The following is a 115,343-nucleotide window of genomic DNA, read 5'->3' as shown; positions in this document are numbered from 1 at the left end:
CCAGCAGCCAATAAAGCCGACAATGATTTAGGAAATTGATGATAGCTCAGTTCAATGTCACGAATCACTCTTCCAAGGTAGATCTATATCACTGTTATTCACGCTTAGCTCATTACATTTGCCGCACGTGCAGTACACGACATGTAGTGTTCATCAAGAACACACATCTTGAGACTGTTCAACCCACTTTAGCAAAGCAATCCTCAGTTATTTCGCTTGATTCAGCCGCGTTTTTATCGCCAATAAAGAAATCTTTTCAGTAAGCCACCGCTACCGCTGCTTCATTCGATTCGCTGAATTGCTGGCTTCAGACAGTATTCCCATCACCAATCGGATTGGTATATTAGAGTGCCTTTTCTGAATACAATCACCAAACTGTTTCTCTGCAAACAGACAAGCCATCTTTTCAACCAAACAGAACAGAATATCTATTGATCCAGCAATATCTATCGCAATTCCAGCAACTCAGCGCCTTCCGCTACTCTTAAGTGGCAATATTTAGAAGTTCTCAGGGTTTGTCAGGAGTAGGTTCAGAATCTCTCGGTGCATAAGCTGATGGAGGCGGTTTATCCATCGGGTAACCGTCCAAACTTTTCTTTCCTTCACAAGCAGTTAATACTAATATTGCAAATGCAGTGGCTAGTAGTGAAAATTTAATCATTTGATCTCCGTATTTTTCTGTTTACTTGTGTGTAATAGCATAATCGAAGTAGTTTGATTATACAAATTTGAGTCAAATGATTAAGATTAAATAGCCACAAAGTGTAAAGCTGGATATGTCCAACATCCTTCTATCTGACGCACAAATAAAAAATATTACTTGGCAATCTACGGTTTTAAATACCCCAAAAAAAACCGCCCTGTAACGGACGGTTTTTTTAAACTAAAAATAAACCAATATTTCATTATTTAGGTGTACCTTCACGATCATCCATAAAACTGGGTGGATATTGACCTGGTTTTGGCTCGCCGCAACCAACTAAAAAAGTCGCTAAAAGAGCAGCAATCAATAGAGAGTATTTCATATTCTTTATCTCCTATATTCAAAAAATTTTTTTGACGAAAAATAAATTATGTAAAACAGCTCATTGGTCATTCAGAAATAATAAATGACCATAACCTTAATACCAGAATACAATAATACTGTCCAGAAAAATTAGAGAAATCTATAAAATATCAAATGTCGGTTTGTTATTCGCTTAATTCTTATTCATAATGTAACCGCTAACATACCATTGATAAAGGACTTTTTTAGCCTCACTCCCAATTTCATAAAATGGCAGAAGCTCCTGATCGTCAGCAAGCTTAATGAGTTCTTTGTATGTATTAGTACTTACTTTATAGACTTCACCATTTATAAAAATCTTGTTATTACCGCTTAACATTCTACTTTTCAAGTTAAGCTGCACACCATTCTTTTTAATCTTCTGCTGAAATATGTTGGGTGTCAAAGGCTTCGCAGGCTGTTCAAAAAAAACATGCGTTTTAGGCTCTGAAAGATAAATACCCAGAAAATCTTCGATATCGCTGCGGTTCCATTTAATTTTCTTCAATATCGAATTCACCTGAGACTGCATTGCTGCACTGATTTTTGACGAATGAAGTTGCAATTGTAAGTCGGGATCGGAATACCTGCCTTCCATCGCAACATTATCTTGTAGATAATTAAGAAATTGCGTTATCAACTCATGATGACTCGGCGCACGAAAACCAATGGAATAGGTCATACAATCATCTTCCGCAATACCATTATGTGCATAATGAGGTGGCAGATATAGCATATCGCCAGCTTCCAGCACCCATTCCTGTTCGGGTTGAAAATTCCTCAAAACTCTAAGTGGCGCATCAGCAATGAATTGATCATCCTGTTGTGCGGATATTTGCCAGCGCCTGGATCCCATCCCTTGTAATAAAAACACATCATAGGAATCAAAATGTGGCCCGACTCCACCGCCTTTAGGCGCAAAACTCACCATTAAATCATCTAGGCGAGCATGGGGTATAAAACGAAATCTTGATAACAAATCACGCGCGGATGGGAGAAAATGGTTCACATCCTGTACGAGCAGCGTCCATTGCTTTTTAGGCAACCTTGCCAAATCATTGTCGCTGAACGGGCCATGCTTGAGATGCCATTTACCCTTTTTCTGAACAACAAGACGGGATTGCGCATCTTCATCACATGCCAATCTCATCAATTCATCGGGTGTTAACAAACCGTCAAAACCGGGTAAAGCATTTCTTATCAACAAAGGCCGCTTTTGCCAATAATCACGTAAAAAATCTTTGAGTGTGATCCCCCCCAAAGCGATAGCTTGTATTTTATTAATGTTTTGTTCCCCACAATTCTTCCAGACGTTTATCACGTCCACAGTTTTTCCGGTAATACCCATAGCGAAGTGGATTCTTGATGTAATAATCCTGATGATATTCTTCGGCACGGTAAAATTCGGAGGCGGGTAGAATTTCCGTCACGATAGGCTGAGCAAATCGACTGGATGTTTCCATTGCCTTTTTTGAAGTTTCTGCCAATTCTTTTTGGTCAGGATTAAGGTAAAAAATCACACTGCGATATTGCGAGCCAATATCGCAAAACTGTTGGTCAGGTGTCAGCGGATCGATCGTTAACCAATATGCTGTCAATAACTGAGAAAAACTGGTTTTTGACTTATCAAAATGAACTTGCACAGCTTCCACATGCCCAGTTCTTCCGGCGGATACTTGTTCATACGTTGGATTTATCACTGTACCGCCAATATAGCCCGATGTGGTCGAAACGACTCCGGGTATTTTGTCAAAATCAGACTCAGTGCACCAAAAACAACCGCCGGCAAAAATTGCTACCTCCAGATTCTCGCTGGGTACCTTTGCAGTTGCTGATTCCGCGATGGGTGTATTCATTTGCTGGCAGGCACTCAATATCAATATGGACAGCAATAAGACAATCATAAAATGCCCTCGACAAAGCCACGTCCACATATGCTCACCCTCTCGGTGTCGGCAGTTGATCGGTTTCCAGTACAAACTTTAGCGCCAGTCCGTTATTACACCAGCGCTCACCTCGCGGTGGCGGTCCATCTTTGAAGACATGTCCCTGATGACCTCCGCATCGTATACAGTGATATTCAGTACGCAGAAAAATCAACTTAAAGTCGCGTCTTGTCCCCATATGTCCCGGAATAGGCTGTGTAAAGCTCGGCCATCCAGTCCCGCTTTCATACTTATGCTGACTTTCAAACAGCGGCAAATAGCATGCAGCACAGATAAAAGTCCCTGCCCGATGCTCATGATTTAATTCGCTACTTCCAGGTTCCTCTGTATGCTCTTCAAATAAAACCCGATAGGCTTCCGGCGAAACCAATTCACGCCATGCTTCACGGGGTTTGTTGAGTGGCTCGATTGCAGTTTGCGGATTAATATCACCCGCGACCAATTGCGTTGGTAACAAAAATGAAAGCGCGGGTAATGCAGTAGCTACACTTATTCCTTGTAGAAAGGTGCGTCGTTTCATAAGAAATCCCTCGTTGAGTTAATGAAGTCCGATACTGCATTGCACAAAAATTAACATCAATCGACCAAGCGAGTGTTACTCGCAATTTAAGATGCTAGCTCAGGATTGACATCATTTTGATTAACTCTGCCCTGCAGATTTACCTACAAATCCTGTATCATCACGGTTTTAGGATTATATCTTAGTCTACATGAAAATCACTTTTCTGGAATTTGAACAAAATATTGCAGAATTTGAATCAAAAATAGATGAGCTACGCTTTGCTCAAGATGACTCTGCATTGGACATTTCATCTGAAATCACACGATTACAGGCAAAAAGCCAATCACTCACAAAAAATGTCTATGCAAAATTGACCCCGTGGCAAATTTCGCAAGTCGCCCGGCACCCGCAGCGCCCTTATACGCTGGACTATATAGAGTATCTATTCACAGATTTCGAAGAATTGCACGGTGACCGAAATTTCTCTGACGATCATGCGATTGTGGGCGGTTTGGCACGTTTCAACGGCCAAACCGTTATGATTATCGGTCATCAGAAAGGGCGCGATACCCGGGAAAAAATTTATCGTAACTTTGGCATGCCGAAGCCGGAAGGCTATCGTAAAGCGCTGCGCTTAATGCGCTTGGCCGAGAAATTTTCCATCCCGCTGATTACTTTTATTGATACGCCGGGCGCCTATCCGGGTATCGACGCAGAAGAACGAGGACAATCTGAAGCCATTGGTAAGAATCTTTATGTCCTGGCAGAATTAAGAGTGCCCGTGATCTGCATCATTATTGGCGAAGGCGGCTCCGGTGGTGCCTTGGCGGTAGCTGTCGGTGATGTGATACACATGTTGCAATATGCCACCTATTCCGTCATCTCTCCTGAAGGTTGCGCTTCTATTCTATGGAAAAGTGCAGATAAAGCACCGGAAGCCGCAGAAATTATGGGTATTACCGCCGATCGGCTGAAAGCAATGAATTTGATCGATAGTATTATTACTGAACCCATTGGCGGAGCGCATCGCGATTATCCGGCAGTGATGCAATCGGTAAAAATCGTTTTACAGGAATCGCTCCGCAAGCTTCAAGATCATTCTACCGAGACACTTCTGGGAAAACGCATCGAGCGGCTCATGGCATATGGCTCATATAAGGAAGTCAAAGTCGAATAGTCTGGTATGTGATACTCAAAAAGTATTACTGGCACATATTAAACAAGGTAGTCATTTAACGATTGCCTTGAGTGGTGGCATAGACTCGATCGTATTACTGCATGTACTTGTTACGCTATCCAAGCAAATGCAATTTACGCTTTCCGCAGTGCATGTTAATCATGGCATCAGCCGCAATGCAGTACTGTGGAGCAGATTTTGCTGTGATCTTTGTAACGCTTATGGCATTTCTATCCACGTTGCATATATACACATCTCCAAAGAATCCGGCATAAGCCTTGAAGCGGTTGCTCGCGACGAACGCTATCGCATTTTTAATCACGTACAAGCTGACTATGTGGTGCTCGCGCAGCATTTGGACGATCAAGCCGAAACATTGTTATTACAATTATTTCGTGGTGCAGGCATTAAAGGGTTAAGTGCCATGCCGGTTGTGAGAAAACAATCCTCTGATAATGCACCGCAGATACTGCGGCCGCTACTGGAAGTTTCTCGTAGCAGAATCGAATCCTATGCACGGCAAAACAAATTGAATTGGATCAACGATGAAAGTAACGACAGTATTACTTTCGATAGAAATTTTCTGCGTCATGACATTCTACCGGTATTGAGAGAACGATATCCCAATTATCCTCAAACGCTGTTACGTACCAGTCGCCACTTGTCCGAAGCATCGTTGTTATTGGATGAATTAGCTGTGATGGATAGTGAACACTGCCTTGTTTCCGGTAGGCTTCAAATCGATGGTCTGCGCCAACTGAGTTTTCCGCGCGCCAAAAATCTTTTTCGCTATACTTTGTTGCAACAGGGTGCAAGCCTCCCCAGCACGGTGAAATTAGAAGAAACTTTGCATCAGCTTTTATCGCTATCCTCGGATAATCAATTTCATATCAGTTTTGGCAATACTGAAATTCGTTGTTATCAAGGTGCTGTCTACATATTATCCAGAAAAAAACTCTCAGAGCAATCCGAACAATATCAATACATATGGCGCGGAGAAGCGTTTTTAACACTCCAACATGTAAACGGGACCATTCGTTTTATCCAGGCAGCAAACCAAGGTATCGATCAACAGAAGATATTAAATAAAATAATGACTGTGCGTTCGCGTAGCGGGGGAGAACGTTTTACACCGGCTTGCAACCGTCCGCGACGAAGTTTAAAGAACCTATTACAAGAAGCTTCGATACCACCGTGGGAGCGTACTATGATGCCGTTGCTGTTTTGTGATGATAAGCTCATATGGGTACCGGGAATCGGCATTGACTGTGAATTTCAAGTAAAATCCGGTGAACTGGGAACGCTACCTATCTGGAATCCTGGGTAAGAGTAGGTTATGTAATTTTAAAAACAATAGGAACTTTAAAGATCATTAATACAATCAATTTATTCTCTAAGGAAGCTTCATGATTCTGGTCACGGGTGGCGCGGGATTTATTGGAAGTAATTTTATTCTGGATTGGCTAGCGCAATCTGATGAAAAAATTGTAAATCTTGATAAATTAACTTATGCGGGTAATTTGCAAAACCTGTCCTCATTAACGGGAAACCCAAGACATATTTTTGTGCATGGGGATATCGGAGACATCGAACTCGTTTCACGATTATTGGCTCAGTATCAGCCTCGGGCCATTATTAATTTCGCCGCTGAAAGTCATGTAGATCGTTCAATCCATGGTCCGGAAGATTTTATTCAAACCAATATTCTGGGCACATTTCGCTTATTGGAAGCGACGCGTGCTTACTGGAACGCACTCGAAACAGCCGCCAAACAAAATTTCCGCTTTCTCCATGTTTCAACCGACGAAGTGTATGGTTCGTTGATCCAGAATGAACCCGCATTTACTGAGGAACATCGCTATGAACCCAATAGCCCTTATTCAGCCAGCAAAGCTTCCAGTGATCACTTGGTACGAGCCTATCACCATACCTACGGCCTGCCTGTACTGACTACAAATTGCTCGAATAATTATGGTCCTTTTCAATTCCCAGAAAAACTGATCCCTCTGATGATTGTTAATGCGTTAACAGGGAAATCTTTACCGGTATACGGCGATGGCCTGCAAGTTCGTGACTGGCTATACGTGACTGATCACTGCAGTGCGATTCGCCGTGTTTTAGCAGTAGGCGATCCGGGAGAAACCTACAATATTGGCGGCTGGAATGAGAAACCCAACATTGAAATTGTGCAAACAATTTGTGATTTATTGAAAGAGTTATATCCAGATTCTATGTTTCATCATCTGATCACTTACGTCAAAGACCGGCCAGGGCACGATCGTCGTTATGCCATCAACGCCACCAAAATTGAACGCGAGCTGAACTGGAAACCGGCGGAGACTTTTGAAACAGGGATCCGTAAAACTATTCATTGGTACTTGGAAAACCGGCAATGGATTGCTGATGTTCAAACTGGCGCATACCGGGAATGGCTGGAAAAGAATTACGCTGAGTCGCAGTCATCGCAATGAGAATTTTGCTATTCGGTAAAAATGGTCAGGTAGGATGGGAGCTGCAGCGAAGCTTAGCACCTTTAGGTGAACTAATTGCATTAAATTCAATGGATAACGAGTATTGCGGTGATCTTGCTAATTTTGCGGGCATACGACAAACGATACGGAGAATTGCACCCGATATCATTGTCAATGCCGCCGCCTATACTGCTGTCGATAAAGCTGAAAATGAAACGGAATTAGCGCATATCTTAAATGCTCAAGCCCCTGGCGTGCTTGCGCAAGAAGCAAAGCAATTGAATGCTTGGCTGGTTCATTATTCCACAGATTATGTTTTTAACGGCGGTGGTGAGCAACCGCACCTTGAAACAGATGCAACGGATCCCATCAATGTATATGGAAAAACCAAACTGGAAGGTGAAAACAATATTGTTGCGTCTGGATGCTCGCATTTAATATTCCGTACCAGTTGGGTTTATGCAACGCATGGCAATAATTTCATTAAAACGATACTACGTTTAGCACAGCAACGCGACAAGTTAACAATTGTCAATGATCAGATTGGTTCGCCCACCGGTGCGGAATTGATTGCGGATATTACTGCCTGCGCATTGCTTTCATTGAGGCATCAGCATAAGGTCTCCGGCTTATATCACTTGGTAGCTAAAGGATATACTTCATGGTATGAATTTGCTCGTTTTATCTTGGAACATGCGAGGCAAGAAAATTTTTCATTGAAGACTCAGTTGGATGCCCTGTTACCCATAGCAAGCTGTGATTTTCCGTTGCCTGCAAAACGCCCGCTAAATTCACGCTTAAATGCTTGCCTGCTGGAAAAGCAATTTAATTTAAATCTGCCCGATTGGCACACAGGCGTATCTCGAACGCTGACTGAGATTCTAAACAAGGAAGTATGATGCGCTCAGAGTTTAACCTTCCGCCACATCCTCAAGGCCGATAATCATATTTCCTTCGAGCGTTCCCGCGCTTCCTGAGTCCTGTATTGCATCAATCGAATAGATTTCATAAGAGGAAATATGTATATCGTTATCTATTTCAATTGATATACCGAAGGTAAATATGAAGAACTTCTCAGTTAAACCAAAAACAAAAACTTGCTTGAATGATTGGTTAAGTTCGTTATATACTCATTTTTTTAACTAATAGTTAAGAAAAAGAGAACTTTTTTATAAGGAAAATTACACAATGAAATATACTCTTCTAACTGCATTTTTATTGGCTCTTCTAACATTGTCTGCGTGCGGTGGCAAACCTAGCCAAGCGCTGCCTGAAACCGAAAAAGCAAACTATGAAAAAATCATGAGCGGTGGAGAGGCAGATAGCAAAAAGTAATCCCTCTGTTTGAGGAATTAATAAAAAAACCGCCTTTCAAGGCGGTTTTGTTTTTTAAATTTACAAATTCATTTCTAACGTAGTTGACTTGAGTTATTGAAAGTTCGCCTTACTCTAGACTACTACAAGGAGAAAATAAAATACTCAGCTATCTTTCCGGTAAGTTTAGGTCAGCTTACTTTCCTCTGCTATTTAAGTTGTTCGTGTAATAGCTTCAAAATACGACTAGTAGTAGCAGAATTTATTGCCGTTCCATCATCATTAAGCAGAGTAACCTTGCTGGTATTGGTTCCGGTATTATCAACGTGTATGCGGTATTTTGCAGCTTTTGTATCTGTCTTATCATCATCACTACGCCAGAACATAATTCCCGACAGAATACCTTCGCCATCGCCTTTTTTCTTACTATCGTTATCAGGATTAACATAGCGAACGAAATAAACACCTTCTACCCGATTACGGTCCTCAACGGTAAAACCGATGCGATCAAGCGCCAGCCCGACGCGTCGCCATGATCTGTCAAACGCTTCATTGATGATCAGTGTGTTTCCTGTTTCCCTATCAATGTAGGCACGCTCTTGCGTGGTGCTTCTACCTGCAGTCAATTCCAACTTGGCTTGTTCTTCTGCTACACCAAAACGCATCATCAGCCGGGATAGCATTTCAGCCTCCAAATCAGGATCAGCAGGTCGAGGCTGCCAGATGGTGCGGTTAAGACTGCCCCCTTCCAGCACCTCATTCATACCGCGATGACTGATATATATCTCGGTGTTGCCTAGTTCATTCCGTTCCAGACGGGTCCGGAATTTATCGCGCTCAGCAGTTGAATAAATGCTGTCCAGAAAGGTCGAAAGAATGGTTCGCAAAGGATCTTGAGGAATCTTGGCCCGATTTTCCGCCCAGTCGGTTTCCATAATACCTGTTTCAGGAACTTCCACTTTAATCAGAAAACCCAATTCTTGCCAGAATTCTTTGACTACCGGCCACACCATTTCAGGCGATTGAGGGACAACCAGCCAACGTTGCGTTCCGGCGCGCTCAATATGTACATTCTGAATCGATGATGGTATAAAGGAAGACGTACCAGCCTTCGACTGTCCGCCACGTTCGTTATTATAAGCAGAAAACGTTGTGCTACTACTAGACGAATTGGACTCAGGAATCGAGTAGCGCTCATCAATAGCAGGTTGAATTAGATCGGGCGGAATATCCAGGGGTGGTAGTTTTCCAGCCGATTTGTAATCAATACTCTTGGTTTCAGGAAACAGATCGAGCGTCTTACAGCCCGTGTTTGTCAATGAAAACGCCAATACCAGTGACGGTATAGTTACTTTCCGCCATTTCATTTTTGACATCTTACTCCTTCAAATCACGGATATTGGCCGATCGCATGGCTTCGCGAATCAGCTGATGATATTGAGCAGATAATGGCGTGAGGGGAAGGCGAATTCCGAGACCCATTAAGCCCATTTGTGCAACAGCCCATTTCACAGGAATCGGATTAGCTTCGACAAATAGATCGATATGTAAACGTAGCAGCTGATCATTGAGTGCTCGAGCGGTTTTCAGATCGCCAGCAAATGCGGCCATGCACATGTCGTGCATTATTCTGGGAGCCACATTTGCTGTAACTGAAATAACGCCATGCGCACCTAATAACATCAGTGCCAATGCACTGACATCGTCTCCGCTATAGATGGAAAAACCCGCTGGCGCGCGCGTTAATAAATCAGAGCCTCGTCCAATATCGCCGGTTGCATCTTTGATACCCACAATATTGGGAATCTGTGCCAAGCGTAACGCGGTATCGTTGTGGATATCTGCAACGGTCCTGCCGGGAACGTTATATAAGATATGCGGAATTTCAACCGCCTCCGCAATTGCCTTAAAGTGCTGATATAGCCCTTCCTGAGTGGGCTTATTGTAATAAGGGGCAACTGAAAGGCAAGCATCTATTCCAGCATTTTTTGCGTAAATCGATAAATCAATCGCTTCACGGGTTGAGTTAGCACCAGTACCTGCAATGACCGGTATACGTCCAGCAACGTGATCCACCGCAGTGCGCATGAGTAGATGGTGTTCTTCAAAATCCACAGTTGGAGATTCGCCTGTAGTGCCAACTACCACCACACCATCGGTACCCTGGTCTATATGAAAATCGAGAAGAGAGCGGAAACGTTCCAGATCTAATCCCCCCTCTTCATCCATCGGAGTAACGATGGCAACCAAGCTACCTTTAAACATGACAACTTATCCAGTAAAAAAAATATATTTTACCCGAATCTCGCTGGGACGCTATGTTTTAATCAATCGATATCAATGTTCTATCCATTCATTTTAGAGAAAATGATTTTGTCATCGCTATAATCAACTTTAATCGTATCTTTGGCAACAAAATTACCCTCCAGGATCTCTTTTGCGAGTGGATTTTCAATTTGAGCTTGGATCGCGCGCTTCAAAGGTCTCGCACCGAATACTGGATCAAAGCCAGCTTGAGAAATCACGGATAATGCTGCATCGCTAACCTCAAGTTTCATTTCCAGTTTGGCCAGTCTGGCTTCAAGATATTGAAGCTGTATCTTCGCAATTGAATGGATATGTTTTTGATCCAAAGCATGAAACACCACGACTTCATCAATACGATTAATAAATTCAGGGCGGAAATGGGCTTTTACTTCACCCATCACCGCATACTTGATCGATTCATATGGACTGCCGGACATTTCCTGAATCATTTGCGAGCCCAAGTTGGATGTCATGACAATCACCGTATTCTTGAAATCGACGGTACGCCCCTGACCATCCGTCATACGACCATCATCCAGAACTTGCAGCAGGACATTGAATACATCCGGATGTGCCTTTTCCACTTCATCCAGCAAAATGACGGCGTAAGGCTTTCTGCGTACAAGCTCAGTTAAATAACCGCCTTCTTCATAGCCGACATAGCCGGGCGGTGCGCCGATCAAGCGTGCTACCGAGTGTTTTTCCATAAACTCGGACATGTCGATACGTATTAAATGATCCTCTGAATCAAATAAAAATCCGGCTAACGCCTTACATAATTCAGTTTTACCTACACCGGTTGGCCCCAGAAACAGGAATGATCCATAAGGACGATTAGGGTCAGCCAAGCCAGCACGAGAACGACGGATCGCATCGGATACCAAGCGTACCGCTTCATCCTGGCCGATTACCCTGTCATGTAATTTTTGTTCCATCAACAACAATTTTTCACGTTCACCTTGCATCATTTTAGACACAGGAATACCGGTAGCACGCGATACCACCTCCGCGATTTCTTCAGCGCCAACTTGAGTGCGCAGTAACTTAGGTGCGGCGGCAGAGCCTGATTCAGTTCCTCCGCTTTTCTGTTTTTGATCGCTAAGTTGGGATTGCAATTGCGCTTCCAGTTGTGGAAGGCGACCATATTGCAGTTCCGAGACTTTTTGCCAGTCACCTTTGCGAGTGGCCGCTTCTATTTCCAGTTTAATCTTTTCCATCTCTTCCTTGATTTGCTGGGAATCTTGCACATGGAATTTTTCAGTTTTCCAGATCTCATCTAAATCAGCATATTCACGTTCTTTCTGTTTGATCTCATCTTCAAGTAATTGCAGACGTTTCTGCGAAGCTTCATCTTTTTCTTTTTTTATTGCTTCACGTTCGATTTTGAGCTGTATCAGGCGTCGATCCAACTTATCCAGTGCTTCGGGTTTGGAGTCAATCTCCATACGAATGCGCGCTGCGGCTTCATCGATTAGATCAATGGCCTTGTCAGGCAAAAAACGATCGGTGATATAGCGATTGGATAATTCCGCGGCAGCGACAATTGCAGGGTCGGTGATATCAACACCATGATGCACCTCGTATTTTTCCTGTAAGCCACGCAGGATCGCGATGGTAGCTTCCACAGTAGGTTCTCCCACCAATACTTTTTGGAAACGTCGCTCCAGCGCAGCATCTTTCTCAATATACTTGCGATACTCATCCAAAGTGGTGGCACCGACACAGTGCAACTCACCGCGGGCCAATGCGGGCTTTAACATATTGCCCGCATCCATTGCACCTTCTGCTTTACCTGCACCCACCATGGTGTGCAACTCATCAATGAACACAATGGTTTTTCCTTCGTCTTGTGCGAGTTCTTTCAGCACTGACTTCAAGCGTTCCTCAAATTCGCCGCGATATTTGGCACCTGCCAGAAGTGCGGCCATATCCAAAGAGAGCACACGTTTATCTTTCAAGCTTTCAGGTACCTCGCCATTGATAATACGCTGCGCCAAGCCTTCAACAATGGCGGTTTTGCCGACACCCGGCTCACCTATCAATACAGGATTATTTTTAGTGCGCCGCTGCAAAACTTGAATCGCACGGCGAATCTCGTCATCGCGTCCGATAACCGGATCCAATTTTCCCTGGCGCGCACGTTCGGTCAGATCCAGGGTATATTTTTTCAAAGCTTCGCGACTGCCTTCTGCTTCAGCGCTGCTGACTTGTTCGCCACCTCGTATCGCATTGATGGCCTTTTCCAAAGCTGTGTAATTGGCACCATGCTGCTTGAGTAATGTAGCAATTTCGCCCTTATCCTGCAGGATTGCCAAAAGAAACATCTCTGAAGCAATAAACTGATCGTTGCGCTTCTGCGCTTCTTTGTCTGCCAGATTCAATAGGTTATTCAACGTACGAGAAATAGTAACTTCTCCGCCCGAGTGATCTACTTTCGGTAGACGCTGCACGCTTTGCTTAATACTCTCCAACAATGGAACGGTATTGACGCCAGAACGTTGCAGTAAAGAGAGTGTACTGCCATCCTCCTGCTGCAGGAGCGCCAATAGTAAATGTTGCGGTTCAATTACCGGATTATCCTGACCGACAGCGATACTCTGAGCATCCGCAAAGGCTTGTTGAAATTTGGTGGTTAGTTTGTCAAAACGCATGAAATTCTCCCTCCATATATTATTGGCTCCTACGTGGGGGGCGGATACCGGAATTTCAAGAGCGGATTATTTTGCTATGCGAAGTGCGTGTACTTTACTTATTTCTGGTATGAATTTCTTTAACATGCTCTCGATTTCAGAAACAGGTACCGGTCTGCTGAAATAATAACCTTGATAGTGATTGCATTTTTGTGCGATTAATAGATTAAGCTGTTCTTCTGTTTCGATACCTTCTGCAATGACATCCATCTCCAGACTGTGTGCCATTGCAATGATAGCAGCGACAATCGTGTGATCGCTCTTATCGGTTACGATGTCACGAACGAATGTGCGATCTATTTTTAGCGTATGAATTGGGAAACGTTTCAGATAACTGAGGCTTGAATAACCAGTACCAAAGTCATCAATTGAGATATGTATGCCCATTTCACTCAAGCATTTAAGTGTCTCTACGACTTTCTCAATGTTATCGATCAGCATACTTTCGGTGATTTCCAGGGTGATATATTTTGCTTCCACCCCGGTTTCATTCAATATGCGAGCAATATTTTTTGTTAAATCTTTATCCCGAAACTGTCTTCCTGACAGATTAATGGCCACCCTTGGAACAGTGTAACCCTGATTCCGCCACGTTTTGATTTGTATACAGACTGTTTTTAGAACCCATTCGCCTATCGGAATAATTAGTCCGGTTTCCTCCGCCAAGCTAATAAATTTATCCGGAGAAATCAATTTATGCTCAGGGTGCCGCCAACGCAACAGTGCCTCCACACTATAAAGTTGATGATCGGGCATATCCATGACAGGCTGGTAGTATAGAACCAGTTCGCCACGCTCTAACGCATGGCGCAAATCAAGACCGAGGGTATGCCGCTCGTGAGCAGATTTGTTGAGCTCATCGGTAAAGAACTGATAATTATTGCGTCCATTTTCTTTAGCATAGTACATGGCAACATCACTGTTCTTTAATAATGTCTCCGCATTGGTTCCATCATCCGGGAATACCGCAATGCCAATGCTGCCGCAGATATGTAGCTCGTTTTCATGGATATGGTAAGGTTGTATCATCGCATCCAGAATTTTTTGGGCCACCTTTGCCGCATCCAGAGACTCCGCAATAGAATTCAGCACCACAATAAATTCATCGCCGCCCTGGCGCGCAACGGTGTCTTCGCTGCGGACACAAGCCGACAATCGCTTGGCTACCGCTTTTAATAACAGATCACCGATGTCATGGCCTAATGAGTCATTGATAGTTTTGAAATGATCCAGGTCGATAAATAACACAGCCATTTGCCTTTGATGGCGTGTGTCATGAACCAATGCTTGTTCGATGCGATCCTGTAGCAAATGCCGATTGGGCAAACCTGTTAATGCGTCATGTGTTGCCATTTGGATAATGCGCCGCTCAGCTTCTTTGCGTTCGTACCAACGACCTAGGTCATGTGCAATGGTGTCAATCAGATTCTGTTCATAGGGAAATGTGAATGGCAAGTCTTGCAAGTAAGATACCTTTAACAATCCACACACTTCTCCATTCGACATAATTTTTGCGCTGATTTCGTTGCGCAGGTCTTCATGATACTCCGCTGTAGTAATTCGCTTGTTTCCCAGTTCAATCATGGCAACAGCCATTTCAGGAAAATATAAGGCCAGCACGAGGGATTCCAATATGTTTTGGCATATCTTTTTTGTACTTAGATCTTGGCCCATATAACTTCTGATTATTTGCAGACAATTACTTTCTTTAAGCCGTTCGCTCAAGCCACGGTCTTTTTGTTTGTGTGCGGTAATATCGACACTGATCGACAAATAACAATCTGTTTTTTCAGGGGAACTTACAATCGATATGATTGCTGAATCCACCCAATAGAGTGTTCCTGCTTTATTGCGGTTACAGACTTCCTGATGCCAGACCTCACCTTTGGTAATGGTCGCCCACATGTCAACAAAAAATGATTCGGGATGAATCTGTGAACTCAATAAGCGATGATCCTGTTCTATCAGTTCTTCTTGAGAATAACCGCTGATTTCACACAACTTATCATTGACTTGCATAATCTTCCCTTGACGATCAATAAAGGAGATTAAAGCAATCTTGCCAATAGCATTGATATAGGCAGTCAGCTCAGAAGAAATTTTCTCGGTATGGTTTCTAGCCTGTATTAACTTTCTATGTGTTTTTATCAATGCATCTCTGGATTTAATGGATTTTTGAATCAACGGCAAAGTTAGCCAATGCAGAATTACGATGCCAAATGCGACAAACAGCCCCAGATATAGCAAGATCGTTTTAATCTGATTCGACAGATAACTATATAACTCGTGCTCATTAATCTTGAGTACAGCACCTAATCCATAGGCAACGGATGAATGCGCTGCAACAACATCAATCTGCCGATAGTCTTTGGTGAATTTAATACCAGCTTGCCCTGCTAGCGCATAATGGATTGGTAATGGTTTGTTATCCATGATGCGCTGCATACGTCTAAAACGATTACTATCAAAACCGCGCAGAAAGCAATCCATCTCCAGGTTACTTCCTTTCACAGGGGCACACAGCAGGAAGTCACCTGTCATGCCAATCAGAGTGATTTCTGTAAATATCTTGGTGAGAGCGGGCAGCGGTTCTTCCGTCATGATACGGCCAATGAATTTACTTTCATCATTCAAGATGGGCATAGAATTACGCACAACAAATTGTCCATCATCCCACAACAAATCGCTGTGGATATCTGGACCAGTATCTAATTCAATCATGCGATCCGAGTAATTGGCATGAAGGCCCGATCTAAGTATCAAGTTGCCTTCAGGACCATAGATACTAATACCTGAGAAGTTATTCTTCAGCATTTTTTCTGAAGACTTAATTAAATTGACAACTCCTTCGTCTTTGAGCGCATCCGAATTGGCTTTTTCTAAGCTTTGAATCAGGAAAATGCGTGTGGATGCTGTTTTTGTGTGTGATATGGAATGTGTAATCTGATTTTCGATCAACTTGACCATATTTTCCAGCCCCACTTGCAAACCTGAAGTCGTCATCACTTCAGTCTGTGGCTGCATAATCCTATAGACAGAGAAACCTGTTAACAAGATGAGAGTCACCAGCGTCAATCCACTGATGGTAATAATTCTGCGATCATCTTGATTGATAAAAAAACGAAACATTGTCTATTAGTATTTCCAAGAAACAGAGATTTTTATAACGACTCGTACTTAGGTAAGGGCTATTCAAAGGACGACGAACTATTATCGGTAGGCGGCTTCTATACTTAAGCTGCAATTAGGCACTCTTTCACCCCTTTATCTGCAGTTTTCTGAAAATAGCTTGTCGCAAGTTGATGAATAAGCAAACGCAACGATGCAGAAAGATGATTCAGAGTTGATTACGTTTTGGGAAAACGACCGAATGAAGGAAATAACTTATATTTCTTTCTTCTGTGGTTCGGGATAAGGATACAAAATATTCAGTGCTACGCTTTTACCCGCCGTTTCAACGATGCGCACATGCTCACGCTTAAACTGTCGTGCATGGTGTAAACCGCATGAATGAGCAATCATGTTAATTTCCTTGTTAACATTCTTGGCATAATTAGCAACTCGCAGATATTTTTCTTCAACCACCAAACCGTTTTGCAAGCGTACATCGTGGGTTGTAATGCCGGTAGGGCAAGTATTGAGATGGCAACGCATCGCTTGGATGCAACCCAATGAGAACATAAAACCTCGTGCCGTATTGACAAAATCAGCCCCGGCGCAAAGTGCCCAAGCACCTTCCGCGGAAGTAACCAGTTTTCCCGCAGCGACGACATAAATGCGGTTTTTCAGGTTGGACTGAATCAGTGCATCCACCACGCGCGGCAAGGCTTCCGCAATCGGCAAGCTAACATGGTCAAGCAGTGTCTGCGGTGCGGCGCCGCTGCCGCCTTCACCGCCGTCGATAGTCAGAAAATCGGGAGCATACTCGAGTCCACGGCGATTGATGCTGTCACATAGTTCATTGATAAAATTCCATCCGCCGATCGCCGTTTTGATACCGACTGGACGTCCAGTCAGCTCACGGATGTAATTGATTTTATCGAGCAGTTCGTCGATGTTATTAATGTCCTTATGGCGATTCGGACTGATAGAATCCTGATGTTCAGGAATACCGCGTATCGCGGCAACTTCACTACCTACTTTAGTGCCGGGCAATAATCCGCCTTTTCCGGGTTTTGCGCCTTGCGACAATTTGATCTCAAACGCTTTGACCACCTTGCTCAATTCTTTAGCGCGTTGCGTAGAAAAATTGCCGTGTTCATCGCGAATACCGTACTTGGCAGTGCCGATTTGCATAATCACATCGCAATCGCCTTCCAGATGATACGGAGCCAGCCCGCCTTCGCCGGTATTCAGCCAGCAACCCGCTTGTGCCGCACCAAGCGATAGCGCACGAATGGCAGGTTTCGAAATAGCACCGTAGCTCATAGCGCTGATGTTAATAATGGATTTGGCCTCAAAAGGATGTTCGCAATAGCCCTGACCGATGTGCAATGAAGGTGTTGGCAACTGATCTTCTTCCTGAATCGGGAAAGCGGCGTTCACGAAAATGATCGATCCCGGCTGGCGCAAATCATTGGTGGAACCGAAACCGACCAAACTACCCTTGTTCTTGGCATTTTTGTAGATCCAGCCGCGCGTGGCACGATTGAACGGCATTTCGTCGCGGTCATTGGCAAAGAAATATTGCCGGAAATATTTTCCCTGTATTTCGAAAAAATAGCGCAAACGTCCAATGACAGGATAATTGCGTAGTACTGTGTGCTTTTTCTGTGTGACATCCTGGATGAACCAAAAAATAATCATCACGACGATAGCAACACCGAGTATCGTGACAATGCCGTGGATGATCAAATCAATCGCGTGAGTCATATAATTTCCTTCCTAACAACCTACTGTCGCGGGAGCCTATATACTATCCGTTCGACAATAGTAAGTGAACAGCTTGGGTGCATAAAGAAATTGAACAATTTACTTGATGAAATTAATGACAATGTAAAGCGTGCGTTAGCGGAAGATATTGGTGCGGGCGACCTGACGGCTGCATTGATTCCGCAAGACAAGGAATTAAACGCGTTGGTAATCAGTAGGGAAAACGCGGTATTGTGCGGAATGCAGTGGTTTGAGACCTGTTTTCTGACGTTGGCGCCGCAAACAACGATCGACTGGCTTGCCCGGGATGGGGATTATGTTCAAGCCGGGCAACAACTTTGCACGATCCAAGGACCAGCCCGTGCACTGTTGACTGCGGAGCGCTCCGCACTGAATTTTCTGCAGATGCTGTCTGCCATAGCGACACACACCAAACGCTTTACCGATGCCATCGCCGGCACAAAAGCGCATATTGTCGATACGCGAAAAACCCTGCCAGGTTTGCGATTGGCGCAGAAATACGCGGTAACCTGCGGTAGCGGTGTCAATCATCGCATCGGCCTGTATGACGGCATTCTTATTAAGGAAAACCACATCATCGCAGCGGGTGGCATCAAACCGGCTTTGATGAAAGCGCAAGAAATCGCGCCACCAGAAGTTTTTATCCAGATCGAAGTGGAATCGCTGCAGGAATTACACGAAGCGCTGACTGCCGGAGCAACGATGGTGTTGCTGGATAATTTTACGTTGAGCCAATTGCGTGATGCGGTTGCTTTGATCCTCCAGCGGAGCAGTGAGCGGATCGTCTTGGAGGCATCCGGCAATATCACACTGAATAACGTGCGCCAGATCGCTGAAACGGGGGTTGATCGGATTTCCGTCGGCGGCTTGACTAAAAATATTCAGGCAATTGATCTGTCCATGCGTTTTGTTTAATAGGTCGAAAACTATCTGGGTTGTTGCTACGGCGCTCAAAATAGGCCAAAAAGCGTTTTTCAACAGACTGTTAAGACATATTTATCTTATCTTTTTAAGGCTGACCTGCGCACGCCCTTTTCCCAGAAATCCCAGCTTTTTAGCTGCATGTTTTGTAACATCGATGATATTTTGATTATGCTGTGCCATGCGGTCATTAATTTTGACGATGACACTTTGTCTATTTGCTAAATTAGTGACTTTAACTTGCGATCCATAAGGAAATTTATTATGTGCAGCGGTCAGTTTATTTTGATCAAAAACTTCACCATTCGCTGTTTTTTTACCCTGATACTTGTCGTGATAGTGGACGGCATTGCCTGTTCCCGCTAGGGCAACGCAGGAACTTAGTGTGATAAAAGCAACAGTGCCATGAAATAATAGTGCAGTAACGTATTTATTCATAAGAAATTTCCTCTGCAAAATATCAGCATGTCAGCAATACTGAAAACCGATTAATTTGATGATTTTTATACTAATCCGCAGCGAGACAATCGATGTGGATTGCGGTGGCGGCAGTTTACAGGCATTCGCGCGGTTGGTTTTTGATAATTGAGCATGATTTTACCCGCATTTTCAGCTTGCAATTTTCATACTCATCACTTTTGTTCCATCGTACTGATAAATGCATTCGCCTCATTGATCGATTTTTCCATCGAAGCAACCAGCGCCGACACGTCGGATTTGATGTTACCCAATTCGCCTTTGAGTGAAGCAATGGCGCGGGCATTGAGGTTATGTTTGAGGAACATGACCTGATCATGAAACACGGTGAGGATCGGCTCGATTTTGGCTTCGGCTTGCTTCATCGAAGCGATTAATTGACGGTAATGCGCTTGCGTGGTATCGAGTTTTTTCTGGCTACTTTGTTTCATCGATGCGTTGCTGTATTGCGTAATTTCCGTTTTCCATTCGGTGAATAATGCTTCGGAGACACTTTCTATGTCCGCAATCCGTGTTTTGACTTCGTCGGCTTTGCTCACGCTGGCTTCATACTCGTCGTTGAGTCGTTTATAGGTAGCTTCCAGGTCGCCGCCGCTGAAGTTGGTGGCGGCAGTAAATTGTTCCAGCGCGGATTTGAATTGCTCCTTGGTTTCTTCCTGCGTATCGCGTGCTTTTTCAACTCGCGACACCATCACGTCGCGCTTCGGAATGCCAATCTTCTCCAGGCCTTCGAGATACATCGTGGTGCAGGCCGTAAGCGCCAGCGCTATTGAAAGAATGAATAAACGGGACAGAGTGTTCATGTTGTTCTCCATTAAAATGGTCTACAGGTTGTTGATTTTTATTGTCTGCTACGAAGCGGTCGGATTTAGCGTAACACACCACGTCGTAACAATCGCCAGGCTACTTTCAAGCCCCATAGGATGGGGTGACGGCGCAACATCGGGGTAATTTCGACGCGCACACCGGTGTGCCGCTCAATTTTCCAGGCGGCATATTCGACGCTATTGTTGAAAGTCAGCGTGGCTTTGGATAAGCGCAGGATCGACAAAATTCTTCCCTGCCAACGGCGCAAACGCCATCGCCACAATGTTCGTCGTTGTGTCGCTGGATCGGTCAGGCAGCGGTATTTTCCATTATCTTGTTTCTCCAATATGCCTCGCAGCATAGGGGTTGCCACTTCTGTCAGGCGGGTAAAGGCGCCCAGGTTGGTCTGCGCCAGATGGCGTGCGCGCGTTTCCCGCTCTGCCCGTAATTCGGCGGCATAGGTGAGCATCAGACAGCGTGTCCAGATTTCTTCCACATCGAATATACCTGCTTCGAGTGCTGCGGCTCCCGATTTTAAAAAAGTGACAACAGAGTGCGCCAGCGAAGCATAGATGTGTTCCCGCACAGCATCGTCACGGCAGTAAAGCAACCGCGACGGTTGCGCAAAACGCGCCCAGATATACGGATGAAACCAGTGCTGCGCACCACGCCTGAAGTCGTGTGTTGAAATGACGGCGTATTTGGCGCGTAACGTTCTTCCCTGATGCGGTACTTCTATATAAAAAACATTAGGTGCCAGCCAAGCGTTTAAATTGGCCAAATAGCGCACGGAATAAGCCTTGTGGTAACTATCCACGATGACATACAGATCAACGATACCTTCATCCAGGCTGATCGCGGAATGCAGACAGGAACCATAAAGAATTATGGCATCCAATGACTCGCCGAAGCGCATGATGAGTGAATCCACCACTGGAACAAGATCAGGAGATGTCTCTTTGTTGCTTTCCCAAGCAACTTCACTGAGCAATCGGATGGGCAGTTGTTCGGTGGACGTGACTTTAGTATGAGCCATAGTAGTAACAGCGCCTCCCAGCACTAAAAATGTCACAGGATTGGTTGCGGTAATTCGTAACGGCTTGTTTGCACTGGCAGATCGATATAATTCACCGTCGACAATGTACTCATCATCCATCTGCAGCGTTAAGGAATGGGTATTATGGCTATAGTAACCGTCTTTTTCCTGCAGCACTTCGCCACCGCCTGAAATTAACGGCCATATTGAGCGCCACAAGCGTTTGCGGTGTTGATCGACCAATGTCACATGCAATGGTGCCGGTTCTTTTCCCCAATATGGACGGATGTTTAGCAACAGGCAATCCAATGCACTGACCAACGCAAACAGATAGGTGCCTTGATAAATTCGTCCATCGGTTTGCGCCATGGCCATGGTGACCGGCGCCCATTCGCTTTGATGGCGACCCAATATCATACCCGCAAGAGATCGCAGCATAATCAGGAAGGTAAAAATGCCACCGGTGATTCCGATTTGCTTGACTGGACTGCGCGAGAATTTGACACCGCGCGCAACCAATCCGACGGCGAAGAACATGCCATAGATTGCACCCATTCCTGCCTGCTCGATACGCAGGACGGAACGCTGTACCAGCCTGGGTTCCATTGGCTGTAACAGGAAATCGCGTAAACGGCGCAGGATTTGTTCGGGCTTGCCGCGCATTCCCAAGTCCAATGACGTCATATTGGTGGTACCGCCCGGTATGACCATCAGCACAGGCCATTTCGCTGGCGCCAATGCAGCGAACAAATGGCCGAGTATCGCGTGTGTCGTACCATCTCCCGCGACAATTACCAGTAAATCGATTTTCATTCGCAGCAATTGATCGATTGCACTTTTGAAAGCGATCGCATCGATGGCCTCGCAGACGAAGATGCCAGGTATTTCGCTCAATGCCTGCCGGATGGCCGGTTCATGTTTGCGCGCCTGACCTCCCATTGGGTTGAACAGGCAACCAACTTTAGCTGTCCCTGTTCTCAAGCGGTCAATCCGTGTTTGTAATGTCATTGGGTGTGATAAACGATTAATTGGATGATACCGGATAAGGCTTTTTGAGATTGATCGGGGCGCGCGTAAATATTTTAACCGCCCATATTTCCCGGTCACGTACCGGATCAACATCTTGCAGCCAGGATTTCAGCGATCCTTCTTTTTGCTTGGTTTTCCAGCCGGTCATCAAACGCCATACCAGGATTCCGGTAGAGATCAAATGCCACGCAACGACCAGCAAAAGCCCGAAATCAGGTTGACCGGTCAACCATCCGTATGTCAGCAACAAAAGATTCGGATTGCGCCGGGCGGTGATGAGCCGATTGAAAGAGTCCCATTTGTGCCAGATGAACATATCAAAGTGTGCCAACCAGAATTGGAACACGCCTTCGCACAAACGTCCGCCGACATAGCCGATGAGCATAAGCCACATGAGTATTCCCAGGCCAGCAATGGGCGTCAGCGTACTTGTCAAACCGACTCCCCAAGCCAGATACCAGAGTGGCGGATGGATAATATCCAGCCCATGGTCTAATACATCGCCGAATCGACTTGACGTCACAGTGACGCGCGCCAGTTTCCCGTCCACAGTGTCGAGAAAGGTCATAAACCATCCCATGAGCAGTCCGATACCAAAGAATCCGAACCAGAATGCGACTCCCGCCAGCACGGCCAAAACGACGCTGAGATAGGTGACGTGATTGGGTTGCCAGCCTTGCCGCACGCAATAATGTGTCGCCCAGAATGCCGGCACCGGCCAGATCCACTTGGTGACCAGATCGGTCACACCCTTATACGATCCGGAAAACAGTTCTTGCTCCAGTAGCGGACGATTCTCTTCGCTGATAGGCAGGATGTAAGGCGGGTCCTTCTTTTTCAGATTCTGCTGAAAGTCTATGTGCAGATCTTTCAAGCCAATGCGCGGAATAGTCAGCAACACAAAGCGATAATTCTGGCTCTTGTTATTGTTGAGATTCCTGAGTAATTGCTGTGCTTGATCACCATCGGTGCGTATCGCGGCGGGACAATTTTCGTCGCTATATAACGCTGTTTTTTTCTCCATGCCGAGCAATGCGGTGAGTACTCGGGCATCAAACAGAAAATTGGCGTTCAAAAATAATGCAACAGCGCCGGAAGGAATCTTCTCAACATCCTCAATCAGGATGACTTGTTCTCTCGCTTTCAACATGCGCTGCAAACGCTCGCGGCCGGTTAATCCCCAAATTTTGGTTTCAATTTCACCGAAGATATAGATATAGGTTGAAGTCGACATGTATTGTAGTGATTGGGTTTTGTCTGAGTTATGAAAGGTCTGTTATGGATAAAACAAGACTGCGCAATTATATAGGCATTGATACTACACTAACCCATTCGTGTTAAAAAGTTCTGCGTAACCATAAAGTTGCTAGAATGATCATGGCAAAACCCGGTACCAGTGCGATGAATGCGGGGTTTAAACGCAATATCAAACCCGTATTCGCAATAATTTGATCCAGCAGGTAAACAGCAATGCCGATCAACGCAGCAAACACCAGTTTATTGCTCAAACCGGTGCGAATCGATCCAAATACAAATGGAATCGATAATAGCAGCATTGCAATCGTCATCAGTGCACTACCTACTTTACGCCATAACGCCAATGCATACGAATCCATATCCTGCCCGGTGCTGCGCAAGAATTCCACATGCCTTACCAATTCAAGCGGTGACAGGCTCTCGGGTAGTTTGGTGAGGGTTAGAATATCATCCGGATTCAGAAACGACGACCAGTTTAAGAAAGCGTGACGGGTCGCTGAAATTTCGCCGTCTTTAAATGTTCTGACGGTTACATTGTTTAATTCCCACCTATCGTCATCCTTGATGTCTGCATATTGGGCCAGGGTGTGCGTGAGTAAAAAACCTTCTTGATCCAGTTGCAGGATTTCAATATCGGCCGCTTGTTTGGCGTGCATCATCTGGCCGATGCGCAGAATACTGCGCTCATTGCGCGTCCAGATTCCTAGATTCCTGCCTAATTCGGCACTGAGCTGCAATGCGACAGCCCGATTGGCAATCGCTTTTTGCTGCAACTGAGGCGCAACAAATTGCTCTAGGATGGCGACCCCCAGCAGCAGCAGCATACCAACGCCTAAAGGTGCGAGACTGATACGCAGAGGTGAAATTCCGGCAACCCGTAAAGCGATCAATTCCGAATGAACCGCTAGTTTCCCAAGCGCAACTACTGTACCTAGTAAAGCAACGAAAGGCGCGATCTGGATAAATCTGCGCGGCAATAACATGACTGTGTATAGAAATGCATCTGTGACGCGGTAGGTGCCCTTTCCAACATCCTCCAATTGATCCAATAAATCAAAGAAACTGAATAACGGTAACAAAACCGCTGTGGCAATCATGAAACCGATCGCCACCTGATAAGCAATATAGCGATAAATAATCATGATGGACGCGGGAATCGTCTGCGTTTTGATATCAATGCATAGATACCCAGTACGACAAACATCAGCAGATATAACCACCAAACGCCAGGCATGCTGCCCACAACACCCTGTTCAACCCAAGTTTTAGCCAACCCAGTCAAATTATAATAGGCAGCGAAAATAAGTGCTGCGATCAGATACGTTCGATCGGTTTTATCATGCCGCGGTGTGGTGCGAATAAACGTCACCGCGATTAAAGCCAGCAGAATGGTAGCAAGCGGGCGGGAAATGCGCCATTGCAATTCCGCAATATCACGCGGTTGATCGGATTCCCACAGCGTTCTCGTGGCGGCCGCCTTACGCCGGTAATTCAGAACAAAGTCATTATCAATAAAATAAATCATGTTTTCAAACTGAATGACTTCATCAATGCTTGCTGCATTGGTTAATTGATATATCACACCCTCGGATAATTGAATATGCGGCCTCAGTTCTTCCGCCGTTGGCTGAATCTGACGAGCTTGTCTGGCAATGACAATTTCACTGCTGTCCGGCTTCTTGATATAGTGAAAAATATTCTGCATTCCCTGATCGACATCACTTTTGCTGCGCACATAGACAACCCTGCCGGTCTTTTCACTACCATAAAAACGCCCAGCCTGAAAACGGTTGGTATTTAATTCCGCTTCAGCCTGCGCGTCCAATATGTAACTTTCCGCATAAGCCCAAGGCCGCACATACGATGACAACATGCCGCTGGCGATACCAACCGGTATGGCTACCGTCAGCACGGTAAGGACAATGCGCGTACCACTGACGCCGACAGAACGGATTACATTCAATTCTTGATCTTTGTTGAGTCTGCCCAGACCAATAATGACAGAAATATAAAGTGCAATAGGAATGAGTACTTCCAGTGCAATCAGCGTTTTTAGAAATACCAGTTTGAGCAGTGCGGCGATGCCCAGTGTTTCTGTGACCGCACCCGCCAAAAGCCGGGCGCTGCTAAAGCTGGCAAATAATCCGATCAAAATCAGGATGACCACCATGAAGGGCAGCGATATTTCACGCGCGATGTACCGCTCAATTAATTTCATATATCGGTTTTGAGTATCGACTCAGCAAGCACTAAATCTTCTACTTTATCAACATCTACACCGGCTCGTGGATCATCAAGCACGACGGCCTGTATGTTTACCCCTGATTTCTCCGATACGGCGGCTAATGCTTGTTGCAGTGTAAGCAGCCCAAACAAATAAGACAGCACCATTTTGAATCCAAGCACTTGTCCGATCAAGCGCCAGGGACGTTTGCGCAAATCTTCAGCTTGCTGCCAGAATCCGACCAGCGCCCTTCCATGAGGATTGAACATGAACAAATTACAGCCGCAGAATCCGCCGTCGCGCAACCGTATGACGGTGCGCCTGGAGCCAGGAAATGCGGCGGCGATCGTTTGTTGCCTGATCGCACCGACAGCGGCGTCGCACTGCGTTGCCAGGGAGCTTTGTAAAAAATTGCGCACGATGTCGGGTGTGAGCAGGGCATGGTCGGCGGTGGTCAATAATACCGGCGTCTCGCTCGGCACATGACTCAAGCCGCTTTCAGCGCTACGGCTAGGCGAGTCCAGATTCGGCAACCAGGTCACTTGTCCAGATGCGATGCGGTGTTCTAGTTCCGGACAATGTGGAAGCAAAGATTCGGAAGGGCCGCAGAGCGTAATCGAGGTGATCAAATCGCAAGCTGCCAGCGCATCTACAACGCGGATAACCATCGGAACGCCGCCAACGGGTGCAAAAGCCTTGCAGGCTGCGCCGGTGTGTTGCGTGATGGGATCTTTACTGGTGCGGTCAGCGGCCAGTACCAGTGCGGCGAAACGCTGCGATGCCGGATAAGATTCAGCGTTCACAATGTTTTTCCATAAATACGATAACGTTTGTATTGCTCACTGCCAATGCTGTCGAGAATGTTGCGCATAGCAACGTTATCTTCCAATATCCATGACATTTCGACCTCCTGGATGCCACGCGCGATTCCCGCTTGCCGTGGCGCATCAATTACCAGGCAAGCCAATGCCAATCCCAATGGCGTATTGTGAAATTGTTTACGAACGCCCATCAGCGGTATGCGACCTGTGCGGATCTGATGATTTCTGACTCTGTTGACCAGTTTTAGCCAGCCAAGCGGAAACAGGCTGCCGTTTAATTCAGTTAAAATTTCATTAAGATTAGGCAATCCCACCATGAATGCCGAGGGCTTGCCATCGACTTCGGCGACTTGAATGAATTCATCGGGCAACAACAAGCGCAGACTGCTGCCCAGTTCGGCAAATTCTTCACGCGTGAAAGGAATGAATCCCCAATTTTCAGACCAGGCATCATTAAAAATATCCCGCAACATTTCCATTTCCGCATCGAATTGATCGCGATTCAGTGTACGTAATTTTATTTTTGGAGAAAATCGATTGATCATTATCTGCATGACACGCGGTACTTCAAAATCGACTCTGACTTTATAAGCCAGCAAATCTTTTACCGGCTGATATCCTTGTTCTTCCAACAAGCGTCCATACCAGCGCGGTGAATGGGGCATCATGATAACCGGTGGCGTGTCGAATCCATCGACCAGAATACCGCACTCCTGATTGATCGAGAGATTGAATGGCCCGCTGACACGGCGGATTTCCCGGGATGCCAGCCATGCTTCTGCGTTCAGCATCAGCGCGCCACATACTTCTGCGTCGTCGATGCATTCGAACAGGCCAAAATGACCGCTGTCTGTACCATAGCGTTCTTGATGCAAGGAATCGATCTGCGCACTGATGCGTCCAACCGCTTGACCATTTTGAAAGGCTACCCAGGCTTGCCATTCGCCATGCTTAAAAAAAGGATTGAAACGCGAGAAGTGGAAACGCCGCTCCAAGCGTAAAGGCGGCACCCACAGCGGATCATTGGCATAAACATGCCAAGGTACGTCAATGAATTTTCCCATATCACGATAAGACATGACCGGACGCACCGTTACTTTGGAATTGCCCGGTTTATCGTGTTTATTCATGGCAGATAAGTACTATCGTTTGAGTGATCATCGGAACAAGGATAACTGATCCGTTCGCTAAATAACTTAAAGCAGAAATTGCAGCCAGTTCACTGCATCAATTAAGTATGATAAAAAAATAAAGTTTTTTATAAGTTAGTATGTTTTAGCAAATCCGATACTAATCGATGAAAAGTTTCTTTGGGATCCGGTTCCTTATTTGTGGATTGCTTGGTAGCCGCAACATGATCAGATGCTGGAGGTTGTTCAGCAACGGCGCACTTCTCATCAGTGATATTCCGACAGAAATCACAAAAATTATTCCAATCCGTGTTGTAACTCAGCAGGCGATCCTGTGGAATGAATACGCGCAAAACCTCAAAGTTTTGCTGCATTTCGGGTAGACGAGAGCACAGGTAAGTATTGATATTTCTGGGCCAGCCTTTATGGACCGGGTACAGAAGCTCCAATTCTGTTTCAATGGTGTAGCGGAAATTATCAATTGCATTGGCGCGGCGTTTGCGATTAAGAATTTCAACAAATACAGCCACCAGCCCCAAAAAGCCAAACAAAACAAATGGCCATAACGGTACAGTTTCAAAATATCCGGTGATTTGATTAATATTTTCGTCCAAGGTCGTCTCAATCCAATTTTAAGTATATTGAAAAAACAAACTCAAGTAATTAGTTCAATGTTTACTTGATTCTATTAATGTTTGTGCAGCGTATTATCTTGCCATAGTAAAATCTATGTATCAATATTGTTATTTTGCACTGTTTAGCAGCTTACCAACTAAAAATTATGCTGATATGCAACTATATTTCTGTGAAAAATTAATAACTGCGCATACCTGTTGATTCACGTGGTTTTTCAGATATTGATGCGGAACCTGTAAGGAGAATAATAACGCGTATTACTAAATTTGAATTGACCTAATAGTGCTTATTGCGTTATTTTTACCTGTTTTGTAATGGCCGAGAAGCACTTAATTTATTTAATTTTGTATGTATGGCATCCAAGTCTTCCAAAAATACTGTGACCTCTCAGCCAGAAAGTTTTGAAGCGGCATCGGCTGAGTTGGAAAAAATAGTGTCAGCCATGGAAACAGGACAAATGTCATTGGAAGCCTCCCTTTCAGCCTATCAGCGCGGAGTTGAATTATTGCAATATTGTCAGAATACACTGCAAGGTGCGCAGCAACAGGTAAAAATACTTGAAGCAAATATGTTAAAAAATTTTACAAGACCTGACAGTGATGAGCGCTGACTTTCAAAGCTGGGCCAGTAACTGTCAAGCCAGTATCGAAACGTTTCTTGAGTCCCGATTACCCGTTACTGATTGCGTTCCTGTACGATTACATAAGGCAATGCGTTATGCTGTCTTAGGAGGCGGAAAGCGGGTGCGGCCTTTATTGTCTTTTGCGGCGGGAGAACTCGCACACGCGGATGTCGAACGTGTAACGGTGGTTGCTGCGGCGACAGAACTTATTCATGCGTATTCTCTGGTACATGATGATCTGCCTTGTATGGATGATGATACCCTGCGGCGTGGTAAACCTACTTGCCATATCGAATTTGATGAGGCCACTGCATTGTTGACGGGCGATAGTTTGCAAACGCTCGCGTTTGAATTACTGGCGGAAAAACGCCTGGCCGACACGCCCGAGACGCAATTAGCGATGATCACACAATTGGCGCTGGCTTCCGGTTCGCGTGGTATGGCAGGGGGGCAGGCATTTGATCTGGATAGCGTTGGCAAGACGCTAAGTCTGCCGGAGCTGGAGTTCATGCATATCCATAAAACGGGTGCGTTGATTCGTGCCGCCGTGATGCTGGGAGCCCGCTGCAGCAGCCGCTTGAATGACGATCAGCTGGCCAAATTGGATCATTTCGCCAAATGTGTCGGCCTGGCATTTCAGGTGGTTGACGATCTGTTGGACGCTGAAGCAACAACGGCTACATTGGGCAAAACCGCCGGTAAAGATGCTGAAAATAATAAACCCACGTATGTCAGTATTCTCGGTATTAGCCAAGCGCGTGAATTAGCGGAAAAATTACAGCATGATGCCGATCAGGCTTTAGATGGTTTTGGTGAAGCTGCATCCAGGTTGCGTCAAGTAACCGATTTTATAATTAAACGTAAGTTTTAGCATTTTCCTCATTATTTTTATTTTCAGGTTTTGAATGTATCCACTGTTAGATATCATTAATTCACCATCTCAGTTACGTGAACTGGATCAAAAGAAATTACCGCAGTTTGCCAAGGAACTACGTAGCTTCTTGATTGAATCGGTCGCAAAAACCGGTGGGCATCTGTCTTCCAATCTGGGTACTGTCGAATTGACCGTTGCGCTGCACTACGTTTTTAATACACCGTATGATCAACTGGTGTGGGATGTCGGTCATCAGACTTATGCGCACAAGATTCTGACAGGCCGGAGAGATGGCATGAGCACGCTGCGCATGCAAGGCGGCATAGCCGGATTTCCACGCCGCGATGAAAGTGAATACGATGCATTCGGCACCGCGCATTCCAGTACCTCCATCAGCGCCGCGTTGGGTATGGCGGTCGCGGCGCGATTAAATAAAACGGATCGGCGTGCAGTGGCGATTATCGGCGACGGTGCCATGAGTGCAGGCATGGCATTTGAAGCACTGAACAATGCTGGTGTGATGGATGCCAATTTGCTGGTCATCCTGAATGACAACGACATGTCGATATCTCGGCCGGTCGGAGCACTCAACAACTATTTAGCCAAGTTGATGTCCGGACGATTCTATGCCACGGCGCGCCGTGCCGGTGAGAAAGTGCTCGGTGTCGTGCCGCCCATGCTGGAATTGGCTAAGCGCGCGGAAGAACATGTCAAAGGCATGGTGACACCCGGTACGTTATTTGAAGAATTCGGGTTTAATTACATCGGCCCGATTGATGGCCATGATCTGGATGTTTTGGTTACCACGCTGAACAACATCAAGCTGCTAGAGGGCCCACAGTTTCTGCATGTGGTTACCCGTAAAGGTGCTGGGTACAAGGTGGCGGAAGAAGATCCCATTCTATATCACGGTGTTGGCAAGTTTGATCCGAAAAAAGGAATCGTTGCCAAATCAGCCGGAAAGCCCGCCTACACACAAATATTTGGCGATTGGCTGTGTGACATGGCGGCACAAGACTCCCGTTTGATCGGCGTTACTCCGGCAATGCGCGAGGGATCCGGGTTGGTGCGTTTCTCACAGGAATACCCTGAGCGTTATTTCGATGTGGGCATCGCCGAGCAACATGCGGTGACATTCGCAGCAGGTGCGGCATGTGACGGCCTAAAACCGGTCGTGGCGATTTACTCAACCTTTCTGCAACGCGCTTATGATCAATTGATTCATGATGTCGCCATCCAGAATCTACCGGTGGTATTTGCCATCGACCGGGCCGGCTTGGTGGGCGCGGATGGTCCAACGCACGCGGGTAGTTTTGATCTGTCTTACTTGCGTTGCATTCCAAACATGACTGTCATGGCACCATCCGATGAAAATGAGTGCAGGCAGATGTTATATACCGCCTTTAAACTGGACACGCCATCAGCGGTACGTTATCCACGGGGAACTGGAACCGGTGTACAGGTTCAAAAGGAAATGCAGGCATTGCCGATCGGCCGGGGCGAAATCCGGCGGCAGGGAAAAAAGATTGCTTTCCTGGCATTTGGCAGCATGCTGACACCGTGTCTGGAAGCAGCAGAAGAACTGAATGCAACAGTGGCCAATATGCGCTTTATCAAACCGTTAGACGATGATCTGGTAGCATCTCTGGCTGCCGGCCATGATCTGCTGGTTACCGTGGAAGAAAATACCGTGATGGGTGGAGCTGGTAGCGCTGTAACAGAATCCCTCAACAGCCAGAGAATTGGCACCCAAGTGTTACAATTAGGATTACCGGACATTTTTATCGACCAAGGTGATCCAGCGCAGATGCTTGTAGATTGCGGATTGGACAAAAATGGACTTATTAAATCAGTGCGATCAATATTGCCTGAGTAGTTTTCTGAGAGTCGGTCATGTGTGATCGGATTGCTGCTAGGCATGCCTCGTTGCACAGGAGATAAACATGAATAAACAGATAGACTTACCGATTGCTGATGTACAAAATTCACCCGATACTCGGCGTATTGCAATCGACCGGGTTGGCATTAAGGCCATACGTCATCCTGTGGTTGTAGCGGATAAGGATGGTGGAATACAGCATACCATTGCAATTTTCAATATGTATGTGAATTTGCCGCATAATTTCAAGGGCACACATATGTCTCGCTTCGTCGAGATACTCAATGGTCATGAACGGGAAATTTCTGTTGAGTCATTCCAGGTAATTTTGCAGGAAATGATCGAAAAACTGGAAACGGATTCAGGTCATATTGAGATGACTTTTCCTTATTTCATCAATAAATCCGCACCTGTTTCACAAGTAAGAAGCCTATTGGACTATGAAGTGACATTCATTGGTGAAGTTAAAAACAATGAATATCTCTTTACCATGAAGGTCGTTGTTCCGGTCACGAGTTTGTGTCCATGTTCCAAGAAAATATCCAATTACGGCGCACATAATCAACGTTCGCATGTGACCATTTCCGTACGTACCAACAGTTTTGTATGGATCGAAGACGTTATCAGGATTGCCGAAAATAATGCGTCGTGTGAGCTGTATGGCTTACTGAAACGGCCGGACGAGAAATATGTGACTGAGAAGGCTTACGATAATCCCAAGTTTGTGGAAGATATCGTCAGAGATATTGCGGAAGTGCTGAATCACGATGTGCGTATTGATGCCTATGTGGTCGAGTCGGAGAATTTTGAATCGATTCATAATCATTCAGCGTATGCGTTGATTGAGAACGATAAGAAACGCCGCCAATAATTACATAACTCCTGAATAGTCGTCTTAGTCAATAGCCTGTTAGGGAGGTGACATCATGCCGGACACGATAATTCAACAGCGCGCTACTGGTGCCATCATGGGCGCGTTTATCGGCGATGCATTGGCGCTCGGCCCTCATTGGTATTACGATCTCGCCGAACTCAGACATGACTATGGCGAGTGGATTACTACTTATACCGATCCCAAGCCTGGCCGTTATCATAGCGGACGCAAAGCAGGCCAGCTCTCTCAAGCAGGCATTATCCTCACACTCATGCTGCGTTCCTTGGTTGAGCAAGGCGAATACAATGAAGCGGATTTTTGCCGCCGCATGGATAAAGACCTTTTCCCGTTTCTCGATGGCACGCCGATGGGTGGACCAGGCGGTTACACCAGTCAGTCAATTCGAGAAGCATGGCGGCGGCGTGTGGAGCAGAAATTACCGTGGGGACAAACCGGTGGCCATGCGGATGACACGGAAGCAATTGAGCGCACGCTGGCACTTGCTGTTCGCTACGCATTTCGACCTACCGAGTTGGCCACCACAGTCGCAAGCAATACCCGCCTGACCCAGATTGATGATACCGTGATTTCGATGACCGTAGCTTACGCTGCGGTGCTGGGTATGTTGGTACGAGGACATGCACTGGATAAAACGCTATCCGGAAAACTGATGGAATTGGTAAAAACCGGAAAACTGCCCTTCCATGCCGTCACCTTTGCCGATTTGCAACCGCCCCGCCCGGGTGATCCCGATCCGCCGCGTGTTGGACGATTCGCGTCACCAGATGCCTTGCTCACGCCATCATATATGGCTGAGGCCGCGGCAGATCCGGATATACGCATAGACCCGGCGTGGAAGGTATCGATTGTTTACGGCATGCCCTGCGCGATTTATCACCAACTCCCTGCCGCCTATTATCTCGCTGCCCGCTTCCGAGATGATTTTGAATCTGCCGTACTGCATGCAGTCAACGGTGGCGGACAGAATCAGGCGCGCGCCATTCTCACCGGCGCACTTGTCGGTGCTCAAGTAGGTTTTCCCGGTATTCCACAAAGATTTCTTGATGGACTCGATGATAGTGACACCCTCAAGGGTCTTGCCATGGATCTTGCTACCCAGATAGACAACCCCAATTAATATCCAACAACTCTATGCCGGTAAAATGAAGCAAGGACTAGGGTTTGCGACCAGTTACGATGCTGTAGTAACCAAAGGCTTTATGAATTTGGATATCCTCAAATCCTATTTCCTGTAACATTGTTGATAACTCCAGACCAGAATATTGCCTGCCTTCGGTCCAGCCCATCATCATCATACTGAATGCTGCGGAGGAAAAAGGGCCTGTTTTCTGATCATCATAGAGCATTTCATGAATCACGATGCGTCCGCCGGATTCAAGGCTATTAAAACTCTTCGCAGTCAGAAAATGACATTTTTCCGGTTCCCAGTCGTGATAGATGTTTGAGAAAAAATGCAGATCGGCTGAAGGCCAATGATCATTCCAAATATTGGTTTCATGTGTTTTGATTCGCTCCTGCAAACCATACTGATTAATATATTCCTGAGCGACCTCGCATACCGGAAGAAAATCCAGAAATATTACTTGCAGGTTGGGCAACTTGATGGCTGCACCAATCGAGTGCGCAGCAGAACCTCCCGCAACATCAAGCATCACCCGATGCCGGGAAAAATCCAAGACCTCGGGCCAAACGAATGCTGATGTGATACTGGTGCTGTGCATTCCACGCGTAAAGCGATGCAGCAACTCGACCTGCTCTTCGTGCGTCTTAAAAATATCACCGCCACCATAAGCTTGTGGAGAATCTGTCAGCACCGCTTTTTCCAGGCTTGCGAAGGAAGACACTTGATAGTTGTCGATCATCAGATCCCAGAAAAATCCGAAGTAGTTAGGGCTTTTTTCCAGCAAATATTCCTCTGACACCGCAGTCAAAGAATAGCGTCCTTCCTGCAACGATAAAAAACCCAGTGCAGTCGCCGCTGTCAAAATTGCTTCTGCCGGACGTTGTTTGATATTGAGTGCGTTGCAAATATCTATTAATGTGCGTGGGCCCTCCGCCAGCAAAGAGAAGACTTTTAGCCGATGCGCCAGCAGCAATGCCGGATAACCATACACCGCAAAAACCACGTCCCACACCGGACGATCATCGACCCGGGGCGTCTGAATGTTGGAAAAAGCATCGTGTGCCATCAATCCTCCTTTACCTTTAATTGGCTTATCCAGCATACCAATCGTAAGTATTTATTATTTAATTTATTGATAGATACTCAGGTTGCTCGCCGCGCCGCATGATTCACAGCAATTCTTGATTGGCGGAAGCTTTCATGGACTTTTCCATTTCCACCAAACGCTTGATATTCTGGACCGTTCGCTCAGCGCCGTCCTTGATGGTAGCACGGACTAGCCCCTCAAAAGGTCGCATAACCGCCAGAATTTCAAGCAGCTCAAAAGAAAATGTCAGTTTGGTTGAATGTTCGGGATTGATTGCTTGTAATTCATAGGTACAACGAAAAGGATCGGAAATCCCGACCAGCGTTAAGCGCACGCCAGGCTCATACATCGAAATTTTAAATTTCGATTCGGAACGGCGCCCCTGGTCGATACGCACTTGCCGTCCTTCAGTTCCTAACTTTACCGGGCCGGGAGTGATCTGTTCAAGTTCTTTAACTTCTGGCGACCATTTGGAATAATTTTCGAACAGACCATCTCCAAGATACCGAAAAATTTCATCGGCCGGACACGCCACGACAGCGTGCGCTCTACCGATGACCGGCTCGTTGGAGCCTAAATTAAGCATGGAACCTAAATTGAACATATCGCTTGACCCTCTCTGACCGACCGATGCCCAGAATCAGTGTATTGATTGGCAATTAGCTTTAACGTTAAACGAATAAACAATCGATTTCAAGCACTATGTCAATCTGGCATATGCTGCTTGCAGCGGAAAACTTTTTTAGGATCTGATTTATCTAAGAAACCACTCACCATTAGTCAGAATATTCAGTGCAACTTGGCCAAATCGTTTCGCAAATAAGTCTGCAAAACCTTCATGAGGTGTGAAGTCAACCAACACTTCTGCGTTAATTACTTCACGCGCAACATATTCCGCACTACCTAGCGCATCAGCAAGCCCTAAATCAATACTTTTTTGCCCCGTCCATATGATGCCGCTGAATATATCCGGTGCATCTTTTAAACGCTCGCCCCTGCCTTGTCGCACTACGTGGATAAATTGCTCGTGGATTTCTTTTAACATTACTGTCGCGTGGTTCTTTTGAACCGGATCCATCGGTGTAAAAGGATCGAGAAATCCTTTATTCTCACCGGATGTTAGTAAACGCCTCTCAACACCTAATTTTTCCAAAGTGCCGGCAAAACCGAAACCGTCCATCAAAACACCGATTGAACCCACCAAGCTTGCTTTATCTACAAAGATTTTATCTGCAGCGGCAGCCACATAATAACCGCCTGAGGCGCAAATATCGCCAATCACTGCATAAAGCGGTATCTCAGGATATTTATCCCGCAGTCTCTTTATTTCATCATAAATATAACCCGCTTGCACCGGGCTTCCACCGGGGCTATTAATTCGTAATATAACTCCCTGAGTATTCTTATCCTTAAACGCAGATTGCAGACTGGCATTGATTTTGTCAGCACTACTGGCACTATCCGCAGTTATGACTCCTCGCAAGTCGACGATCGCAGTATGCTTATCAGTGATTCGTATTTTTCCAGTATCGATCCACCCGAATGCAGCAAATAGCAACGCAAAAATATAGATAAAGAATAATAACTTAAAAAATATCCCCCAATTACGCGCGCGGCGCTGCTCGCGCAAGGACGCCAAAACAATATTTTCTAATAAAACTTTTTCCCAACCTTCATCCTTCACTTTCGGCTCATCCATTTACACATACTCACAAATCAAAATTAGAATTGTTGCAGTCTAAACTAATAAGCTGAATTATCACAATCTCATCAGAAAGTGAAGTGGTCATAAATTTCACGTGCTCGGAATAAATTTGCTCCGCGCGCTCTGCACCCCTATCCCCGTGGCAGAACCACGGGGAATCACAAGTTAAATCTTCTTCAGTCTGGTCAATCAATATCGCCGCTTAATTACGCGGTGATTGTCAACACAATGATCAAATACATCTGGCAATACAATCAGATAATATCTATTGTATTGGGCTTCTGAGCAGAAAATCGCAGTTCAATTAGAAACAATGCAGGTCTGCTAGGCTCAAGATCGGAATTATCTTGAATGAGATGATTAATACATTGCATGTAATTGATAACTAAATAAATAACGAAATCTTATAGCCAGAAAAGCAACAACCATGTTGTCTATTTACAACACAGTTGTTATTTAATTTACAAAATTTGCTTGTTTTCCTTGCGATACATTTCCGTGTTGGGCACAATCCAATCAAACCTTCCAACATGGTGGGTCCGAACAACGGGGTACATTCCACCGGAGTGTAGCAAGGTAAAAATATGACGCCCCCAGTCGCTTTAACATTAAAGGAGAACTTCCGTATGAAGAAGAAACTTATTTCGCTGGCAGTAGCCGGTGCACTTGCAGTCCCAATGGTTGCATCAGCACAAGGAACCAATGTGACACTTTTCGGTAGTGTTCAAGCTGAGTATGCTACAGTTAACAAGGATGGTCAAAGTAGTCAAGCCCTTATCGGTGATGATACCGGTCGTTCAAGATGGGGCGCACATGTCACCGAAAACTTGGGCGGTGGACTAAAAGCAAAAGCACATGTTGAATATGGTTTCAATACAGGTAGTGGTGCTTTAGGAGTCGCACGGGAACGTTGGGTTGCATTAGCTAACGATAGCTGGGGTGAAGTAAAGTTTGGCCGTGTTCAATCACCATTTAAAGATTTTGCGGGTGGTATGACTATTGATCCATTTGCATACACGACTCTGCAAGCTTCTGGTAGCGGTGGCACCATGACTGCTTCAGCCAATGGCTTAGGTTCAGGTGCTCAAACCTTTGTAAATAGCGCCGCTCGCTATGATTCACCAAAAGTTGAAGGCTTCAGCTTTGCAGGTATCATTATGCCTGGCGATTCCAATAGATTGGATCCAGCAAACGTTATCAGTCCATCAGGCTCTTTCCAAGGAAGCAACTCTAATTCGGGTGGTGAAGATGGTGAATGGGACTTCCAAGTCGCAGGTAAATATGAAGCGCAAGTAGCGGGACATAACATGGGCGTATTTGGTGGATACTCTCGCGACAACATCAGTACCCGTCAAAGAACTAATCTTGGTTTGAACAACAATGAACACGTTTGGCGTGGTGGTGCAATGTGGAGTTTCCAAAACTTCAAGCTCAGTGGTCAATACGAAAGAGTCAGCAATGCGGTTGGCGCAGCAACCTGTAGCAATGCTGCTGCATTAGGTAATCCCGGAACAGGCTTAGGCGATACTCGTGGACAATGTAATTCAGCAATGAATTTGGGCGGTGACGGTCATCTGTGGTTTGCGGGTGGTCAGTATGATTGGGGCAATACTAGTGTAATCGCTCAGGGTGGTATGACAGATGCTAATGCAACCGCTTTAGCAGCAAAGCGTGAAGTAAGTAGCTTCACAGTTGGCTTGATACATAACCTCAGCAGACGTTCGAGCCTTTTTGGTGGTTACCAACGTGCCATGGTTGATGATAGAAATTCGTTGTTCAGAGATAGCAATACCTACTCAGTGGGTATGCGTCACAATTTCTAATCAGCAAAGTTGACTTAATAAAAAAGGCACCAGTAGGTGCCTTTTTTATTTTTAGAAAGAAATATAGTAAATCCGATTAGTCTTTTTCCTGCTGTAAATTTATACTTCAGGAAATTATTGAAAAACTTTTAGCGGAGATTATGTAATTATGAGTATGAAAAAATGGACAGATGAAGAACTGATTACGACGCGTGACAGCCTGGAAACATGGAGTAGCCGAAATAATAATACAGGATCCGGCTCGAAATTATGGTTGTTCACAGCATTCTTAGGAGCATTTGCCATTTCAACCGGCGTAGCATTTTTCTTTCTTGATGGCATTGATGTCATGAATGTCCTATTAATAATTATGGGTACAGTCACATGTGCATCTTGGTATAAAAGTGAAAAACAGCGGAAGGATAATATTGCATTTCTTGCTGAAATCAATAAAGAGATTAAATCTCGCAAAGTAAAAGATACGCCGAAACACAAAGATAAAGCCGATGCACCAGTAGAAACGGTTAAAGAAGATGCTCAGAGAGATGCACCCGCAACAGAATCCCAACCTACCGAAAAGACACTTGAGAAAGTGGAAGAAAAATCCGGGAATTAGTTCAGGTATGAAAATAAGTAATTTATTGGCAATATTTGTACAATTCATTACGCCCAGAGCATTCCGCGCGGAAAGTAGCTTGCCGAGCGGTAACATAAATTTTACGTCGGACTTGAACCAAAATGACCGGCAACTTTTTGATACCTTGTGTCAATTCTTATGGATTCAAGGCGATCCGCTGCCACTGATCTTTGACGTGACAAATGTGGTGTATACAAAAGAAGGGATTACATCAGCAACATTAAAACGTCTTGACGCAATTGGTTTAATTATTTTCGATACCAATGGTTTTGTTAAGAAAGGATTTGGTAAGCATACACGGCTATTTTATTGCGGTAAGCCGACAAAAATAGGCTTTCAGAATGATGCAAACAATTCTCTGGATTTAGGGCATGTTGTGCTTACAGAGCGTGGCAAAGCACTGGCTCTGGCTTATCAAACACCGAGAAATCAGGAGTTTTATGAGTATGTCATCAAAAAATGGTTTCACCAGGGATTGATTTTATCATCCATACAAATTGATCGGAATCCGCGAACCGATTTCGTTGATTGCGCGTGTTCGATTAAAGAATAAGAATAGCGCGATAATCATTGACATTGGTATAGGTCGGTCCAGTCACCACTAGATCATTCAAGTGCCGGAAAAATGTATAAGCATCATTGTTGGTTAAAAATGCGGCAGCATTCAATCCAAGCGCCTTGGCACGAATGAATGAATCGGGTGTCAAAAGTGCTCCGGCACTATTCTCTGTGCCGTCTATCCCATCGGTATCACATGCAAGCGCATAAATCTTCTCCAGACCGTCAAGCTCAATCAGCAGTGACAATAAAAACTCTGAATTACGACCTCCACGTCCATTGCCCCGGATAGTGACTGTCGTTTCACCACCCGATAACAACACAATGGGTGCCCTTAACAATTGCGGGTGTAAGCGGATTTCTTTGGCAAGCGCTGCATAGCCTTTGGCAATTTCCCGGGATTCCCCGGTTACTGTGTCGCCGAGTATCAAGGTGGCAATGTTGAGACTCTGGAAATAGTCCGCCGCTGCCATCAGTGATTGATGAGCATTGGCAATAATTCTGTTTTCAACACGGGTAAAGACGGAAGCGCCGGGTTTGGGTGTTTCATCGACCGCGCGTTCCACTCCTGTCAATAAAACCTGCCTGACTGCTGGCGTCACATCCAAATGGTAGCGATCAAGTACGGTCAGCGCATCAGAAAAGCTGGTCGGATCGGGCGCACAAGGTCCAGAGGCAATATGGGTTGCTGCATCTCCGGTCACATCGGAAATAATTAACGCCATTATGGGAGCCTTGCAAGCTGCAGCCAGTCTACCTCCCTGGATAGCCGATAAGTGTTTGCGGACGGTGTTGATTTCCTGAATACTGGCACCACACCGTAACAGTTGCCGTGTAACTTCTTTAAGTTCCCGTAATGAAACACCATCGATTGGCAGGGAAAGCAAGCTGGACCCTCCGCCACTGAACACGCACAGCAATAAATCTTCAGGTCCTAACGCTTTGACGGCAGCTAAAATTTCTCTCGATGCTTGTTCTCCATTCTCGTCAGGAATGGGGTGTCCGGCTTCGATTATTCTAATTTTATGCGTAGGGAGCGCATGCCCATAGCGAGTGACAACGAAGCCATTCAGCTGCGCATTGGCAGGCCAGGAATTCTCAATCGCCAGCGCCATAGCTGCAGATGCTTTGCCAGCACCGACAACGAACGTGCGGCCTCTCGGAGGATCGGGCAGATGTTGCGGTACGATATGCAGTGGATCTGCTGCTTTAACTGCAACTGAGAAACTTTCCAGCAAACAGTTGCGTGGATTCATTTTGTGAGCATGGGCCGCAGATAATAACCGGTGAAACTGTTGTTATTATCTGCGATCGTTTCAGGCGCGCCTTCTGCGATGATACAACCGCCGCCGTCGCCGCCTTCCGGTCCCAAATCAATAATCCAATCGGCAGTTTTGATGACATCCAGATTATGCTCAATCACTACCACGGTATTACCATGATCCCGCAGTCTGTGTAACACTTTCAGCAGTAGATCAATATCCTGAAAATGCAGACCCGTGGTGGGTTCATCCAGAATATACAGCGTGCGCCCCGTGTCACGCTTGGAAAGCTCCAGCGATAACTTTACCCGCTGCGCTTCACCGCCGGAAAGCGTCGTAGCAGATTGTCCCAACGTAATATAGCCAAGCCCTACTTCCAAAAGTGTTTGCAATTTACGTGCAACGGCCGGTACTGCACTGAAGAATTCAAGTGCATTTTCCACAGTCATCTGCAGCACTTCATTGATATTCTTGCCTTTATATTGAATCTCCAGAGTTTCACGATTATAACGCCGGCCATGGCATACATCGCAGGTAACATAGATATCCGGTAGAAAATGCATTTCCACCTTAATCACGCCATCGCCCTGACACGCTTCGCATCGCCCGCCTTTGACATTGAAGGAAAACCGACCAGGCGCATAACCGCGTTCGCGCGCTTGCGGTACACCGGCAAATAATTCCCGAATGGGTGTAAATAGCCCGGTGTAAGTTGCAGGATTGGAACGCGGTGTGCGTCCGATAGGACTTTGGTCCATATTGATGACTTTATCGAAAAAAGCCAGACCTTCAATGTGTTGATAGGGTGCGGGTTCGGCATTGCTAGCATAAAGGTGTCGAGCTACTGCGCGATGCAGTGTTTCATTGATGAGCGTCGACTTGCCGGATCCAGAAACGCCTGTTACGCACACAAATAAACCCACCGGGAGGTTCAGCGTAACGTTTTTGAGATTATTACCGGACGCACCATCAATTCGCAGTATGCGATCTTTTATAGGCTCATGACGTTGCTCCGGTATTTTGATCGATAATTTCCCCGATAAATATTTGCCGGTCAGAGAATCGTTATTTCCCTGAATAGCGTGCGGATCACCTTGAGCAACAACAAAACCACCGTGCTCTCCAGCGCCAGGTCCCATATCCACCACATAATCCGCAATTTGTATGGCATCTTGATCATGTTCGACCACAATGACGCTATTGCCGAGATCGCGCAGATTTTTAAGCGTATCCAGCAGGCGACCATTATCACGTTGATGCAAGCCAATGGAAGGTTCATCCAGAACGTACATGACACCGGTCAAGCCTGAACCGATTTGACTGGCAAGGCGGATACGTTGGGATTCACCGCCAGACAGCGTATCCGCCGAACGGTCCAGCGATAAGTAATCCAATCCGACATTGTTGAGAAATTGCAAACGACTGGAAATTTCCTTGATAATCCGCTCGGCAATCGATTGCTTATGGCCAGATAATTCGATTTGGTCAAAAAATAGTTTGGCCGTTTTCAATGGGAATGCGCTAATTTCAAAAATCGCCCGTCCGGCAACATGCACATGACGCGCAGCCTGGCATAAACGCGTACCCTGGCATTCCGGGCAGGTTTGTGCATTGAGATATTTTGCCAACTCTTCACGTACAGTCTGTGACTCTGTTTCCTTATAACGTCTTGTCAGATTGGGAATGATTCCTTCAAAAGCATGTGTCTCCTGGTGCTTTTTCCCCCCTTCCGTTAAATAGGAAAAATGTATTTTTTCTTTGCCAGAACCATGCAGAACGATGTTCTGAATAGAGTCATCCAGATTCTCAAATGACGTTTCCAAGTCAAAATCATAATGTTTAGAAAGGCTTGTTAATAATTGGAAGTAAAATTGATTGCGTCTATCCCAATTTTTTACCGCTCCTGCGGCCAGTGACAGATGTGGAAAAGCGACTACTCGCGCTGGATCGAAAAAGGTAATTTGTCCCAAGCCATCACACTTTTGGCAGGCACCCAATGGATTATTGAATGAAAATAATCTGGGTTCTAGTTCGGACAACGAATAACTACATATGGGACAACTGAATTTGGCGGAAAAAAGGTGTTCCTGGCCAGTATCCATTTCAACTGCTAGCGCACGTCCATCGGAATGGCGCAATGCTACCTCGAATGATTCGGCAAGCCGTTGCTTGGCATCTGGAGCAACCTTCAAGCGATCAATGACAACCTCAATCGTATGTTTCTTGGTTTTCTGCAACTTGGGCATTGCATCAATTTCATACACTTCCCCATCAATGCGCAAGCGGATAAAACCTTGCGCGCGTAGTTCATCAAATAACTCAACCTGCTCGCCTTTGCGTTCCACGATCAACGGTGAAAGAATCATCAATCGCGTGTCGAGTGGAAGTTGCAGCACATGATCGACCATTTGCGAAACGCTTTGTGCGGTCAGGATAATATTGTGTTCGGGGCAGTGCGGATCACCAACCCGGGCAAATAGCAAACGCAGATAATCATGAATTTCAGTCACCGTGCCCACAGTCGAACGCGGGTTATGCGAGGTTGCTTTTTGTTCGATGGCAATTGCAGGTGAAAGCCCTTCAATCAGATCCACATCGGGTTTTTCCATGAGTTGAAGAAACTGTCTCGCATAAGCTGAAAGTGATTCCACATAGCGACGCTGACCTTCCGCATAGAGTGTATCAAATGCCAGTGAGGATTTGCCCGATCCTGATAGCCCGGTAATGACAACGAGCTTGTTACGCGGCAGATCGAGCTGGATGTTTTTCAGATTGTGGGTGCGCGCCCCGCGTATTTTTATGGATTCCATGAACTATCTATGTATGAGTCAACCTGCTAATATACCCAACTTTCTGGAAATATCACAACCTGATTCATGCCTGTACCAACTTCATCTGAAAAAATGTCTCCCGTGGAACTGCGCGCGACCATCGGTCTGGCAAGCGTTTATGGCTTGCGAATGTTTGGATTATTTATCATTTTGCCGGTATTTGCTTTTTATGCCGAGGACTTGCCCGGTGGAAACAATTACACGCTGGTCGGCATTGCCCTAGGTGCATATGGCTTGACACAAGCCATTTTACAAATTCCTTTCGGTTGGTTGTCTGATCGTATCGGACGTAAGCCTGTCATTTATTTGGGTTTGATTTTGTTTGCGATCGGTAGTCTGATTGCTGCTGTCGCAACCGATATTTACTGGGTAATATTGGGGCGCATCGTTCAAGGTGCCGGCGCAATCTCGGCTGCTGTGATGGCACTCGCAGCGGATCTCACGCGCGAAGAGCATCGCACCAAGGCCATGGCAACCATCGGTATGACGATTGGCACTGTTTTCGCCATTTCTTTAATTGCCGCTCCAGTTTTGAATCAATGGATTGGCGTGCCAGGAATCTTTGCTATGACAGGCGTATTAGCGTTGCTAGCAATGCTTGTAGTCAAGAAAATCATCCCTGATCCGCAAATCAGCCGTTTTCATTCAGATACGGAAGCATCGCCTGCAAGTTTTGGCAGCGTATTACGCGATACACAGTTGTTGCGTTTAAATTACGGTATTTTTGCTTTACACGCCACGTTGATGGCGTTATGGCTGGTTGTGCCACTCACTTTGCGCCAAGCAGGGATGGCAGCCGACGATCACTGGCAGATTTATTTACCGGTTCTGTTGTTGTCGATTGTATTAATTATTCCGGCAATTATTTACGCCGAGAAAAAAGCAAAGTTAAAATTTGTATTTATTTCAGCTATCGCTATGTTGTTGATAGGACAGATATTGTTAGCAATTAACTTTGATTCAATTTGGGGTACAGCTTTTGCGTTACTGGTTTTTTTCACGGCATTCAATTTGCTGGAAGCCAGCCTGCCATCCCTGATTTCGAAGATTGCACCGGTTGGTGCAAAGGGAACGGCGATTGGTGTCTACAGCAGCACGCAGTTTCTGGGCGCTTTTGCAGGAGCGGCAGCGGGTGGTTATTTATTTGGAGTATATGGAAGCTACGCGTTATACACATTTTGCGGATCCTTACTGATCGTATGGTTGATACTTGCGGTCACTATGAAAGCTCCCGCTGCCGTGCGTTCCAAGATGTATCATGTGCAAGAAATGGATTCGGATAAATCCAGAGAGCTATCACGTCAGCTTGCGGCAATATCAGGTGTATATGAAGCCTTGGTGCTGGCTAACGAAGGTGTCGCCTATCTGAAAGTTGACATGAAAGGTTTTGATGAAGAAAAAGTGATTAAATTGCTTGGGGAGGAAACATAAATGGCATCAGTCAATAAAGTCATACTCATTGGTAACTTGGGAAAAGACCCGGAAACCCGCTACATGTCAAATGGTGACGCAGTAACCAATATCACATTGGCGACGACAGATACCTGGAAAGACAAGAATGGTGAAAAGCAGGAAAAGACTGAATGGCATCGTGTGACTTTTTATCGAAAACTCGCAGAAATTGCGGGAGAATACTTAAAGAAAGGCCGCTCTGTTTATATTGAGGGCAGACTGGAAACCAGAAAATGGACGGATAAAAACGGTGTGGAGCGTTATACAACAGATATTATTGCAAGCGATATGAAAATGCTGGGCAGTCGATCAGGAAGCGGCAGTTTTGAATCTCCTGATCATGAAGAAGACAATTCTGCTCCTAATCGATCTTCTTCAGCCAGGGGTGCAAGTGGATTTGATGATATGGATGATGATATCCCGTTCTAAGCGAACGGAACGAATCAGTGTGATTGAGTGTTAGTGCCTGTCAGGAAGTTGAAGAACTCCTTCTCGGGACTCTGATCCAGAGACGCTTGATTGACGACGAGGAGGTAATGAAAATTCAATACTTTCTATACTGCCACCAATTGTTTTAGCCATATTTCTGAATTCCACTGCCAGCATACATTTGGGAACAATGAATGTTTGCTTAAATCCGGATTTGAAATTAACAAGAATTTTCATAACGTTATTCCAGGTAAGTTTGATTTATTTATTTATTTAAGAATCTAACCAATGATTTTATAGCGACGCTATTAATTATTTTGATTCTAACGACTTAAGTAAATTAAACTTTAACGGGCTGTATGCTGCTGCGGTGTTAAAAGCAGGCTAAAAATATGCATAAACTGCGCTTTCTCGCCTGTTTTTGCCTCATATGGGTTGCCTCGAAAACATTTTTTAAAGGCCTGTAATCATTATCGTGCTATTTTCATTGTATCTGCGCGACATTCTGCACCGTATATATGGAAAAATATAGGTGCCATACTCGAAGCCATTTAACGTTGATACTGACCAGTACAATAAACTAAACACAAATTTTTATGGAATTAACCCTGATCTGCCATCCATCTTGCTTTTTTTGCATGCTTCTCTCTGATAAACTCAGCGCTTAGATAATACACAAAAATATATCAGCTAATTGAGGAGTCTAGGATGTTTGATAAACCCAACCAACTTATTTTCTACATCAATGTAACGCTTATTGTTTTCGGTGTCTTGGTGGCATTGCTAACTGATCATGTTGTAATTGGGTTAATATTCGCTATCTGTGGATTGGTACTGGTTTATGATCAAATCAAACAAAACAAATTTACATTTACCATCGCAGATTTAAGAAAAATACTGACTGTTCATGACACTGCCGGAAATAAAGCAACATTGACGCAAACACAAATGACAACGGCTTGTCACGTTGATAACTCGGAATATTGTTTTAGAAATATTCGCGCCATCGGAAGTATTAGTAATTTCAGAGTTAACAATGGCGATCTGTCTAAGCAAAGAAAAGACAATGGCGACTACCAAGTTTGCATGAAGTTTCCACCTGAATTAAAAGTAATTAATGGTTGTGACCTGACTCTATCGTATGAGTACCAGGATGCTTTTACACAAACAGAAGGAATCCTTTCCCACATTGTTGATAACGACACACGACAATTGCATCTGGTCGTTGAATTACCCGAGGGCCGCACTATTTCTTCAGCTAGGTTCTTCTGCAAACATCATGGTAAAGAAGAAGCACTGCTGCCGCCTGTTGTGACCGGACAAACAAAAATTGAAGCAAATATTAAAGATCCGAAACTGGGTGCAGAATACTGCTTACAATGGAATTGGTCTGAAGAAGGTTTATTAAAAAAACTAGGGCGTTTTTTCTAACGATAAGTAACAACTGTAACCACTTTTTCTATCTAACTTTGGTTTAAAAAACACAGATCAATGAGCCAAGGGTAGATTGATATGAATCTCACAGAATTTTTCAATTCTTCCCATTGTTTGCAAGAAACTTAAACGCCATTGAATTTACTCAAAGCCCTCGCTGCTATCAGCAGCATGACCTTCATCTCGCGTATTCTCGGGTTTGTACGCGACATCATGATCGCCCGGATTTTTGGTGCAGGCATGGCGACGGATGCCTTCTTTGTTGCTTTCCGCATTCCTAACCTGTTACGGCGATTATTTGCTGAAGGCGCATTTTCGCAGGCATTTGTTCCAATACTTGCTGAATACAAAAACACCCGCACGCCCGAAGAAACCCGCGGTTTGATTGATCATATCACCATGCTCTTGGGCATCACGCTGTTCATTGTCACTGTAGTTGGCATTGTGGCAGCACCGCTGATCATCTATGTCAGCGCACCGGGATTTTCTGCCGATCCGGAGAAATTCAGTCTGACAGTTGAACTCCTGCAGATTACCTTCCCCTACATTTTATTTATTTCCTTGGTGGCGCTGGCGGGAGGCATACTCAACACGTATGGCAGATTTAATGTTCCTGCAATCACACCGGCGTTCTTGAACTTATCATTTATCGGTTGCGCACTGTGGCTCACACCTTTACTGGACCCACCGGTTTTGGCACTGGCTTGGGCAGTTTTTATCGGCGGTGTATTGCAGCTCGCTTTCCAGGTACCATTTCTGCTACGCCTCAAGTTATTGCCACGTATCCGTTTCAGCAATCCGGATACCGGCGCTTGGCGTGTAATCAAATTAATGGGCCCGGCAGTTTTTGGCGTATCCGTAGGTCAAATCAGTCTGCTGATCAACACCATTTTTGCCTCGCTGCTGATTACCGGCAGCGTTTCTTGGCTTTATTATGCTGATCGCTTAATGGAATTCCCGGCTGGTCTATTGGGTGTTGCATTGGGTACCATCTTGCTGCCATCACTGGCTCGACATTACAACAGCAGCAGTCATGACGAATACTCCCGCTTGCTCGACTGGGGTCTGCGTATGACGATACTACTGACATTACCGGCTGCGCTGGCATTAGCGTTATTAGCAACACCCTTAATCACAACGCTTTTTCACCACGGCGCATTCGCTGATCATGATGTATGGATGACACGTGAAGCATTAATTGCCTATAGTATAGGATTGCCTGGATTAATTCTGGTGAAAGTACTCGCACCGGGATTCTATGCACGCCAGAATATCAAAACACCGGTAAAAATCGCCGTCATCACCTTGGTTGCCACACAACTGATGAATCTCGCCTTTATCATTCCTCTCAAACATGCCGGATTAGCATTGGCTATCGGTTTAGGCGCTTGTCTTAACGCAGGATTACTATATTACAAGTTGCGCAGTCATGAAATCTATCAACCGCAACCAGGATGGAGGATGTTCTTTCTGAAAATACTCATTGCGTTGACGGTCATGGGGTTGATACTATGGTTTGCGACAGACAGTGATGCTTCCTGGTTAACTGATTCTACAATAACACGCATTGGCCGGTTAAGCTGGATAATCATTGCAGGTGCATCCGGCTACTTCGCTGCGCTATGGTTGTTAGGATTCCGCGTCAAAGACTTTACCAAGCAACAGGCCATATAGAACAGTTTATTCCAACTCTAGAAACAATGCGGTCCTGCAAAACGCTTGGAAACCGAATGAGTGTTCAAATGCATGCGAATTAGCAAACACTGAAATCTCTGAGAATTTATACTATTTCCATCGAAACCTGAGGGAATTAGGGGAAACTTAAATGCCGACTGATGATTTTTTTCATGCCCACCTAGATTAGATGATCTATGAGCTATAGTCAAATCTGGTGTATGGAGAATCAAGCGACTTGCTGTTTTTGACCTCCATTTTGTTTAACGCCGTTAATGAATTTTATGCCTTGAATGACATCAACCAGCAATTTATAGCCTCTCAACCGGAACCATTTTTCTCTGTGCCACTTCCATCAGTTTGAACGCCATCGTCAATGTTGTCGTCCGGTTTCCACAGTTTTTGGTTTTGGCTGTTCTCAGCCGAACCGTTGCAAAAACTGATTCAACTGGATTGGTTGTTCTAGTGTGTTGCCAGTTTTCCGCAGGATAATCATAGAAGGTCAGCATGGAATCTTTATCCTTTGCCAGGCATTCCATCGCTTTGGGGTATTTCAGGCTGAAACGCGCAACACGATTATCAAATGCTGCATACGCTTTTTCCCGTGTTTCCGCTTGCCAGATATTGTGCAGTGCTTCCTTGATCTTCGGCTGCATGGTTTGGGCAGCTTTTCCATTAATAGTAAACCTGTTTATAGAGCGGGCTTCCAATCTTTAAGAGGCATAGGCCATTTTTTGGCGATATTGTTGAGTGCCAAATAGAACAATTTGATGACAGCTACATCGTTAGGAAGCGATCCCCAGTTTTTGCTAACTTTGCGTAGGCTCATATTGACTGATTCAATCTAAAAAAATGACAGATCCTTATTCCATTATCGCTATTTTTTATAACACAAAAGGAGGAAAAACCTAATTCAGTAGTCTGGTCGACTTATCCACAGCTGCGTAGTAATCTGCGCGCTTATTCGCTTGGCAAATTTTAAACCGATATCAACAACGTGCGAACTTCAGCATTCTTATTCTGCGAATAATAAAACAAAATGGCCTTTCACTAACTAATGAAAGGCCATTTATAGAATTGCCTGGCAGTAACCTACTTTCACATGCGTATGCACACTATCATCGGCGCAACTCCGTTTCACTATTCTGTTCGGGATGGGAAGAAGTGGGTCCAGAGCGCTATGGCTGCCAAGCGTAACCGGGTTATTACAAGTAATGTATTTATTCCAAAATAAATATAGAGCAGATCATACAAATAATTCAAATAATTTGCAAGTCATTAAAGTTATAGGATCAAGCCTCACGGCCAATTAGTATCGGTTAACTTAACACATCACTATGCTTCCATATCCGACCTATCAACGTCGTAGTCTCCAACGAGCCTTTAGGAGGATTAAATCCTCGGGAAATCTTATCTTATGGAGAGTTTCCCGCTTAGATGCTTTCAGCGGTTATCTCTTCCGCACATAGCTACCCGGCGATACGACTGGCGTCATAACCGGTACACCAGAGGTGCGTCCACTCCGGTCCTCTCGTACTAGGAGCAGGTCCATTCAAATTTCCAACGCCCACGGCAGATAGGGACCAAACTGTCTCACGACGTTTTAAACCCAGCTCACGTACCACTTTAAATGGCGAACAGCCATACCCTTGGGACCGGCTACAGCCCCAGGATGTGATGAGCCGACATCGAGGTGCCAAACTCCCCCGTCGATATGAACTCTTGGGAGGAATCAGCCTGTTATCCCCGGCGTACCTTTTATCCGTTGAGCGATGGCCCTTCCATACAGAACCACCGGATCACTATGACCTGCTTTCGCACCTGCTCGACTTGTCAGTCTCGCAGTTAAGCACGCTTTTGCCATTGCACTATCAGCACGATTTCCGACCGTACCTAGCGTACCTTCGTACTCCTCCGTTACAATTTGGGAGGAGACCGCCCCAGTCAAACTGCCTACCATACACGGTCCCCAATCCAGCTAATGGATCCAGGTTAGAACCCCAACAACATCAGGGTGGTATTTCAAGGATGGCTCCATGAATTCTAGCGAATTCACTTCAAAGCCTCCCACCTATCCTACACAGATGTTATCAAAGTCCAATGTAAAGCTACAGTAAAGGTGCACGGGGTCTTTCCGTCTAGCCGCGGGGAGATTGCATCTTCACAAACATTTCAACTTCGCTGAGTCCCAGGAGGAGACAGTGTGGCCATCGTTACGCCATTCGTGCAGGTCGGAACTTACCCGACAAGGAATTTCGCTACCTTAGGACCGTTATAGTTACGGCCGCCGTTTACCGGGGCTTCAATCAAGAGCTTTCACCCCATCATTTAACCTTCCGGCACCGGGCAGGCGTCACACTCTATACGTCCACTTTCGTGTTTGCAGAGTGCTATGTTTTTATTAAACAGTCGCAGCCACCTTTTCATTGCAACCCTATTCTGCTTCATGCGCAAGGCACTACACATACCAAGGGCACACCTTCTCCCGAAGTTACGGTGCTATTTTGCCGAGTTCCTTCTCCTGAGTTCTCTCAAGCGCCTTAGAATTCTCATCCTACCCACCTGTGTTGGTTTACGGTACGGTCTTTATTCAACTGAAGCTTAGTGGCTTTTCCTGGAAGCATGGTATCGCTCACTTGGCACTCCAAAGAGTGTTTCGTTATCACGTCTCAACTAAGCCATTCGGATTTACCTAAATAGCATATCTACACGCTTGAACCGGGACATCCAACACCCGGCTGAGTTAACCTTCTCCGTCCCCACATCGCATTGAACAAAGGTACTGGAATTTTAACCAGTTTCCCATCAGTTACGCATTTCTGCCTCACCTTAGGGGCCGACTAACCCTGCGCCGATGAACGTTGCACAGGAAACCTTGGGTTTTCGGCGAGGGAGTCTTTCACTCCCTTTATCGCTACTCATGTCAGCATTCGCACTTCCGATACCTCCAGCAGCCTTTACAAGCCACCTTCACAGGCTTACGGAACGCTCTCCTACCATTTACATAAATGTAAATCCCTAGCTTCGGTGCACAGTTTGAGCCCCGTTACATCTTCCGCGCAGGACGACTCGATCAGTGAGCTATTACGCTTTCTTTAAAGGATGGCTGCTTCTAAGCCAACCTCCTGACTGTTTATGCCTTCCCACTTCGTTTCCCACTTAACTGTGTCTTTGGGACCTTAGCTGAGGGTCTGGGTTGTTTCCCTTTTGACACCGGACGTTAGCACCCGATGTCTGTCTCCCACGCTCGCACTCTTTGGTATTCGGAGTTTGCAATGGTTTGGTAAGTCTCAATGACCCCCTAGCCATAACAGTGCTCTACCCCCAAAGGTGATACGTGAGGCACTACCTAAATAGTTTTCGGAGAGAACCAGCTATTTCCAGATTTGTTTAGCCTTTCACCCCTACCCACAGCTCATCCCCTAATTTTTCAACATTAGTGGGTTCGGACCTCCACGAAGTGTTACCCTCGCTTCATCCTGGCCATGAGTAGATCATCTGGTTTCGGGTCTACACCCAGCAACTAAACGCCCTATTAAGACTCGCTTTCGCTACGCTTCCCCTACCCGGTTAAGCTTGCTACTGAATGTAAGTCGCTGACCCATTATACAAAAGGTACGCAGTCACGGAACACGTCCGCTCCCACTGTTTGTATGCATGCGGTTTCAGGATCTATTTCACTCCCCTTCCGGGGTTCTTTTCGCCTTTCCCTCACGGTACTAGTTCACTATCGGTCGATTACGAGTATTTAGCCTTGGAGGATGGTCCCCCCATATTCAAACAGGATTTCACGTGTCCCGCTCTACTTATCTCAATCTTAGTTCCACATTCAAATTTTCATCTACAGGGCTATCACCTACTATGGCTTAACTTTCCAGAAAATTCGACTAATTTAAATGCTAAATATTGAAGGCTACTCCCATTTCGCTCGCCACTACTTTGGGAATCTCGGTTGATTTATTTTCCTCTGGATACTTAGATGTTTCAGTTCTCCAGGTTCGCTACGCTTAACCTATATATTCAGTTAAGGTTGACTCTTGCTCAATCAGTTCTTCGCAAATCAAAAAAAAAAAAACTGATTAAGCAAGAATCAGGTTTCCCCATTCGGATATCTCCGGATCAAAGCTTGTTTGCCAGCTCCCCGAAGCTTTTCGCAGACTTCCACGTCCTTCATCGCCTGTAATCGCCAAGGCATCCACCACATGCACTTATTCACTTGATCCTATAACTTTAACAACCTTAAACACAAATTGTCATAGATATCATTACTGCATTTCTTTAATCAAGATACAATCTAACCCAATATTTTATCTACTAAAATAAAATACTTTACTTTTCCAAATTTTTAAAGAACAAAAAAAAACTACAGACAGAAACTATACCTCTGCATCAGCAATTAAACCTCATTATTCTCAATTCACTTAAATCAAAAATAAACTCAAATTGGTGGAGGTGAACGGGATCGAACCGATGACCCCCTGCTTGCAAAGCAGGTGCTCTCCCAGCTGAGCTACACCCCCGCAACCTGTTGGTGGGTCTGGGTGGACTTGAACCACCGACCCCACGCTTATCAAGCGTGTGCTCTAACCAACTGAGCTACAGACCCTAATTATAAGTCTAAGCACCATTTATCAGCAAACATGTAACTCAGCAGATACGGATTTTTGGCTCTTAGTTCTGCCTATAAACAATCGATAGGTTGTGAGTACTTAAATAGAATTTCTCTAGAAAGGAGGTGATCCAGCCGCAGGTTCCCCTACGGCTACCTTGTTACGACTTCACCCCAGTCATGAATCTCACCGTGGCAGGCGCCCTCCTTACGGTTAGACTACCTGCTTCTGGTGAAACCCACTCCCATGGTGTGACGGGCGGTGTGTACAAGACCCGGGAACGTATTCACCGCGACATGCTGATCCGCGATTACTAGCGATTCCGACTTCACGGAGTCGAGTTGCAGACTCCGATCCGGACTACGACGCGCTTTCTGAGATTAGCTCCCCCTCACGGGTTGGCAACCCTCTGTACGCGCCATTGTATTACGTGTGAAGCCCTACCCATAAGGGCCATGAGGACTTGACGTCATCCCCACCTTCCTCCGGTTTGTCACCGGCAGTCTCATTAAAGTGCCCAACCAAATGATGGCAATTAATGACAAGGGTTGCGCTCGTTGCGGGACTTAACCCAACATCTCACGACACGAGCTGACGACAGCCATGCAGCACCTGTGTTCAGATTTCCTTTCGGACACGAATTTATCTCTAAAAACTTTCTGACATGTCAAGGGTAGGTAAGGTTTTTCGCGTTGCATCGAATTAATCCACATAATCCACCGCTTGTGCGGGTCCCCGTCAATTCCTTTGAGTTTTAATCTTGCGACCGTACTCCCCAGGCGGTCAACTTCACGCGTTAGCTACGTTACCAAGCCTATTAAGACCCGACAACTAGTTGACATAGTTTAGGGCGTGGACTACCAGGGTATCTAATCCTGTTTGCTCCCCACGCTTTCGTGCATGAGCGTCAGTGTTAACCCAGGAGGTTGCCTTCGCCATCGATGTTCTTCCATATCTCTACGCATTTCACTGCTACACATGGAATTCCACCTCCCTCTGCCACACTCTAGTTCTGTAGTTTCAAACGCAGTTCCCAGGTTAAGCCCGGGGATTTCACATCTGACTTGCAGAACCGCCTGCGCACCCTTTACGCCCAGTAATTCCGATTAACGCTTGCACCCTACGTATTACCGCGGCTGCTGGCACGTAGTTAGCCGGTGCTTCTTCTGTCGATACAGTCATGAATTATGATTATTAGTCACAATCTTTTCTTCTCGACTGAAAGAGCTTTACAACCCGAAGGCCTTCTTCACTCACGCGGCATTGCTGGATCAGGCTTGCGCCCATTGTCCAAAATTCCCCACTGCTGCCTCCCGTAGGAGTCTGGGCCGTGTCTCAGTCCCAGTGTGGCTGGTCGTCCTCTCAGACCAACTACTGATCGTTGCCTTGGTAAGCCTTTACCTTACCAACTAGCTAATCAGACATCGGCCGCTCCAAAAGCATAAGGTCTTTCGATCCCCTACTTTCCTCCTCAGAGAATATGCGGTATTAGCACATCTTTCGATGCGTTATCCCCCACTTTAGGACACGTTCCGATGCATTACTCACCCGTTCGCCACTCGCCACCAAGTGCAAGCACTCGTGCTGCCGTTCGACTTGCATGTGTAAAGCATGCCGCCAGCGTTCAATCTGAGCCAGGATCAAACTCTTAAGTTTAATTCTGTTTTACTCTCGCTTGACGTTTTTGATGTTGATTAATAAATCAATATCTACTTATCTTGCGAATACTAAATTACTTTATTAGAGTTCTTACACTCTAAATTTCTATTAAGTACTCACACCTATCGATTGTATTTTTTTAAAGAGCGTCGCTACTTTTTAATGTGTTGCTAAGCAGCGAGAAGCGGAATTATACAGACTCTTTTTAACCGGTCAAGAGATTTTTTCACTTAATTGTCATATAAAAACCATACCGAATCCATCAAAACCAGAAACCACTTTATATTCAGTCACTCAAAGCTCTTTGCTTTATATTTTATTCAGCGCCTTGTTTGAGACTTGCTTCGATAAAAGCATTTAGATCTCCATCTAAAACACTTTGCGTGTTCCCAATCTCTAAATTTGTCCGTAGATCTTTGATGCGTGATTGATCCAGTACATATGATCGAATTTGATGCCCCCAGCCGATATCTGTTTTAGTCTCTTCCATGGCCTGCTTTTCATCGTTTCGCTTACGAAGCTCAGCCTCATATAACCTTGATCTTAGCATTGCAAGTGCGTCTGCTTTGTTTCGATGCTGTGACCGTCCGCTTTGACACTGCACCACTATCCCCGTGGGATTATGTGTAATACGAATTGCGGAATCTGTTTTATTAATATGTTGGCCACCCGCTCCTGATGCTCTAAAAGTATCAATTCTTAAATCTGCCGGATTAATTTCAATTTCTATCGTGTCATCCACTTCCGGGTAAACAAATACGCTCGCAAACGACGTGTGCCGACGATTACCGGAATCAAATGGCGATTTTCTGACCAGACGATGAACACCGGTCTCAGTGCGCAAATACCCATAAGCGTATTCACCGGACACTTTTAAAGTCGCATTTTTAATACCGGCAATATCACCCGGTGACTCCTCTAAAACCTCGATATTGAATCCTTGCCGCTCGCAGTAACGCAAATACATGCGCTCAAGCATCGCTGCCCAATCTTGTGCTTCGGTTCCTCCAGAGCCCGATTGAATATCCACAAAACAATTATTCGGATCCATAGGATCAGAAAACATGCGTCGAAATTCCAAATCAGCTATCACTTTTTCCACATTCCCAACATCGTCAGCAATACTCGAAAGAGTTGCATCATCCGATTCATCCTTCGCAATTTGAAACAACTCTTGGGCATCATTTAATTGATGCTCCATTGTCTCCAGTGTGACAACCGTATCTTCCAATAGCTTTTTCTCACGGCCAATTTCCTGAGTACGTTTACTGTCATTCCAAATAGCTGGATCCTCAAGTAATCGAGTTAGTTCACTTAATCGAGTTTGTTTAGTATCGAAGTCAAAGAAACCTCCGTAATTCATTGGCTCGGTTTTCCAGATCTTGAAGATGATTAGCGATTGAGTTGATTTGTTCTGCTTCCATAATTTTCACCTAAAATTTATTTCCTTAATTATACCTATTAGCACACCAAATCTTGAGTATCTGCCACTAATTCCCGCAAACCATATTTCTCCACTACAACAGATACAATTTTTAAACGGGTAACATAACATTCTCAAACTATAGATCAGCAAAAAAATTATAATCGTTTGCAAATGCAGCTGAAGATTCGTACATTTTTCATAGGTCAGTCAGTTTTATTAACCCATTTTTCCAAAAACTCAACGATGTCAAAGTTTATTGCATTAATTCCAGCAGCAGGCTCAGGTTCCCGCATGGGTCATGAGCTTCCTAAGCAATATCTATCACTGAATAATCAACCTATGATTTATCATGCCATAAATACGTTATGGCAAAATCGACTCATTACAAGGATTCTTGTCATACTGGCACCCGGCGATCTTGAATGGTTTAAATACGACTGGTCACAATTCTCAGGAAAACTAGTCGCATTAAACCATGGTGGTACAACCCGGGCAGAAAGTGTTCTCAATGGTCTCATTGCCGCAAAACAAAAAGATCTGGTTCAATCTAATGACTGGATATTAGTACACGATGCCGCACGACCTTGTTTAACTTCAATTCAGCTGGAAAATCTAATCACAGAATTAGCTGGAGACGAAGTGGGCGGGTTACTGGCCGTACCGGTCGCGGACACATTAAAGCGTATCGATGCTAGCCATCGGATAATACAGACCGAATCGAGAGAAAATTTATGGCAAGCACAAACTCCGCAAATGTTCCGTTATGACCTACTCACTCAAGCACTCCATAATGCAGCTAACGCAAATATTACGGATGATGCCAGCGCAGTCGAGGCCTTAGGACTACATCCTAGACTTGTACTCAGCGATGCTTACAATTTTAAAGTAACTTACCCTCAAGATCTGGCGTTAGCCGAATTAATACTACAAGAAAGGAATAATTTGTGAATACCATGAGAATTGGACAAGGTTTCGATGTACATCAATTAGCTGAAGGCCGCCTACTCATTATCGGCGGCGTAACTATCCCTTACGACACGGGATTACTCGGTCATTCGGATGCCGATGTGTTGTTGCATGCAATTTGTGATGCATTGCTAGGCGCCGCGGCATTGGGAGATATTGGTCAACATTTTTCGGATTCTGACCCGCGCTACAAAAATATTGATAGTCGCCTGTTATTGCGCAATGTATACAGTCTACTGGAAAGCAATCAATATAAAATTGTTAATATTGACGCAACCATTATTGCGCAAGCCCCCAAAATGGCTCCCTATATTCCTGCCATGATTGCAAATATCGCGCAAGATTTAAAAACCCACCCGAGCAATATTAACATTAAGGCCAAAACGGCTGAGCATCTGGGCGCAATTGGTCGCAAAGAAGGTATTGCGGCAGAAGCTGTATGTTTAATTGATCGCACAACAGGAAGTGAGATTGATTAAAAAGCACACTCATACCGATACAAAACCGATTCGAGTATTTTTTGCCATTTTTCCTGATAAATCTGTGCAAGCACAATTGGCTCATCAAGCCAAACAACTAGAATCTAGCTGCGGTGGCAGCATAGTCAAAATACAGCAGATTCATCTCACTTTGCTATTTTTAGGAAATATAGCTATTCACCAGCTTGAAATACTTCAGCAAGCCATGAAAAATATTTCTGCAGAAAAATTTGAATTTAAATTGGAAGAAATTTGCTACTGGAAGCACAACCAGATTGTATATAGTCAGGCAAAACAATTCCCTGTAGCACTGTTCGCTCTCGCTGATTCATTAAAGAGCACAGTATCAGAAGCTGGGTTCTTAATTGAGACGCGCACCTATAAACCCCACGTTACGCTGATCCGGAAGGCAACTCATGGCGCAAAAATCAACCTGGATACTCCCGTCATCTGGCATGTTAATGAGTGGTTTCTCATTCAATCCAAGCAAACCGATCGTGGTGTTGAGTACATTCCGCTGAGTCAATGGCACCTGCGATAAATTGACTACAAGGTCATCGACAATCTATAGAGCACTTAATCATCTTGAAAATTCTCGCCCTCGAAACCTCAACTGAATATTGTTCAGTCGCACTCTATCTGGATGGCAAGATTCTCAATAAGGAAATTCTTGCTGAGCGTCGCCACTCTGAAATTCTTTTGCCTATGATTCAAGAAATATTGGCGGAAGCTGAATTAACATTGCGTCAAATCGATGGAATCGCATTTGGTGCAGGCCCAGGCTCTTTTACCGGTCTGCGCATAGCATGCGGAGTCGCCCAAGGCTTAGCGTATGCGGTCACTCTACCTGTTGTTGGCATTAGTACGCTGGAAGCAGTTGCGCAAAAAACCGGTGAACAAAAAGTCATTGTGGCACTTGATGCTCGTATGGGTGAAATTTATCATGCGGCCTATCAGCAATTGACAAGCCATACCTGGAAAATCATTAGCCCTCCCATACTCTGTTCGCCTCAACAGTCACCCTCGATAGTAGGCAACGAATGGAATGGATGCGGCAGTGGTTTTGAGGTATATAGCAAAGAATTAACATTGATTTATAATAATAATCTTCAGAAGATTCACTATGGATTCCATCCTCAGGCGGGAGAAATAGCACAACTTGCACTACCTAAATTTACCGATGGATCAAATACCGATCCAGCAAACGCAGCTCCCATCTATATACGTAATAAAGTAGCATTAAAGGAAAGTGAGCGATGAATATCACGGAACAACAAATGGTTGAAATCAGGAAGATGCAGCCATCGGATCTGAGTCGTGTTATCCTTATCGAACGAGAAATTTTTCTTTTCCCATGGTCGTTGGGAAATTTTGCGGATTCAATCGAAGCAGGCTATATCTGCCAAGTTTTGCAACAAACCAATACGCTAATGGGTTACGGCATCATGATGATGAGCCCAGAAGAAGCGCATGTTCTCACGCTTGGCATTGCCGCAGACTGGCAAAAAAAAGGCTGGGGGAAGAAACTCCTACAACACTTCATTCACTATGCCAAAGATAAAAATGCAAAATCGATGTTCCTAGATGTACGGGAATCCAATCACGGTGCTGCACAGCTCTATAAACAAATGGGCTTCCAACACATTGCCACGCGCAAAGGCTACTATCCTGCCATGTGTGGACGCGAAGATGCGCTGGTCATGCAACTGATGCTATGAGCGCCCGACGCAAGCAAATACTCAAAGAATTAGGTCTTACGCCGATGTGGCATTTAAAGTCAACCGTGCCAACGCACGGTGAGATACTGGCATCACAACCGAATGAGATCAATAAGTCAGCAGCTTTACCTGATCCTGCACAAGATTTGCAGCGACCCCAGGAAATCCAACAGATGAATTGGGAGCAGCTCAAATTATCAGCATCTCATTGCACTGCCTGCCCTTTAAGCCAAGCGCGCACGCAAACAGTATTTGGCGTTGGTGACGAAAATGCTGACTGGCTCTTTGTAGGTGAAGGTCCAGGCGCACGAGAAGATGCAACAGGAGAACCCTTTGTGGGGCAGGCTGGCAAACTGCTTGATCAAATGTTGGCAGCTATCGGCTTAAAACGTGATCATCAAGTTTATATCGCTAATATTGTAAAATGCCGCCCGCCCAATAATAGGAACCCCAGTTTAAACGAAGCTCGTCAGTGCGAACCGTACCTAACCCGGCAGATTGAATTAATAAAACCTAAGCTTATCATTGCATTGGGAAAAATTGCCGCACAGAATCTTCTTGGCTGTGAAGACAGCATTTCCAACTTGCGAGGAAAGGTACATGATCATTCAGGTATACCCTTGATCGTCACTTATCATCCGGCCTACTTGTTACGCGCGCTCCCGGAGAAAGCCAAGGCCTGGAAAGATTTATGTTTCGCCCAATCAACGATGCAATCCATCAAATAAATCACTTATTCCACGCAACTGAAAAGTTTCATGCTATTGAAATCAGTGCTTCTTCTTTGCACCAATCAAATGCAGCGAATCCGCTTTACTCTGATTCAATAAATGCCACTTTCTAATCAACGTCATCATAATCGATACAAATAATCCAAAAGCGACAATGACAACATAAATATGCACTTCAAATAATATCAATACAGCATACACTGACAGCATCGCCAAAATGCTCAAATTTTCATTGAAATTTTGCACTGCGATGGAATGTCCGGCTCCCATCAAAATATGTCCTCGGTGTTGTAACAATGCATTCATCGGTACAACAAAGAATCCTGCTAATCCACCAATTAACATCAATAAAATAATTGCGATCCACAAATCTTTTACAAAAACCATAGCCATCACAACGATACCCATTGCAATGCCCAGCGGAATAACTTTTACGGATTGCTTCAACGACACCCATCTAGCTGCCATGACCGCACCCACGGCAATGCCTACAGCAACCACACCTTGTAGCTGAGCAGCTTGATTAAGTGGATAGTTCATCGCCACTTCGGCCCATTTCAGGACAATAAACTGCAGCGTAGCTCCCGCCCCCCAGAACAGTGTGGTGACTGCAAGCGAAATCTGTCCGAGTTTGTCCGACCACAATAATTTTATACAATGACTAAACTCATGAATCAGATAAACAGGATTCTTCTTAGGAATGCGATGGTCAACGCCGGTATTAGGAATATACAAGTTAAATAACGCTGCAATCGCGTAAATGATGGCTATCAAAAAAATGCCGCTTTCCAATGCGCTATCAATTCCCGTGTCGATGAGCGGAAAATCAAATTCCAACAAAACACTTGCGACAGCGGGAGTAATCAGAATACCGCCCAAGACCGTACCCAACACGATAGATGCCACCGTTAATCCTTCGATCCAGCCATTGGCAATCACCAATTTTTCAGGTGGCAATAATTCGGTCAATATGCCATATTTAGCGGGTGAATATGCCGCTGCGCCTAACCCCACAACGGCATAGGCAGCCAATGCAAAATATTGGTGCATGGCGATAAATAGTAAACCACAGCCAACAATTTTAATGGTATTGCTGACAAACATGACGCGCCCTTTCGGCATAGAATCAGCAAATGCACCAACAAAGGGAGCAAGAATGACGTAAAACAATACAAAAACAAACTTCAACATGGGTGTTAAGTAGGCGGGAGCATGCAGATCTATCAGCAGCGCAATCGCCACAACTAACAACGCATTATCTGCCAGAGAAGAAAAAAACTGCGCTGCCATAATAGTATAAAAACCGCGTTCCAAGCTTATTTCCTCGTAGGGGTAAGTTTTAAAGAGTTAATTCTTGTCATTCATTTGCTCTAAATGCTACTTAAACAATGCCCACATCACTTCTCCATATTCTATTCATTGAGAGCGCGAGATTATCATATTATGTCGGTTATTATCTGAAAGTTGAATTCAACACACCCAATTTAAATTATTATAAAAATCCTGCGAAAAAGTATATTCGCTTCTTGCTCATTCTGGACACAATATCAATGCCGCGCCCTATCAAAGCTTCTATAGACCTTCCTGCTTTAGCACATAATCTGACCATAGTACGCCAACATGCGCCACACTCGCGCATAATGGCTGTCATCAAAGCCGACGCTTATGGTCATGGGCTGCTTCATACTGCCAGCGCTTTAAAAGATGCTGATGGATTTGCGCTGCTGGAGTTGGATGCCGCAATATCTCTACGCGATGCCGGTTATCATCAGCCCATCCTACTGTTGGAAGGTTTTTTTTCTACACACGAATTAGCGCTGTTTGAACAGTATCAATTAAGCGCAGTCATCCACCATAGCGAGCAAGTCGCTATGCTATTAGATTTCAAGCATCAGGAATTAAACTTATTTATAAAAATCAATACCGGTATGAATCGCTTAGGATTGGCACCTGAGCAATTTCCCGGAACAATGAAGCAACTCGAAGAAAATCGATATGCACACAATATTACATTAATGACGCATTTTGCCTGCGCCGATGAGTCTTCAGAAGAAGAAAGTGTGCTGCAACAGCTCCAGTGTTTTGAACTAACTACCAAGCAATACAACCATCCACGCTCACTTGCAAATTCAGCGGCCATCATGCGCTATCCTAAAACACATGCCGATTGGGTACGCCCTGGAATCATGCTATATGGCGCCTCACCCTTTTCTGATCAAACCGCATCAGATCTCAACTTGCGGCCTGTTATGACACTCTCCAGCCGGATCATCGCAATACACAATCTAAAATATGGAGACAAAGTAGGTTATCACGGCCTATTCCAAGCTGATCGCCCAATGCGTATCGGAATTGTCGCGTGTGGTTATGCCGATGGGTATCCACGCCATGCACCTACAAACACACCGGTATTGGTGAACAATCAACGTAGCCGTCTATTGGGTCGAGTGTCTATGGATATGCTGGCTGTAGACTTAACAGAAATTGAGAACGCCGGACTAAACAGTCCGGTTATTCTTTGGGGAGCAGGCGTATCGGTTGATGAAGTCGCTCATCGGGCCGGCACAACCAGTTATGAACTGCTTTGCGCCTTAGCACCACGGGTAGAGAAATTGTGCTCTAGTTATTAAAGAACTCAATCTACCCGTGGTAGCTCGACAATCCAGAAATACTATTCCACTTTCGCTTTACCACGTAAATCTTGCACAACTGTTGCAAATTCTCGCTGCAATACACGTTGCTGTATATTCTGTTTCACTTCTTCAAATGGTGGGACTTCCATCGGGCGCGTATCCATTAATTGAATCACGTGCCAACCGAAAGAAGTTTGCACTGGTTGTTCTGTCATGCCACCTTTCGATAACTTGACCAGTGCTTCAGAAAACGGACGAACATAGGCAGCCGGTGGGCTCCAGTTCAGTTCACCACCATTTTCCTTGCTACCATCATCAATGGATTTTTCCGCAGCGATTTTGGCAAAATTACCGCCTTTCTTAAGGTTAGCAATAATGTCGCGCGCTGCACTTTCATTGTCCACCAAAATATGCCGCGCTTTATATTCTTTATCACCCATCTGCACTTTCAGCATTTCATATTCCTTGCGCAAGATGTCATCACTGACTGCATTACGTTTGATGTAATCAGCTTGGAACGCTCTTACCAATACGGCTTGCTTGGATACTTCAAGCTGCGTAATAACTTCCGGATCTTTATCCAGTTTCTTTTTCATTGCTTCTTGCGCTAAAATCTCTTCAGCAATCAGGTTTTCTCGCAACGCTTTTCTCATTTCCGGACCATCTGGCTGACCTTGCGCAACGCTTGCTTTCACCATTAATTCCAGACGCGATTGCGGAATTGCTACACCATTCACCTTAGCCACTACTCCTGTTGACTGAGCTTGAACTGATAGCGCAAACAAGCCCAGAATACTAACTGTCATTACTTGTGAAAATTTCGTCAAACGCATGGAATTTCCTTATTGTGATTTGGATAAAATTTATATTCTAATGAATATAATTGCTTTGAGAAAGTATACGCCTTAACTTGATGGACGTGAATCCTTACGTATTTTCATTGATCTTGAAGCAATTTGGTAGTAATGAGGAAAGCAAAGCTTGCAACCACTTATGCAGACAGTACCTTCTTAAAAGGTTTAACAGTCACTTTCTGATAGACACCTGCACTCATATAGGGATCAGCATCAGCCCAGGCTTGTGCCGCTTCTAAGGACTCAAACTCTGCCACAACCAAGCTTCCTGAAAAACCCGCTGGCCCTGGATCTTGACTATCGATAGCAGGATACGGCCCGGCTAAAATTAAACGGCCGGCCTCTTGCAATGCCTGAATTCTTTTTAAATGCTCTGGACGAACTGCCATTCTTTTTTCCAGACTGTTCGGAACATCTTCACCATGAATAGCATATAACATCATTGCTCTTTACTCATTTTATCTTCTATTTTTTCCGTTGCATTACTCTGTTCGCTGGTAGCTAAAATTTGAGGCGTATCTTTTAGATATTTTCCTAGCATCATCACTTGCGCTATGATGAAAACAAGCATTAACCCAGTCGCTCCAAATAATTTAAACGTAACCCAGGTATCTACTGAAAAACCAAATGCAACATAAAGATTAATACACCCCATTAATAGAAAAAACCCCATCCAGCTCAAATTAAGTTTATTCCAGATGATTGATGGCAATACCATCTGCTTTTCTAGCATTGCTTGAATCAGATTCTTTCTAAAAATTAGATTGGATACCAGTAAAACAGTGGCAATCAGCCAATATAGCACTGTCGGTTTCCATTTAATAAATGTTTCATCCTGAGACACTAGTGTAGCGCCACCAAAAATGACAATGATAGCCAGATTTGACCACATCATTTTATCGATGTGGCGATGCCGAAACCAAAGCCAGCCAATTTGTAGAATAGCCGCTACTATCGCAACTGCAGTCGCGACAAAAATATCGTAGACCTTGAAAGCTGCGAAAAACAAAATGACGGGGAAAAGATCGAATAGAAACTTCATCATTACCAATACTCAGTATTTACTTATCATCAGTTAAAAAACCAATCGTCAAAAATTTTATACCAATACTGCTGGCAATTGGGTTGTAAGATTATTCTTTTCCTTGGTTGCAGCGCCCAATAATGCATACCCCAGTAAATTACCAACTTCATCCCGATACAATGCTTTTACGCCATCGGTATCAACCTCGACATGCCACTCACCCTGCACATTAAAATCAGGCGGCGAAACGACTGTTGGGCACGCCGGTGTTTTTACCATGATTGGCATTGCCGGATAGTGAACAGAAGTTGGGTTACCCGCAAGTGTTGCAGCTAAAGCCCGCGCTGCATGTGTAATCGGCATTACAAAAGGCAACACCTTACTTTCGACCTCCGCACAATCGCCCAACGCATAAATATTCGCAAATCGAGTTTGTAGCAAGCGATTCACTACAATGCCACGATTAATTTGAATTCCCGCTGCTTCAGCAAGTTGCGTACGAGAACGTAATCCCACTGATGAGAGTACCAGATCAGAATCGATCGATTCACCATTAGCGAGCGTTAAACGTAGTCGGTCTTCAACTTGATCAACAGCCTGAATTGTCGTATCTAAGTGAAAAACCACACCAACCGCTTCCAACTTCTGTTGCATAAATGCACCGCTTGCTGGTGGTAACAGTCTCCCCAGCGGTTGCGCACTAATATCAATGACATCTACCTGATATCCCGATGTCACCAAGTCGTTTGCAAATTCACAACCGATTAAACCGGCACCAATAATGCTGATTCGTTTCTTGCCGATCAGCGCTTCACGAAAATTTTGATAATCATCCAAGTCATTCACGGTTAATATTTTTGCCACACCGTCACCCTGTAATGGCAACCGTATTTGGTCCGCGCCTACTGCCAGAACCAGTTGATCGTAGAATATTTTCTCACCATCGATCAATGTCACCGCATTTTCCGATTGATCAATGGCAGTGACACGACAATACGGACGAATAGAAATCTTCAATTGTGATGCCATTTGAGCAGCATCACTATTCAAAATAGATGCGGGAGTCTTACCTAATGACAAAGCATTTGATAACATCGGTTTGGAATAAAAACCGCCGTGATCGGCAGATAGCATCGTTATCGGAATTTCTGCATTGAGTTTTCGTAGCTCACGTGCCGCAGCATAGCCAGCCAACCCACTCCCTACAATAACTACCGGATTATCCATTGCTCAGATCTCCACCATTTCAAAATCTGCTTTATCCACGCCACACTCAGGACAAGCCCAGTGTTCGGGAACATCTTCCCAATGCGTCCCGGCTCTTACGCCATGTTCTGGATCACCCACTGCTTCATCATAAATAAATCCGCATATATTGCATTGAAATTTCTTCATTTTTTAAACTTTATTTACAAGAACTGTATAAAAAATATGCACATTAATTTAGAGTGATTCTCCATCAATCAATGTGCCTATTTATTATTTATTAGCGGTGTAGCGTTGAATAGTTCTTCAGCAGAAAAACAATATATGCGAAAACCTAATCTTTCGAAGTACGGTCATGTAGTCAATATAAATAAGATAAGCGACTACTCACAAAACAGTAACAACATAAGAGCAAAGTATGTTTTCCGTTTTATCACTTAGTCTCCACAGTAGCTGTGTTGTTGATCAAGCTGGTACGTCTTTGTAAATAGGCGTCACGCATAAATTCATATTTATCCAATGCGGCCTCTTCAAGCGTTTTATCGTCATCAAGAAACTGTGCACGTGCATTGATAGTTCTCGCTGTTGCAACAGGCAAACGTAGTGCCACTTTATTCAGATAATCCACATCATCCATAAAAACCCCTGTTACCCCTTGTGTAACGGGATCCATGAAGAAACTATCAACAGCTATTCCGAACGCATCGCGTACAGAACTGGGCCCCAAGAAAGGCAATACAATATACGGCCCACTGGTAACACCATAACGTCCCAATGTCTGACCGAAGTCCTCGTTGCGTTTGTTAAGATTAACATCGCTTGCTGCACTGATATCACTGGCAATATCGATCAAACCAAATATACCGAAAGTGGTATTGATCAATACCCGCGTACCGCTAACAAGTGCGCTCTCATAATTTAATTGCAGCACAGAATTAGTGGTCACCACCACGTCGTTCAGATTGGAGAAAAAGTTTCCAACCACCAATTCGATAGGATCGGGAGTAACCCACTTATAACCTCTGGCAACCGGATCCAATACATTGTCATACACCATTTCATTAAAATTAAAAACGGCGCGGTTCATAGACTCTAGAGGGTCATGAGGGCCATTCTGGTTATTCGTCTTGGTTGTAGCGCAACCTGTTAAAAACAAACTAAATACCAGAATAGCAATAGCTTTGGAATGGATAGTATTCATCATGCTCTTATTTATTTTATTAAAAAAACCGATCGATCTTGCCACATTTACACAATTGGTTCAATACACCTTGCCGTTAACAGGTCGCTGAAAAACTATCTACGTTGTTGCCGTCACGGTGTTAAAAATAGGCTCAAAATGCTCAATTATTAAGCACAACGCGCCTTATCGCCTGTTCTTGTCTAGGATTCCTCGAAAATGTTTCTCAACAACCCGGTAAGTGTTTTCACTCACTTTCAATTTTGTGACACTACATGCAGAAATTAAAAAATTTTCATTAAACCAACTGTCAAATCTCGGATATATGACAGATTATCCATAGTACTTCATAACAGCATACTCACTCAACGAGAAAATAATACAGTGTAACAATTAAGCTGTTTCCATCCCATTGTGACGCAACAATGCATCCAGCTCTGGTTCACGGCCACGAAATGCCATAAATGATTCCAATGCTGAACGACTCCCGCCCATCGCAAGGATCTCTTCAAGAAAACGCGAACCGGTTGCAGCATTGACTACACCATCCGAAGCAGTCTCTTCAAACATGCTATAAGCGTCTGCCGAGAGTACTTCCGCCCATTTATAGCTATAATAACCTGCAGCATACCCCCCTGAAAAAATATGTGCAAAACTATTAGGGAAGCGATTAAAGCTTGGCGGAATGATCACCGCAACCGCTTTACGAATATCATCCAGCAGTTGTAACACCGTTTGGTCGCCGCCTGGTTTAAAGTCAAAGTGGATATGCATATCAAAAAGCGCAAATTCAATCTGCCGCAACATCTGCAACCCACTTTGAAAGTTCTTGGCTTTGATCATCTTATCAAATAAAGCTCTCGGTAGCGATTCGCCGGTATCAACATGCTGCGTCATTCCGGTTAGCACATCCCACTCCCAGCAAAAATTTTCCATAAACTGACTGGGCAATTCCACTGCATCCCATTCCACTCCATTAATACCCGACACCCCCAAATCTTCCACTTGCGTCAGCAAGTGATGCAAACCATGACCGAATTCATGAAATAGCACGATCACCTCATTATGGGTAAATAAAGCCGGACGATGTCGGTTGTTGATAGTTACAGGCGCCGAGAAGTTACACGTGAGGTATGCGACCGGTATTTGTATGTCGTGATTTCCTGCTTGTTCATTATTAATTCGACGACGTGTAATCGCATCATCCATCCATGCACCGCCTCGCTTGGTAGGCCGTGCATAGAGATCCAGATAAAATTGGCCAATTAATTGACCTTTCGCATCATTGATATCAAAAAATTTCACATCAGGGTGCCAGCACTGAACATTGCGTATAGCTATCGCTGGCACAATATGTATGCCATACAGTTTTTCCACTAACTTAAACATACCCGCCAGCACTTTGTCTTCCGGAAAGTATTCTTTAACTTCCTGATCTGAAAAAGCATAGCGTTCTTCACGTAATTTCTCACTCACATAGGCTAAATCCCAGGCTTCAAGTTTCGGCAAATTCAGATTCTCTGCTGCAAATTGCTGTAGTGCTCTCAGATCTCGCTCAGCGTACGGTTTTGCTTTGGCTGCTAATTTCCTCAAAAAATCCAAAACCTGTTGCGGGGAAGTCGCCATTTTCGTTGCCAACGAAACCTCGGCATAATTCGCATGTCCCAACATGTGCGCTGCTTCCTGACGCAGTGCCAGTATCTTATTGATAAGCGGCATGTTGTCTTTATCGAGCCCGGCCTGATGATCCAACTCACTGGCACGCGTTGCATAAGCACGGTACATTTGCTCACGAAAATTGCGATTGTCGGCATACTGCAGTACTGGAAGATAAGACGGCATATGCAGAGTAAATTTCCATCCCGCCTTGGAATCCGCTATAGCCTGTTCCTTAGCGGTTTGTAATACATCGTCCGGAATACCTGCTACGATTTCTGCATCTTCAATAAATAGTGCATAGGCATTCGTGGCATCCAGTAAGTTATCGCTAAACTCTGAAGATAATTTCGACAGATCTTCCTGGATCTGCATGAATCGTTGCTTTCTATCAGATGGCAATTCCGCACCCCCTAAACGAAAATCCCTCAATTCATTTTCAATAATTTTTTTCCGCGCGGAGGTCAAATGATCAAATTCCGCGCTCGCCCGTAATTGCTTAAATTTTTCGAACAATACCAAGTCTTGCGATAATTCGGCGTAAAACTGCGTAATCAATGGAAGATTCGCATTATAGATTTCGCGAAGTTGTGGGCTATTCATCACCGCATTCAAATGCGATACCTGCCCCCAAGCACGCGACAAATGCTCATTGGCATCCACCATCGGCTGCACAAAAATTTGCCAGGTAGGTACACGATTATCAATTCGCACTTTTTCGATCACCGTACGGTTCTCTTTCAACAACATCTCAATGGCTGGTGAAATATGCTCATTCTTTATTTCCGCAAAACGGGGCAATCCGGAAAAATCAAGTAACGGGTTTGACATGTTGCTCCCAATAATCAGTTAAAAACAAATTACGTCGTGCTAATGCGCATTAAAATCCGCAGAATCCATCAGACTTCAGCGTTCGTAAACAATCTGGCCATTCACCAAGGTATATTTAATACCACCCGGTAATTCCATTCCCATAAAAGGCGTATTTTTACCTTGACTCAAAATTGCTGTCGATGTCACCTTCCAATAATGGTCAGGATCAAATATGCAGATATCCGCGGCACTTCCGACGGCGATATGTCCCGCGTCAATCCCCAGTATTTGTGCTGGATCTGATGTAATCTTTGCCAAAACCTTAAGCATAGGCAAGCGCATTTCCATTCCCCATTTTAAAGTTAGCGGCAATAGTAATTCCACACCGGTAGCACCGATCTCAGACTGACCAAATGGCAGCAATTTAGCATCTTCATCCACCGGCGCATGATCTGAACAAATCGCATCGATCGTTCCATCCAGCACCCCCTGTCGCAATGCATCCCGATCACTGAAACCACGCAACGGCGGCATCAGATGGCAATTGGAATCGAAGAAGCCAATGTCCATATCAGACAGATGCAGATGATTGATCGTCACATCGCAGCTTATTGGCAAACCCTGATGCTTAGCGACACGAACCATCGCCAGTCCTTCAGCACTGGAAATCCGACACAAATGCACTCTGACGCCTGTTTCTTTGGTCAGTAAAATAATATTGGCCAAAGCAATTGTTTCAGCACACACAGGAACTGTGGGTAAACCCAGCCGAGTTGCCACTTCTCCATCATGCGCTACGCCATCACTGGTCAAGCTGATTTCTTGTGGCCGTAGCCATACGCTGAAACCGAATGTAGAAGCGTACCGCATTGCCTGCATTAACACGCGCAAATTAGATAACAAGCCATCCGACTGACCAAATACAACACACCCGGCATCATTCAATTCCGCCATTTCAGTCAGACGCTCACCGTTTAATCCTTGAGTAAGTGCGCCAATGGGATAAACATGTGCCTGATTAAGACTTTTCGCACGATGCTTCAGCATTTCGACCAACCCCGGCTCATCCAGCGGAGGATCCGTATCCGGCGGACAGGCAAAGCTCGTTATCCCCCCCGCAACCGCCGCTCCCATCTCAGATTCCAATGTTGCTTTATATTCAAACCCAGGTTCACGCAAGCGCACCGACAAATCAACGAAACCTGGGCAGACGATTAACGATCGAGCATCAATGACACGACTGGCCTGGAATTCCTTGGGAGCTTCACCTATAGCGACGACTTTACCCTTCGCAATAAAAATATCCTGAACGGCATCAACACCATGCTTGGGATCAATCAAACGTCCATTCTTAATATGAATTTTCATGCAGACGACCTTAAGCTTGATTACCCGCCAGAATCGACATCACAGCCATGCGTACCGCGATACCAAATGTCACCTGAGACAAAATCACTGACTGTTTACCATCTGCAACCGCAGAATCAATTTCCACGCCACGATTCATCGGCCCAGGATGCATGACAATGGCGTCACGCCGCGCAAGCGATAACTTCTCTGGAGTCAGTCCATAGTATTTAAAATATTCTTCCGGGCTAGGTAGGTTCGCACCTTGCATGCGTTCATTCTGCAGGCGCAGCATCATCAACACGTCAATATCCTTCAACCCTTTCGCCATATCATGGTAGACATGCACACCTAGGCGCTCCACCATTTTCGGCAGCAAAGTCTTAGGTGCAATTACACGGACTTCCGGTACTCCCAATGTAGTCAGTGCATGAATCTGAGAACGCGCTACCCTGGAATGTAGAATGTCGCCAATGATTGCAACCCGCAAATTATGGAAATCCTGCTTATGACGCCGGATCGTAAACATATCCAGCAATGCTTGCGTGGGGTGCGCATGACTGCCATCACCGGCATTAATCACATGAATATCTGACCGCACATGCCTTGCAATCAAATGCGCAGCACCACTCTGCGCATGCCGCACCACAAACATATCTGCATTCATCGCAGAAAGATTATTGACGGTATCCAGCAGCGCTTCGCCCTTGGATTGCGCAGAAACTGCAATATTGAGATTAATGACATCGGCCGACAATCGTTTAGCGGCAATTTCAAAGGTTGTCCGTGTTCGCGTACTGGGTTCAAAAAAAAGATTGAATATCGATTTTCCACGTAATAACGGAATTTTTTTAACATCGCGTTCAGTAACGCCAACAAATGACTCGGCGGTATCCAATATGTGCAATAAAACAGATGCCGGCAATCCTTCCGTCGTCAGCAGATGCTGCAACACGCCATTCTCATCCAGTTGCGGATTCCTATTCATCATTCCGCAAGGCTCTTGTCATACAAATTCAAGCTTAATTTTCCATTCGCTTCGCGCTTTAATTCCAGCATCTTGTCCGCTGGCAACTGCAGTTCAACGCCCGTATATTGGGCGGCAATCGGCAATTCCCTGCCACTTCGGTCAACCAAAGTAGCCAATCTGATGCAGGCGGGGCGGCCATAATCAAATAGCTCGTTAATTGCTGCACGGATTGTTCGTCCGGTATAAAGCACATCATCCACCAAAATAATATGCGCCCCTTCCACCTCAAAAGGTATTTCCGACCGTTTAACCTTTGAATGCAAACCAATTTTATCGAAATCATCGCGATAAAAAGATACATCCAGTGTGCCTAGCGGCTGCGTGATTGCCAACTCTTGATGCAAGCGCTCAGCCAACCATACTCCCCCCGTATGAATGCCCACGAGTACAAAATCTTTGTCACAATCGGATTGTATTTTTTTTGCGAGACTCTTGAATAAGGTCTCAGCGTCTGGTAGTTGCATGCTGTTCGTCAAAAAATGATTGTAGTATCTGCTGTGCGGCTACCTGATCCAGCACTGTTTTTTGTTTTCTGCCGGTAATACCTGATTCGCGTAACGCAGCACTGGCAGTTTCACTGGTATAACGTTCATCTTTCAATATCACCCTGATATTAAAACGCCCTGCTAAACGCCGCGCAAAACGCTGGCTCAATTGGGTCAGTTCATGCGCGGTTCCATCGCTATGCAGCGGCAACCCCACCACCAGCAAAACCGGCTGCCAGGTTTCAATCAATTGCGCAATTGTAACAAAACATCGCTCTGTCACTTCGCTATCAATCGTCACTAAGGGACGCGCCGTGCCTAGCATATTATTACCAATCGCCACACCAATACGTTTCTTCCCGAAATCAAAAGCTAATACAGTACCTTGCGGGAGCCGTTCCAGTGCTTGATGTTCCGAATCCACGTCTAAAAGAATTTCTACCATTCGTACCGATAGTTATGCGTGCCCAACTTCATTGGAGAGATTGGCATCATGAATGCCCAGTAATTGCATTGCCGCAGAGAGCCTTTCTTCCGACGGCATGCTAAATATCACATCGGATGAAGCCGGCACCGTCAACCATGCATTCTGAGCCAATTCGTGCTCAATCTGTCCCGCAGCCCAACCCGCATAGCCAAGGGCAATCAATACTTGATCCGGTCCATCGGCACTCGCAATGGCTTTTAAGATGTCCAACGACGTAGTCAATCCCACTTCCTGATTCACTACTAACGTTGACTGCCACTTGCCTATGGGGTGATGTAATACAAACCCGCAATCCATTTGAACAGGCCCGCCAAAAAGCACTGGGGTTGTTTGCGCTAGAAAATCATCTTGTTGGATGCCTAACTGTTTGAATAAATTAACCAGCGTAAGGTCGGTTGGCCGGTTAATAACGATGCCGATCGCACCTTGTTCGTTGTGCTCACAAATATACGTCAATGTCTTAGAAAATATAGAATCCGCCATTGTCGGCATAGCGATCAGGAAATGATGTGTCAGATTAATATTTTTCATGGCGAAATCGGTATTCTATGTGCTCATTGCATCACTGTTTTATCTTGCTTATTTCATACTAATTGATAATTAACAATTTACTATGATCAAACCCAATAGGCTGTTTGAGTCATTACCTTTGATCCAAGCTTCATCGTGAATTTCACAGGCAGTGGCAACTCGGCGCCACCATAGGACAGCGCCATGGTTGCATGACTGGCTTCATCAATCTTCATTTGCGTGACAATAGCGCGGCTTTTCTCATCGCTATTGGGTAAACGTTCCAAATGACTTGCCAGATGCATACCCACTTGATGCTCTGTTTCAGCAAGAAATCCCAAATTCCATTTATCACCCAACATTCCTGCCACTACACCTATGGCAAAAGACCCGCCATACCACAGCGGATTCAGCAAGCTTTTACGCCCGCTCAGCTCAGCAATACGTCGCTCTGTCCACGCCAGATGCTCTGTCTCTTCACGTGCAGCCTGCATCAATGTTTGCTGTACGGTTTCGTTACGCGCTGTTAATCCCTGCCCTTGATACAACGCCTGCGCACAAACTTCGCCAACATGATTCACACGCATGAGCGCACAAGATAGTCGTTTTTCTGCATCAGTCAGTTCAACTTCCGGCAGTTCGTTGCCCGGAACAGGTCGTAAGGTTTGAGCCGGCGTCAACAGCGTACGCAAAGCGCTATCAAAACCAATGATAAGCTTATCGATAGTAACCATAATCTATTAAAAATAAACAATGAATATTAGGTAGTCATTATAGACCGATATTCAGAAAATCAGCCACCCCTTAGTACATAAACGATTATTTACATCTTCGCTCAACACTGTGTTGTATCAACAAGTTTTTGTGAAATAAGCAACAAAATCACATAACCATGTGTTTTCACTATGATTCCAAACCCATTTGCCGTGCCAGCAAAGTAACCGGATGCAGCACTTCAATATTTATTTTTTTCTCATGCAAGCCATTGGCAATATGCATTGAGCAACCAATATTAGAAGTAACCAAGTGCTTGGCATCACCTGCCACCAGGGCGGACATCTTATCATCCAGCAACATACTGGCGATTTCAGGTTGGTCCATAAAATAACTTCCCGCAGCACCACAGCACTGATCATTACCGGCCAATGGCACTACCTGCACACCCGGTATACGTGCAATCAACTGATAAGGATATGTCTGATCATGCAATACATTACGCAAACTGCATGGATCATGCACTAGAATTCTTTGCGGCAATGGCGCTATTTTCACACTTTCCCATCCCTCGGCTTCAATCAGGAATCTGCTGATGTCTGTAATCCGACTATGGCCATCAGCCACTTCAGACTCAAGCAACTGCACACCACAACCTGACGCAGTACTGACTATTGCACCGACATTCAGTGCGGCGAAAGCCGCTTTATTTTGTTTTGCCAGTGCAGCAGCCTGCTCTAGTCCGCCACTATGTTGATGTAGCGCGCCACAGCAAGTTTGATTGGAAGGAACATGAACGGTATAACCCAAGCAATTCAATACATAAATACTTGCGTTCAATGTTGCGACGTCGGTTATCCGCGCCACACAGCCCAGAAACAAACCGACGTCCCCTCGTTCCTCTCCTCTCGCAGGATAAACTTTCTCCCAGATATTATTGCTAGCAGCATGTTTTCTATTTGAATTTGCCACATAGGGAAACTTAACCCGAGGAAGTTGTGCAACAAATTTAAATAATCTATTTCTCTCCAGCCGATTAAATTTTAGCAGCCATCGTAACAAACCACTTTTCTGCAGAAAATAAAACAACTGACGCAATCGTTCTATGCGTGCAGACTTCATCAGCAATAACATTCGCAATAATATTTTTATATTTAAATTTTGACCTGACACAAAAGATTTTGATTGATCTGCAATCAGAACACGAGCTCCATCAATTAAATGCCCATAAGCAACATGATTAGGACACACCGCCTCACAAGCCCGACACGTTAGACAGCGATCCATGTGCTGAATAAATTTTTGATTCAGCGGGATTCGCTCATTAGCAACCCCACTCATCAAAGCAATGCGCCCACGCGGAGAATCAGCTTCTGATTTCAACAAGCGATAAGTTGGGCAATGCGGCAAACACAAGCCGCAAGAAACACATTGATTTGACTCAGCAATAATAAAATCCTTAGAGACACCTGAAGACAATTTAATTAATCCTATGATAAGAATTCACGTTCAAATCTCCTCCTGCCGAGGAGAAATCACAAACTTGATCAGTTTGCCACTTGTCAATAATAAAGAAATTACTGTAAAATTAAAGGTTCTTTGAAGACTTCTCGTGCAATTATAAGCTTATAGGCAAAAATATGGTCATTATCAGGTTGGCAAGGGGTGGTGCTAAGAAGCGCCCGTTTTTTAATATGGTTGTTGCAAATTCTCGCGATGCGCGCGATGGTCGATTTATAGAACGCGTTGGCTTCTATAACCCAAGAGCCATTGGTGGTGAAGAAACACTGCGAATTCAATTGGATCGCGTTACCTATTGGCAATCCCAAGGTGCGCAATTATCAGCAACAGCAACGCGACTGGTTAAGCAGTTCACTGTTAATAACAAAGCACCAGAAAATAGCTAAAGTCATCACAAACCAACAGTCGACTATCCCAATGGTAGTAATGGGGCATGTTATTGGCCCCTTTGGTGTTTATGGTTGGATTAAAGTGCTCCCTTACACTGAATATGCTGATGGATTAATGGAATACCCATCATGGTGGCTGAGTAAAGGAAATAATGAGTGGCAAGAAGTGCGAGTTGTGACAGGTCACAGTAATGGTAATACTTTAAATGCACAATTAAAGGAATATACCGACCGTACACAGGTTCTCAAGCTAAAAGGAATGCAAATAGCTATTCCACGTGATCAATTACCCGCTCTGCCGGAAGAGGGAGAATGTGGCTATTATTGGTCGGACTTGATTGGCAACGATGTCATCAATCTAAACAATGAGAACCTTGGTAAAGTTGCAGGATTGCTTGAAACTGGCGCGAATGACGTTTTATGCGTACGAAGCATAGATAAAGAAAAAAAAGAAATCCTCATTCCTTTTATTGAACAAGTTATCGTAAAAGTCGATTTGAAGCTTTCTCGAATCATAGTTGACTGGGGTATAGATTATTAAGGTAATGAACGATGCCTTTTGAATGTGACGTGATCACATTATTTCCGGAAATGTTCAACGCCATCACTCAATATGGTGTAACAGGAAAGGCTAGCAGAAACACCGTCTTTCAACTTAATACATGGAATCCTCGTGACTTTACTCACGACAATTATCGTGCTGTAGACGACAGTCCTTATGGCGGAGGACCGGGCATGGTAATGATGGCTCAACCATTAGAAGATGCAATCATTCAAGCTAGAACAAGACAAATCGCATTGGGTATTGAGAAAACCAAAGTTATTTATTTGACACCACAAGGCAAACGACTTGATCATGCGCTGGTCAAGCAGCTCAGCACCTTGCCAGGGTTTATTTTACTCTGTGGACGTTATGAAGGAATAGATGAGCGGCTAATCATGCGCCAAGTCGACATGGAAATATCGATTGGGGATTATGTAGTCTCAGGTGGCGAATTAGCCGCAATGATATTAATTGATTGTGTTGTTAGACAAATTCCAGGTACATTAGGTGATCCGGAATCAGCGAATCAGGACTCGTTTGTGGATGGTCTATTAGACTATCCACATTTTACTCGCCCCGAGTCGTATCAAGGCAGTCGTGTACCCGAAATACTGATGTCAGGCAATCATGCGCATATACACCGTTGGCGCTTACAGCAAACCATCGGCAGGACATGGCTCAAGCGACCTGATTTATTTGAGTTAAAATTTGCACACGGCATGACGGTCGAAGAAGAAAAACTGTTGGAAGAGTTTAAACAATCCTGTAAATCCAGGTAGAATTAGCAAAATAGGGAAGAAGAGGAAAGAAATATGAACTTAATTGAGCAATTAGAAGCTGAAGAGATAAAACGCCTAAACAAAGACATACCCAGTTTCTCCCCCGGAGATACAGTGATTGTTAATGTCAATGTTGTTGAGGGAGACCGCAAGCGTGTGCAAGCTTATGAAGGTGTCGTAATAGCCAAGCGCAACCGTGGTCTGAATTCAGCCTTCACAGTACGCAAAATTTCAAGTGGAGAAGGTGTAGAACGTACCTTCCAAACATACTCGCCATTGATAGCAAGCATCGAAATTAAACGCCGAGGTGCAGTTCGTCGTGCAAAACTTTATTATCTTAGAAATCTTGCAGGAAAATCCGCTCGTATTCGTGAAAAATTACCGGCTCGTGAAAGTAAAAATTTAGCGTCGGCCAAACCGCAAACTTCGACACAAGAAGCTTCCACCTAGCGGAAGCAAGTCATCTGAAAAACAAAAAACCGTACGCGATTTTGCTAAATCAGTCGTACGGTTTTCTTATGCGGCGCAATGATTTAAATAATCAGATAGAAAGAAAAAGAACAAGAAATCAAGTGCCAAAGCCAATCTTGTTATTTATTTGAGCAGATCCAAAACATTCTCCGGCGGTCTACATAACTTGGCTTTGTCGCCGCGCACTACAATAGGACGTTGAATCAGATCTGGGTTTTCCACCATTGCTTCGATGATCTCATCATCCGATGCAGCACTTAAACTCCGCGCTGACGGCTCATCCTTGCGCAATATATCATGCACCGACATATTAAGTTTCTGAATCAATTCTCGCAATTTATCAGTTGTTAGAGGTGCTTCATAATAATTAACCGACTCAAACTCCTCGCCACTATCCTCTAACAACGATAATGTTGCTCTACATTTACTGCATGTAGGCTTCTGATAAATAATTATTTTATCACTCATAGCACAACACTCTCGGATTTATATCAGCTCAAACCAACTTTCTGATTCAAAGGGCACAATTTAATTATGACACTTACAACATTACAACAAAAGCAAAAATATATTCTTATTTGACGCCACATTCGGATGAGATGGCTTTATAAGCGGACGATGATCCATTTAGCCCGAAAGTATCCACTGTTTCCGTCCCACGCGCTGATGCGCCCTTGACTACTAGAGAACTACCACGTTTTATTGCATCCGTTATTTTATTGTCAGTCGATTCATCCGATGCCCAAGCGGAATCATCCTGAGTAAAAAGACGAAAATTCTGATTATTTACTGTAACTGTCGCTTCACTACCCGGCTTGTACGAATAACCGGCAATATAACTAAAGACGTTTTTACTTTTCTCTGCTGGTCGATGTGTTATCAAAACAAATACATCACCACGTTTTGTGTAATTGCCTGAAGTTTTTTTAGGCTGACTCACCATATAACAAACTTTATTATTATTTTCCACAAACATATAGGCCGCCCAATCACCATGTTCGCCAATCAATTTTGGCTCGGTAGCCTGAGCTGAGTTACACAACATAAGAATAGCGCTAGAAATTATTAATTGTTTAAATTTGAGCTTCATTTCGGAAACCTTCAGAATTAAGGGTGCGGCATTTTTACTCTACATTGCTTTTACGACCTACAGTCACAATTAACAGCCTTCCATTTTGTAAATATAAAAACCGCTCTTGTTAATCTCATTAATGACATTTTCAGGAGCGCTTTGACTATGACAAAAACTACATTCCTTACTCGTCACGATTGCGTCACTTTCACCAATAGAAATCAGCCATTGTTTGGCATATTCAACAGCTTTCTGATCATCTTTCACCGCGGTAAAAACATCAAAGTGCATCGTATGCCCATCTTTAGCCTTAACATAAGTATCATAAACATGAATTTGCATAACATTTCCTTAGAAAATCAATCATAGCCAATAACACGCTTGTCACAGCAAGTTATTTTACAAATCAGGTGTAACTATACCAATTAATCAATTGTACCGCTATGAGAATCACATAGCCCATCATGCTCTCGGTAACTGAATATGCTTTGTTTAACGCGACTTAACACTATTTTTTTCTTGCGACAATCACGCCATCACGAATTGGATTAATAAATGCGTCGAACTCTGAATCATCAAAAATCAGTCGATTATGTTCCACAATGGCTTCCGTTGAACCTAATACCACATCAGTATAGTTTTCCATAGCAACACGGCCATGCCACAAAGCATTATCAGCAATATAAAGACCCCCTGAACGAATGCGATTTTTAGCCATTCGCCAAATCTCCGGATAAGCCTCTTTATCTACATCGTTATAACAAATATCAAACAAGTCATCCGTTTGCGCAAAAACATCCTGTGCCAGACCTACACGAAATTCTGTGCGCTGCCATAAATCAACCGCAGTAAGATATTTCTCCGCACGTTCGCGGTTTGCAGCATCGGCATCACTGCACATGACACATCCATCAGCACCAACAGCCTTAGCGAACCAGTACGCCGAATAGCCAAAACCACTGCCGAATTCAAATATCCGCTTTGCGTTAATCATTTTCGCCTGGGTTTCAAGAAAAATACCGACTAAGCGATTCACAATCGGAAAATCTCTCAGTCGCGCAAATTCTTCCATCTCAATGAGAATAAGATGATCAGTATGCGCTACCAAACTGCGCATATAGGCTTCAATTGCCGGATTAACAGGAATTAACCCAACGGTCTCATCGACAACCGGAAACTGAATATTGTTGTCCATATTTCTCCTCTTTTACAGTAGCAAGCTAACCGCCATATTCAAACAATCATCGCGCTTGTTTTTGCCAGCTTATGGCAACTGCAGTAATCATCAGCAATATGATCTGAGTTTTACTAAAAATAATAAACGTATCCGTCAATCCTGCCACAAAAATGTAACTCAATAAACCAGCCCCCAGTATGCCTAGCTGATTTTTCTTGAATATTTGATACCAACCCCGGAATAGAAACAGCAAAGCCAATAGACCCAACATACCAATGTGCATAGCAATTTCAATCCAGTCATTATGATAATGAGAAGTCTCCTGAAACTGCGGCAGGTTTTTGTAAATGCCATTTTTGTAGGTCAGAATCGTACGCTCAAAATAACGCTCAGGCACCCCGGTTCCATGACCCAATAATGGACGCTCAATCATGCCATGTATGCCCACATCCCACATAGCCAGCCGATATCCCAAGCTGGAGCTATAGTTACCTTGTTGTAACAACTCGACATCATTTTTTACTTGGGCCCATCTATCCTGAAAAACCGGACTGTTAGCAGCAAAAATTGCAGCGATCAAAAACACTGCAGCAGCAATGCTGATAAATTTCTTAATATCCACTTGATAGCGCAAGAAAAATAAACACAGCATAGCAACCAGTGTTGCAAACAAAAGCGCTCTACCGCCTTGATGAAACTGCATCCACAATAATACAAGCGCAACAATCCACAATATTATTTTCAGCGCTATTGATTGCTTCAAACTCGCCAGATAAGTGACTACTACGACGCCTATCCCAAGCATTGCTGAGAAACTCAGGTAAGACATTCCCAGAAATGGCACACCTTGCTCACTCGTGACCAGCCAGTAATAAAGGCCCAGCGCTACAACACCCAAATAGCCCAGCACAAGCGCGCCCACCACCCACGGCAAGCGCTCCTTATTCAGAAGCGCGTAGAAAGGAATAAAAATCAGCAGAATAAAGTACTTCAACCACTTCATCCTGCCATCTTCTGGTAATTCGCCCCATAACAACCCTAAGAGCAACAGCGTACATAACAGAAGAATGGCTTGTACAAATGGTTCTTTGATGACTCGATCAAATCGGTATAAGCCGCCATCCATCAACCAAGCTATGCCTAACAATGGAAAAGAAATAAAATTTAAACCACCGCGCCAGAAGCCCACGCAGATAAAAATCAGCGAAAATCTGATAAATAACTCGCGCCATGTCATATTAGTTTGCATGAAACCAATCGGTGGATATTTTTATTTCGCTGCTAACACTGAATACTTATTCCGGATGTCGTTTGGCAATATCTTGCCTTGATATAAGCTCAGTCGATCAATCTTTCTGAGAATCCGGCTGTTGCGTTGCTAATTCAAACTGTCTTTTTTCCATTTTCACATAGTCCAGTTTACGCATACGAACAAACAGCGTTAATAACGTGCGCAGCACGATTGAAACGCCAGGCAGAACCCACACCGCAGAAATGCGTTTATCCTCACGTGACCAACCGCGCAACATCAATTTCATGATTATTCTGAAACTTGCCGTGCTGTTGCGCATTTGCAGACAAGATAACTGAGGTAATGGTGCGGGTGTCAGCCAGTGAATACCGCCGCCTTGCCGCAACACATGTTCGATCGAATCAGCGAGTTGAGCCGGTAAATCGGTCAGCGTATAGTGACCTGACACCAGCAGGATATTTTGACGCGCTTCCGGGTAACGCGACAGATACAAAGCACGGTTACGTTGCGTCAATAACCGATAAGTTCGACCACGCCCGAATGATGCACCGCTCGCATGGCGGATATGGGCATCCGGATGTACACCTATGCACCACCCTTGTTGATCCAGCCGTCGTCCTAAATCCGTGTCCTCAAAATAGCCTCGGCCAAACTGCGTATCAAATCCACCCAGCGCGACAAATAGATTGCGTCGGATTAAAAAGGCGTAGCCTTGAAAGCGATAGGTAGCAATATACCCACCAGGTTGCCGCACGTAACGTTCAAGATGATGCTTGGCAAAATTGTCAACGGCAGGACTGATCACCGCCAATTCCGGATCAGCCGCAAAAGCCTCGCACAGTACCGGCAAGAAATTTTCATGAATCTCTGTGTCTGAATTGAGCACCAATACCCAGTCAGCATCAGAGCGCGCAACCGCTTCATTGACCGATTTGCCGTACCCTTGATTTTCAGGCGCGTGATGAATATGCAACCGCCGGTAAGACAAGCCATCGAGCATCGCGCCGGTTTCAGCACCTGATGCGTCATCTTGAACGTAAATAGTCCTTATCGACTGGCCAAGATAGGTCACAACTGACTCGATACAACGCTTTGTCAGCGCCGGAGCGTTATAAACCGGGATAATGACATCAACAGACGGCGCAACGAACTCATCCATACAAACTTAGATCCTTTCAAATATCAGGTACGCTTCTCCCCAGTTTCTGGTCGATTTTTGTTTAACCTTAAGACCTGCCTGCTCCATTAAAACGATCGCTTTATTCCGTTCTTCATCAGTACCCAGCTCGATGATGATCGACCGTAATGCGGAGTGTGCCAATACCGATTTGGCGCCGTTCAGAATAGAGATTTCTATACCATCGACATCGATTTTCATATAATTCGGATAAGGAAATCCCCATTTGCCGCATAAATCATCCAGTGTAACGCCAAACATCCCTTGCACATGCGTCGCTGATATTTTCATATTCTCGATGTCTTCATGCCCGAATTGCGACCGATTCCCACCAGGAATAAATTTAGGGATATACAATTTGGAAAATTTACTTTGACCCGACACCGCAACACAGTACGATAAAATATTTTCTCCCAGGTTATTGAAAAAAATATTTTTGTTGAGTTCGTAGTAGTTGTTGCTTTGCGGTTCAAACGCGTACACCTGGATTTTGTCGCCGTATTTTTTAGCCGGATATAAGGAGTATTGGCCGATATTCGCACCAATATCAAAATAACATGAGTCCGGCTCAAAGCTGTCCAGCCAATCCAGTGTGTCCGGCTCTTTAATCGAATAGGTCCTTGCCCGTTGAAGGGTGCGCAAGTGATCGACTGAAATCAAAATGCGCTGACCTCTAACCTGTATATTCGCATACCCGCCTTTCAGCTTATACGCTGCCACAACCAACTCATTGAATATGTCTTTAACTGACATCATTACACTTTATGAAGTTATATGAATCAACCTTGATTCTTGCAAGACAAACATCTAATGCAACTCAACACGCTGATTGCTCAAGCAGAGCGACATAACGAGGCAACACATCCGCATCCGGAAAATCCAGCATTTCCTTCAAGAAATGCTGCCGATGCTCCTCAACATAAAAAGCATCGCAACCATGGGTTAAAAAACCATTAATTTTGTCATACACATCATCGCGGCATTTCAATTCCGTTTCCGGCATGTAATAAGCCACAGCTGAGCGGGCGGCGATTAAATAATCAGCGGCCAATACCGGTTTTTTTGCTCTGACAGCTTCAAAAACCACCGAAGTTGCCAAATCAATAATGACATCGGACCAATTCATCAGATGAACCGAATGCGCATCATCGCCGGCAATGCGCACATTGGGCAATTGCTTGATCGTGTTGTCTTTCGTCAGCGATTGCTTCCAGCCGCTCCGGGTATGCGGCTTGATGATCAGTTCTACGCCGGGAAACTCAGCGATCATATGCACCACTTCACCCACTTCTTCCCAGAATGTCGTGAAGTTGGCTTTTCTCAGGAACATCACAATTTTGAGTCGGCTGTCCAAACGGACTAACGGTGAAGGTGGCATCAATCCAGAAAGTATTTTCAACCACTCTTCACAATACCGTGGCGAACCCAATACAGCCAGTTGATTTGCTGTCATAAATGGACGGAAACGTACAGCACATAGCTCGTTGGGCACCACCACCTTATCGAATATCGTGGCCGCCGAAAATGTGACGTCGGGCTCCACGCGCCTTTCACCGCGGCGAATCAATTGGCTGGCGTGCGGACTATCACCATGCGGCAAGGACACGGCACTCAATCCTCTGCTTTTTGCCATTGCCACCACCACTTCGACCCATTCCACACAAATCACCGAGTTCCGCTCAATCCAGTCAAAAGCGATAACGCCCTTGCCTGCACTGCCAAAACTTCTGTTCAGCAAATATTCCGCAGTATGCCGCCACAACGGTTCGCGTCGTTTTTCATCATAGCGTTCTGCCAATCTGGTCACTAATGGACCGATAACTTTTATGCGTCTCACATTGCGCGTCAACAAAAACATCTGTAAACGCCATTTGATATATTCAAGCAATGAAAACAGTTCGCGCATATGCGCTACACGCACCCCCTCCAGCTGACTTAAATATTTAACGCGAAAATCACGACGGAATGCTGTGGAACCAATCAGTACCACATCGCATTGATGACCCGATTTGATCCATTTGTAAATGACCGGAGTGACATGATCGATGTCGTTATAGTGGCGAAGAAAAAAAAGAGCCTTCATAGCGACAAGTTGATTACAAAAATATTCAGAACATGCAGCATCTCTATTATTTTCCCAATCTAAACAAAAGATTCTGTAAAGCGCGCCATTCTACTCTTGCCACTATCCAATTACCAGCAGCGCATCTATACACCGCCGCGATAAAATTTCAGCATGCAACATATCGTTTAAATTTAACAATAAATATTGCCCAACAAACAAGAAAAACCTGATAATCAGCAAATAGCTTCTGGGTGTAATTTCTAATACTTGTAAAATTAATCAATCACACACTATTTCCATGAAAACAATCGCTGTCATACCTGCCCGCATGGGCTCATCGCGTTTCCCGGGCAAGCCCATCGCAAAAATACTGGGACGCCCGATGATAGAACACATCTATAAACGTGTCGCTTTGAGCAAATCACTCGATGCCACCTATATTGCAACCTGCGATGAAGAAATTCGGGAAGTGGCAGAAAGCTTTGGAGCCCCCGTCATCATGACATCTGATACGCATGAGCGCGCCAGCGATCGTGTTGCTGAAGCAGTCACCCAACTTGATGCCGATCTGATCGTCATGGTACAAGGGGATGAACCGATGACGCACCCAGACATGATTGACACCGCCGTGGCACCGTTTAGAGATGATCCGCAATTGGGTTGCGTCAACTTGGTACGCAGAATCGATCATGAAGCGGATTATCTGGACCCCAATACCATCAAGGTCGTAATGAATCAACAAGGTAACGCCCTGTACATGTCACGCCGCCCCATCCCGACATTGGCCAAAACCGGTTTCGCCGATACTGCCGCTTACAAACAGGTCTGCATCATCCCGTTTCGCCGCACCACACTGTATCAATATACCCACTTGCCGCCGACACCGCTGGAACAACTGGAATCCGTCGACATGCTACGCCTGCTCGAACATGGCTTTACAGTCAAAATGGTGCACACGGAATTCAATACCCAGGCGGTTGATACCGAAGCGGATTTGGCGCGTGTTGCCAAATTGATGGAAACAGACCCGCTACTCTCTCGCTACTAGGAAATGTCATGTCATTAAAATCAAGATTGAGCCGATCCGAATTGACCATTGGTTCCTGGGTCACACTGGGGCATCCGTCGATTGCTGAAATCATGGCGGCAGCGGGATTTGACTGGTTAGTGCTGGATATGGAACACAGCGTACTGGAACTCAGCGAGGTGCAAGCCATCATTCAAGTGCTGGACGGCAAGCAATGTCCGGCGATTGTGCGCCTGACGTCAAACCATCCCGACCAGATCAAACGCGTCATGGATGCGGGTGCCACTGGTGTCATGGTGCCAATGATCAAATCCGCCGCTGATGCCAAAGCTGCTGTAAATGGCGTATATTACCCACCACGTGGACAGCGAGGTGTCGGCCTGGCGCGTGCGCAAGGCTATGGTTCAAGTTTCCAGGCCTACCGACAATGGTTGGAAGACAATGCGGTGATCGTCGTCATGATCGAACATGTCGACGCCGTCAGAGCCATTGATCACATTTTGGCTGTTCCCGGTATTGACGCTTACATCATCGGCCCCTACGATTTATCCGGCTCGATGGGTCGCCCCGGCGATCTTAATCATCCTGACGTGCAAGCAGCCATCGCCGAAGTTCTCGCAGCAGGCCATCGCGCCAAGAAACCCGGCGGCATTCATGTCATCGAGCCCGATCCGCAAGCGCTGCAACAGCGCATTCAATCAGGCTTCAATTTCCTCGGCTACGGTTTGGACATCCGCATTCTGGATTCGATCTGCCGCACGCACTTACAAAGTATCCGCGCAACACTCAAAACATCATGAACGCATTGGTCATATCCACTTCATCCTTCGACATCGACAACAATCCGCCGCTTCAGCAATTGCTGCAGAAAGGCATGCACATCATCACCAATCCACATCGCCGAAAACTCACCGAAGATGAAATTATCGAATTACTGAGCGGCGGCGCAATCGGCCTGATTGCCGGCATCGAACCATTGACTGGGCGGGTACTTGAGTCCGCCCGGAATCTGAAAGTGATCTCACGTTGTGGCACCGGACTGGACAGCGTCGATCTGACTGCAGCAAAACACCATGGCGTTACTGTATTGAATACGCCGGAAGCACCGGCACAAGCAGTGGCGGAACTGACGATGGGGTACATCTTGACGCTATTGCGACAAATCAGCCCGATTGATCAAGCGGTACGCCAAGGCGAATGGCCGCGCACACAAGGTCGTCTGCTGACCGCACAAACGGTCGGCATCATTGGCATGGGGTATATCGGCCGCCGTGTCGCGCGCCTGTGTCAGGCATTTGAAGCCACCGTTATCGCGCACGATCCATATGCGAGCCAAGTACCTGATGGTGTCACACTGATGCCGCTGGAACAATTACTAACCACCGCCGACATCATCACGCTGCACCTGCCTTACGCACCAGACACGCACCATCTGCTGGATGCCAAGGCATTCGCCGCTATGAAGCCTGAAGCGATTGTCATCAATGCGGCACGCGGTGGACTAGTCGACGAAGATGCACTCTTAGCAGCATTACAAACAGGAAAAGTCAGCGCCGCTGCCTTGGATGTCTTTGAGCAGGAACCCTATCATGGCCCACTCATCGAATGCGGCAACATTATCCTGACTTCGCATATCGGCTCCCTTGCCAGAGAATCGCGGCAGCGTATGGAAATCGAAGCCGCTGAGAATCTACTGCAGGGTTTGATCAAAACCGGTTTAATCAAATAACGGATAACACTATGTTGAACGAAACAGTTGTGGTATTTGGCGCCAGTGGTTTCTTGGGCAGTCACGTTGCCGATGCCTTGTCGACCGCTGGCTACAAGGTACGGTTATTTGACCGCAGCCCGTCACCATATCTTAAAAGCAATCAGGAAATGATCATTGGCGACATTATGGATATCGATCAAGTCATCGAAGCCGCCAAAGGAACGTCCATCGTTTACAACTTTGCCGCGATTGCGGACATCGATGAAGCCAACGACAAACCCATTCCTACTGCAACCATCAACGTATTAGGCAACATGCACGCGCTGGAAGCCGCGCGCATTGCTGGCGCCCGTCGTTTCGTGTTTGCCAGCAGCATTTATGTGTATTCCGAATCCGGTTCTTTTTATCGCGCCAGCAAACAGGCCGCGGAACGTTTCACCGAAACCTACCATGACCGCTACGGCCTGGATTACAGCATCCTGCGCTATGGCTCGCTGTATGGTCGGCGTTCAGACAAACGCAACGGCATTTATCGCATGCTGCATGAAGCCGTTGCACACCATTCCATCACCTACAAAGGCAGCGGCGATGCCATGCGGGAATATATTCACGTAGAAGATGCTGCGCGCATGAGCGTACAAATTTTAGCGCCCGAATTTGCCAACCGACATCTGATTCTGACTGGACAGGAAAGGCTGCGCATCAAAGATGTTATGACCATGATCTCGGAAATCCTGCCTTGGCCGGTTGAATTGCATTTTGACGAAGCCAATGCCGTGCACCACTACGAAATTACACCATATGCGTTTCAACCACGCATCGGCCGCAAATTGGTATTGAACGAACATGTCGATCTCGGGCAGGGCATCCTCGACTGCCTGCGAGAAATTCACCAGGATCTGCATCATGGCGATGAAAACGACGATGCCACACCGGCAAGCTCAGATAACCGCGCATAAACATGAAGAATCTAGATTGGCAGGCAATCATTTTTGATTTTGATGGCGTGGTGGTGGAATCCGGAAAAATCAAAACCCAGGCATTCGCGGAACTCTACCGTCCCTACGGCGAAAACATCGTCGCCCAGGTCGTACAATTCCACACCCAGAATGGCGGCATGTCGCGCTACCGCAAATTCCGCCACTTTCAGCAACATTTTTTAAACAAACCACCTTTGACAGAAGCGGAAGAAAAACAACTGGACATCCGCTTCTCCGAATTGGTGGTGGAAGCCGTCATTGCCGCAGAAGCCGTCCCCGGCGCGATAGAGTTGATCCGCCAGCAAGCCGACAGAATCCCTTTATTTGTCGCTTCCGGCACCCCGGAAACCGAACTCAAAGTCATCGTCGAACGTCGCGGTCTGACCCCCTACTTTAAAGAAGTGCACGGCGCACCGGCACTTAAACCAACCATCATCGCAGAAATCTTATCCGCATACGCACTCCAACCCGAATCGGTGCTGATGATCGGTGACGCCATGGCGGATTTTGAAGGCGCGCAAGCCAATGGCACCGCTTTCCTGGGCCGCGTCTTTCCCGGCGATCCGAATCCTTTTCCAATCGATGTAAAAATCGTTCCTGACTTACGCGGATTAATCTCGTAGGATTATCATGATCTCAATACAGCGACACTATTTCCCAGATATCGAATCGTTAAGCCAGAGCTTCGCGAAATATGTTGAATCCACGCTACAAAACATCTTAACCCGAAAACAGCACGCAACACTGGTTGTTCCCGGCGGCAACACCCCGCGTCACTACCTGCCCGCATTGGTAGAATGTACATTACCCTGGGATCGCATCACCGTCACACTCAGCGACGAGCGCTGGGTCAATGTTCATGATGAACAATCCAACGAACGTCTGGTAAAACAATACCTGATGAATCACCTCCCCGCAAATACGCGCTTTGTCGGACTCAAAACCCAACACAACAACCCTTTTGATGCTGTCGATGAAATTCATCAGCGACTGGATCAACTATCACTGCCATTGAGCCTGACGGTATTAGGTTTGGGAGAAGATGGGCACATCGCCTCGTTGTTTCCCGGCATGAATCCTGATCTGCTCTCCACGCATCACTGCGTCGCGGTTGAACCGCCGCTTGCGCCATCGCTGCGGGTTAGTCTTTCATTGGCGATGCTAGCGGAAAGTGAACAGATTACGTTGGTAGTTACTGGAAAGACTAAGCGGGAATTACTGGATCGATTGAGTGAAGATCCCGATCCGGGGTTACCGATTATTTGGTTGTTGCAACGCACTCAGGCGCCAGTTATGGTTTTTGAGACTGATTAAATGTAAAACCAAATTAAGTTTTAATGTCATGAGAGAATTTGTCAGGCCATGTCTTTCGGATTTCATTATCTCACTGCAGGCTCTTTCCCAGAGTTTCAGATTTACAATAAGAAAGAAATTTTTGAGCTTCATATGCTTTGACGATCATTCAGTCATCATGAAACAAGCACTTTTTGTCTTACAAGCAATTCATTCGATACCTGGAAACGCACTGACATAAAAAATATGCGAATCCTGAGATAATCAAAGCGAGAATGATCAAAATCAGATTTCATAACGATAGCGCAGTAGGATTTGCCGATGCAGAACCTTCGATAACATGAGCGCTCCGGAACGAAGCTTTTTCAAAGTTTCAGTCTCCATCAGTGCCCCACAGATACAATAATCGGCTATGATATTCTTCTGAAATGCACTTAACAAGCAAAGTGGAGCGCAATTTTATTATTGCCGAATAAGAATCCTGACGCAATGCACTCTCCTTATTAATACCCTGCAGTACCGTAATCCCAAGCAAAAAAGCTATCCACGAATCCTTTTTGAGAAATAACTCAATGTCAATAGAAAACGCTTTTATTGATCGCCAGCAATCAACAATATATCGATAACGCTTGATCTACATATAACAGTTATATAAAATATATATTATTATAAGCACAGGAGTTAATCATGCCAGTCACAACTTTCAATATCGACGAAAAAATGGGAAAAACGCTTGAAGAGTTACGGGCTCATTTTGGTGCCTCTTCCAAAGCTGAAGTATTAAGAAAAGCAGTCGCACTTTTGAAGATTGCCACGGAGTCCGAAGCAGCGGATGGATCGATTACTATCCGCAAAGATAATGAAGATCAAAAAATAATCATCAAATAGCACATCCCATCCCGTCATGATGATCCGGCAACTCGATCAAGAGACTGCCCAACTCGGTGAAATCAACGAGGAAACAAAGACGCACACTCGCGACAGTATAGAGCCGATATGCGTGTGCACCTATGGATGGCGCTAGTGATCAGTGCGTTGTTTATTCTGCTGAATGCAGCAATGATTTTTCTGAAAATAGCTTATCCAGAGTGATCAACGCTCGATAACGGAACATATATTCATGTCGTTAATCGGCGCCACTGTTATGCAAGTAGGGGTACACTGGTTGCCATTATCAGCCATCTGTTCTCTAAAGTTGCAGAGAAGACGATCAAAGCTCAATAGTGCCGCCGTATTATTCTCTGATATTTACACCAACTGATCCGTTATATTAGCGGCAAATAAGATCATTCCTGCGGCACCTCTCTCGGACGCCGGTTATTATCGATCGCCACATAAGTCAGCACCGCTTCGGTTACCTTGATGCAAACTTCCTTACCGCCTTCACGCATGCCGCGCTGGGCGTATACCGCCACATCGACGGTAATCGAGGTACGTCCTACCTTGGTAATATTCGCATAAAAACTGACGAGATCGCCAACGAATACAGGTTGCTTGAATGCAAAGGAATTGACGGCCACCGTTACCACTCGCCCGTGCGCACGCCGAATGGCTGGAATGGTGCCTGCCATATCGACTTGCGACATGATCCAGCCACCGAAAATATCGCCGGCAGAATTGGTATTTGATGGCATCGGTATCATACGCAGCATGGGTTGGCCTTCCGGCAAGCAAACACTGAATGGTGCATCATCGGAACTATTAGACATGTTGATTTATCGCTCACGGATTGTTATGAAAACAGGGTCATTGTTACAAAAATCCAAGAATACAATGATCCTTCATTTTGAACCAGATTTTCTTTTACACAAGTTTCCATTAGTCTTTCCTCAGAAAACACGCGAAAATAGCAGCATCAACTATTCTTCCTGCGTAAATGCCTATGGAATCTCTGTCTGATGCCGCCGCTCGCTGCTTGTCGGCTTGTGAAATCGAAGAAAAACTGCGCTTGACCGAGCAAACCGCAGAAGCTTGGCGCGTTGAACTGTTATCGCTGCAACCCCAAAACGAACCCGATCTCATCGGTGAACCTGGACGCCCAGCCAAGCCGATTCTAGTACCACCAAGCGATGTGCCTAAACGCCGTTTAGGCTCACAAACCGGGATCATTGCCTTGATTCATGCCATCACGCACATCGAGTTCAACGCCATCAATCTCGCCTGGGATGCAGTCTACCGTTTTCGTCATTTGCCCAAGCAGTTTTACCATGACTGGGTACAAGTGGCCGCTGAAGAGGCCTATCACTTTCAATTGTTACGCGAGCGTTTGAATGAGTTGGGTAGCGACTACGGCGATTTGCCAGCGCATAACGGTTTGTGGGACGTGGCCACGCGCACCGCCTCCGATCCGCTGATACGCATGGCATTGGTACCGCGTGTGTTGGAAGCCCGGGGACTGGATGTGACGCCGGGCATTATCAAACGGTTGCGTCAGGCGGGTGACGACGATACTGCAGCGGTACTAGAAATCATTTTGCGCGATGAAATCGGCCATGTGGCGATCGGGTCGCGCTGGTTTAAATATTGCTGTGATCAACGCGGACTGGATTCCGGACAAACATTTCGCGCATTAATCAGCCACCATTTCAGCGGGCAAATCAGCGGTCCTTTTCATTATGAAGCAAGACAAAAAGCAGGATTTACCGCGGCGGAACTAGAAGCGCTGGAATGCACGGGAAGATCCAATGCACATTCCGGAAATACCATACTCTGAGAAAACGGTTTTCAATCCCATCACATCCGCCGTTCAAAACGATAGAACGCCAGCACGCCCATTAGATTCGGCAGAAAATGGACGGGGCAATTATTATTCATCACTCGGCGCTCTAGGATACGTGCATTACATTGCTGGCATAGCGCTTCAAAATCACCCAGCGTACAGAGATGAATATTGGGTGTGTCGTACCAGTGATAAGGCAGTTCTTTTGAAATCGGCATATGACCGGAAATAACCTGCATGCGGTTTTTCCAGTAACCGAAATTGGGAAATGAAACAATGCCTTCCTTGCCAACTCGCAGCATTTCCTGAATGATACCTTCGGTGTGTCGCATGGCCTGGAGTGTCTGGGATAGGATGACATAATCGAACGAATCCGATTCAAAGCTCGACAATCCTGACTCTAAATCATTTTGAATGACGTTGATACCATTAGCAAAACACTTGAGCAGCTTGTCATCGTCAATTTCAACGCCATAGCCGAAAACATTGCGCGTATCGCGCAAATAGCGCAGCAATGAACCATCGCCACAGCCTAAGTCGAGTATTTTTGCGCCGGGTTTAATCCATTCAGCAATGGCCTCAAAATCCGGGCGCAATGCGATGGCTGATGTCATTGTTGTATCACTCATGGCTAATGTATGCGATTGATCATTCAGATAAAAATATTGTTCATGTAAGCACGTACCAGCTGGTGGTAATAATCCGGTTCCATCAAAAACGAATCATGTCCGTGGCTCGAAGTGATTTCTGCATAGCTCACGTTAATTTTATTATCCAGCAAGGCTTTGACGATCTCCCGCGAACGTGCGGGCGAGAAACGCCAGTCGGATGTAAACGATAAAACCAGATAATCCGCCTTCGCAGCCCGGAAAGCCGCGCTCAAATCTCCATCATAGGTGTCCGCCGGATCAAAATAATCCAATGCCTTGGTCATCAGTAAATAACTGTTGGCATCGAATAAATCAGCAAATTTGTCTCCCTGGTAACGTAGATACGATTCAATTTCAAATTCCACGTCAAAACCGAAAGACAGCTCGCTTTTACGCAGATTGCGCCCGAATTTCGCTGCCATTGAGTCGTCGGAAAGATAGGTGATATGCCCCAGCATACGCGCCAGTCGCAAGCCGCGTCTCGGCAGCGTGTCATACGCGTAATAATTGCCGCCGTAAAATTCCTGATCAGTCATGATCGCCTGGCGGGCAACATCATTAAACGCGATATTTTGTGCAGTCAATTTGGCAGCGGCTGCAACTACCAGTGCGTGACGCACTTTTTCCGGATAATCCAGCGTCCATTGCAGCGCCTGCATACCGCCAAGACTGCCGCCCACCACCGCTGCAAATTGCTCAATCCCTAAATGCTCCGCCAACTGTGCCTGGGTTTCCACCCAATCTTCCACGGTAACTACCGGAAAGCTGGCACCGTAGTGTTTGCCGGTTTTGGTGTCAATACTGGCGGGACCGGTAGAGCCGTGACATCCACCCAGATTATTTACGCCAATGACAAAGAAGCGTTCGGTATCTATCGGTTTGCCAGGACCCACCATGTTATCCCACCAGCCGTGGCTCTTTTCTGTTTCTGCATAAACACCGGCCACATGGTGATTGCCTGAAAGCGCATGACAAATCAGCACTGCATTGGATCGTGCCGCATTCAACTGACCGTAAGTTTCATACACCAGGTGATAACTATCGAGCACCAATCCGCTTTTCAACTGCAATGGCTTGTCGATCTGCACGTACTGAGGGGTTACAACACCCACTGATTTTGAATCTTGCATGTATATATAAAAATAAATCCGAAGAAACAGCCAATCGTGTGTTGATGATTATATCGCCAAAGAACCGCCACGCACTAGCAGACCGTTGAAAAACAACTAGTCATTCAATTTGGCCAGCAATGCAAGCATTTTTTCCGGGTGATCCGTTTTGATGATCTTATGGACTAGCGGAATAATATCTGGCAAGTAGCTTTTTAGTACCTGGTTCTTAACAGTCAGTAGCTGAGCCGGATACATGGAAAGTTGCTGCAACCCCAAACCCAGCAGCAAGCGCGTAAACTGTTTGTCGCCCGCCATTTCACCGCAAAGCGATACCGGCACTTTGGCCCGATTGGCGCTCTGAATGATGTGCGAAACCAGCCATACGATGGCCGGATGAAACGGATCATAAAGGTGTGCGACGGCATCATCAATCCGATCAACCGCCAGAGTATATTGAATCAAGTCATTGGTGCCGATGGAGAGAAAATCCAGCTTGCGCATAAAAATATCCAGACTCAACGCGGCCGCTGGGATCTCAATCATACCGCCTACCTTGATGTGCTCGTCAAAATGAATTTTTTCATCGCGCAACGTCTTTTTTGCATAGTCAATAAGATGCAACGTTTGATCAATTTCCGCCACATTCGACAGCATGGGTATCAAAATACGCACATCACCGTACTGGGAAGCTCGCAAGATCGCGCGCAGTTGCGTATGAAACATTTTGGGTTCTGCCAAGCTCCAGCGAATCGCGCGCAGCCCCAGTGCCGGATTTGCCGCAACTTGCACGGCACCTCTGAGATTCTTGTCTGCACCCAGATCAAATGTACGAATGGTAACTGGCTGTTTATGCATTTTGACTGCGACCGTGCGATACGCTTCAAACTGCTCATCTTCGCCGGGCAAATCATCGCGGTTCATAAACAAAAACTCGCTACGGAACAAGCCAATGCCCGTGGCACCGCTTTCCTTGACTCGCTCGATATCTTCCGGCAATTCGATATTGGCATGCAAATCAATTGGCGTACCATCCAATGTCATTGCAGCAACGCTTTTAATGCGCTTTAACTTCTTTTTCTCCAGCTCCAGCTGGCCTTGCCGCAAGCGATATTCATCCAGTACGTATTTATCTGGATTGACGATGATAATACCCTGATTGCCATCAACAATCAGGCAATCATCTTCCAGAATGAGTTGATGCGCGTGATGCAGCGCAACGATCGAAGGAATATTGAGGCTGCGCGCAACAATGGCTGTGTGCGAAGTTTGGCTGCCCAGATCGGTCAGAAAAGCGATAAATTGACGCTGTTTGTATTGCATCACATCGGCGGGACTCAGATCATGCGCAATCAGAATGCTGTCGCCGGTATGTTTCGATGCAATGGGCAAATAACCAGGGTGTCCCAGCATGGCCTTGAGCACGCGCTCAACCACTTGCATCACATCGGCTTTGCGTTCGCGCAAATAAGCATCTTCAATTTCTTCAAACTGCGCCAATAACACTTGCATCTGTTGCATCAACGCCCATTCAGCATTGCAATGCGTCTGCGCAATCATGCTGCGAGCGGCCTCCGACAGGGTCGGATCATCCAGAATCATCAGATGCAAATCCAGGAATGCACTAAACTCAGCACGCGCATGACCATCGACCACAGATTTCTGCAATGCCTCAAACTCTTTGCGCACCACCCAAAAAGCGCTGTCCAGGCGCGCAATCTCCTTATCCACCTGATTCTTGGGAATTAGGTAATGCATTACCTCCAATGCAGCAGGTGCGGCCAGATGGGCGTGCCCTATGGCAATGCCTTCAGATACCCCAATACCCTGCAGAATAAAGCTCATTCGCCTTCACCAAAATAATCTTCAATTAATGCAATCAACGCCGCCAGCGCTTCATTTTCATCATCGCCAATTGTTTCGATCTGTATGCGTGAGCCTTTATTGGCTGCCAGCGTCATAACGCCCATGATGCTTTTCGCATTGACCCGGCGGGAATTGCGTGTCGCCCAGACTTCACATTTAAATTGACTCGCCAGTTTGGTCAGCTTTGCGGATGCGCGTGCATGCAGCCCCAGCTTGTTGATAATCTCCACTTCTTTAATTTGCATGACAGAATTCCATATTAACCATTGATATGCACCACACCATCTTGGCCGCCACTGAGTCCTTTCTCGATCACAACGGACAGCGGTTCATTCCGATACGTCAGTGCACGCACCAACATTGGCAAATTAACACCTGCCACACATTCCACTTTACCGGGTTGTACCAACCGGCTGGCTATGTTACAGGGCGTTGCGCCACATATATCACTGAGCACTAACACACCATCGCCGCTATCCAGTTGCTTGATCAATGCCTGTGCGTTGGATAACATTTCATCCGGATCATCCTGTGGAAAAACACTCAAATGCATCAATTGCGGTGGTTCTGCACCTACCACGTGCGTCGCACAGCGAATCAAATGATCGCCCAAATCTTCATGTGTGAGAACTAGAATCCCAATCATATTATTTTTGTCCCGCTCTGATTTTAAAGAATCGATTTAAGAATTTTAGCACTGACGCTACTTAAATATCGTTGAGTTGTTATGTACCAATATGAAAATATCAAAAATTGCCACATTGCTAATATTCAATCGACAAAATGTACAGTGAATTCCTTGCAATTTTTTGAATTAATAATCTGCAATTCAGTCACAATGCCAGAGAGTGTTCTGTGAATATTCATTGACTCAACCGCATCATTATTGCAATCGTAGAATAAGCAAATGAAAAAAAATGATCGAATCCTCGCCTTGTGTAAAGCAGCCGAAGCGATGGCGCGTGGGGATTTCACATCAGACATTCCCACCGGGGATGATGACATTGGCCATCTGGGCAAATCACTCAAAAAACTGTCATCCCATTTGCAGAAACAATTCGATAAAAGCCAATCTCTCTACAAGATCATGGTTGAGTGCAATTTCAATCTGCGCCTGATTGATGTACTAAACCATATTTATGAGTCTTTTCAGAATCATTTGCCGTATGACCGGATGAGCTTGGTTTTATTCGAACAAGATCAAAGTAAACTCAAATTGCATTGGGTGCGCGCCAATTACAACAAACTTGAATTAAGCACCGGTTATTCTTTACCTGTGACGGATAGTAGCGTGCAAAAACTCCTCGATACGCACGACATGCTGATTATTGACGATTTAAGTACATATCTGGAAGAGCTATCAGAATCCAATCTGGCTCAAGCGGCTTCTAAAGAAGGCATTCATTCCTGCCTAGTCTGCCCTTTGATCGCTACCGGAAAATCGATTGGATTTGTTATATTCTCCTGCCGCAAGAAAAATATCTACAAAAAATTGCATAAGGATTTATCGCTACAAATCGCGAGTCATCTGGCTTTAATTATTGAGAAAACTCAGTTATACAAGGACGTAAAACTGAACAAGCAGCTCATTGCACAAAAAAAATCACTAGAGCAACGCGTCACGCATGACGCGTTGACCGGTTTATTCAACCGGCCAGCCATTTTCGATATCCTACATAAACAAATCCTGCGTGCCAAACGTGGCGGGCTCCAAATCGCGGTTATCATGATTGATATTGATCACTTCAAAGCAATCAATGATAGCTCCGGTCATCTCACCGGCGACGCGGTGTTATGTGAAATTGCCGAACGACTGACTAATTCAGCCCGCTCGCATGAATACATCGGACGCTATGGTGGCGAAGAGTTTCTGGCCATCGTGTCGCCCTATGATCAGGAAGGCGCACTCAAAGCCGCCGAAAGATTCCGTAATGCGATAGCATGCCAAGCAATTAGCGCCAATCAAATGTTGATCCCTGTCACGATCAGCTTAGGTGTAGCTATCAGCACTGAACAAGGAACATTGGATGAAAATTTACTCTTACAAAAAGCAGATGAAGCACTTTACCTAGCCAAACATAATGGTAGGAATCGAGTGGAGCTGGCTCATATCGATAATAAAGAAAATCCCACCGATCGCAAAAATTCCAGATAAATCATTGAGAGAAATTCCTAGGTGCCTGTTAAGTCCGACAGATTCCCAGCATAAAATAAAACCGCCCGAAAATTGTTTGATCCACAATTTCCAGGCGGCCCCCCCTGATCTAGATTACATGAACATCCCAATTGGTCATCGCCAGGCCGGTACTGAGCGTAGCAAATTGCACTGCATCATTACCGCCTACGCCATCCGCATCATATAGCAACGCACCGGTTCCACTGTTGTATATGATATAGTCGTTCGCATCCAGCGCTTGCGTACCAATCACAAACTGGTCGACAGGTATTCTGTCGGGCATCACTATAGATGCAAATACCGTAAATATGTCATTTTCCAATTTGATAGTGTCGTCCACTACACTATAGTCAGTAACCGTATCAATACGGCCTGCTGTAAGATGGTCCGCTGTTTTGAATTGAAAATAATCCCTACCGCTGCCACCGGTTAACGTATTATCGCCTGCTGCGCCATTGAGAATATCGTTACCAACCCCTCCAGTCAACTGATTCGGGGCACCATTTCCGGTCAGGGTATTCGCTGCGCCATTGCCTATTGCATCAATCGCTGCAGTACCTGTCAACGTAAGATTCTCAATATTATCCGGTAGTATATAAGTCACCGCGCTATTGACTCTATCGATCCCTTGATTGAGACTCTCAATAACGATATCACCTACATTATCAACAATATAGCCATCATCACCCCCACCGCCAATCAATGTGTCCGCACCGATGCCGCCATTCAGTATATTGGCTCCTGCATTTCCAGTGATCGTGTTGGCCAAGGTATTCCCCGTGCCATTAATGGCCGACGCACCCGACAGTACCAGACTTTCAACATTATTGGGTAGTGTATAAGTCACGCTACTGTTAACAGTATCACTACCTGCATTGAGTATCTCACCAACAATATCACCCGCATTATCAACAATATATGTATCATCACCTGCACCACCCTTGAGTGCATCTGCACCGGCACCGCCATCCAATCGATTCGCCGCTGAATTGCCTAACAAGATATTAGCCAAATTATTGCCCGTGCCATTAATGGCTGCCGTTCCGGTTAAGGAAAGATTCTCAACATTGTCTGATAGCGTGTAAGTAGCACTGCTGTTGACCTTATCCGTACCTTCATCAACATTCTCAGTGACAATGTCATTGACATTATCAACCGTATAATTGTCATTACCCAATCGACCCATCAAAGTATCCGCGCCGGTACTACCATTCAATGTATTGCTTGCCGAGTTCCCAATGAGGGTGTTAGCCAGCGCATTACCTGTGCCATTGATGTTCAATACGCCTATCAGGGTGAGATTCTCAACATTGGCTTTTATCGTGTAAGTCACACTACTAATGACTGTATCGATACCCGCACTGAGTTTCTCGGTAACGATATCACCAGCAAGATCAACAACATAACTGTCATCACCCGCTCCGCCCACTAAAGTATCCGTACCGCTGCCGCCATCCAGCACGTTATTCTGCGCATTACCTGTTAAATTATCATTGAAATTACTACCGATCAGATTATCGATGTTAGTCAGCGTATCTGACCCCGCGCCACCGGTATTTTGCGCAGCAGTGGTTGCCAGTGAAACTGCGACTGGAGCAGCCGCATAGGCATACGTCACGGTATCGTTGGATGATGTACCGGCAAGCACATTATTTGCACTTGTGCTGACCAGCAAGCGGCCCGCATCAAATGCAGTCACTGCGACCGTCAAAGTGTCATCGGCAAAAAGCCCGTGTGTGTCTGTCGCCGTTACTTCCAATGTATAAGTGCCTCGCTCACCAAAATCAGGTGCTCCTGTAATGGCACCGGTTATTGGATTAATTTGAATCCACCCTGGCAAATCATTGCCATTCAGCTTGGCACTGTAACTCAAAGAATCGGAGTCACTAAAAGATGCGCCGGCATCGTAACTCCAGTCAGCCGTATCGTACTGTATCGCTTGATCAACCAAGGAAGCCAAGAGCACCGGCGCTTGATTAGTACCACTAACCAATGCTGTTTGTGCGCTGGTTAAACTCTCCGCACTGCCATGGCCATCGGTGTAACTGACTTCCACGCTGATCTTCTTGCCGACGTCGATATTTCCCAACGTATATGTGGCACCGATAGCGCCATCAATCGCGGTGTTATCACGCAACCATTGATAGCTGAATGTCCCCAGCCCATCATTATCGCCAATGGTGCTGGTATCCGCCGTCAGGATTGCATTTTCCTGCGCCGTGCCGTCTATCGTGACTGCGCCGGTTGGATTATCGTTAACGTTGGTGACAAATCCGGTTTGCGTGCTGGTTAGGCTTTCTGGCGTGCCATGACCGTCGGTGTAACTGACTTCCACGCTGATCTTCTTGCCAACATCGTCATTCCCCAACGTATATGTGGCACCGATAGCGCCGTCGATCGCGGTGTTATCTCGCAACCATTGATAGCTGAATGTCCCCAACCCGTCATTATCGTCAATGGTGCTGGTATCCGCCGTCAGGATTGCATTTTCCTGCGCTGTGCCGTCGATCATGACTGCGCCGGTTGGATTATCGTTAACGTTGGTGACAAATCCGGTTTGCGTGCTGGTTAGGCTTTCTGGCGTGCCATGACCGTCGGTGTAACTGACTTCCACGCTGATCTTCTTGCCAACATCGTCATTCCCCAACGTATATGTGGCACCGATAGCGCCATCGATCGCGGTGTTATCTCGCAACCATTGATAGCTGAATGTCCCCAACCCGTCATTATCGTCAATGGTGCTGGTATCCGCCGTCAGGATTGCATTTTCCTGCGCCGTGCCGTCGATCGTGACTGTACCGGTCGGATTGTCGTTAACGGGTGTCACCGTAAAGCTGAATGTATCGGAAACAGGTAGAACACCATCCTCACCACCATCTTCCAGCGAGAAGCTAAAACCGGCACTGGCTGTTTCAGAACCATCGTGAGCAAAACTTACTTTACCGTCAATCACATCCTTGGCCGTAAAAGACGTAATGGCAGAACCATCAAGATTAACCGTACCATGCGCTAGTGATGTCACCGTATAAGTCAGTCCAACACCGTCATCGTCGGGGTCCGCTTCCCCCAGATCATCCGTCGTCAGTAGATAATTACCTCCCTCTGCAACTGTGGCGGCGAGATCTCCTGCAATTACCGGCGCATCGTTGACTGCTGTTACGTCGATTGTGTAATCGACTGCAAGGCTATCGGATAATTCCGGGTCACTTGTATCCGAAGCGACAACCGTGATTAACCGAGTTCCCAGAGGATTATCTGACGTGTTACTGTAATATATTGATCTGAGTACCGATCCCCAGATGAGGTCTGATATATCGCCAATGCCATTGCTAATGGTCAGTACACCGGTATCTGCATCATAGGAGGACGTATAACCCGTTGGTAAAGAGGAAACCGCAAGCAGCTCTGCAGCAAATGCATTATTAAGGGTAATTTTTACGGTATCTACCAGACTGTTTCCATCTGAGAAGATGGTAGCCGAATCAAAAAGTATCAGATTATTCTGGTTTTCTGTGTAGCCGATACCTACACTATTCAAATCGATTGCAATAGACATATTTACTCCATTAATATTATGATTAATAATACTAAAATCAGACAATACTGGAAAAGCTAATGGACTAAACTAGTGAGCGCCATAAAAGATACACAAAAGCCATGCAGCTCACTTCTAAGCTCTCCGACACGGCAATTTCCGTCTAATCCAATCGTCGACACAAAACAGCCCAGAAACACTCGGCCGTGAAATTCCTCTACCGCTACACGGTAATAGCTGCAGCCACACACACCTTATATTTTGTACAGTTCAAGCTAATCTGCTCGCAGCGCAAATCCCCCGGCATGCCGGGGGATTGCCTTTACGTTAATTAATCTGCCAAACCTTGCGTATCGACGCCACCTCTTGAAGACGTTACAGTGACCCGAGCTGGTGGCACTGGAAACAACCCAGGCAATAACACTTCATACCGTCCAGGCGCGCCAACTTGTGGCATTGGATAAGAATTTGCCCCTACATGCAGCGTAAGTTCAGGAATAATACCCGCCGCTGGATGTATCTTGTCGCTCGAGAAAGCCACGACCTTTAACCTTGCCAATGGCTTCGTCCAACCTACTGAATCAATCTCCACTTGATCGACGACATTGACAACTTGCACGGTACTCATGCCGTTGGCGTTTGTGGCGGTAACCGTTAATTGAGCAGGCATAGGGTTGCTATTGGCCGCACTTAACGTCGCGCGTTTGAAGAATATGCTATCGCCATCGAATGTCATTGAACCATTTTGATTGGCCTGAGGCACATCGCTAAGCACAACGGTTGCATGCGGCGGTGCTTTCACCCATGAATTGATACGAGACGTCGTAACAAAGCCTGCCGCAGTAGTACGGGAGTAACTTGTACGTACAGATTCAATTCCTGGCGGGGAGCTATTCTCGTCATGAATTTTTCCTGCTATCGAGAATAAATTAGTTTGCACAAAATTATTACCGTTACCGTCTAAATCCACGCCAACCGGAGCTTCGATACGGAAGTAATTAATACCGCAGTGGCCGCCGACCACTTCGTGATTGACATTCGGATCACCCACATAACCAGCCGGTGCAAGCGGGGAAATGGCTGGATCCCACGTCAAGAAAGGACCAACCTCACCGGTCAACATGGTATCGAACGGCACACCGCCGCCCGTATCACGCGTCACATTAATGGCTTTGATGCCGGCCGTTGCGGTATAGACTTCCGGTTGGCAACCATTGGTTTCATTTAGCGCAGGATGCCAAATTTTATATTCACCATCCGCAGGTATGTCGACGCGGAGACGCACACGTCCAAAGGCAAACTGATCATTCGGTGCAGGATCTCCTTGGCCATAAGCTGCTTCCAAAGCCAATACTAAAATAGCACGCCCGCCTCCAGCCACATCTAACGTGGCATTCGCCAACCACCAGAACGCTTCTGCACCAAAGCCGGTCGCTAGTGAGGTGGGATTGCCCGGTATCACAGGGTCAAAAGAACATAAACCGGTAAGGCCATCACCATCCAAACACAACTGCAAAGTAACTCCATTGACATCGGAAAACCATGTCGGAAAATGATTAACCGGATGTAATAAACCTTTGCCCGTCAGCGCCGACTTCGCGGATTGCATAGTCAAACCCATCATTGCAACCACAAGAATGGCAGCAAAACCAAGTTTTCTGCTTATCACAGAAAATTCTTTTAATTTAGTCAACTTCATGATCTGTTCCTCTCCACTCTGTTATATAAATTAGTAACCTACAAAAATTTATAATTACTCAATACTATTTCCATCTGCGTTGACCTCCCGCCACTAAGCTCCACTCCCTAAAAATGCAACAATGGCTTGGAACTGATAACTGATGTATGTGAGAAACATCCTTATGCTCCAGCCACATCAAATACATAAAAATTTCTATCGCTTCATCTCTGTTCTGCCTACCTCAGGCCGCCATACATACGCCCTATCCTCAATGTAAAATTATCAGCCTGATAAGTAAATGAGCGTTCTGCCTATTTTTATCTAAACCTTTACTTAGTCTTTATGTTGCAAAGAATAGTGGTCGCAATCGCGTTGTTGCAGAGAGCCTTTGAGAATAGCTGGAGGTCTTTGCACGGCAACGATCCTAGGGTACTTGGATCGGGTGATATAATTATGTTCTAAAACAATATCGTTAAAGTGATTGACATGAGTTTCTCGGAATATGATGTAACCCGCCGCACCCGTAAAGAGAATTTCCTGAAGTAAATCGATGAATTGATAGACTGAAAATTCGATAGGAAGCGATCTCGGATGCTGCAGTCCGTCCGGCGTATTCGGGGCTATTGCTGTTCAAGATGCTGCTGACGGGGTGATTTAAGCGATGAGTCAGTGTAAAGGCATGGCAAATTCGAATCTACACGCGATGCAATTTCTGGGATTGACGCTGGAAGACGATTTTACCAGACCACTCGGTACTGTCCGCTTCAGAATGCAGTTAACGGCAGCAGATGCGTGGGATGGTTATTAGAGCAAATCAATCGGCAAATACAAATGCACAATATTACGCGGTCAGACAAGACTGCTATGCCGATCAAAGTCCGCGCAAGCCTAAAATCAGACCTGCCTATGAAGTGATCGAAAATCTTTTAGCCCCTTTTTCTACCAATGAACTGTGAATAATCACTCTAAACGGCCATTCCCGGATGAGCTTGCGCACTAACGCTAAGTTTGGGTGATTATCGGGCGTTCGTAAGAGTCTGGGCAGTCTTTTCAAGTTATACGCCATAGCCATCATATAGCATATGTCAGGCATGCGCCGCGGTAACGCAGCGTCTTGGCATTGAACCAACGTGCCTGACCGCCGAAGGTTCGTTCAACAACGTAACGGACTTTCGTGATCAAGCTATCGCGCCACAACTGACGACGCGTCAATGGGTTGTGAATTTTGCAGGACCCACCAAATAGTGATTTCATCAGCATGAGCCAAACAATCGATTTTTGTTAACAGGTCGTTGACTCATTACTGCAGTTCCATGGATGCAGCGTATAATTACGCTATTCATTGAGAATCAAAATTAAAATTTTTAACAAAAAACCTAATATGACCCAGGAAAATCAACCCACTACGCCTCAGGATGAAAACCAAATCATTGCCGAACGCCGCGCCAAGCTGGCTGAAATACGGCAAGCAGGCAATGCGTTTCCAAATACCTTCCGGCGCGAACATCTAGCGTCAGAACTCCATCAACAATACGATGAATTCTCGAAAGAACAACTGGAGGAGCATCCAGTTTCTGCAAAAGTGGCGGGGCGTATGGTGCTGAAGCGTGTCATGGGTAAAGCCAGTTTTGCCACGATTCAGGACATGAGCGGACGTATCCAACTATATATTTCGGATGATCACACCGGCGCAGCGGTGCATGCTGCATTCAAGCATCATGATTTGGGCGATATCCTCGGCGCGCAGGGTGTGCTATTTAAAACCAAAACCGGCGAACTCTCGATTCGCGTTACTGACCTGCAACTACTGACAAAGTCTCTGCGCCCGCTACCGGAAAAATTTCATGGTTTGACCGATCAGGAACAGAAATACCGCCAGCGCTACCTCGATCTGATTACCAATGAAGAAGCGCGCAAGGTGTTCACGGTACGCTCAAAAGTCATTCAGGCGATCCGTGAATTCTTTGTCGCACGGGATTATCTGGAAGTGGAGACCCCGATGATGCATCCGATCCCCGGTGGCGCTTCAGCACGGCCGTTCGTCACACATCACAACGCATTGGACATGGCGCTGTATTTGCGCATCGCGCCTGAGCTTTATCTGAAACGCTTGGTGGTCGGCGGCATGGAGAAAGTTTTTGAGATTAACCGCAATTTCCGCAATGAAGGGATTTCCACGCGGCACAATCCGGAATTCACCATGGTGGAATTCTATGAAGCGTACCAGGATTTTACCTATCTGATGGATTTCACGGAAAAAATGCTGGCGGAAGTAGCGGAAAAGGTGCTCGGCACCACACAGATCACCTACCAGGGCAAGGCCCTTGATCTGGCCAAACCGTTCATGCGCCTGACCATCACGCAGGCGATACAAAAATTCCACCCGCAATATTCTGATGCGCAATTGCAGGACCGTAATTTCCTGATCAAACAATTGCAAACCCTCAATATTCACTATAACCCGCACGATGGTATCGGCGGCCTGCAACTGTCGCTGTTTGACGAAACCACCGAGCATCTGCTGTTTGAACCCACATTCATTGTCGATTATCCGGCAGAAGTCTCCCCGCTAGCGCGGCGCAACGACAACAACCCCGACATCACCGACCGCTTCGAGCTATATATCGCCGGACGTGAAATCGCCAATGGTTTTTCGGAACTCAATGATGCGGAAGACCAGGCAGCGCGCTTTCAGGAGCAAGCCCAAGCCAAAGAGGCTGGCGATGCCGAAGCCATGCATTACGACGCCGATTATATCCGCGCGCTGGAATACGGCTTGCCCCCCACCGCCGGTGAAGGCATCGGCATTGACCGGCTGATCATGCTATTGACCGACAGCCCCAGCATCCGCGACGTGATTTTGTTTCCGCAGTTACGGCGGGAAGATTAGGAAAGCGTTGAATAATTCGACGATGACCACGAAACACATCTTTTATAGATCAGTTATGTCAAGACGCGATCCCGTACTAACAAAGATTCCTCATGACATTCGAAATGACAAATGCGGGTTATTCAGCATTTACTATATGAGGTTGAGTTCTATATAAATTGACTTGGAATTTTTGTTATCGCAGAGGACACGGAAAAAACTGAGTAAAGTATATCTGTGAAATTTTAGGTGGCGATAAAAAGATTATCCAGTTTAATGGATTGATATTTAATGATATCTTATGGAAATAAATAGTTTTATGAAGATATTCTGCTTTTTTAGCTATCTGGCTAATTTTAGTTAGAGGTCACTATGGCGATATCCGCGATCCATGTTGAGTCCAATGATCGTCTTGAGATCACGATCAACAACACTCGTCCTGTTGCGCTGACCGACTTAACGCTTTCGCTGCTTTCCGTAGGGCATCAGTTTGAGAAATTCATAGAGACTGAACTCCGCGCAGATGTTCCAGTTGCTAGTGAACTCCTGGTCAAGGAAGTTCGCTCTGGCTCAATCGTCTTTGAACTAGTGGCGCAAGCTCTGCCGCTTATTCCGCTCTTCTGGCAGGGCGGCGCCTTATTAGAGTGGGCCAACTACGCCAAAGACACGATTCATTGGTTAAGTGGAAAACTCGCACAACCACCAAGGAACTTGACTAAGAACGACCTGAAGCAATGGCACAGCATTCTGGAGCCTGTGGCAAAAGACCAAGGCTCACAACTTAACTTCACGGTCGCAGACGGCGGCACAGTGATTAATCAGTTCTTCGTCAACTCAGCAGAGGCGAATGCCGCGCAAAACCGGATCAAACGAGAACTCGGACTTCTTGAGGAGCCAAGCGACTCCATCCATACCAAGCGAGTCATGACTTGGTATCAGGCAAAGTTCGACAATGATTCGCAGACCGGCAACAAAGCTCTCATCGAGAGCATCAGCCCAAGACCTCTCCGTGTCGTCTTCGACAACAACGCGGTGAAGTCTCAAATGTTCGAGCAAGGCATTAAATTCTCAAAACCTTGGCATCGGCTGGCTTATATCGTGGATGTGCAAGTACAAACAATCAACGGGCAACCTCGGTTGCAACCATCTTGAACTTCTACCCGGAAGAAACATTTGATCCGGGGGAGTGACCTCTAACGATTCATTCAAGCCGATGTCGTTTCGCGGCACGACTTAATTCAGGTGTTATAAGCATAAGGAACACGAGAAATGAGTAAAATTCCGGGCCCATTACAATATAAGGGATCATAAGTCACAGGGATCACACCTTGACATCACACCACCCTCTTCTTATCGATCTGACAAAGGCATTTCCCTGAACAGTCAATTGCCAATCACCTCATCAACGCAAACTGATAATCGGCCAATTATTTCTTTCCGCATGGCTTTTCAGCGTCGGATCCGGATCGACCGCGACCGGATGCGTCACTTTGCTCAGCAAGGGTAAATCATTGAGCGAATCGCTATAAAACCAGCTGCGCAAGAAGGAAAGCCAGGTCAAATTATGCGCATCCAGCCAATCCTCCAGCCGTTCAATTTTCCCTTCCCGGAAAGACGGCGTTCCAGATACCCGGCCGGTAAATTCACCATCTTTTTCTTCCGGCTCAGTCGCGATCAAATGATGGATGCCGAGTGCTTGCGCGATCGGTGCGGTGACGAAACTGTTGGTGGCGGTAATAATGATGCACAGATCATCATCCAACATATGCTGCTCGATCAACCGACGCGTACCCGGCGCAATCAGTGGCATAATCTTTTTGCACATAAATTCACTGCGCCACGCCTCCAACTGAGCGCGCGAATGACGCGCCAACGGCTTTAACTGAAAATCCAAGAATTCATGAATATCCAGTGTTCCCGCTTTGTATTGCTCGTAAAACTCGATATTTTTGGTCTCGTGCAATTCACGATCCAATGCTTTCTTTTCAATCAAAAATTGCGCCCACTGGAAGTCACTATCACCGGCAATCAGTGTGTTATCCAGATCAAATAATGCTAAATTCATGAAGCCACCTGTAATAATTCTCGTAATAAAGGGATGGTAATCTGACGCTGATGCACCAGAGAATATCGATCCAGTGCATCCAGTGTCATCATCAACGACGGCAAATCGCGCCGGCCATGACGTAACAGATATAGACAAATTTCCTGTGTCAAATCAAAACCGCAAGCAGCGGCATGACTTTTCATCGCTTGTATTTTCTCTTCTTCAGTTAACTCAAGCACTTGATAAACCAGCCCCCATCCCAGGCGAGTAACCAAGTCTTGCCGCATGTCCAGATACATCGGTGCAGACACGCCGCTCATCAGCAAAAATGTGTGACCATCATCGCGCAACTGATTATAAAGATTGAATAACTCAATCTGATCTGACGCATCCAGACAATCAATGTCGTCGATCGCGATGCAATCCAACTCACCATCCACAGAAAACTCGCAGCGTTTCCCGGCGGAGAAATATACCGCTTTTAGGTTTTTTTGGGTATAGGCAGCAACGGTTGCCTGTAACAAATGGCTTTTACCGCATCCCAAACCACCCCACAGGTAAACAAAGTGTTCTTTTTCCTGCCCTGACAGGATAGTAGTCAGCATGTGCAACAACTCAGTATTGCGCCCCGGCAGGAAATTTGTCAGTGTAGGGAATGGCAGAGGTTTAATGTCTAGCAGCAACTGTTGCATGGTAATCGCTCAATCTGCATAGTCCAGCCATGCAAATAACTATGAATTATAGAGATTGCTCTCTAGGTAGCGCTGATGCAGATGACGCAGCCAAACCAACAGCACGGCACTCACCGGCAGTGCCAACAAAATACCCAGGAAGCCAAATAACTGGCCGAACGCCATTAACGCAAAAATGACCATGACCGGATGCAATCCAATGCGATCACCGACCAGCCACGGTGTAATCAGCATGCCCTCGAGCAATTGACCAGCACCAAACACAATCCACACGGGAATCACTCCGCCCCACCCCTGAAACTGCATCACTGCGGCAAACGTTGCCAGCGTCAGGCCGACAATCATGCCGAGATACGGTACAAACACCAGAATCCCAGCCACTAATCCGATGGGTAACGCAAATTCCAGCCCCACCAGCCAGAGGCCTGTGATATAGCACATGCTCATCAGCACGATGACGGATAATTGCCCGCGCAAAAATTCCGCCAGAATCCGGTCCGTCTCATGCGCTAATAGCGAAACCTGATGGTGCCAATAGCGCGGAATCATCTCATCGATCAACTTGATCAGCTTATTCCAATCGCGCAGCAGATAAAACAATACAACAGGCACCAACAGCAAATTGACCACAAACTCAACCACTGCCATTCCGCCGCTGGTTAAGGAAGGCAACGCTTTCGCAGCAAAGCCGCCGGCACTCTTCCAGTGTTCTGATATGGCCTGCTTCAACACATTCATATCCGGCTGCAAACTGATGTTGAATCTTGTTTCCAGCCAGGGAACCACATGATTCTTTAACAGATCCAGGTAAACCGGCATCTTGTTCAGCAAGCGCCGCGCTTCTTCCTCAAATAGCGGCACCATGATCAGGACCAAAGCCGCAAACACCCCAAGCAACAAAAACATCACCAATACCGCACCCGCTGTCCGTGGTATTCTTTTATCGGCCATATGCGCCACCATCGGATTGCAGATATAAGCAATCACTGCTGCCAGTAAAAAGGGCGTCAGGATCGGACTGAGCAGATAAATCAATCCGCCGGTGACGCAAACCAGTATTAACCACCAGAGATAATGCATATCGTCAGCGCGTTCAGTGCTCATATCGTATGCTTAGCCAGCCTTCGTTTTTAACGCATGACTGGCAAGATTTTTGCCGAGCTCCCAAATAGAACCAGGTACTTGATGGGTATCCGCAATGGTTTTGGTAAATGCACTGATGATGTGATCCAGATCTTTTTGCGTCAGTATCAACGGCGGCAATAGTTTGACTACATTCATGCCATGCCCTGCCACTTGCGTCAGGATTCTGTGTTCTTTGAATAATGGAATGGTAATCATCTGACAGAACAATCCTTTGTTGGCCGCTTCCAGCATCATCCATGCGGCCTTGAGCGACAGACTGCTGGGTGATTTGAACTCCACCGCAATCATTGAACCTTTACCGCGCACTTCTTTCAGGAATTCAAATTGATCGGTTAGTGCATTTATTTTGCTAATTATTTCAGCACCTATTTTCGCGCTGTTCTCAACCAGATTCTCTGCTTTGATCACTTCCAGGCTGGCCAGACCAGCAGCCATCGCCATATTATTCTTGGAAAAAGTGGAACCATGCACGACCGCACGGTCCATGCGGTTAAACACCTTGTCCATAATCTGCTGCGTCATGGCCACCGCGCCGACCGGAACAAAACCGCCGGAAAGCGCCTTAGCCATGCAAATCATGTCCGGCTTTACACCCCAGTGTTCAATCGCCCAGAATTTACCGGTGCGCCCAAGGCCGGTTTGAATTTCATCTGCGACAAACAAGGTGCCATATTTTTTGCATAATTTCTCGATCTCAGGCAAATAGTTATCATCCGGAATGTTGACGCCCTTGCCCTGAATCGGCTCGACAATAAAAGCCGCTACATCGCGGTTGCTCAAAGCTCTTTCCAATGCTGCAAGATCATTAAATGGCACCGAACCACAATCCTGTAACAACGGGCCAAAACCATCCTTAAAAATCTGCTCGCCATTTAACGATAAAGCCCCCATCGTCAAACCATGGTAAGCATGATCGCAGCAAACAATCCGATTGCGTTTGGTCACGTAACGCGCAAACTTTATCGCCGCTTCAACCGCTTCCGTGCCCGAATTACAAAAGAAAACCCTCTCCAGATTGTCCGGTGTCGTGAGCAGAATCTCCTTCGCCAGCAAACCGCTCAAAACCGATACATCCATCTGCACCAAATCGGGCATCTCGAGTGACAGCACCTCTTTTAATGCATTGACGATGGTCGGATGATTGCGGCCAAACGCATAAACACCGAAGCCGCTCAGCAGATCAAGATATTCGTTACCGTGTTCATCATACAAATATTGCCCGATAGCGCGCTCATAATTCCGATCATAACCGATTGTTTTCAAAACCCTGACCATCTGAGCATTCAGATAGCGCTCGTGCAAGTCAAATTTATCCGTGCGATGTTGTGATAACAAGTTAGCGATACTGAAAGACATGAACGACCTCTGCATTTGAAAAACCACCAGCAAAACTGGAAGCTGGAATCTACGGGTTCCTGAAAAGAGAAAAAAACGAATACCGCGTAACGACGGTATCATTGCCAACAAAATAGCGTTGATCATACCACTCAACGGCTTTTTATTGCCGCTGGAAACGCGTAATGATGACACTATTTACAATTACATAATACTTGAGCGGGATTCTGACGCAAATGAAAGGTAAATTCAATGCGCACACCGGCGAAGAACCGTTGAACTGAACCGAAAAGCTGTTATTGAATACAGCTTCTTTTCACAGTAATCTGTTGAGGCAGGCACCAAGGAAGCTTCGTTGATAAAATTGGAATCTTTCCTCAGAGTGTTACCAAATCAAGATCAGTGAATATTAGATCCATCCCGGCAAATTGCTGAAATGATCATACCGACAGATAAAATTTACCGGCACGGATTAAGATTGCAACCTTTCTTAACAATTAGTCTCTATCAACACACACAAAATCAATACGGCTATCTAAAGCTGGCGTATCAACTGTAGCGGCAACATCCTTTATACCCAGCAAATGGAAAGTATGTGTCGGTCCTCCACCAATGCCATTTGTTGTAGTCAGTCCGGTAAAACTGCAATTGGTAGCAACCGGAGAACTATTGATATCATTCACACCGCTATTTTGGACAAATCCGAGCTGGCGGCTGCAACTGGTATTTTTCGCCGACGTCGTTACATTCCTTGTAATCGTAAAATGGTATGTCTGCTCTACGCCGACAGGAACTGCCGCCCCAACGCCAGGATGTTGTACATCGGCACTGGCTACGATCATGCAGTCATTAAAACCAGCGCCGGTGACGGTATGGGTTACGGAACGCAAGGTAGTCCACAATACCTCATCGCTGATCGTAACATTAACCGTGGTTCCAGAACCACCTACCCTATCGTTTGTCGCATAAGCTTGTCCACAGAATAAACCCAAAAGTCCCAACAGCATTAATGCAGAATTGATTACTTTCATGATCATATTCCTCTAAAGATTAATTAGCACCACAAGATCAAGAGAATATCCATTTCAAACCAGACAGCCCTCTTGCATTTTCTGTATATCACTGCCATCTCATCATGTCAAACAGAATCACAAAAAACCACTTTATTTCATATGATTACAACCTAAATTCAGAAAAACTAACGCGTTCGACTCACCATCAAGCATCGCCCACTCAGAATTGCATTGCCAACCCGTTACCTATCCCATGCTAGCTCCAACCAGAGGGTGTTAAAATGGAAATTCAGATGATTTTACGCATCCACAGCATGCGCATCATCCATTTGCGGTAAAATCACCATCTTTAAACAACGCTGCCTGTAATCACGCGAGAACTCAATTTGACTTCATCTCATTCTGATCATCCTGATACAACACAGCTTTCCTATCGCGATGCCGGCGTAGACATCGATGCAGGGGATCGCTTGGTTGAAAATATCAAACCATTTGCCAAGCGCACTTTACGTCCCGAAGTGCTCAATGGAATCGGCGGCTTTGGCGCATTATTTGAAATTTCCAAACAATACCAGAACCCTGTCTTGGTCTCCGGTACCGATGGCGTGGGCACCAAACTTAAATTGGCTTTTCAGCTCAATCAGCATGACAGCATTGGCATCGATCTGGTCGCAATGAGTGTCAACGATATTCTGGTGCAAGGCGCAGAGCCTTTATTTTTCCTGGATTATTTCGCTTGTGGCAAACTTAATGTGGAAACAGCTACTGCAGTGATCAGCGGTATTGCCAAAGGGTGCGAACTGGCAGGTTGTGCGTTGATTGGCGGCGAAACGGCCGAAATGCCCGGCATGTATCCGCACGATGAGTACGATCTGGCCGGATTTGCTGTCGGTGTTGTCGAAAAAAACCGAATCATCAATGGGGCCACAATACAGGAAGGCGATATTGTGCTGGGTCTTGCGTCCAGTGGCGCACATTCCAATGGATATTCGCTGATTCGCAAGATTATTGAAAATAACCGCGTTGATTTGTCCAGCGATCTTGACGGCAAGACGCTTGCCGACACCATCATGGCGCCGACGCGCATTTATGTCAAACCCGTGCTTGAGTTGCTTAAACGATTGCCTATTAAGGGTTTAGCGCACATTACCGGCGGTGGATTGGTCGAGAATGTGCCGCGTATCCTGCCGGATCAAGTCATGGCAGTTTTGCATAAAAACACATGGGAAATGCCGCCGCTATTTCACTGGTTGCAGCAACAGGGCAATGTCGCGGATTATGAAATGGCGCGCGTATTTAATTGCGGCATTGGCATGGTGATCGTTATTGCGCGAGATCATGCCGAAAACGCCATGCACAGTTTGCGTACTTCGGGTGAAACTGTCTGGCAAGTTGGTGAAATCAAACAGCGCATACCCAATCAGCCGCCCACTATTTTAGTGTAAGTGATTATTTATACGACAACATCATGAAATCATTGGTTATTCTGATATCGGGTCGTGGTAGTAATATGCAAGCGCTGCTGGAGGCCGAGTTTGAAATGGATCGCATCACGGTCATCAGTAGCAACCCCAATGCAGAAGGCTTAGCAATTGCTAAAAAATATGGTATTGAAACCATTATCTTGGATCATCGCACTTTTCCGGATCGCGAATCATTCGATGCTACTTTGGCAGAAAGAATCGATGCCTGCCAGCCGAAACTGATTGCACTGGCCGGCTTCATGCGCATACTCAGCGATCGCTTTGTGCACCGTTTTCAAGGCCGATTAATGAATATTCATCCATCATTATTACCCGCATTTCCTGGTTTAAGAACACATGCACGTGCGCTACAGGAAGGTATCAAAATTCATGGCTGCACTGTTCATTTTGTCACGCCACAACTGGATCATGGCCCTATTGTGATACAGGCTGCCATCCCTGTACTATCTGGCGATACTGAAGAAATATTGGCGACCCGTGTGTTGCAACAGGAACACCGCATCTATCCTCAGGCTGTACGCTGGTTTATGGAAGACCGGATCAAATTGGGCGAAAATCACGTTGAAGTGATGGATTCCCGTGTCAATGAAACAGCGCTTTATTCACCGGAATTACCTGAATGAAATTTTTCTCACCGATTTTTCTACTATGCATATTCAGTTTTTCAGTATCTGCGGCAGATATACCGTCACGCATTGAAATCAGCTACGCCGTGACAACGGATATTGGCCAAGGGGAAATCACTGAAGTGATGGAAATCACGCATGCGCATGGCGGGCATAGCTATACTATTAATAGCGAAGCGCAAGCTACTGGCGTTTTCAAAATCATAGAACCCAATAGCATTGTGCGTCATAGCGAAGGAACTATCTCCAAACAGGGATTACGGCCTTCTCGCGCCTATGAGAAACGCGGAAAAAAAGAACCCAGCATAGCTGTGTTTGACTGGAGTAATCACATCATCACGTTGAGTCATAAAGGACATCAGGTACAGGAAAAATTGCCGGAAGGTACTTTGGATCGCCTGAGCTTATCGTACAATTTCATGTTTACTTCGCTATCTAAGCATTATATAGAGCGATATGTTA

105 protein-coding genes, 2 tRNA genes, 3 rRNA genes and 2 pseudogenes (1 of these 112 only partly in view) are annotated in these 115,343 nt (G+C 45.6%); 44 read left to right on the top strand and 68 right to left on the bottom strand.

The genetic code is table 11. From position 1 onward, the window contains the following. Nucleotides 1-508: 508 nt before the first annotated feature. The 4 genes from C8R34_RS16370 to msrB all read right to left on the bottom strand — a co-directional run bounded on the left by C8R34_RS16370 (nucleotide 509) and on the right by msrB (nucleotide 3,511). Nucleotides 509-661 (bottom strand): hypothetical protein, encoded by a 153-nt coding sequence (locus C8R34_RS16370; protein WP_165872489.1) that lies wholly within the window; start codon nucleotides 659-661, stop codon nucleotides 509-511. A gap of 538 nt (nucleotides 662-1,199) precedes the next feature. After that, nucleotides 1,200-2,366 (bottom strand): cupin domain-containing protein, encoded by a 1,167-nt coding sequence (locus tag C8R34_RS02320; RefSeq protein ID WP_258364323.1) that lies wholly within the window; start codon nucleotides 2,364-2,366, stop codon nucleotides 1,200-1,202. After that, a complete protein-coding gene (gene msrA / locus C8R34_RS02315; RefSeq protein WP_258364316.1) occupies nucleotides 2,326-2,949 on the bottom strand; it encodes a peptide-methionine (S)-S-oxide reductase MsrA in 624 nt (207 codons plus the stop codon). The genes C8R34_RS02320 and msrA overlap by 41 nt, the downstream gene beginning before the upstream one ends. 34 nt (nucleotides 2,950-2,983) lie before the next feature. Beyond that, entirely contained in the window at nucleotides 2,984-3,511 is a 528-nt protein-coding gene (gene msrB / locus C8R34_RS02310; RefSeq protein ID WP_110337416.1) for a peptide-methionine (R)-S-oxide reductase MsrB, read from the bottom strand. Nucleotides 3,512-3,701: 190 nt separating this feature from the next. Between msrB and C8R34_RS02305 the strand changes: the two genes are divergently transcribed. The 5 genes from C8R34_RS02305 to C8R34_RS16365 all read left to right on the top strand — a co-directional run bounded on the left by C8R34_RS02305 (nucleotide 3,702) and on the right by C8R34_RS16365 (nucleotide 8,476). Continuing rightward, nucleotides 3,702-4,670, top strand: a complete 969-nt coding sequence (locus C8R34_RS02305) for an acetyl-CoA carboxylase carboxyltransferase subunit alpha (protein WP_110337414.1) — start codon at nucleotides 3,702-3,704, stop codon at nucleotides 4,668-4,670. Continuing rightward, complete coding sequence (gene tilS / locus C8R34_RS02300; RefSeq protein WP_110337412.1) at nucleotides 4,639-5,997, top strand: tRNA lysidine(34) synthetase TilS; 1,359 nt, start codon at nucleotides 4,639-4,641, stop codon at nucleotides 5,995-5,997. Before C8R34_RS02305 ends, tilS begins: the two co-directional genes overlap by 32 nt. A 79-nt stretch (nucleotides 5,998-6,076) precedes the next feature. Continuing rightward, the gene (rfbB, locus tag C8R34_RS02295; RefSeq protein ID WP_110337410.1) at nucleotides 6,077-7,141 is read left to right on the top strand and encodes a dTDP-glucose 4,6-dehydratase; all 1,065 of its coding nucleotides are present in this window, start codon (nucleotides 6,077-6,079) and stop codon (nucleotides 7,139-7,141) included. Next, a complete protein-coding gene (gene rfbD / locus C8R34_RS02290; protein ID WP_110337408.1) occupies nucleotides 7,138-8,040 on the top strand; it encodes a dTDP-4-dehydrorhamnose reductase in 903 nt (300 codons plus the stop codon). Before rfbB ends, rfbD begins: the two co-directional genes overlap by 4 nt. Nucleotides 8,041-8,329: 289 nt before the next feature. Beyond that, nucleotides 8,330-8,476: a hypothetical protein gene (locus C8R34_RS16365; RefSeq protein ID WP_165872490.1), complete on the top strand. Its 147-nt coding sequence runs from the start codon at nucleotides 8,330-8,332 to the stop codon at nucleotides 8,474-8,476. 188 nt (nucleotides 8,477-8,664) lie between these two features. Here the strand turns inward: C8R34_RS16365 and bamC are convergent, their stop codons facing one another. The 5 genes from bamC to C8R34_RS02265 all read right to left on the bottom strand — a co-directional run bounded on the left by bamC (nucleotide 8,665) and on the right by C8R34_RS02265 (nucleotide 18,324). Further along, complete coding sequence (bamC, locus tag C8R34_RS02285; protein ID WP_110337406.1) at nucleotides 8,665-9,831, bottom strand: outer membrane protein assembly factor BamC; 1,167 nt, start codon at nucleotides 9,829-9,831, stop codon at nucleotides 8,665-8,667. A gap of 1 nt (nucleotide 9,832) precedes the next feature. Further along, nucleotides 9,833-10,720 carry a 4-hydroxy-tetrahydrodipicolinate synthase gene (gene dapA / locus C8R34_RS02280; RefSeq protein ID WP_110337404.1) on the bottom strand — a complete coding sequence of 296 codons (888 nt, stop codon included), beginning with the start codon at nucleotides 10,718-10,720 and terminating at the stop codon, nucleotides 9,833-9,835. An 80-nt stretch (nucleotides 10,721-10,800) separates the two neighbouring features. Beyond that, nucleotides 10,801-13,413 carry an ATP-dependent chaperone ClpB gene (gene clpB, locus C8R34_RS02275; protein ID WP_110337402.1) on the bottom strand — a complete coding sequence of 871 codons (2,613 nt, stop codon included), beginning with the start codon at nucleotides 13,411-13,413 and terminating at the stop codon, nucleotides 10,801-10,803. 66 nt (nucleotides 13,414-13,479) lie between these two features. After that, nucleotides 13,480-16,581, bottom strand: a complete 3,102-nt coding sequence (locus C8R34_RS02270; RefSeq protein ID WP_110337400.1) for an EAL domain-containing protein — start codon at nucleotides 16,579-16,581, stop codon at nucleotides 13,480-13,482. Nucleotides 16,582-16,836: 255 nt separating this feature from the next. Next, entirely contained in the window at nucleotides 16,837-18,324 is a 1,488-nt protein-coding gene (locus C8R34_RS02265) for an FMN-binding glutamate synthase family protein (protein WP_110337398.1), read from the bottom strand. Nucleotides 18,325-18,405: 81 nt separating this feature from the next. Here C8R34_RS02265 and nadC point away from each other — a divergent pair, with 81 nt between their 5' ends. Continuing rightward, nucleotides 18,406-19,260 (top strand): carboxylating nicotinate-nucleotide diphosphorylase, encoded by an 855-nt coding sequence (nadC, locus tag C8R34_RS02260; RefSeq protein ID WP_110337488.1) that lies wholly within the window; start codon nucleotides 18,406-18,408, stop codon nucleotides 19,258-19,260. Nucleotides 19,261-19,341: 81 nt separating this feature from the next. Here the strand turns inward: nadC and C8R34_RS02255 are convergent, their stop codons facing one another. The 9 genes from C8R34_RS02255 to C8R34_RS02215 all read right to left on the bottom strand — a co-directional run bounded on the left by C8R34_RS02255 (nucleotide 19,342) and on the right by C8R34_RS02215 (nucleotide 28,661). Further along, complete coding sequence (locus C8R34_RS02255) at nucleotides 19,342-19,704, bottom strand: septal ring lytic transglycosylase RlpA family protein (RefSeq protein ID WP_110337396.1); 363 nt, start codon at nucleotides 19,702-19,704, stop codon at nucleotides 19,342-19,344. 194 nt (nucleotides 19,705-19,898) lie between these two features. After that, a complete protein-coding gene (locus C8R34_RS02250) occupies nucleotides 19,899-20,546 on the bottom strand; it encodes a DUF2959 domain-containing protein (RefSeq protein WP_110337394.1) in 648 nt (215 codons plus the stop codon). A 65-nt stretch (nucleotides 20,547-20,611) separates the two neighbouring features. Beyond that, nucleotides 20,612-22,567, bottom strand: coding sequence for a diacylglycerol kinase family protein (locus C8R34_RS02245; protein ID WP_258364315.1), 1,956 nt, complete (start codon nucleotides 22,565-22,567; stop codon nucleotides 20,612-20,614). A 43-nt stretch (nucleotides 22,568-22,610) separates the two neighbouring features. Beyond that, a complete protein-coding gene (locus C8R34_RS02240; protein ID WP_110337390.1) occupies nucleotides 22,611-23,849 on the bottom strand; it encodes a CDP-alcohol phosphatidyltransferase family protein in 1,239 nt (412 codons plus the stop codon). 103 nt (nucleotides 23,850-23,952) lie between these two features. Further along, a complete protein-coding gene (gene lptG, locus C8R34_RS02235) occupies nucleotides 23,953-25,014 on the bottom strand; it encodes an LPS export ABC transporter permease LptG (RefSeq protein WP_110337388.1) in 1,062 nt (353 codons plus the stop codon). Continuing rightward, nucleotides 25,011-26,090 (bottom strand): LPS export ABC transporter permease LptF, encoded by a 1,080-nt coding sequence (gene lptF / locus C8R34_RS02230; protein WP_110337386.1) that lies wholly within the window; start codon nucleotides 26,088-26,090, stop codon nucleotides 25,011-25,013. Before lptF ends, lptG begins: the two co-directional genes overlap by 4 nt. Further along, on the bottom strand, nucleotides 26,087-26,899 hold the full coding sequence (locus C8R34_RS02225) for a nucleotidyltransferase family protein (protein WP_110337384.1): 813 nt from the start codon (nucleotides 26,897-26,899) through the stop codon (nucleotides 26,087-26,089). Before C8R34_RS02225 ends, lptF begins: the two co-directional genes overlap by 4 nt. Further along, on the bottom strand, nucleotides 26,896-28,047 hold the full coding sequence (locus C8R34_RS02220) for an N-acetyltransferase (RefSeq protein WP_110337382.1): 1,152 nt from the start codon (nucleotides 28,045-28,047) through the stop codon (nucleotides 26,896-26,898). The genes C8R34_RS02225 and C8R34_RS02220 overlap by 4 nt, the downstream gene beginning before the upstream one ends. A gap of 128 nt (nucleotides 28,048-28,175) precedes the next feature. Continuing rightward, complete coding sequence (locus tag C8R34_RS02215; protein ID WP_110337380.1) at nucleotides 28,176-28,661, bottom strand: hypothetical protein; 486 nt, start codon at nucleotides 28,659-28,661, stop codon at nucleotides 28,176-28,178. Nucleotides 28,662-29,035: 374 nt separating this feature from the next. On the opposite strand from C8R34_RS02215, the gene C8R34_RS02210 reads away from it, so the two are divergent. From C8R34_RS02210 to C8R34_RS02190, 5 genes are all read left to right on the top strand, one after another. Then, on the top strand, nucleotides 29,036-29,293 hold the full coding sequence (locus C8R34_RS02210; protein ID WP_110337378.1) for an exodeoxyribonuclease VII small subunit: 258 nt from the start codon (nucleotides 29,036-29,038) through the stop codon (nucleotides 29,291-29,293). Then, on the top strand, nucleotides 29,283-30,176 hold the full coding sequence (locus tag C8R34_RS02205) for a polyprenyl synthetase family protein (RefSeq protein ID WP_110337376.1): 894 nt from the start codon (nucleotides 29,283-29,285) through the stop codon (nucleotides 30,174-30,176). The genes C8R34_RS02210 and C8R34_RS02205 overlap by 11 nt, the downstream gene beginning before the upstream one ends. 34 nt (nucleotides 30,177-30,210) lie before the next feature. Beyond that, a complete protein-coding gene (dxs, locus tag C8R34_RS02200; protein ID WP_110337374.1) occupies nucleotides 30,211-32,055 on the top strand; it encodes a 1-deoxy-D-xylulose-5-phosphate synthase in 1,845 nt (614 codons plus the stop codon). Nucleotides 32,056-32,122: 67 nt separating this feature from the next. Further along, the gene (folE2, locus tag C8R34_RS02195; RefSeq protein WP_110337372.1) at nucleotides 32,123-32,929 is read left to right on the top strand and encodes a GTP cyclohydrolase FolE2; all 807 of its coding nucleotides are present in this window, start codon (nucleotides 32,123-32,125) and stop codon (nucleotides 32,927-32,929) included. Between the two features lie 55 nt (nucleotides 32,930-32,984). Beyond that, the gene (locus C8R34_RS02190; protein WP_110337370.1) at nucleotides 32,985-34,070 is read left to right on the top strand and encodes an ADP-ribosylglycohydrolase family protein; all 1,086 of its coding nucleotides are present in this window, start codon (nucleotides 32,985-32,987) and stop codon (nucleotides 34,068-34,070) included. A gap of 37 nt (nucleotides 34,071-34,107) precedes the next feature. Here the strand turns inward: C8R34_RS02190 and C8R34_RS02185 are convergent, their stop codons facing one another. From C8R34_RS02185 to C8R34_RS02175, 3 genes are all read right to left on the bottom strand, one after another. Continuing rightward, the gene (locus C8R34_RS02185; protein WP_258364314.1) at nucleotides 34,108-35,178 is read right to left on the bottom strand and encodes an acetylserotonin O-methyltransferase; all 1,071 of its coding nucleotides are present in this window, start codon (nucleotides 35,176-35,178) and stop codon (nucleotides 34,108-34,110) included. Nucleotides 35,179-35,245: 67 nt separating this feature from the next. Continuing rightward, a complete protein-coding gene (locus C8R34_RS02180) occupies nucleotides 35,246-35,767 on the bottom strand; it encodes an SRPBCC family protein (RefSeq protein ID WP_110337368.1) in 522 nt (173 codons plus the stop codon). A gap of 150 nt (nucleotides 35,768-35,917) precedes the next feature. Further along, complete coding sequence (locus tag C8R34_RS02175) at nucleotides 35,918-36,862, bottom strand: S49 family peptidase (RefSeq protein ID WP_110337366.1); 945 nt, start codon at nucleotides 36,860-36,862, stop codon at nucleotides 35,918-35,920. A 632-nt stretch (nucleotides 36,863-37,494) separates the two neighbouring features. On the opposite strand from C8R34_RS02175, the gene C8R34_RS02170 reads away from it, so the two are divergent. From C8R34_RS02170 to C8R34_RS02160, 3 genes are all read left to right on the top strand, one after another. Further along, a complete protein-coding gene (locus C8R34_RS02170; protein WP_110337364.1) occupies nucleotides 37,495-38,691 on the top strand; it encodes a porin in 1,197 nt (398 codons plus the stop codon). 148 nt (nucleotides 38,692-38,839) lie between these two features. Next, a complete protein-coding gene (locus C8R34_RS02165; RefSeq protein ID WP_110337362.1) occupies nucleotides 38,840-39,286 on the top strand; it encodes a hypothetical protein in 447 nt (148 codons plus the stop codon). Between the two features lie 7 nt (nucleotides 39,287-39,293). Further along, nucleotides 39,294-39,860, top strand: coding sequence for a DUF2806 domain-containing protein (locus C8R34_RS02160; RefSeq protein WP_110337360.1), 567 nt, complete (start codon nucleotides 39,294-39,296; stop codon nucleotides 39,858-39,860). Here the strand turns inward: C8R34_RS02160 and C8R34_RS02155 are convergent. Then, nucleotides 39,850-41,121: a glycerate kinase gene (locus C8R34_RS02155; RefSeq protein WP_110337358.1), complete on the bottom strand. Its 1,272-nt coding sequence runs from the start codon at nucleotides 41,119-41,121 to the stop codon at nucleotides 39,850-39,852. The two genes, C8R34_RS02160 and C8R34_RS02155, sit on opposite strands and share 11 nt — an antisense overlap. Further along, nucleotides 41,118-43,937 carry an excinuclease ABC subunit UvrA gene (uvrA, locus tag C8R34_RS02150; RefSeq protein ID WP_110337356.1) on the bottom strand — a complete coding sequence of 940 codons (2,820 nt, stop codon included), beginning with the start codon at nucleotides 43,935-43,937 and terminating at the stop codon, nucleotides 41,118-41,120. Before uvrA ends, C8R34_RS02155 begins: the two co-directional genes overlap by 4 nt. A 93-nt stretch (nucleotides 43,938-44,030) precedes the next feature. Here uvrA and C8R34_RS02145 point away from each other — a divergent pair, with 93 nt between their 5' ends. Both C8R34_RS02145 and ssb read left to right on the top strand, forming a co-directional pair. Further along, nucleotides 44,031-45,389: an MFS transporter gene (locus C8R34_RS02145; protein ID WP_110337484.1), complete on the top strand. Its 1,359-nt coding sequence runs from the start codon at nucleotides 44,031-44,033 to the stop codon at nucleotides 45,387-45,389. After that, entirely contained in the window at nucleotides 45,390-45,839 is a 450-nt protein-coding gene (gene ssb, locus C8R34_RS02140; protein ID WP_110337354.1) for a single-stranded DNA-binding protein, read from the top strand. It begins immediately after the preceding gene. A 30-nt stretch (nucleotides 45,840-45,869) separates the two neighbouring features. Here ssb and C8R34_RS02135 read toward each other — a convergent pair whose 3' ends face one another. Then, nucleotides 45,870-46,076: a hypothetical protein gene (locus C8R34_RS02135; RefSeq protein ID WP_110337352.1), complete on the bottom strand. Its 207-nt coding sequence runs from the start codon at nucleotides 46,074-46,076 to the stop codon at nucleotides 45,870-45,872. 471 nt (nucleotides 46,077-46,547) lie between these two features. Here C8R34_RS02135 and C8R34_RS02130 point away from each other — a divergent pair, with 471 nt between their 5' ends. Together C8R34_RS02130 and murJ are read left to right on the top strand one after the other, a co-directional pair. Beyond that, a complete protein-coding gene (locus C8R34_RS02130) occupies nucleotides 46,548-47,270 on the top strand; it encodes a hypothetical protein (RefSeq protein WP_110337350.1) in 723 nt (240 codons plus the stop codon). Between the two features lie 138 nt (nucleotides 47,271-47,408). Beyond that, nucleotides 47,409-48,947, top strand: a complete 1,539-nt coding sequence (murJ, locus tag C8R34_RS02125) for a murein biosynthesis integral membrane protein MurJ (RefSeq protein WP_110337348.1) — start codon at nucleotides 47,409-47,411, stop codon at nucleotides 48,945-48,947. A gap of 229 nt (nucleotides 48,948-49,176) precedes the next feature. Here the strand turns inward: murJ and C8R34_RS02120 are convergent. The 8 genes and pseudogenes from C8R34_RS02120 to prfB form a co-directional block, all read right to left on the bottom strand. Further along, a pseudogene (locus C8R34_RS02120) lies at nucleotides 49,177-49,618 on the bottom strand (transposase); the annotation flags it as partial. Between the two features lie 23 nt (nucleotides 49,619-49,641). Next, nucleotides 49,642-49,791 (bottom strand): annotated as a pseudogene (locus tag C8R34_RS02115) (IS256 family transposase); the annotation flags it as partial. Between the two features lie 235 nt (nucleotides 49,792-50,026). Continuing rightward, a 5S ribosomal RNA gene (gene rrf, locus C8R34_RS02110) occupies nucleotides 50,027-50,139 on the bottom strand. Between the two features lie 96 nt (nucleotides 50,140-50,235). Beyond that, nucleotides 50,236-53,169: ribosomal RNA gene (locus C8R34_RS02105) — 23S ribosomal RNA — on the bottom strand. Between the two features lie 222 nt (nucleotides 53,170-53,391). Beyond that, a tRNA-Ala gene (locus tag C8R34_RS02100) sits at nucleotides 53,392-53,467 on the bottom strand. Between the two features lie 9 nt (nucleotides 53,468-53,476). Then, nucleotides 53,477-53,553: transfer RNA gene (locus C8R34_RS02095), tRNA-Ile, on the bottom strand. A 122-nt stretch (nucleotides 53,554-53,675) separates the two neighbouring features. Beyond that, nucleotides 53,676-55,213 (bottom strand): 16S ribosomal RNA (locus C8R34_RS02090). The 16S, 23S and 5S rRNA genes sit together here with 2 tRNA genes alongside, the layout of an rRNA operon. 319 nt (nucleotides 55,214-55,532) lie before the next feature. Beyond that, a protein-coding gene (prfB, locus tag C8R34_RS02085) for a peptide chain release factor 2 (protein WP_110337346.1) occupies nucleotides 55,533-56,640 on the bottom strand; the annotation gives its coding sequence in 2 pieces (ribosomal slippage) (nucleotides 55,533-56,558 and nucleotides 56,560-56,640; 1,107 coding nt in all). Between the two features lie 245 nt (nucleotides 56,641-56,885). On the opposite strand from prfB, the gene ispD reads away from it, so the two are divergent. From ispD to C8R34_RS02055, 6 genes are read left to right on the top strand one after another with little or no spacing between them, the layout of a single operon-like run. Further along, complete coding sequence (gene ispD, locus C8R34_RS02080; protein ID WP_110337482.1) at nucleotides 56,886-57,590, top strand: 2-C-methyl-D-erythritol 4-phosphate cytidylyltransferase; 705 nt, start codon at nucleotides 56,886-56,888, stop codon at nucleotides 57,588-57,590. A gap of 5 nt (nucleotides 57,591-57,595) precedes the next feature. Beyond that, nucleotides 57,596-58,087 (top strand): 2-C-methyl-D-erythritol 2,4-cyclodiphosphate synthase, encoded by a 492-nt coding sequence (gene ispF, locus C8R34_RS02075; RefSeq protein ID WP_132467048.1) that lies wholly within the window; start codon nucleotides 57,596-57,598, stop codon nucleotides 58,085-58,087. Continuing rightward, entirely contained in the window at nucleotides 58,080-58,628 is a 549-nt protein-coding gene (gene thpR, locus C8R34_RS02070) for an RNA 2',3'-cyclic phosphodiesterase (RefSeq protein ID WP_258364313.1), read from the top strand. Before ispF ends, thpR begins: the two co-directional genes overlap by 8 nt. 44 nt (nucleotides 58,629-58,672) lie before the next feature. After that, a complete protein-coding gene (gene tsaB, locus C8R34_RS02065) occupies nucleotides 58,673-59,347 on the top strand; it encodes a tRNA (adenosine(37)-N6)-threonylcarbamoyltransferase complex dimerization subunit type 1 TsaB (protein WP_110337342.1) in 675 nt (224 codons plus the stop codon). Further along, on the top strand, nucleotides 59,344-59,805 hold the full coding sequence (gene rimI / locus C8R34_RS02060; RefSeq protein WP_110337340.1) for a ribosomal protein S18-alanine N-acetyltransferase: 462 nt from the start codon (nucleotides 59,344-59,346) through the stop codon (nucleotides 59,803-59,805). Before tsaB ends, rimI begins: the two co-directional genes overlap by 4 nt. Further along, nucleotides 59,802-60,533 (top strand): uracil-DNA glycosylase family protein, encoded by a 732-nt coding sequence (locus C8R34_RS02055; protein WP_110337338.1) that lies wholly within the window; start codon nucleotides 59,802-59,804, stop codon nucleotides 60,531-60,533. The genes rimI and C8R34_RS02055 overlap by 4 nt, the downstream gene beginning before the upstream one ends. A gap of 42 nt (nucleotides 60,534-60,575) precedes the next feature. Here the strand turns inward: C8R34_RS02055 and lplT are convergent, their stop codons facing one another. Further along, entirely contained in the window at nucleotides 60,576-61,850 is a 1,275-nt protein-coding gene (lplT, locus tag C8R34_RS02050; RefSeq protein ID WP_110337336.1) for a lysophospholipid transporter LplT, read from the bottom strand. Nucleotides 61,851-62,086: 236 nt separating this feature from the next. On the opposite strand from lplT, the gene alr reads away from it, so the two are divergent. After that, complete coding sequence (alr, locus tag C8R34_RS02045; protein ID WP_110337478.1) at nucleotides 62,087-63,166, top strand: alanine racemase; 1,080 nt, start codon at nucleotides 62,087-62,089, stop codon at nucleotides 63,164-63,166. Nucleotides 63,167-63,207: 41 nt separating this feature from the next. Here the strand turns inward: alr and C8R34_RS02040 are convergent, their stop codons facing one another. The 14 genes from C8R34_RS02040 to C8R34_RS01975 form a co-directional block, all read right to left on the bottom strand. Continuing rightward, the gene (locus C8R34_RS02040; RefSeq protein WP_110337334.1) at nucleotides 63,208-64,002 is read right to left on the bottom strand and encodes a peptidylprolyl isomerase; all 795 of its coding nucleotides are present in this window, start codon (nucleotides 64,000-64,002) and stop codon (nucleotides 63,208-63,210) included. Nucleotides 64,003-64,160: 158 nt separating this feature from the next. Beyond that, complete coding sequence (locus tag C8R34_RS02035; RefSeq protein WP_110337476.1) at nucleotides 64,161-64,463, bottom strand: YciI family protein; 303 nt, start codon at nucleotides 64,461-64,463, stop codon at nucleotides 64,161-64,163. Then, complete coding sequence (locus tag C8R34_RS02030) at nucleotides 64,463-65,065, bottom strand: septation protein A (RefSeq protein WP_110337474.1); 603 nt, start codon at nucleotides 65,063-65,065, stop codon at nucleotides 64,463-64,465. The genes C8R34_RS02035 and C8R34_RS02030 overlap by 1 nt, the downstream gene beginning before the upstream one ends. Nucleotides 65,066-65,122: 57 nt before the next feature. Further along, entirely contained in the window at nucleotides 65,123-66,274 is a 1,152-nt protein-coding gene (locus C8R34_RS02025; protein ID WP_110337332.1) for an NAD(P)/FAD-dependent oxidoreductase, read from the bottom strand. Nucleotides 66,275-66,277: 3 nt separating this feature from the next. After that, the gene (locus tag C8R34_RS02020) at nucleotides 66,278-66,442 is read right to left on the bottom strand and encodes a rubredoxin (RefSeq protein ID WP_110337330.1); all 165 of its coding nucleotides are present in this window, start codon (nucleotides 66,440-66,442) and stop codon (nucleotides 66,278-66,280) included. A 244-nt stretch (nucleotides 66,443-66,686) separates the two neighbouring features. Then, nucleotides 66,687-67,457, bottom strand: coding sequence for a VacJ family lipoprotein (locus C8R34_RS02015; RefSeq protein WP_110337328.1), 771 nt, complete (start codon nucleotides 67,455-67,457; stop codon nucleotides 66,687-66,689). Nucleotides 67,458-67,826: 369 nt separating this feature from the next. Next, entirely contained in the window at nucleotides 67,827-69,920 is a 2,094-nt protein-coding gene (locus tag C8R34_RS02010; protein WP_110337326.1) for a M3 family metallopeptidase, read from the bottom strand. 75 nt (nucleotides 69,921-69,995) lie between these two features. Beyond that, the gene (locus tag C8R34_RS02005; RefSeq protein WP_110337324.1) at nucleotides 69,996-71,270 is read right to left on the bottom strand and encodes a dihydroorotase; all 1,275 of its coding nucleotides are present in this window, start codon (nucleotides 71,268-71,270) and stop codon (nucleotides 69,996-69,998) included. A 10-nt stretch (nucleotides 71,271-71,280) separates the two neighbouring features. Then, nucleotides 71,281-72,237 carry an aspartate carbamoyltransferase catalytic subunit gene (locus C8R34_RS02000; RefSeq protein WP_110337472.1) on the bottom strand — a complete coding sequence of 319 codons (957 nt, stop codon included), beginning with the start codon at nucleotides 72,235-72,237 and terminating at the stop codon, nucleotides 71,281-71,283. Further along, the gene (gene pyrR, locus C8R34_RS01995) at nucleotides 72,237-72,743 is read right to left on the bottom strand and encodes a bifunctional pyr operon transcriptional regulator/uracil phosphoribosyltransferase PyrR (protein ID WP_110337322.1); all 507 of its coding nucleotides are present in this window, start codon (nucleotides 72,741-72,743) and stop codon (nucleotides 72,237-72,239) included. The genes C8R34_RS02000 and pyrR overlap by 1 nt, the downstream gene beginning before the upstream one ends. Further along, entirely contained in the window at nucleotides 72,724-73,209 is a 486-nt protein-coding gene (gene ruvX / locus C8R34_RS01990; RefSeq protein WP_110337320.1) for a Holliday junction resolvase RuvX, read from the bottom strand. Before ruvX ends, pyrR begins: the two co-directional genes overlap by 20 nt. Nucleotides 73,210-73,221: 12 nt before the next feature. Beyond that, entirely contained in the window at nucleotides 73,222-73,782 is a 561-nt protein-coding gene (locus C8R34_RS01985; RefSeq protein WP_110337318.1) for a YqgE/AlgH family protein, read from the bottom strand. Between the two features lie 86 nt (nucleotides 73,783-73,868). Next, complete coding sequence (gene coq7, locus C8R34_RS01980; RefSeq protein WP_110337316.1) at nucleotides 73,869-74,495, bottom strand: 2-polyprenyl-3-methyl-6-methoxy-1,4-benzoquinone monooxygenase; 627 nt, start codon at nucleotides 74,493-74,495, stop codon at nucleotides 73,869-73,871. A 169-nt stretch (nucleotides 74,496-74,664) separates the two neighbouring features. Next, nucleotides 74,665-75,954 (bottom strand): (Fe-S)-binding protein, encoded by a 1,290-nt coding sequence (locus C8R34_RS01975; RefSeq protein WP_110337314.1) that lies wholly within the window; start codon nucleotides 75,952-75,954, stop codon nucleotides 74,665-74,667. Between the two features lie 161 nt (nucleotides 75,955-76,115). On the opposite strand from C8R34_RS01975, the gene rpsP reads away from it, so the two are divergent. The 4 genes from rpsP to rplS are packed head-to-tail and all read left to right on the top strand — an operon-like array spanning nucleotide 76,116 to nucleotide 78,158. Further along, a complete protein-coding gene (gene rpsP, locus C8R34_RS01970; RefSeq protein WP_110337312.1) occupies nucleotides 76,116-76,382 on the top strand; it encodes a 30S ribosomal protein S16 in 267 nt (88 codons plus the stop codon). 31 nt (nucleotides 76,383-76,413) lie between these two features. Further along, complete coding sequence (rimM, locus tag C8R34_RS01965; protein WP_165872491.1) at nucleotides 76,414-76,926, top strand: ribosome maturation factor RimM; 513 nt, start codon at nucleotides 76,414-76,416, stop codon at nucleotides 76,924-76,926. A gap of 11 nt (nucleotides 76,927-76,937) precedes the next feature. After that, the gene (gene trmD, locus C8R34_RS01960; protein ID WP_110337308.1) at nucleotides 76,938-77,708 is read left to right on the top strand and encodes a tRNA (guanosine(37)-N1)-methyltransferase TrmD; all 771 of its coding nucleotides are present in this window, start codon (nucleotides 76,938-76,940) and stop codon (nucleotides 77,706-77,708) included. A gap of 33 nt (nucleotides 77,709-77,741) precedes the next feature. Next, nucleotides 77,742-78,158, top strand: coding sequence for a 50S ribosomal protein L19 (gene rplS / locus C8R34_RS01955; protein WP_110337306.1), 417 nt, complete (start codon nucleotides 77,742-77,744; stop codon nucleotides 78,156-78,158). Nucleotides 78,159-78,302: 144 nt separating this feature from the next. Here rplS and C8R34_RS01950 read toward each other — a convergent pair whose 3' ends face one another. The 8 genes from C8R34_RS01950 to C8R34_RS01915 all read right to left on the bottom strand — a co-directional run bounded on the left by C8R34_RS01950 (nucleotide 78,303) and on the right by C8R34_RS01915 (nucleotide 84,940). Then, nucleotides 78,303-78,647: an arsenate reductase family protein gene (locus C8R34_RS01950; RefSeq protein WP_110337304.1), complete on the bottom strand. Its 345-nt coding sequence runs from the start codon at nucleotides 78,645-78,647 to the stop codon at nucleotides 78,303-78,305. Between the two features lie 106 nt (nucleotides 78,648-78,753). Next, the gene (locus C8R34_RS01945) at nucleotides 78,754-79,269 is read right to left on the bottom strand and encodes an invasion associated locus B family protein (RefSeq protein WP_110337302.1); all 516 of its coding nucleotides are present in this window, start codon (nucleotides 79,267-79,269) and stop codon (nucleotides 78,754-78,756) included. A gap of 69 nt (nucleotides 79,270-79,338) precedes the next feature. Then, nucleotides 79,339-79,593, bottom strand: a complete 255-nt coding sequence (locus C8R34_RS01940; RefSeq protein WP_110337300.1) for a DUF2024 family protein — start codon at nucleotides 79,591-79,593, stop codon at nucleotides 79,339-79,341. A gap of 166 nt (nucleotides 79,594-79,759) precedes the next feature. Beyond that, complete coding sequence (locus C8R34_RS01935) at nucleotides 79,760-80,446, bottom strand: O-methyltransferase (protein WP_110337298.1); 687 nt, start codon at nucleotides 80,444-80,446, stop codon at nucleotides 79,760-79,762. A 46-nt stretch (nucleotides 80,447-80,492) separates the two neighbouring features. Next, on the bottom strand, nucleotides 80,493-81,677 hold the full coding sequence (locus tag C8R34_RS01930) for an O-antigen ligase (RefSeq protein WP_110337296.1): 1,185 nt from the start codon (nucleotides 81,675-81,677) through the stop codon (nucleotides 80,493-80,495). 97 nt (nucleotides 81,678-81,774) lie between these two features. Further along, the gene (locus tag C8R34_RS01925; RefSeq protein WP_110337294.1) at nucleotides 81,775-82,839 is read right to left on the bottom strand and encodes a glycosyltransferase family 2 protein; all 1,065 of its coding nucleotides are present in this window, start codon (nucleotides 82,837-82,839) and stop codon (nucleotides 81,775-81,777) included. Between the two features lie 6 nt (nucleotides 82,840-82,845). Beyond that, nucleotides 82,846-83,577, bottom strand: coding sequence for an FkbM family methyltransferase (locus tag C8R34_RS01920; RefSeq protein WP_258364312.1), 732 nt, complete (start codon nucleotides 83,575-83,577; stop codon nucleotides 82,846-82,848). 97 nt (nucleotides 83,578-83,674) lie between these two features. After that, nucleotides 83,675-84,940 (bottom strand): hypothetical protein, encoded by a 1,266-nt coding sequence (locus C8R34_RS01915; protein ID WP_110337292.1) that lies wholly within the window; start codon nucleotides 84,938-84,940, stop codon nucleotides 83,675-83,677. Nucleotides 84,941-85,220: 280 nt separating this feature from the next. Here C8R34_RS01915 and C8R34_RS01910 point away from each other — a divergent pair, with 280 nt between their 5' ends. The 7 genes from C8R34_RS01910 (at nucleotide 85,221) to C8R34_RS01880 (ending at nucleotide 90,821) form a co-directional block, all read left to right on the top strand. Next, nucleotides 85,221-85,970, top strand: a complete 750-nt coding sequence (locus C8R34_RS01910) for a 3-deoxy-manno-octulosonate cytidylyltransferase (protein WP_110337290.1) — start codon at nucleotides 85,221-85,223, stop codon at nucleotides 85,968-85,970. 8 nt (nucleotides 85,971-85,978) lie between these two features. Further along, nucleotides 85,979-86,749, top strand: a complete 771-nt coding sequence (locus tag C8R34_RS01905; RefSeq protein WP_110337288.1) for an HpcH/HpaI aldolase/citrate lyase family protein — start codon at nucleotides 85,979-85,981, stop codon at nucleotides 86,747-86,749. Next, entirely contained in the window at nucleotides 86,746-87,678 is a 933-nt protein-coding gene (locus tag C8R34_RS01900) for a phosphoglycerate dehydrogenase (RefSeq protein WP_110337286.1), read from the top strand. Before C8R34_RS01905 ends, C8R34_RS01900 begins: the two co-directional genes overlap by 4 nt. Before the next feature lie 11 nt (nucleotides 87,679-87,689). Next, nucleotides 87,690-88,619 carry an NAD(P)-dependent oxidoreductase gene (locus C8R34_RS01895; protein ID WP_110337284.1) on the top strand — a complete coding sequence of 310 codons (930 nt, stop codon included), beginning with the start codon at nucleotides 87,690-87,692 and terminating at the stop codon, nucleotides 88,617-88,619. 2 nt (nucleotides 88,620-88,621) lie between these two features. After that, on the top strand, nucleotides 88,622-89,263 hold the full coding sequence (locus tag C8R34_RS01890) for an HAD family hydrolase (protein ID WP_110337282.1): 642 nt from the start codon (nucleotides 88,622-88,624) through the stop codon (nucleotides 89,261-89,263). 7 nt (nucleotides 89,264-89,270) lie between these two features. After that, nucleotides 89,271-89,954 (top strand): 6-phosphogluconolactonase, encoded by a 684-nt coding sequence (pgl, locus tag C8R34_RS01885; protein ID WP_165872492.1) that lies wholly within the window; start codon nucleotides 89,271-89,273, stop codon nucleotides 89,952-89,954. A gap of 666 nt (nucleotides 89,955-90,620) precedes the next feature. Beyond that, the gene (locus C8R34_RS01880; RefSeq protein WP_110337280.1) at nucleotides 90,621-90,821 is read left to right on the top strand and encodes a hypothetical protein; all 201 of its coding nucleotides are present in this window, start codon (nucleotides 90,621-90,623) and stop codon (nucleotides 90,819-90,821) included. Between the two features lie 398 nt (nucleotides 90,822-91,219). Here the strand turns inward: C8R34_RS01880 and C8R34_RS01875 are convergent, their stop codons facing one another. Next, nucleotides 91,220-91,642 (bottom strand): acyl-CoA thioesterase, encoded by a 423-nt coding sequence (locus tag C8R34_RS01875; RefSeq protein ID WP_110337278.1) that lies wholly within the window; start codon nucleotides 91,640-91,642, stop codon nucleotides 91,220-91,222. A 173-nt stretch (nucleotides 91,643-91,815) separates the two neighbouring features. On the opposite strand from C8R34_RS01875, the gene C8R34_RS01865 reads away from it, so the two are divergent. After that, nucleotides 91,816-92,646 carry a ferritin-like domain-containing protein gene (locus tag C8R34_RS01865; protein WP_110337274.1) on the top strand — a complete coding sequence of 277 codons (831 nt, stop codon included), beginning with the start codon at nucleotides 91,816-91,818 and terminating at the stop codon, nucleotides 92,644-92,646. A gap of 20 nt (nucleotides 92,647-92,666) precedes the next feature. On the opposite strand, the gene metW is transcribed toward C8R34_RS01865, so the two are convergent. The 5 genes from metW to C8R34_RS01840 form a co-directional block, all read right to left on the bottom strand. Continuing rightward, nucleotides 92,667-93,281, bottom strand: a complete 615-nt coding sequence (gene metW / locus C8R34_RS01860) for a methionine biosynthesis protein MetW (protein ID WP_110337272.1) — start codon at nucleotides 93,279-93,281, stop codon at nucleotides 92,667-92,669. A 23-nt stretch (nucleotides 93,282-93,304) separates the two neighbouring features. Beyond that, complete coding sequence (locus C8R34_RS01855; protein WP_110337269.1) at nucleotides 93,305-94,432, bottom strand: homoserine O-acetyltransferase; 1,128 nt, start codon at nucleotides 94,430-94,432, stop codon at nucleotides 93,305-93,307. 96 nt (nucleotides 94,433-94,528) lie between these two features. Next, the gene (ptsP, locus tag C8R34_RS01850) at nucleotides 94,529-96,256 is read right to left on the bottom strand and encodes a phosphoenolpyruvate--protein phosphotransferase (RefSeq protein ID WP_110337267.1); all 1,728 of its coding nucleotides are present in this window, start codon (nucleotides 96,254-96,256) and stop codon (nucleotides 94,529-94,531) included. After that, nucleotides 96,253-96,522 (bottom strand): HPr family phosphocarrier protein, encoded by a 270-nt coding sequence (locus C8R34_RS01845; protein ID WP_110337265.1) that lies wholly within the window; start codon nucleotides 96,520-96,522, stop codon nucleotides 96,253-96,255. The genes ptsP and C8R34_RS01845 overlap by 4 nt, the downstream gene beginning before the upstream one ends. Nucleotides 96,523-96,536: 14 nt before the next feature. After that, nucleotides 96,537-96,923 (bottom strand): PTS sugar transporter subunit IIA, encoded by a 387-nt coding sequence (locus C8R34_RS01840; RefSeq protein ID WP_110337263.1) that lies wholly within the window; start codon nucleotides 96,921-96,923, stop codon nucleotides 96,537-96,539. 261 nt (nucleotides 96,924-97,184) lie between these two features. Between C8R34_RS01840 and C8R34_RS01835 the strand changes: the two genes are divergently transcribed. Further along, nucleotides 97,185-98,432: a diguanylate cyclase gene (locus C8R34_RS01835; RefSeq protein WP_110337261.1), complete on the top strand. Its 1,248-nt coding sequence runs from the start codon at nucleotides 97,185-97,187 to the stop codon at nucleotides 98,430-98,432. A gap of 109 nt (nucleotides 98,433-98,541) precedes the next feature. Here the strand turns inward: C8R34_RS01835 and C8R34_RS01830 are convergent, their stop codons facing one another. Both C8R34_RS01830 and C8R34_RS01825 read right to left on the bottom strand, forming a co-directional pair. Then, nucleotides 98,542-102,009 carry a cadherin-like domain-containing protein gene (locus C8R34_RS01830; RefSeq protein WP_110337259.1) on the bottom strand — a complete coding sequence of 1,156 codons (3,468 nt, stop codon included), beginning with the start codon at nucleotides 102,007-102,009 and terminating at the stop codon, nucleotides 98,542-98,544. Nucleotides 102,010-102,319: 310 nt separating this feature from the next. Beyond that, complete coding sequence (locus tag C8R34_RS01825; protein WP_110337257.1) at nucleotides 102,320-103,687, bottom strand: hypothetical protein; 1,368 nt, start codon at nucleotides 103,685-103,687, stop codon at nucleotides 102,320-102,322. 661 nt (nucleotides 103,688-104,348) lie between these two features. On the opposite strand from C8R34_RS01825, the gene C8R34_RS16805 reads away from it, so the two are divergent. The 3 genes from C8R34_RS16805 (at nucleotide 104,349) to C8R34_RS01810 (ending at nucleotide 107,690) form a co-directional block, all read left to right on the top strand. Beyond that, the gene (locus C8R34_RS16805) at nucleotides 104,349-104,477 is read left to right on the top strand and encodes a hypothetical protein (RefSeq protein ID WP_258364311.1); all 129 of its coding nucleotides are present in this window, start codon (nucleotides 104,349-104,351) and stop codon (nucleotides 104,475-104,477) included. A gap of 573 nt (nucleotides 104,478-105,050) precedes the next feature. Then, nucleotides 105,051-106,559, top strand: a complete 1,509-nt coding sequence (gene lysS, locus C8R34_RS01815) for a lysine--tRNA ligase (protein WP_110337253.1) — start codon at nucleotides 105,051-105,053, stop codon at nucleotides 106,557-106,559. Nucleotides 106,560-106,910: 351 nt separating this feature from the next. Next, a complete protein-coding gene (locus C8R34_RS01810; RefSeq protein WP_207896425.1) occupies nucleotides 106,911-107,690 on the top strand; it encodes a hypothetical protein in 780 nt (259 codons plus the stop codon). Between the two features lie 250 nt (nucleotides 107,691-107,940). On the opposite strand, the gene C8R34_RS01805 is transcribed toward C8R34_RS01810, so the two are convergent. The 5 genes from C8R34_RS01805 to C8R34_RS01785 form a co-directional block, all read right to left on the bottom strand. Further along, entirely contained in the window at nucleotides 107,941-108,603 is a 663-nt protein-coding gene (locus C8R34_RS01805) for an HAD family phosphatase (protein ID WP_110337251.1), read from the bottom strand. After that, a complete protein-coding gene (gene hda / locus C8R34_RS01800; RefSeq protein WP_110337249.1) occupies nucleotides 108,600-109,277 on the bottom strand; it encodes a DnaA regulatory inactivator Hda in 678 nt (225 codons plus the stop codon). The genes C8R34_RS01805 and hda overlap by 4 nt, the downstream gene beginning before the upstream one ends. A gap of 39 nt (nucleotides 109,278-109,316) precedes the next feature. Further along, nucleotides 109,317-110,381, bottom strand: coding sequence for an AI-2E family transporter (locus tag C8R34_RS01795; RefSeq protein ID WP_110337247.1), 1,065 nt, complete (start codon nucleotides 110,379-110,381; stop codon nucleotides 109,317-109,319). A gap of 9 nt (nucleotides 110,382-110,390) precedes the next feature. Beyond that, nucleotides 110,391-111,953, bottom strand: coding sequence for an aspartate aminotransferase family protein (locus C8R34_RS01790; RefSeq protein ID WP_309146170.1), 1,563 nt, complete (start codon nucleotides 111,951-111,953; stop codon nucleotides 110,391-110,393). 302 nt (nucleotides 111,954-112,255) lie between these two features. Beyond that, on the bottom strand, nucleotides 112,256-112,789 hold the full coding sequence (locus C8R34_RS01785; protein WP_110337246.1) for a hypothetical protein: 534 nt from the start codon (nucleotides 112,787-112,789) through the stop codon (nucleotides 112,256-112,258). Nucleotides 112,790-113,157: 368 nt separating this feature from the next. Here C8R34_RS01785 and purM point away from each other — a divergent pair, with 368 nt between their 5' ends. The 3 genes in view from purM to C8R34_RS01770 are tightly spaced (at most 23 nt apart) and all read left to right on the top strand, a layout consistent with a single transcriptional unit that may run on beyond the window. Continuing rightward, complete coding sequence (purM, locus tag C8R34_RS01780) at nucleotides 113,158-114,216, top strand: phosphoribosylformylglycinamidine cyclo-ligase (protein WP_110337244.1); 1,059 nt, start codon at nucleotides 113,158-113,160, stop codon at nucleotides 114,214-114,216. Between the two features lie 23 nt (nucleotides 114,217-114,239). Beyond that, nucleotides 114,240-114,878: a phosphoribosylglycinamide formyltransferase gene (gene purN, locus C8R34_RS01775; RefSeq protein WP_110337242.1), complete on the top strand. Its 639-nt coding sequence runs from the start codon at nucleotides 114,240-114,242 to the stop codon at nucleotides 114,876-114,878. Then, on the top strand, nucleotides 114,875-115,343 hold the 5' portion of the coding sequence (locus tag C8R34_RS01770) for a DUF3108 domain-containing protein (protein WP_110337240.1). 251 nt of this gene lie beyond the right edge of the window; only the first 469 of its 720 coding nucleotides appear in the window; the start codon lies at nucleotides 114,875-114,877; its stop codon lies off the right edge, out of view. The genes purN and C8R34_RS01770 overlap by 4 nt, the downstream gene beginning before the upstream one ends.

The sequence above is a fragment of the Nitrosomonas sp. Nm84 genome (assembly GCF_003201565.1).
GTDB lineage: Bacteria > Pseudomonadota > Gammaproteobacteria > Burkholderiales > Nitrosomonadaceae > Nitrosomonas.
The sequence above is the reverse complement of the archived record's forward strand: the minus strand, read 5'-3'. Positions and strand labels throughout refer to the sequence as shown.

What these genes read in the sequence shown, in the direction of transcription:
- C8R34_RS16370 (WP_165872489.1), bottom strand. Translation starts at nt 661, where the DNA reads ATGATTAAATTTTCACTACTAGCCACTGCATTTGCAATATTAGTATTA.
- msrA (WP_258364316.1), bottom strand. Translation starts at nt 2,949, where the DNA reads ATGATTGTCTTATTGCTGTCCATATTGATATTGAGTGCCTGCCAGCAA.
- msrB (WP_110337416.1), bottom strand. Translation starts at nt 3,511, where the DNA reads ATGAAACGACGCACCTTTCTACAAGGAATAAGTGTAGCTACTGCATTA.
- C8R34_RS02305 (WP_110337414.1), top strand. Translation starts at nt 3,702, where the DNA reads ATGAAAATCACTTTTCTGGAATTTGAACAAAATATTGCAGAATTTGAA.
- tilS (WP_110337412.1), top strand. Translation starts at nt 4,639, where the DNA reads ATGGCTCATATAAGGAAGTCAAAGTCGAATAGTCTGGTATGTGATACT.
- rfbB (WP_110337410.1), top strand. Translation starts at nt 6,077, where the DNA reads ATGATTCTGGTCACGGGTGGCGCGGGATTTATTGGAAGTAATTTTATT.
- rfbD (WP_110337408.1), top strand. Translation starts at nt 7,138, where the DNA reads ATGAGAATTTTGCTATTCGGTAAAAATGGTCAGGTAGGATGGGAGCTG.
- C8R34_RS16365 (WP_165872490.1), top strand. Translation starts at nt 8,330, where the DNA reads ATGAAATATACTCTTCTAACTGCATTTTTATTGGCTCTTCTAACATTG.
- bamC (WP_110337406.1), bottom strand. Translation starts at nt 9,831, where the DNA reads ATGTCAAAAATGAAATGGCGGAAAGTAACTATACCGTCACTGGTATTG.
- dapA (WP_110337404.1), bottom strand. Translation starts at nt 10,720, where the DNA reads ATGTTTAAAGGTAGCTTGGTTGCCATCGTTACTCCGATGGATGAAGAG.
- clpB (WP_110337402.1), bottom strand. Translation starts at nt 13,413, where the DNA reads ATGCGTTTTGACAAACTAACCACCAAATTTCAACAAGCCTTTGCGGAT.
- C8R34_RS02270 (WP_110337400.1), bottom strand. Translation starts at nt 16,581, where the DNA reads ATGTTTCGTTTTTTTATCAATCAAGATGATCGCAGAATTATTACCATC.
- C8R34_RS02265 (WP_110337398.1), bottom strand. Translation starts at nt 18,324, where the DNA reads ATGACTCACGCGATTGATTTGATCATCCACGGCATTGTCACGATACTC.
- C8R34_RS02255 (WP_110337396.1), bottom strand. Translation starts at nt 19,704, where the DNA reads ATGAATAAATACGTTACTGCACTATTATTTCATGGCACTGTTGCTTTT.
- C8R34_RS02250 (WP_110337394.1), bottom strand. Translation starts at nt 20,546, where the DNA reads ATGAACACTCTGTCCCGTTTATTCATTCTTTCAATAGCGCTGGCGCTT.
- C8R34_RS02240 (WP_110337390.1), bottom strand. Translation starts at nt 23,849, where the DNA reads ATGTCGACTTCAACCTATATCTATATCTTCGGTGAAATTGAAACCAAA.
- lptG (WP_110337388.1), bottom strand. Translation starts at nt 25,014, where the DNA reads ATGATTATTTATCGCTATATTGCTTATCAGGTGGCGATCGGTTTCATG.
- lptF (WP_110337386.1), bottom strand. Translation starts at nt 26,090, where the DNA reads ATGAAATTAATTGAGCGGTACATCGCGCGTGAAATATCGCTGCCCTTC.
- C8R34_RS02220 (WP_110337382.1), bottom strand. Translation starts at nt 28,047, where the DNA reads ATGAATAAACACGATAAACCGGGCAATTCCAAAGTAACGGTGCGTCCG.
- C8R34_RS02210 (WP_110337378.1), top strand. Translation starts at nt 29,036, where the DNA reads ATGGCATCCAAGTCTTCCAAAAATACTGTGACCTCTCAGCCAGAAAGT.
- C8R34_RS02205 (WP_110337376.1), top strand. Translation starts at nt 29,283, where the DNA reads ATGAGCGCTGACTTTCAAAGCTGGGCCAGTAACTGTCAAGCCAGTATC.
- dxs (WP_110337374.1), top strand. Translation starts at nt 30,211, where the DNA reads ATGTATCCACTGTTAGATATCATTAATTCACCATCTCAGTTACGTGAA.
- folE2 (WP_110337372.1), top strand. Translation starts at nt 32,123, where the DNA reads ATGAATAAACAGATAGACTTACCGATTGCTGATGTACAAAATTCACCC.
- C8R34_RS02190 (WP_110337370.1), top strand. Translation starts at nt 32,985, where the DNA reads ATGCCGGACACGATAATTCAACAGCGCGCTACTGGTGCCATCATGGGC.
- C8R34_RS02185 (WP_258364314.1), bottom strand. Translation starts at nt 35,178, where the DNA reads ATGCTGGATAAGCCAATTAAAGGTAAAGGAGGATTGATGGCACACGAT.
- C8R34_RS02180 (WP_110337368.1), bottom strand. Translation starts at nt 35,767, where the DNA reads ATGTTCAATTTAGGTTCCATGCTTAATTTAGGCTCCAACGAGCCGGTC.
- C8R34_RS02175 (WP_110337366.1), bottom strand. Translation starts at nt 36,862, where the DNA reads ATGGATGAGCCGAAAGTGAAGGATGAAGGTTGGGAAAAAGTTTTATTA.
- C8R34_RS02170 (WP_110337364.1), top strand. Translation starts at nt 37,495, where the DNA reads ATGAAGAAGAAACTTATTTCGCTGGCAGTAGCCGGTGCACTTGCAGTC.
- C8R34_RS02165 (WP_110337362.1), top strand. Translation starts at nt 38,840, where the DNA reads ATGAGTATGAAAAAATGGACAGATGAAGAACTGATTACGACGCGTGAC.
- C8R34_RS02160 (WP_110337360.1), top strand. Translation starts at nt 39,294, where the DNA reads ATGAAAATAAGTAATTTATTGGCAATATTTGTACAATTCATTACGCCC.
- C8R34_RS02155 (WP_110337358.1), bottom strand. Translation starts at nt 41,121, where the DNA reads ATGAATCCACGCAACTGTTTGCTGGAAAGTTTCTCAGTTGCAGTTAAA.
- uvrA (WP_110337356.1), bottom strand. Translation starts at nt 43,937, where the DNA reads ATGGAATCCATAAAAATACGCGGGGCGCGCACCCACAATCTGAAAAAC.
- C8R34_RS02145 (WP_110337484.1), top strand. Translation starts at nt 44,031, where the DNA reads ATGTCTCCCGTGGAACTGCGCGCGACCATCGGTCTGGCAAGCGTTTAT.
- ssb (WP_110337354.1), top strand. Translation starts at nt 45,390, where the DNA reads ATGGCATCAGTCAATAAAGTCATACTCATTGGTAACTTGGGAAAAGAC.
- C8R34_RS02135 (WP_110337352.1), bottom strand. Translation starts at nt 46,076, where the DNA reads ATGAAAATTCTTGTTAATTTCAAATCCGGATTTAAGCAAACATTCATT.
- C8R34_RS02130 (WP_110337350.1), top strand. Translation starts at nt 46,548, where the DNA reads ATGTTTGATAAACCCAACCAACTTATTTTCTACATCAATGTAACGCTT.
- ispD (WP_110337482.1), top strand. Translation starts at nt 56,886, where the DNA reads ATGTCAAAGTTTATTGCATTAATTCCAGCAGCAGGCTCAGGTTCCCGC.
- ispF (WP_132467048.1), top strand. Translation starts at nt 57,596, where the DNA reads ATGAGAATTGGACAAGGTTTCGATGTACATCAATTAGCTGAAGGCCGC.
- rimI (WP_110337340.1), top strand. Translation starts at nt 59,344, where the DNA reads ATGAATATCACGGAACAACAAATGGTTGAAATCAGGAAGATGCAGCCA.
- C8R34_RS02055 (WP_110337338.1), top strand. Translation starts at nt 59,802, where the DNA reads ATGAGCGCCCGACGCAAGCAAATACTCAAAGAATTAGGTCTTACGCCG.
- alr (WP_110337478.1), top strand. Translation starts at nt 62,087, where the DNA reads ATGCCGCGCCCTATCAAAGCTTCTATAGACCTTCCTGCTTTAGCACAT.
- C8R34_RS02040 (WP_110337334.1), bottom strand. Translation starts at nt 64,002, where the DNA reads ATGCGTTTGACGAAATTTTCACAAGTAATGACAGTTAGTATTCTGGGC.
- C8R34_RS02035 (WP_110337476.1), bottom strand. Translation starts at nt 64,463, where the DNA reads ATGTTATATGCTATTCATGGTGAAGATGTTCCGAACAGTCTGGAAAAA.
- C8R34_RS02030 (WP_110337474.1), bottom strand. Translation starts at nt 65,065, where the DNA reads ATGAAGTTTCTATTCGATCTTTTCCCCGTCATTTTGTTTTTCGCAGCT.
- C8R34_RS02025 (WP_110337332.1), bottom strand. Translation starts at nt 66,274, where the DNA reads ATGGATAATCCGGTAGTTATTGTAGGGAGTGGGTTGGCTGGCTATGCT.
- C8R34_RS02020 (WP_110337330.1), bottom strand. Translation starts at nt 66,442, where the DNA reads ATGAAGAAATTTCAATGCAATATATGCGGATTTATTTATGATGAAGCA.
- C8R34_RS02015 (WP_110337328.1), bottom strand. Translation starts at nt 67,457, where the DNA reads ATGATGAATACTATCCATTCCAAAGCTATTGCTATTCTGGTATTTAGT.
- C8R34_RS02010 (WP_110337326.1), bottom strand. Translation starts at nt 69,920, where the DNA reads ATGTCAAACCCGTTACTTGATTTTTCCGGATTGCCCCGTTTTGCGGAA.
- C8R34_RS02005 (WP_110337324.1), bottom strand. Translation starts at nt 71,270, where the DNA reads ATGAAAATTCATATTAAGAATGGACGTTTGATTGATCCCAAGCATGGT.
- C8R34_RS02000 (WP_110337472.1), bottom strand. Translation starts at nt 72,237, where the DNA reads ATGAATAGGAATCCGCAACTGGATGAGAATGGCGTGTTGCAGCATCTG.
- pyrR (WP_110337322.1), bottom strand. Translation starts at nt 72,743, where the DNA reads ATGCAACTACCAGACGCTGAGACCTTATTCAAGAGTCTCGCAAAAAAA.
- ruvX (WP_110337320.1), bottom strand. Translation starts at nt 73,209, where the DNA reads ATGGTAGAAATTCTTTTAGACGTGGATTCGGAACATCAAGCACTGGAA.
- C8R34_RS01985 (WP_110337318.1), bottom strand. Translation starts at nt 73,782, where the DNA reads ATGAAAAATATTAATCTGACACATCATTTCCTGATCGCTATGCCGACA.
- coq7 (WP_110337316.1), bottom strand. Translation starts at nt 74,495, where the DNA reads ATGGTTACTATCGATAAGCTTATCATTGGTTTTGATAGCGCTTTGCGT.
- rpsP (WP_110337312.1), top strand. Translation starts at nt 76,116, where the DNA reads ATGGTCATTATCAGGTTGGCAAGGGGTGGTGCTAAGAAGCGCCCGTTT.
- rimM (WP_165872491.1), top strand. Translation starts at nt 76,414, where the DNA reads ATGGTAGTAATGGGGCATGTTATTGGCCCCTTTGGTGTTTATGGTTGG.
- trmD (WP_110337308.1), top strand. Translation starts at nt 76,938, where the DNA reads ATGCCTTTTGAATGTGACGTGATCACATTATTTCCGGAAATGTTCAAC.
- rplS (WP_110337306.1), top strand. Translation starts at nt 77,742, where the DNA reads ATGAACTTAATTGAGCAATTAGAAGCTGAAGAGATAAAACGCCTAAAC.
- C8R34_RS01950 (WP_110337304.1), bottom strand. Translation starts at nt 78,647, where the DNA reads ATGAGTGATAAAATAATTATTTATCAGAAGCCTACATGCAGTAAATGT.
- C8R34_RS01945 (WP_110337302.1), bottom strand. Translation starts at nt 79,269, where the DNA reads ATGAAGCTCAAATTTAAACAATTAATAATTTCTAGCGCTATTCTTATG.
- C8R34_RS01940 (WP_110337300.1), bottom strand. Translation starts at nt 79,593, where the DNA reads ATGCAAATTCATGTTTATGATACTTATGTTAAGGCTAAAGATGGGCAT.
- C8R34_RS01935 (WP_110337298.1), bottom strand. Translation starts at nt 80,446, where the DNA reads ATGGACAACAATATTCAGTTTCCGGTTGTCGATGAGACCGTTGGGTTA.
- C8R34_RS01930 (WP_110337296.1), bottom strand. Translation starts at nt 81,677, where the DNA reads ATGCAAACTAATATGACATGGCGCGAGTTATTTATCAGATTTTCGCTG.
- C8R34_RS01925 (WP_110337294.1), bottom strand. Translation starts at nt 82,839, where the DNA reads ATGGATGAGTTCGTTGCGCCGTCTGTTGATGTCATTATCCCGGTTTAT.
- C8R34_RS01915 (WP_110337292.1), bottom strand. Translation starts at nt 84,940, where the DNA reads ATGAAGGCTCTTTTTTTTCTTCGCCACTATAACGACATCGATCATGTC.
- C8R34_RS01910 (WP_110337290.1), top strand. Translation starts at nt 85,221, where the DNA reads ATGAAAACAATCGCTGTCATACCTGCCCGCATGGGCTCATCGCGTTTC.
- C8R34_RS01905 (WP_110337288.1), top strand. Translation starts at nt 85,979, where the DNA reads ATGTCATTAAAATCAAGATTGAGCCGATCCGAATTGACCATTGGTTCC.
- C8R34_RS01900 (WP_110337286.1), top strand. Translation starts at nt 86,746, where the DNA reads ATGAACGCATTGGTCATATCCACTTCATCCTTCGACATCGACAACAAT.
- C8R34_RS01895 (WP_110337284.1), top strand. Translation starts at nt 87,690, where the DNA reads ATGTTGAACGAAACAGTTGTGGTATTTGGCGCCAGTGGTTTCTTGGGC.
- C8R34_RS01890 (WP_110337282.1), top strand. Translation starts at nt 88,622, where the DNA reads ATGAAGAATCTAGATTGGCAGGCAATCATTTTTGATTTTGATGGCGTG.
- pgl (WP_165872492.1), top strand. Translation starts at nt 89,271, where the DNA reads ATGATCTCAATACAGCGACACTATTTCCCAGATATCGAATCGTTAAGC.
- C8R34_RS01880 (WP_110337280.1), top strand. Translation starts at nt 90,621, where the DNA reads ATGCCAGTCACAACTTTCAATATCGACGAAAAAATGGGAAAAACGCTT.
- C8R34_RS01875 (WP_110337278.1), bottom strand. Translation starts at nt 91,642, where the DNA reads ATGTCTAATAGTTCCGATGATGCACCATTCAGTGTTTGCTTGCCGGAA.
- C8R34_RS01865 (WP_110337274.1), top strand. Translation starts at nt 91,816, where the DNA reads ATGGAATCTCTGTCTGATGCCGCCGCTCGCTGCTTGTCGGCTTGTGAA.
- metW (WP_110337272.1), bottom strand. Translation starts at nt 93,281, where the DNA reads ATGAGTGATACAACAATGACATCAGCCATCGCATTGCGCCCGGATTTT.
- C8R34_RS01855 (WP_110337269.1), bottom strand. Translation starts at nt 94,432, where the DNA reads ATGCAAGATTCAAAATCAGTGGGTGTTGTAACCCCTCAGTACGTGCAG.
- ptsP (WP_110337267.1), bottom strand. Translation starts at nt 96,256, where the DNA reads ATGAGCTTTATTCTGCAGGGTATTGGGGTATCTGAAGGCATTGCCATA.
- C8R34_RS01845 (WP_110337265.1), bottom strand. Translation starts at nt 96,522, where the DNA reads ATGCAAATTAAAGAAGTGGAGATTATCAACAAGCTGGGGCTGCATGCA.
- C8R34_RS01840 (WP_110337263.1), bottom strand. Translation starts at nt 96,923, where the DNA reads ATGATTGGGATTCTAGTTCTCACACATGAAGATTTGGGCGATCATTTG.
- C8R34_RS01835 (WP_110337261.1), top strand. Translation starts at nt 97,185, where the DNA reads ATGAAAAAAAATGATCGAATCCTCGCCTTGTGTAAAGCAGCCGAAGCG.
- C8R34_RS01830 (WP_110337259.1), bottom strand. Translation starts at nt 102,009, where the DNA reads ATGTCTATTGCAATCGATTTGAATAGTGTAGGTATCGGCTACACAGAA.
- C8R34_RS01825 (WP_110337257.1), bottom strand. Translation starts at nt 103,687, where the DNA reads ATGAAGTTGACTAAATTAAAAGAATTTTCTGTGATAAGCAGAAAACTT.
- C8R34_RS16805 (WP_258364311.1), top strand. Translation starts at nt 104,349, where the DNA reads ATGGCAAATTCGAATCTACACGCGATGCAATTTCTGGGATTGACGCTG.
- lysS (WP_110337253.1), top strand. Translation starts at nt 105,051, where the DNA reads ATGACCCAGGAAAATCAACCCACTACGCCTCAGGATGAAAACCAAATC.
- C8R34_RS01810 (WP_207896425.1), top strand. Translation starts at nt 106,911, where the DNA reads ATGGCGATATCCGCGATCCATGTTGAGTCCAATGATCGTCTTGAGATC.
- C8R34_RS01805 (WP_110337251.1), bottom strand. Translation starts at nt 108,603, where the DNA reads ATGAATTTAGCATTATTTGATCTGGATAACACACTGATTGCCGGTGAT.
- hda (WP_110337249.1), bottom strand. Translation starts at nt 109,277, where the DNA reads ATGCAACAGTTGCTGCTAGACATTAAACCTCTGCCATTCCCTACACTG.
- C8R34_RS01795 (WP_110337247.1), bottom strand. Translation starts at nt 110,381, where the DNA reads ATGAGCACTGAACGCGCTGACGATATGCATTATCTCTGGTGGTTAATA.
- C8R34_RS01785 (WP_110337246.1), bottom strand. Translation starts at nt 112,789, where the DNA reads ATGAAAGTAATCAATTCTGCATTAATGCTGTTGGGACTTTTGGGTTTA.
- purN (WP_110337242.1), top strand. Translation starts at nt 114,240, where the DNA reads ATGAAATCATTGGTTATTCTGATATCGGGTCGTGGTAGTAATATGCAA.